Here is a 112,974-nt window from a genome sequence, read left to right as displayed (position 1 = left end):
GTGGCGCCTATCTGGCGCGCGGCGCGCTTGCCGACCAAAACCGCATCGGGCTGTGCCGCTTCTTCGCCGAAAACCTGCTTGGCGAGGTGGGCGCGCTCAAGGAGCGCGTCATCGGCGGCGCCGACAGCCTTGCCGCTGCCGGCAAGGCGCTGATTTCAGCCTGAGGTTCGCAACGCCCGAAATTCACAAAGGCCCGAAATTCACAAAGGACCAATCCGTGACAGACCACATCCTCGTCGAACGCCAGGGCGCCATCCAGATCATCCGCATCAACCGTCCGGACAAGAAGAACGCCCTGACCTGCGCCATGTACGCGACGATGTCGGCGGCTCTTGCCGGCGGCGACGCCGATCCGGCGATCCGCGTCCATGTCTTTCTCGGCGCGCCCGGCGCCTTCTCGTCCGGCAACGACCTTGCCGATTTCATGGTCGTCGCCTCGGGCGGCGAAGGCGGTACCGAGGTCTGGGATTTCCTGATGGCGCTGGCCAAGGTGGAAAAGCCGATGGTTTCCGGCGTCGACGGCATTGCGGTCGGTATCGGCACCACGCTCAACCTGCATTGCGACCTGACCTTCGCCACGCCGCGCACAATATTCCGGACGCCCTTCGTCGACCTCGGCCTTGTGCCGGAGGCCGGTTCGAGCCTGCTCGCACCGCAGATCCTCGGCCGGCAAGGCGCCTTCGCGCTGCTTGGCCTCGGCGAGGGCTTTTCGGCCGAGCGGGCGAAGGCCGCCGGGCTGATCTACGAGGTGGTCGAGGAGGAAGAACTCGAGGCATCGGTATTGGCGGCGGCGGGCCAGATCGCTGCCAAACCGCCGCAAGCGCTGAGGATCGCGCGCGACCTGATGCGCGGCTCGCGCGAAGACGTTGTCGAGCGCATCGGCCAGGAAAGCCAGCATTTCCGCGAGCGGCTCAAATCCGACGAGGCCCGCGCGGCCTTGACGGCCTTCATGACCAGGAAAAAGGCCTAGACCATCTGGCCTTGTCTGGCATCGTGAACCCGCCGGCAGCAACCGGCGGGTTTCTTGCCATGATCTCTTTATCACATCGCCATTTTTTTACATTCGGCCTGGGCCTTTGCCGAAGACGTGTCGATCATGAATGTCTTGCCTTTGGCGTCGGTCATCAACATCATGCAATGCTTGATCGGTTTCGCCATTTTCATCATTTCGGCGCTCATCTTCGCGTCGGGCATCATGGTGCCCATATGTCCATCGGGCATGATCGCCATGACCTCCCCACCCTTCATCACTGTCATTGTCCCCATCGCGTCCTCCGCAAAGCCTTGCGAAGCGAAAAGGCAGGCAAGACCGGCCATCGTGACCAACCTGAGTGAATGCATTGCTTCCTCCTGAATTTGCGCCAGCGGCGCGTTGAGCCCTTCCCTGGTTCGTTCCGGCAAGCTGGAACGTTTCACGCACACGAGATCGTGATAGTGGGAATTGGAAGCACAAGGTCTCTGTAGCCCGGGGAGTTCTGGGTTGTTCGGCGCAGGCGCCATGGCCTGACCTGGGTGCCAAGCGACTCACAAGGCCTGGGGCACCGCTGGGCGGCGTGCACATTCCCTTGGTTCACTATGCATGGTTCGTCAGGAACCATTCAACCGTCACCGGTGCTCGGTCGCGATCCGGATGCCGAGCCCGATCAGCACCATTCCGGTCACGCCCTCGATGACGCGGCGGATCGACGGCCGGCGCAGGAAATCGCCTGCCTTGGCGACGACCGTTGCGTAAAGCGTCAGCCAGGCAAAGGTCATGACGGCGAAGACTGCCCCCAGGCCGAGCAGCGCAGTGAAGGTCGCTCCACCGGGGGGCACGAATTGAGGCAGAAGGCTGGCGAAGAACACGGCCATCTTCGGATTGCCGAGATCGCTGATCAGGCCTTGGCGAAAGGCGTTTGCTGCCGTCAGCCGCCGTGCTGGTGTGGTGAAAGCCGCCTCGTGCTGTTGGGGCGGCCGTAACGCATCCTGCAGTGCCTTGACGCCAAGATAGACGAGATAGGCAGCACCGGCATATTTGACGGCAAGAAACAGTGGCTCCGAAGCGACAAGCAGGGCGACGATGCCGGCGCTGGTGGCCAGTGCCCAGATCGTCTGGCCGCTGGAGATGCCGATCGCCGTGAACACGCCGCCTGCGCGTCCGCCAAGCAGCGTGTTTCGAATGGTGATGGCGGTATCCGGCCCGGGTGTTGCGAGCACGACAAACGAGACGCCAAGGAACGCCAGAAACAAGCTCATGGATCACTCCTGAGATCGAAGCAGCACATTGTGCCGCATCGTTTTCTACGGATAAAGCCTCACCTTGTCCCAGCCACCCTCGGCGTTGCGTGAAAAGACGACACGGTCGTGCAGCCGGAACGGACGGTCGTGCCAGAACTCGATGGTTTGCGGCACGATGCGGAAGCCCGACCAGTGTTTTGGCCGCGGGATGTCGCCGATCGCGTGGCGCGCCGTATATTCGGCAACCGCCTTTTCCAGCGCGAAGCGGCTTTCCAGCGGCCGCGACTGTTTGGAGGCCCAGGCGCCGATGCGGCTGCCGCGCGGGCGGGTCGCGTAATAGGCATCGGCTTCGGCATCGGTGACGATCTCCACCGGGCCGCGCGCCCGCACCTGCCGGCGCAACGATTTCCAGTGGAAGCAAATCGCCGCTTTCATGCTTCCAAGAATCTCGCGGCCCTTGGCGCTCTCGAGATTCGTGTAGAAGACAAAGCCGCCCTCGTCGAAGCCCTTGAGCAGCACCATGCGCACGTTCGGCATGCCCTCGGCGTCGACCGTCGCCAGCGCCATTCCGTTGGGGTCGTTGATCTCGCTCTTCGTAGCGTCGTCGAGCCACGACGCAAAAAGCCGGAACGGCTCCGCCGCCTCGGTAAAGTCACCGCTTGTTAACCCGGTTTCGCTCATAGTTTTCCCAAATTTGTCGCCGGCTGGGGAGATTGCCGATTGTCGCGTATCGCGCAAGCTTTTGACAGTGGGCAATGGGGCGTTATCGCTTCGGCCAGCGTCAAAGCCATGATCGTGACAATCATTCTTCCGCTTGCCGCCTGTGGCGGGGGCGGCGTCAGCCTGGAGCAGGCGGAGGTGGACCGCTCGATACTGACCTCGAGCACGCCGGCCTCAGTCACGCCGCTCGATCAGGATCGTGCTTCCGACCAGGCTACGATCCGCAATGCCGTGTCCTCCGCCGACGTCGAACAACTGGCCGGGCAGGCCGTTCCCTGGGCGAATGCCGACACCGGCTCGCGCGGCTCCATCACCGAGCTCGCGGAATTCAGGGTTAACGGCGAGACATGCCGCCGCTTCACTGCGTCACGCGAAAGCTTCGACGGCGTCGCGCTGTTCAAAGGCGAAGTATGCCTGGCTGGCGGCAGCGCATGGCGAATGCAGGATTTCAAGGCGCTCTGATTTTCCGCCGGTGATATAGTGGTAAGCCACTGGAATTTCTTCCTATGCGAGCGCATATAGGAGGCGATCATGGAACCACTCCTTCTCCAGGGCAGTAAGCATGCGCGACCCCTATGAGGTGCTGGGCGTTGCCAAGAACGCATCGGCCAAGGACATAAAATCGGCGTACCGGAAGCTCGCCAAGAAGTATCACCCGGACCAGAATCCGGATCCCAAGGCAAAGGAGCGTTTTGCCGCCGCCAACCAGGCTTACGAGATCGTCGGCGACGAGAAGAACCGGGCGGCTTTCGATCGCGGCGAGATCGACGCCGAAGGCAAACCGCGGTTCCAGGGGTTTGAGAGTGCGGCCGGCGGCGCCGATCCTTTCGCCGGTTTCCGCCGGCAGCAAGGGCCGGGCGGCGCGCATTTTGAATTCCGCACCGGCCGTCCCGGCGGTGATCCGTTCGACGGCAACAGCGACATCTTCAGCCAGATCTTCGGCGATGCTTTCAGCCAGCAGCGCGGTGCCGGCACGGGCGCCGGCCGCCGGATGCCGACCGCAGCCGACCTCAACGTGACGCTGGACGTCACCATCGAGGAGGCCGCAACCGCGGAGAAGGTGACGGCGATGTTCCCCGACGGCCGCAAGATGGCGGTCAAGTTGCCGGCCTATGTCGAGGACGGTCAGACCATCCGGTTGAAAGGCCAGGGTGAGCAAGGGCCGGGGCAGCCGGGCGATGCACTGGTCAAGATCCGCTTTCGCCGGCACCCTCGCTACCGCGTCGAGGGCCGCGACCTGCATGTCGACCTGCCGGTGGGGTTGGCCGATGCGGTGCTTGGCGCCAAAGTAGCGGTCGAAACCCCGACGGGCAGGATTGCGGTCAACGTCCCTCCTTGGTCGAGCTCGGACAAGGTTCTGCGGCTGAAGGGCAGGGGCCTGCCGGAAAAGGCCGGCGGTCACGCTGATCTCTACGCGCATGTGCGGCTGATGCTGCCGGAAGGCGGCGATGCCGAGCTCGAGGCGCTGATGCGCCGGCGAAAGGGATGACGGTCGAAAGGCCAGCGCTTGACACCATGTGTGAAAAGCGTGCCCTCCGCGGTGGGCATGCCCGCGACCATACGATCACAATGGAAAGGGAACCTCGTGGATGGCCTGGGAAACTGATGGCCTCAAACCTAGGCGCACAGGAACGTCATAGAGCCTGCCGCCGCCCAACCGGGGCTTGGTAGGACGAAGTCCAGGTACAAACACTCGTGCAACAGGCGATTCAGCGTTGTGCGTCAGGTTAACCGCAAAGATCTCAAGTTCGTGCTCGCGGCAGATGTCGAGGCAATAGTTCCAATCCAGTCGCAGCTCGACTGACGAGGCCTGAACTGCTGAATTGCCGGACAGGTGAGGACGGCGGTGAATGTTCTCATCCATGTGCCACCGGTAGAGGTGCAGCGCGCCGGGGGTAAAGGCCGCCGTGCCGGACACGTCGGCGTTCCGTTTGAGCAGGGCAAGGTTCGCCTCACATTCTGCAAGTTCCCCCACCGCGCGCCGGGCCGCCTCCGACATGGATCGTCCGGCCGCGAATCCGAACGCCATCGCGCCACCCCCGACGTGATGAGAAATTGCAGCGACAATGGGGATGGGCAGGTCAAGCGTCAGGAGCAGAAGCCGCAATTCGCGGTTCTGCGTCAGCAGCCAATCAGCGTATTGGGACGCCAGTCCATCCGACAGCGAAGTCAGGTCTATCCGAGGCAGAACCAGCCGATTGTACCACCATATGGCTGTTGCATCGCGCTCCACGACTTCGCAGAAGCCGCGCACGACCGCGTCCTCTATGCTCGATCCCCTCGCAAGACCATTGGAGTCAGCCGGGGGCAGACCTGATGACTCATCGTTGGGATACCCAAGAAAGCACAATCCCGCAGGCACCCAGGCCTGGCTCGTGCTGAAGCGCGGATCACTCCGGATCCAGTCCAGCGGCTGCGACCTGTGCCAGCGGATCGGGACCGCGCGGCTATCATCGACGTTTTTGTTCCAATGCAGCCGCTCGCAATACTGCGCATCACTGAAAAGTGTGAGTGCAGGCGGCTCGATCACGCGCCCGCGCAATTCGCCGGCGCGGGCGCGTGAGAGTCGCTCATGAGGGATCATCTGGGCGAAATAGGTTTCATCGGCCTCATACCCGCAGGCGGTTGCCGCCTCCTGGGTGGTGTTGCCCCACCCTGACACAAAACGAGAAGGTCTGGCCCCTCGTACGGGACCGACCGCGACCGTGATCGGGCATCCGAGCGTGGGATCGGTGATCACGATGGGGCCGTAAACCAGGCTTGACCCGCCGGCCCCTGCCTCGGACGCCTGCCGCTCCGGCATTATGGACCCTTCACCCAAGCACGGCCCTCACTGTTCAATCCTCTACACCAAATGCTCATTCGCACGCTGACACGCACTGGAGTATGATGCAAACTCCTGCGAGGCGCTTCGATATCGTCAAGCCGACGTTGAACATAATATAACCCGCCGAGGGAGAGAATGAACGCGGGCGACAGCAATCTTCAGCGACGTCTGACGGCTATCCTGGCTGCTGACATGGTCGGTTACTCGTCGCTGATGGCCCGCGACGAAGAGCGCACCTTCGCGCTCGTCAAACATCTCATGCAGGACGAAATAGAGCCTAGGATCACGCAGCACCGGGGACGGGTTGTGAGAACGACCGGAGACGGGATGCTCGCCGAGTTTCCGAGCGCTTTCGGAGCCGTGCAGTCAGCAGTGGAAGTCCAGGAACTGCTTGTCGGCCAGTCTTCGGGGAAGGCCAGCCAGGAAATTTTCCTCCGGATTGGGATCAACTTCGGTGATATCATTGTCGATACCGATGGCGATGTGTTTGGAGATACCGTCAACATAGCCGCGCGCCTGGAACAGTTCGCCAGCCCGGGCGGTATCTGCCTTTCCGGAAAGGTGCACGACGAAGTTCGCGACAAAATTCATCTTCCGTTTGAATATTGCGGCGAACAGCATCTCAAGAACATTCCACGCCCGATTTCCGTATACTCGTTGTTCCAAAAGCCCAAAGGGCTGCCGCCTGCATCGACTGCGCAGGTGGCTGGTCCGAGCAAGCCCTCCATCCTCGTTCGCCCGTTCAAGAGCGCGGGCGACGTCCAACCCTATTTCAGTGGCGGCTTCACCGAAGACATCGTCACGGAACTGACGCGCTTTACTCAGCTTACGGTTGCGTCCCATTATACGTCGACGCGGCTCAAGGATGTGGACCTGGTCGCGGATAACGGCGTGGATTTCGTCATCGAAGGCGGGATCCGCCGCATGGGCCGGCGAATGCGCATTACATGCGAGCTGGTCGACGCAACCTCGGGTGAGTGCTTGTGGGCCGAGCGCTACGACGGGGACGAGCAGGACATCTTCGATGTCCAGGACGAACTGATCGGGAAGATCGTCGGGACCGTTATCGGCCGTCTTACGGCCGCAGGCGCCGAGAAGGCGCGGCGTAAACCACCTGCCAATCTCGCGGCCTATGAGTGCGTGCTCCGGGGCAATGCCCTGCCCCTGGGCGACATCGCGGCCGAAATGGAGGCTCGACAGTGGTATCAGCGAGCGATCGAGCTCGATCCATCCTACGGGCGCGCGTACGCCAAGCTCGCCCACTATAAACAGCTTGAATGGTTTCGCGACATGGGGCCGTCGGATGCGGTGCTTGCCGAGGCTTATGACATCGCCAAAAAAGCGGTGGCGCTTTCCCCCAATGATCCAGTCTGCCTGAACATACTGGGCTGGGTGCTCCTCCACCGTCGTGATTTCGACGTCGCATCTCAGCTATACACACGCGCGCTCGAACTCAATCCGCACGATCCCGAGCAGGTCTCCTATCAAGGGACTTATCAAACATTTGCCGGCGAGCCCCAAAGTGCCTTGGACTGGTTCGAACGGGCGCGAGTGCTCGATCCCCTGTACGAGCCTTCATGGTATTGGCCATTCCGCGGTCTTGCCCATTTCATTGCCCACCGTCCGGACAAGGCAGTTGTCGATCTGGGCCGCTCGTCCACCATGCCGACCTGGGTCAAGGTCTATCTGGCTGCAGCGAACGCCCTGCTTGGCCGAAGCCAAGAGGCGAAGAGCTACACGTTGCTGGTTCTGCGTGGTGCACCGGAGTTCTCCGGGCGGCGGTTCGCCACCAAGGAACCTTACAAGCTGGACGGAGACCGCAACACGCTGCTCAACGGCATGCGGGAAGCGGGATTGCCCGAGTAGGGGCTGGCGACTATCTGCAGCCGAAGAGCACGGCCGTGGCTAGCTCGTCATGGTAGTGCCTGCCCTGGGCATATTTGTGATAGTCGTGGAGATAATCGATCAGATCGCCGCGGGTCAGGACCCCCCTCGGCACCTGGGGCACCACCACATTGATCAAGTTCGGTTCGTCTACGTGAACTTCGACAGACACTCCCGTTTCCACGATGTCTTCCAGCACGATCTTGAGATCACGCTTCAGGTCCGCATAGGCGACAGCATCCGGGATCGCGTCGCCCCCGTCGAGAGGGTCATCCTCGTATTTTATGGGCTGCCCATTTAGATCTTCTATCGTCAGTGTCTGCGAATGTGGCGCTGTTCCGGCGGCGGCGGTCCGGACCCTGATGTTGCCGATGGCACGGCCTGCTTCCGGCCGAAGCCTGATAGTATCACCGACGGCGAAAATCTGCCGATCAATGGTAATTGTTAGGGGATCTGTTGAATCCATGGACAAGATACGTGATGAGGCCGGCAAAAGCTTGAGCCAGGCCCCTACGATCGCTGCGCCGATCTCTTGGACTTGCCGACCTGGCTTCAATTCTGCCCTGGGCATCGCCGAGGCTCCCCTCCGAGGTCAATGCAAATAGCCTAAACGCATTTTGCATCTGTCGCAAGCAATGCGCAGGCGGCATGCTCGCATCGACTCGATGTTTTCATGGACAGAAAGCCGTATTGGGAGCATTCTGATCCTCGCGGTATCAGTAACGACAGCCGGAGGGTGTACGAATGATACTTGCTCAACTTCGTGTGCTGTTGCTCGGCTGTCTCCTCGCCGTTGTCGGAACAGTGAGACCGGAAGCGTCAAGCGAGGAGGGCCTCACCGACAGCGGTGACATCGAAAAGACTTTCATCGTCGACATCGCCAGGGCGGCGGAGTTACGCAAGGATATCGGCGCGCTGAACAAGTTCATCGCAGGCAAGGGCAAGCTGGAAGCGGTGGATATGCCGGATATCGGTATCAGCATCGTGACGGGGACCTTTTCCGAGAGCGAGATCGAAGAGCTGCGCTCCAGGGGATATGAGGAGCCGGATCCTTTCGTGGTGAACCTGTTCGATGGTGCCAGCTGCGAGGGGCCGGAACTCCTGGGCACCTCGCCGACTGCGGACGTTGTCCCTCCCAGCGTCTGCAGGGTCGTCGGGTCACCACAGCCGGTGGCTTCAGGATCGCCCACCGTATGGATCATCGACAGCGGAGTGGATTGGAACGTTGTCACCGCCGGGCTCCTCAAGGTTCAGGAAGCCATCGATTGCACGAGCAGCCCATGCCAGACCGTGTCGAGCCTCGACGACACGGTAGGGCACGGGACGATGGTGGCAGCAGTTATCGGCGGAAAGCGCGTCAAGCAGGGCGACCAGTATATAGGTCTGGTTGGTGTCAGCCCCGACGCCCCGCTCAAGATCGTAAAGGCCTTCAGTAAGCTGAAGACCGAAATTTTCGGCCCGCCTCTTCTCGCGCTTCGCTATGTTCGGGACAACGCGGTTGCCGGGGATATTCTGAACGTGAGTTGGGGTGCATTATATCTGGAGAGCACCAGACGCGGAAGCACGTTGCAAGATCTTAAATTTCTCGACGCCCTTCTTTATCAGATCGCCGACCGTCAGGTGCGCGTTGTGATAGCTGCGGGCAACCCCCGGGAAGACGAAGAGGGTCCTTGGGTACAGTCTTATTTCCCGGCCAATGCAGCGACTTATTTTTCGCCTGTGACGACAGGAAACAAGGTGGGAGCGATATACAGCGCGTCGGCTTCCAACAGCGAATATATTCAGGTGGCAACTCCTGGGAAATGCCAAGGCATCAGCAACGCCTGGTGCGACACGCTATGGCGCAGGGGGGCATTCGGCGCGTCCTATGCTGAACCGGGCGTCAATGTCCTGTCACTGTGGAAGAGCCGAAAGAGCGGCAAGCTCCGGAGGAACATCTGTTCGGGCACATCTTTCGCAGCCCCGGCACTTGCCGGCCTTTTGGTTCGCAATGCGCAGCCGACGAACAAGGCTCTGACAACGGGAAGTCTTATTCCGAATACGGATCTGCTAGGGTATATGACCGCGGGTACGCCGGTGAACCCAAGTTCGGACGAGCCTAAATGCAACTGACCCGAAGGGCAGCGCTGCAAGGTTTGGCCTTGGCGTCCGCGTTCGGTAGCGTGCGTCTGGCTGGTGCCTCGCTTGTGGACGAAGATCCTCGCCTTCTGCTCGTCCACGTGCGTGGCGGACTCGATGCATTAGCTGCCGTGCCGCCCTACGGCGATCCGCATTTTGCCTCGGCGCGCGGGCCCCTCGTGCCTTTCCCGAACTCCGGCGTCGCCGAGATGCTCAAGCTCGACGGGCTCTTCGCGCTTCATCCGGCGCTCGGGCCCCTTCTGCCCTACTACTCGTGCGGCGAGTTGCTCATCGTGCCCGCGACCGCAATTCCGGATGCGGGCCGGTCCCACGCGGCCGCCCAGGCGGCGCTGTTCGACGGCGATATCGACGGCGGCAGCGCCGGATGGCTCGACCGCGCTTCGTCTGTACTGTCGCGCCGGCAGAAGGCGGTGTGGCGGGCCAGACCGGCCGATCGATCGATGGACATGCTGGCCGATCTTGCGCTGGCCAATCCTCGGCTCGACTTCGTCCGCCTCTGCGCCGAGGGCACTTGGCCGTCCGGCGCAAAGACCAGCGAAAGCCTTCTGGAACAACATGCCGCATGCGACGCGGCTCGCTTCGGCGACGCGGCCAGGAGCGCGGCGCTTGCCCTGTCAGCTACGGGCGGACCGCGGATCGCGATGCTCGAGGTGGCCGGCTTCGACACGCATGTGGCGCAGGGAGCGGACTTCGGAAGGCTGGCGCGGAGTTTGAATGGGCTGGCGCGGGGCCTCATTGCATTTGCCCAAGCGTCCGGGCCTGCCTGGAACAGGACGGCGGTGCTGGTGGTCACGGAGTTCGGCCGTTCCGTGGTGCCCAACACCGACGGCGGCACTGATCACGGCGTCGCGAGCGTCACATTGTTAATGGGTGGCGCCGTTGCCGGCGGGCGAGTAGGCAATCGCTGGCCCGGTCTTGCTCGAGACCTGCTTCATGGCGGAACAGACTTGGCTGCTACGACGGACGTACGATCGATCATAAAGGGCGTGCTGACGGAACACCTGCATCTTTCTGACCGAGCAGTGGCTAAAATTTTCCCAGGTGCTGCCGGGATACCGGCGGTGCGTGGACTGTTTATCAGGAACCGTTGTCCAGGCGGAGACTGCTTCGATGTGATCTCCAGCGCGGTTTAGCTTCTTATCCGCGTTTTCGTCGGCTACGGGGCGCATCGAACTGCAATACGCGACGCCTAATCTTAAGTGGCCGCTTCTGGGAAGCTTCCGGAATGACGGATATTGTGAAGGGTTTCGAATGCCGGCCTACAGCGCGGTCGCCTATAATGTCCGGTTTAAGGCAATGGCCGAGCTAGCTTGAATGCCCGAGACGGGGCGCAAAGCGGTCGTCCACGGCTCAAACCATGGACGTTGTCTTGGGTCATGGCGTGACTTCGGCTGGCTAACGAACTTCCCCCAAAGGGTCATCTTCCGCCGTGCCACACAGATACTAAGTGTCCGATCTTTCCACTGGCCCACGACTGCAAGGTCAACGTGCTACAGCATTCTTTGCGCGTCCAAAGGATGCGCGGCTCTGTAGACCAACGGCTTTGTCCCCCGAACTGTCCGCTTTGAACGCTTGAAGGGGCACTGTGGCTGTGCGATAGGCACTCCACAACGTAGAGAACCTTGCGGAGAGCGCTGACATGGCGGGTGGACGGGGCCTTATGGCCGGCAAGCGCGGCCTTATCCTTGGCATCGCCAACAATCGCTCGATCGCTTATGGCATCGCCAAGGCCTGTGTAGACCATGGCGCCGAGATCGCGCTGACCTATCAGGGCGAGGCGTTCAAGAAACGCGTCGAGCCGCTCGCGGCGGAACTGGGCGCGCATGTCGCCGGCCATTGTGATGTGACCGACCCGGCCAGCCTCGATGCGGTGTTCGCCGATATCGCCAGCCATTGGGGCAAGCTCGATTTCCTCGTCCACGCCATTGCCTTCTCCGACAAGGACGAGCTGACCGGCCGCTATGTCGAGACGACGCGCGACAACTTCCTACGCACAATGGATATTTCGGTCTATTCCTTCACCACCATCGCCAAACGCGCCGAGGCGCTGATGACCGACGGCGGCTCGCTGCTGACGCTGACCTATTACGGCGCGGAAAAGGTAATGCCGCACTACAACGTCATGGGTGTCGCCAAGGCGGCGCTCGAAGCCAGCGTGCGCTATCTGGCCGTCGACCTCGGCGCCAAGAAGATCCGCGTCAACGCCATCTCCGCCGGCCCGATCAAGACGCTTGCCGCATCCGGCATCGGCGATTTCCGCTACATCCTGAAGTGGAACGAATACAATTCGCCGTTGAAGCAGACGGTCACGCAGGAGGAGGTCGGCGATTCCGGCGTCTATTTCCTGTCCGACCTTTCGCGCGGCGTCACCGGCGAGATCCATCATGTCGATTCCGGCTATCATGTTGTCGGCATGAAGGCGGTCGACGCGCCGGATATTTCGACGGTCAAGGACTGACACCACCGCCTGATCTCTTCCGGAAGACCTGATGTACCCGCTCGTCTATATCGTGCGCCACGGCCAGACGGCGTGGAACGCCGAGGCCCGGCTGCAGGGGCAGGCCGATACCGACCTCAACGAGCTTGGCCGCGAGCAGGCTAGCCGCAACGGGCGTAGGCTGGCCGAACTCATCGACAAGCCCGAAGATTTCGACTTTGTCGCCAGCCCGATGCGGCGCACGCGCGAGACGATGGAGCGCCTGCGCGCGGCGATGAAGCTCGATCCGCACACCTATCGTACCGAGCCGCTGCTCGTAGAATTGAGCTTTGGCGACTGGCAGGGTTTCACCTTTGCCGAACTCGAGGCGAACAATCCCGGTTCGACCAGGCAACGCCGCCTCGATAAATGGAATTTCCAGCCGCCCGGCGAGGGCGCCGAAAGCTATCAGATGCTGCTCGAACGGGTGAAGCCGTGGTTCGACGCGCTTGATCGCCAGACGGTCTGCGTGACCCATGGTGGCGTCATGCGCGCGCTGTTCCGTTTCGTGCTGGGAATGCCCGAACAAGATGCGGTCAGCATGGAAGTGCCGCAGGACCGCCTGCTCAGGCTGGACGGCCGGCGCCTGGAGTGGCTTTGAGGGGTCAAACTCTTAACGATCAGCCCCTTCTCAGGCATTGAAGGCAAATGGGGACGATGCAAGGTGACCCGACCTCCAGGTGGCGAGCCCCGAATAGCCGCTTCGCGCCGCATTTCGGTCATAGGATCAGCTCGCCGCGTCCTGAAAGCAGACATCGCAAGCGAGGACTCCGGAGGTCGCGGTTGCGCCAAATGCATCGTTTGAGAACGACTCGGCAAATGACCGTTATGGGGGTTCAAGCGTATCCGGCGACGGTGCTTTTGGTCTTCAGCCATGCCGTCGTGTTGCCGCTGCGATATTTGCTGCCAAGTCGCTTCGACACTATGCCCTCAAGCCCCGCCTGGTCGACCAGATAGAAGATCGCGTTGGCCTCGCCGCCCGGCATCGTCTCGCTTGGGCTGGGTCAGACCGAGCAGGTTCTCCGCCGCACCTCGACGCCGAGGTCGCGCAGATCGTGGCCATTGCCGCGCCGCGCCGATTTTCTGGCGTGATAAGCCGCGCCCGACGCGGCGAATTTGTAACCCTACTCGGCGGCCGTCTCCGATGGCGCCTCTGCCGGCCCTGAAGGCTCGGCCTCGGCACGGGGCTTGCGCCGTGAAAACAGCGACCTGAGCGTGACGTAGAACACCGGCGTCAGGAACAGGCCGACGAAGGTGACGCCGAGCATGCCGAAGAACACCGCCGTGCCCAGCGACTGGCGCATTTCTGCGCCCGGGCCCGTTGCGATCACCAGCGGCACGACGCCGAGGATGAACGAGAAAGCGGTCATCAGGATCGGCCGCAGCCTGAGCCGGCAGGCTTCGACGGCAGCCTCGGCGGCCGACAGGCCGCGTTCCTGCGCCTGGCGCGCGAATTCGACGATCAGGATCGCGTTCTTGGCGGCAAGCCCGATCAGCACGATGAGCCCGATCTGCACGAGGATGTTGTTGTCCAGCCCTCGGAAAGACACGCCGAGCAACGCCGCGAGCACGCCGAGCGGCACCACCAGCACAATGGCGAACGGCAGCACCCAGCTTTCATATTGCGCCGCCAGCGCCAGGAACACGAACAGCACCGACAGTCCGAAGATATAGACAGCGGCATTGCCGGTGCTGCGCTCCTGATAGGCGAGCTCGGTCCATTCATAGGAGGTACCGGCCGGCAGCGTCTTTGCCGTGATCCCTTCCATCAATGCCAGCGCGTCGCCCGTGGAAACGCCGGGCGCGGCGTTGCCCTGCAGCGGCACCGAGACGTACATGTTGTAGCGCTGGACCAGCGCCGGGCCGGTGACGTCGCGGATCTCGATCAACGTGCCGAGCGGAACCAGCGCGCCGGTCGCCGAGCGCACCTTCAGTTTCAAGATGTCGGCGCGATCGAGGCGGAACGCCTGGTCGGCCTGCGCCCGCACCTGGTAGACGCGCCCGAAAGCGTTGAAGTCGTTGACGTAGGCTGTGCCCAAATTGATCGACAGCGTCTCGAAGATGTTGGGGATCGGCACGTTCAGGATGCGCGCCTTGTCGCGATCGATCGCCAGGAAGAACTGCGGGCTCGACGCGGAGAACGTGGTGAACACGCCCGTCAGCCCCGGCGTCTTGTTGGCCTTGCCGGCGATTTCGTTGGCAAGCGCCAGGATCTGCCGCATGTCGGCGCTGTTACGCTCCTGGATCTGCAGCTTGAAGCCGCCGGCATTGCCGACGCCGCGGATCGGCGGCGGCGGCAGTGCGATAATGAAGGCTTCCTTGATGCTTTGCAGGCTGCCGAACAGATTGCCGATGACCTGGGTCGCCGACTGGCCGGCTTTCAGTCGCTCGTCAAAGGGCTTGAACCTGGCGAAGATCACGCCCGCGTTGCTGGCGTTGGTGAAAGTCGCGCCGGAGAAGCCGGCGAAGGCGACTGCGTAGTCGACGCCTGGCGTTTTCTGGATGATCTGCGACGCCTGCTGGATGACCCCATCGGTCCTCGACAGCGAGGCGCCGTCCGGCAACTGGACGACGACGATCGCATAGCCCTGGTCGAGCGACGGAATGAAACCGCGCGGCACCGCCTGCACCATGTAGACCGTGGCGTAGATGAGGCCCGCGAAAACGGCCAGCATGGCGGCGATCGTTATCCACGAGCCGACCAGCACGCGGATGATACTCGAATACCAGTGGGCGACCCTGTCGAAGCCGCGATTGAAGCCATCGGCGAGCGCCCGTCCGAACCGCGCCAGGAAAAAGCGCGGCGGCGCCGCCGCGGCGTGGTGCGGCTTGAACAGCAGTGCGGCCAGCGCTGGCGAAAGCGTCAGCGAATTGAATGCGGAGATCGCCGTCGACACCGCGATGGTGATCGCAAACTGCAGGTAGAACTGCCCAGAAATGCCGGGGATGAAGGCTGTCGGTACGAACACGGCTATCAGCACCAGCGAGATCGCGATGACCGCCGTTCCGACTTCGTCCATGGTCAGGTGCGACGCCGGATTGGGCGCCAGCCCTCCGGCGATATTGCGCTCGACGTTCTCGACCACGACGATCGCATCGTCGACAACGATGCCGATCGCCAGAACGAGGCCGAACAGCGTCAGCATGTTGAGCGAGAAGCCGGCAGCGTAAAGCACCGCCAGCGTGCCGATCAGGGACACGGGGATCGCCACAATCGGCACGATCGCCATGCGCCACGATTGCAGGAAGACGATGATGACGATGATGACCAGCAGCATCGCCTCGAGGATCGTCTTGTAGACCTCCTGGATCGACTCGGCGACGAACTCGGTCGGATTGTAGACGATGTCGTAGCTCAACCCCTTCGGGAAGTCGCGGGAAAGCTCCTTCATCTTGTCCTGGATCTCCGCGGCTGCGGCGAGCGCATTGGTGCCCGGCCGCTGGAAGATGGCGAGCGCCACCGCCGGTTTGCCGTTGAGATAGGAGTTGGTGACGTAATCCTTGGCGCCGAGCTCGATGCGCGCCACGTCCTGCAGCGAGATCAGGCGGCCGTCGTCGGTCGATTTGACGATCACGTATCGGAAGTCGCGTGCGTCGTTGAAGCGCCCTTGCGTGGTGACCGTGTACTGGAACGCCGTGCCGGTGCTGGTCGGCGGCGCGCCGATCGAGCCGCCCGACACCTGGACGTTCTGGTCGCGCAGCGCCTGCACCACATCGCCCGAGGTCATCCCCAGGGCGGACAGTTTTTCCGGATCGAGCCAGATGCGCAGCGAATATTCGCGTTCGCCGAAGATGATGAGGTCGCCGACGCCGTCGAGTCTGAGCAGTATGTCGCGCACCCGCGAGCGGGCGTAGTTCGAGACGTAGAGCTGGTCGTAGGTATTGTCGGGCGACAGCATGTGCACGACCATCATCAGGTCGGGCGAGGTCTTGGTGGTGGTGATGCCGAGGCGGCGGACTTCTTCGGGCAGGCGCGGCTCGGCGACCGACACGCGGTTCTGTACCAGCACCTGCGCCTGGTCGAGATCGGTGCCCAGCTTGAAGGTGATGGTCAGCGCCATCGCCCCGTCGCCCGACGAATAGGACGACATGTAGAGCATGCCCTCGACGCCGTTGATCTCCTGCTCGATCGGCGTTGCCACCGTCGCTGCGACCGTCTCGGCGTCGGCGCCCGGATACTGCGCGCGAACGACGATGGTCGGCGGCGCGATCTCGGGATATTGCGCGACCGGCAGCTGGGTATAAGCAATCCCGCCGAGGATCAGCAGGACGATCGAAACGACCGATGCGAAGATCGGACGGTCGACGAAGAAATGTGCGAACCTCATTGCTGCAACCCGGCGGTCTCGGCCCTGGGCGGCAACGTCACCATCTCGACCTTCACCTTGGTGCCGGGCCTGGCGTGCATCAGCCCGTTGACGATGATCGTCTCGTCGCCGGTCAGGCCCCCGCGGATCACCCGGTAGCCGTCGAGAAGCGGGCCGGTGCGCACGGGCTTCGCCGACACCATCCCGGCCTCATCCACCAGGAACACGATGCGGCGATCCTGATCGGCGCCGATCGCCTCGTCGGGCACCAGCACGCCGCTATGCGGCAGCGACCCCGGCACGTTGATGCGCCCGAACATGCCTGGCTGGAGAATGCCGTCGGCGTTGGGAAACCTTGCACGCACCCGCATGGTGCCGGTCGCGTTGTCGATCCGGTTCTCGGCAAAATCGAGCTTGCCTTTGAATACCGCCTCCGCGCGGTCGGCGACGCGAACCACCACATCGAGCCCGCCGGCGCCTTCCTGCATGCTGCCGCCACGCTCCTTCGCGTCGCGGGCGTAGCTGAAATACAGGCGCTCGTCGACGTCGAAATAGAAGTCGATCGGATCGCGCGTAACGATGGTCGTCAGTAAGGTGGAATCCGGCTGCACGAGGTTGCCGACCGACACCAGCCGGCGGTCGATGCGGCCGGACAAGGGCGCCTTGATCTCGGTGAATTCCATGTTCAGGCTGGCCGTCGTCAGCGCAGCCGTCGCGCCCTGCATCTGCGCCTGCGCCGAAAGGTATTCCCGCCGGCGGTCGTCGACCGTCGCCGTGGAGATATTGCCGGTCTTGGCGAGTTCGTCGGCACGATCCAGCTGCATCTTGGAGAATTCGAGCAGACTCTTGGCGACGTCCACTTGCGATTTGGCGGCATCATAAGCCGCCTGGTACGGACGCTGGTCGATGGTGAAGAGCAGGTCGCCCTTGTTGACCAGTGCGCCGTCCTGGAAGCTGATTTTGTCCAGATAGCCGCTGACGCGCGAACGGATGGCGACCTGGTCGACGGCTTCGAAGCGCCCGACGAACTCGTCGTCTTCGATGATTTCACGGACCACCGGCTTGGCCACCGTCACCACGGGAAGCTGCTGGTCCTGCGCAAACGCAGTGCTGCTGAAAGCCATGCCGAGCAGGAATGCCGCCGACATGGCAGCACGGGCAAGCCAGCTGGCCGATCGACGGGGTCGCCCGCCCGCGTCGCGATGCAATTGGCCATTCTCTGGGGTGTCCATTTGCGTCCTCGCTCGCTGGACCGGAGGTCGGTTGATCCGCTTCTACGCTCAGGCTTCTCGTCGCACTGCAGTGTTGTGCATGGCAACATGATCATTTTCCATGTGAGCTGAAATGTCCACCCTGTGGCTGCCCGCCACCGGGCTAAAGTCAGTCGCGAATTAAGGGATTCAGGATTCCTTTGATGGACGGCTTATGATTCATATTGGTCGAAGGAGACCGATATGGGCATTACCACGCCGGCCGGATTCAAATGGACTGCAACACTGCGGCATCGAGCAGTGGTTGACATATCCTCCCGCTGCAGCCGTTGTTCCGCGTCGCTCATTGAAGACGATACATCGACACAAAGAACCAGTTCGAGATCCACCGAGGAAACCTGCTCCGCCGTGGCCGACAGCGACGTTGTCAGGCTCACCCGCCAGAGCGAATAGCACGCCTGTGCCCGTTCGGGTTTTTCGGACCAACGAAGCGTGGAATGAAGGACATCATCTCGGCGCGTCCATCCGGTTGGTCAAACGGGAGGATGCTACGGCGGCAATTGCACTCGGCGTCAGCCGTGAAACCGCGCGCACCCGGCTCAAAGCGGTATTCGCCAGAACCAACACACACCGTCAAGCGGAACTCGCCACGCTCGTCACCCGCCTTCGGCCACACGCATGATGACCGATTGGTAGGAGCGTATCACGGCCGGAAGCGTCAAGAGGCAGGTGCCAGCGCAAGGCGCCAACGCGGCGCCGCAGTTGTTTTCAGGCAAGGGCAAGCAACGTCGTTGCGGCCAAGATGGGGCGAAGAACGAAACCGCTGCGCGGCATGGGTCGGTCGGAAAGACTCTACTCGGTCGATCCGGTGTCCGGCAGTTCCATGTCGGTGACGACGTTCTCGCCATTGGTCACGTCATAGGCGAGGACGATGTCCATGCCCGGCTTCAGCGCATCGAGGTCGGTTTCGGCGTTCAGCTTGTACGACTTGCCGTCGTCAAGCGTCAGCGTCAGCGCATCCTTGTCGACCTTCTTGATCAGGCCTTCGGTCTGGCCGGCGAAGGCGGCGGTGGAAATCAACAGCGTGGCGGCAACAGCGCCAATCAGGATACGCATCATCGTCCTCTTTAATCATTGCCGGTACAGCGGCTCGGTCCAACGGAACGGAACTGAGCAGAAACCAATCGAATGTGTCAAAACTAAATCCGCCGGATCACAGTTTGACCACTGTGGAAAACGCCAATAGAAGGCAAGCTGCAGCGCAGCGCGTCCTCCTGGACGCGCAAAGAACGCTGTAGCAGTTTTGATTTTGTGCATGATCCGTTCCGAAGATCGCTCCGATTTTCGGGGTCATGCGCTGAGCCGGCTTCGACGCCGGCAGGGCTGGTTCCATGTCGCACAACACGTTCGGTCATCTTTTCCGCGTCACCACCTGGGGCGAAAGCCATGGGCCGGCGCTGGGCTGCGTCGTCGACGGCTGTCCGCCAGGCATCCGCTTCACTCGCGACGAGATCCAGGCCGAGCTTGACAAGCGCCGCCCCGGCCAGTCACGTTTTGTGACGCAGCGTCGCGAACCGGATGAGGTCAAGGTCCTGTCCGGCTTCATTCTCGATGAGGACGGTGAGACGATGATCACCACCGGCACGCCGGTGTCGATGCTGATCGAGAATGTCGACCAGCGCTCCAAGGATTATGGCGACATCGCGCGTCAGTTCCGGCCGGGCCATGCCGATTACACTTACGAGGTCAAATACGGCCTGCGCGATTACCGCGGCGGCGGCCGCTCCTCGGCGCGTGAGACGGCGGCGCGGGTGGCGGCCGGGGCGCTTGCCCGCAAGGTCGTGCCCGGCATGGTGGTACGCGGCGCGCTGGTGTCGATGGGCGAAAAATCGATCGATCGCGCCAATTGGAACTGGAATTTCGTCGGCGACGCCGAAAACCCGTTCTTCACTCCCGATCCGGCGTCGGTCGCCGTCTTCACCAAATATCTGGACGGCATCCGCAAGGCGGGCTCCTCGGTCGGTGCGGTCATCGAGATCGTCGCCGACGGCGTGCCGGCGGGGCTTGGCGCGCCGATTTATGCCAAGCTCGACCAGGATATCGCCGCCGGCCTGATGTCGATCAACGCCGTCAAGGGTGTCGAGATCGGCAACGGTTTCGAGGCCGCCCGCATCACCGGCGAGGAGAATGCCGATGAGATGCGCATGGGCAATGACGGCAAGCCGGTCTTCCTGTCCAACAATGCCGGCGGCATCCTCGGCGGCATCTCGACCGGCCAGGCGATCATCGCACGCTTTGCCGTCAAGCCGACTTCGTCGATCCTGACGCCGCGAAAGTCGATCGACAAGGACGGCAATGACGTCGAGATCATGACCAAGGGCCGGCACGATCCATGCGTCGGCATCCGCGCCGTGCCGATCGGCGAGGCGATGGTTGCCTGCGCCATTGCCGATCATTATCTGCGTCATCGGGGACAGACAGGTAGGGGAGTAGGGGAGTAGGGCAGTACGGGAGTAGGTTATGCAGCTCCCGCGACAGCATTTTTTCCTTTTCCCTACTCCCGTACTGCCCTACTCCCCTATTCCCTGCGAGCGAAGCGAGCACTTATGCCTTACGACCAGAAGAAGATCGTTGAAGCCCTGCGCGCCTTCGAGCGCGGCGAGATCGTCGTCGTCATGGACGATGACGGGCGCGAGAACGAGGGTGACCTGATCGTCGCCGCCGTCCATTGCACGCCGGAAAAGATGGCATTCATCGTGCGCAACACGTCAGGCATTGTCTGCACGCCGATGCCGCGCGAGGAAGCCAAGCGGCTCAACCTGTCGCCGATGGTGGCCGACAATGATTCTGCCCACACCACTGCCTTTACCGTCAGCGTCGACTTCAAGCACGGCACCACGACTGGCATTTCGGCGGACGACCGCACGCTGACGGTGCGCAATCTCGCCAATGGCAATGTCGGCGCGTCCGATTTCGTGCGCCCCGGCCACATCTTTCCGCTGATCGCGCGCGAAGGCGGCGTGCTGATGCGTTCGGGCCATACCGAAGCCGCAGTCGACCTCTGCAAGCTCGCCGGCCTGCCGCCGGTCGGCGTCATTTCCGAGCTGGTCAATGATGACGGCACAGTCATGCGCGGCCCGCAGGTGCAGGCCTTCGCCGAAAAGCACGGGTTGAAGCAAATCTCGGTCGCTGACCTCATCGCCTACCGGCAACGCAAGGAAACGCTGGTCGAACGCGTCGCCTGTTCCGACATCGAGACGCCCGGCGGCAAGGCGCAGGTCTTCACCTATACGCTGCCCTGGGATTCCATGCATCACGTGGCGGTCGTCTTCGGCGACATCCGCGACGGCGTCGAGGTGCCGGTGCGCCTTCATTCTGAGGACGTGGTGAGTGACGTCTTCGGCATCAGCCACAGGCTGGATGCCATCATGAAGGCGATGGGCGAGCGCAAGCGCGGCGTCATTGTCTATCTGCGTGAAGGCTCGGTCGGCGTCGCCCATCAGGAACGCAAGCGGCCGGCTGCCGGCGACCGCGAAGATCATGAAGAGGCGCGCCGTCGCGAAAACGAATGGCGTGAGATCGGCCTCGGCGCGCAAATTCTCAAGGATCTCGGCATTTCCTCGATCAATCTGATCGCCTCGCGCGAGCGCCATTATGTCGGTCTCGAAGGTTTTGGCATCCACATCGCCAAGACCGAGATTCTTTAGGCCATTCTCACGATGCTGGTATACGTCCGGCCCCGCCTCGGGACCGGACGCACCGGAAACTATTCCGCAGCGACCGCGGCTGCGTCGCATGCAGCCATGTCGCAGTCCGGCGCGGCAAGGCTGCGCTGGCCGGCGAGCACGATGACCAGCGCGATTGTGCCCGATGCCACCGATACCCAGAACCCGTTCTGCGCGCCGAAAGCGTCCACCACCCAGCCGGCGGCGAACGAGCCGAGCGCCATGCCGATGCCGATGCCGGTCATCACCCAGGTCACACCCTCGGTCAGCACCGCCTCGGGCACGCGCCGCTCGATCAGGCCGAATGCCGTGATGAAGGTCGGCGAGATCGCCACGCCGCTGACGAAGACGGCCAGTGCCAGCAGCGGCACAGTGTCGGCGACGAGCAGCGGCAGCGTGGTAAGCGCAATGATGGCGATTGCGATGGCAAGCTGAATTTGCAGCGGCACTTTCAGGTTCAGGGCGCCGATGATGATGCCGACGACGAACGATCCGAGCGCGTAGACGCCGATGACGAAGCTGGCCGCGCCCGGCTGGCCAAGCTCCTTGGTGATCGCCACGGTACTCACCTCCGTGGTGGCGAAGGTCGCGCCGATGAAGATCAGGGCCAAGGTGATGATCTGGACCGGCCGGAGGCGGATTGCCGAGCCGCCTGAACCATGTTCCACCGGTCGGGCTCGCGGTTCGGTCGAGCGCTGCAGGACGAAGGCCGTCGAACCGAAGGCGAGGAACAATGTGCTCGCGATCACTCCCGCTTCCGGGAAAAGCGCGACGCTCAGCCCCACCGACAGCGATGCGCCGGCGATGTAGACCAGCTCGTCCGCCGCCGACTCGAAGGCGAACGCCGTGTTCAACTCGGGACGGTTGCGAAAAATCTCCGTCCAGCGCGCGCGCACCATTGCCGGGATACTGGGCATGACGGCGGCGAGCAGCGCCGAGACGAATAGCGTCCATATCGGCCAATGCTGATTGGCCGCCGCAATCAGGATCGCGAAAGCGAGCGTGGAAATCACGGTGGTCGGCACCACGATCCGCGTCTGGCCGAGGCGGTCCACCAGTCGCGATACCTGCGGGGCGACGAAAGCGTTGGCCAGCGCATATGTCGCGGAGACGGCGCCGGCCAGCCAGTATTCGCCATCGGTCTGTGACAGCATGGCGACGATCCCGATCGGAGCCATGGCCATCGGCAGCCGGGCAACGAAGCCGGCGGCGGCAAAGCCCTTGGCGCCGGGCGCGCGAAAGATCTGCGAATAGGGATTTTGCATGGTCTGGCTCCTCGACAACGGCCGGTTCGGCGATTACATACGTAGCGTATGAGTTTAAATAGATCATACGCGGCGTATGTCAATTGGCATACGAAGCGTATGTTAATAGGGCCAGAGCATGCACAGACCACGCAAGGAGATGATTGCCGAGACCCGCGCCAAACTGATTGCCGCGGCGCGCCAGGCCTTCGGCACGCTCGGCTATGCCGAAGCCTCGATGGATGACTTCACGGCATCGGCCGGGCTGACGCGCGGTGCGCTCTATCACCATTTCGGCGACAAGAAGGGCCTTCTCCAGGCGGTCATCGCCGAGATCGACGCCGAAATGTCGGCCCGGCTGAAGGTCGTTTCGGCCAAGCCGGACAATCTCTGGCAGGGCTTTGTCGACGAATGCACCGCCTATATCGAGATGGCGCTGGAGCCCGAGATCCAGCGTATCGTGCTTCGTGACGGGCCGGCAGTGCTCGGCGATCCATCGCAATGGCCAAGCCAGAGCACATGCATCCGTTCGATGACAGAGAGCCTGCAAAGACTGCGCGACGAGGGGACAATTCTCGCCGTCGATCCCGAAGCCGCGGCAAGGCTGGTCAGCGGCGCCTCGCTGCATGCGGCGCAGTGGATCGCAAATTCGAACGATCCCGAAGCGACATCGAAGAAGGCAGTGAAGGCGTTCAAGGTTCTTCTGGAAGGACTGCTCAATCGCACCGGCAGGCTGCATCAACCTGATCGACCGTCGGCGATACAGCCCGAGGTTGACCGATCACCGGCCTGAGGTCATCTTTTCGCCAATGTCAGACAGCTCGATCCAGCCGAGGCCGGCCGCGTAAACCCTGTTGAACATCGCACCAGCGAGACGCGAAAACATGGCCAAAGCGGTAAGGCGCGCCTATATCGGGGGCATGGTCACGAGACTTTACACCCATCCGATTTTCCTCGAGCACATAACCCCGCCCGGTCATCCGGAGCGGCCGGACCGTCTGCGCGCCATAGAGCGTGTGCTTGACGACGAGGCCTTCGCGGCGCTCGATCGCGTCCAGGCGCCTGAAGGCGACGAGGCAACCATCCTCTACGCGCATCCGCCCGAATTCGCCGAACGTGTCCGCGCAGCGATACCGGACACCGGCATCGCCCGTATCGACGCCGACACCACCGCCAGCCCAAAGAGCTGGCAGGCGGCCGTGACCGCGATCGGCGCTGCCAACGCCGCTGTCGACGACGTCTTCACCGGCCGTGCCGACAACGTCTTCGTCGCCGCGCGGCCGCCCGGCCATCATGCCGAAAAGACCACCTCGATGGGTTTTTGCCTGTTCAACACCGCGGCGATCGCGGCACGCTACGCGCAGAAGAAGCATGGCGCCGACCGCGTCGCCGTCGTCGACTGGGATGTGCATCACGGCAACGGTACGCAGGACATCTTCTGGGACGATCCGTCAGTGCTCTATTGCTCGACACACCAGATGCCGCTTTACCCGGGAACCGGGGCCGCGAGCGAAACCGGCGCCGGCAACATCGTCAACGCGCCGCTGGCGCCGCAGAGCGGCAGCGACAGTTTCCGCGACGCCTTTCTGTCGCGCATCCTGCCGGCGCTCGACAATTTTGCGCCCGACCTCATCATCATCTCCGCCGGTTTCGACGCCCACCACCGCGATCCGCTGGCCGAGATCAACCTGACCGAGGATGATTTCGACTGGGCGACCGGCCAGTTGCTCGAACGCGCCGGACGCCATAGCGGCAACCGGCTCGTCAGCCTGCTCGAGGGCGGCTACGATCTGCAGGGATTGGCATTTTCAGTCGCCGCCCATGTTGGGCGGCTGATGAAGGGATAGACGATGGCTGGTGAGACCAACGAGGACGTTAAGGCGATGAGCTTCGAGCAGGCGCTCGAGGCGCTGGAGAGGATCGTCGACGATCTGGAGCGCGGCGACGTGCCGCTCGACCAGTCGATCCGCATTTATGAGCGCGGCGAGGCGCTGAAGGCGCATTGCGACCGGCTGCTGAAAGCGGCCGAGGACAAGGTCGAGAAAATCAGGCTGTCGCGCGACGGTAAGCCGGTGGGGACAGAGCCGCTGGATGCGGATTGAGGCACGGCCTCGAACGACAATTGTGCTTACCGGCTTTGGACATCATCACGATTGAGGATAAAACTCATACCGTTTGAAACGGCTCCAGGACGAGAGGAGATTGCGAACGATGTGCAGAAACATCAAAACCCTGTTCAATTTCGATCCGCCGGCAACCAATGACGAGGTCCGCGATGCGGCGCTCCAGTTTGTCCGCAAGCTGAGCGGAACGACGCGGCCGTCGAAACAGAACCAGCATGCGTTCGACCATGCCGTCGAGGCCATCGCCGCCTCGGCGCGCGAATTGCTCGACAGCCTCGAGACGACACAGCATCCGCGCAATCGCGAAGAGGTGGCGGCCAAGGCGAAGGCCAAATCTGCACTTCGCTTCGCCTGAGGGGACCGCGTGAGCTTCTTTCCCGGAAACGATCCGCAGATGGGCGATGCCTTCGCCAGCGATCAGATCGAACTGATGGTCATTCCGAACGCCAAGGACATCGGCGGATTTCAGGTTCGCCGCGCCTTGCCGACGGCCAGGCGCCGGCTGGTCGGACCCTTCATCTTCTTCGACCGCATGGGTCCGGCGGTTCTGCGGGCCGGCCAGGCGCTCGACGTCCGTCCGCATCCACATATCGGCCTGTCGACGGTGACTTACCTATTCGACGGCAAGATCAGGCACCGCGATTCGCTCGGCACCGAGATGGTGATCCAACCCGGCGATGTGAATTTGATGACCGCCGGCCGTGGCATCGTCCATTCGGAGCGCACGCCGGAAGAATTGCGCGGCGCGCCGATGTCGGTTTCTGGCCTGCAAACATGGCTGGCGCTGCCGGACGGCAAGGAGGAGGTCGCGCCGGTCTTCGAAAACACCGCGGCCCTGCGCCTGCCCGAAATCGACGCCGAGGGGGTTAGCGGTCGTATCGTCATCGGTGCGTTTTCCGGACTGCGCTCCCCGGTCGCCACCGCTTCGGACACGCTTTATGCCGATCTCAGGCTGGCGCCGGGTGCCAGCGTGAAGATCCCGGCCGATGCCGAGGAGCGCGCCATCTATACGCTGGAAGGCGAGGTTTCGATATCCGGTGACCGCTTCCCGGCCGAGCGGCTGCTGGTTTTCCGGCCTGGCGATGAGGTCGTTGTTTCATCGGAGGGCGGCGCCCATTTCATGCTGTTTGGCGGCGCTTCGCTCGGTTCGAAACGTTATATCTGGTGGAATTTCGTATCGTCCTCAAAGGAACGCATCGAGCAGGCGAAAGAAGAATGGAAGACAGGCCGCTTCGATATCGTTCCTGGAGACGAGCAAGAGTTCATCCCACTGCCCGAAAGCTGATGCGCGTTACCGCCACATTTACATTCGCCGGCCAGCGGCATATTTCACGATGAACAGAAAATCTGACCAGGCTCGCAAACAGTGAACGCAAAGCCCGATACGCCGCTTCTCGACAAGGTCCGCGTCCCAGCCGATTTGCGCACGCTTGCCGAAGGCGACCTGCCGCAGCTGGCGTCAGAGCTTCGCGCCGAACTGATCGACGTCGTCTCGCACACCGGCGGGCATCTCGGCGCCGGCCTTGGCGTCGTTGAACTGACCGTCGCGCTGCACTACGTGTTCAAGACGCCGGACGACCGGCTGATCTGGGACGTCGGCCACCAGGCCTATCCGCACAAGATTCTGACTGGCCGCCGCGACCGCATCCGCACGCTGCGGCAGGAGGGCGGCCTGTCCGGCTTCACGCGTCGCGTCGAGAGTGAATACGATCCGTTCGGCGCAGCCCACTCCTCGACCTCGATTTCAGCCGGCCTCGGCATGGCCATGGCGCGCGATCTGTCCGATGGCCGCAACAATGTCATTGCCGTTATTGGCGACGGCGCCATGTCGGCCGGCATGGCCTATGAGGCGATGAACAATGCCGGCGCACTCGATGCCCGGCTAATCGTCATCTTGAACGACAACGATATGTCGATCGCTCCGCCGACCGGTGCGATGAGCGCCTATCTGGCGCGGCTCGCCTCAGGCAAGACCTATCTTGGGTTGCGCGATTTCGGCAAGAAGCTGACGTCCTATCTCGGCGAGCGCGCCGATCGCGCCATCAAGCGCGCGGTCGAGCATGCGCGCGGTTACGTCACCGGTGGCACGCTGTTCGAGGAAATGGGGTTCTACCACATCGGCCCGATCGACGGTCACAACCTCGAGCACCTGATCCCGGTGCTGAAGAACGTCCGCGACAATGCCGACGGCCCGGTGTTGATCCACGTCGTGACCCAGAAAGGCAAGGGCTATGCCCCGGCCGAGGCGGCCGCCGACAAATATCACGGCGTCAACAAATTTGACGTCATTACCGGCGCCCAGGCCAAGGCGCCCGCCAATGCGCCGAGCTACACCAAGGTGTTTGCCGAAAGCCTGATCCAGGAGGCCCGAGAGGACGACCGCATCGTCGCCATCACCGCCGCCATGCCGAACGGCACCGGGCTTGATCTGTTCGGCGAAGCGTTTCCGGCGAGGACCTTCGATGTCGGCATTGCCGAGCAGCATGCGGTGACCTTCGCCGCCGGTCTTGCCACGGAAGGCTTCAAGCCTTTCGCTGCGATCTACTCGACCTTCCTCCAGCGCGCCTACGACCAGGTCGTCCACGACGTGGCAATCCAGAAATTGCCGGTGCGCTTTCCGATCGATCGCGCCGGCTTCGTCGGCGCCGATGGTGCCACCCATTGCGGCGCCTTCGACACGACCTTCCTGGCGACGCTGCCCGGTTTCGTCGTCATGGCGGCGGCCGATGAGGCCGAACTGCGCCACATGGTACGCACCGCTGCAAGCTACGATGACGGCCCGATCGCCTTCCGCTACCCGCGCGGTAACGGCGTTGGTGTCGAGATGCCGCAACGCGGCTCGGTGTTGGAGATCGGCAAGGGCCGGATCGTCAGGGAGGGCACCAAGGTAGCGCTGCTTTCCTTCGGCACCAGGCTGCAGGATTGCCTGGCCGCGGCCGAGGAGCTCGGCGCGGCAGGGCTTTCTACCACGGTCGCCGATGCCCGTTTTGCCAAGCCGCTCGACGAAGATCTGATCCGGCGGCTGGCCCGTTCGCACGAGATACTGGTGACGGTGGAAGAGGGCGCGGTCGGCGGCTTCGCCAGCCATGTGCTGCAGTTCCTGGCCCATGAAGGGCTGCTGGAGAGCGGCTTGAAGGTGCGCCCGCTGGTGCTGCCCGACGCTTTCGTCGACCATGCCAAGCCGGAAAAGATGTATGCCGACGCCGGGCTGGACAGCGCCGGCATCGTGCGCACCGTGTTCGTGGCGCTGGGGCACACAGCGCAGGCCCAGCGCGCCTAGCTTGGACGCATTCCGGCGACGCCGAAGCGATTCAACTTTGCTGCAAGATGCTAGTCTGAATCAAAATCTCAACTGCTTGAATCAAATCGCCGGCGGACGGTCGTAACATGCTGTTTACGCAGCCGTTTGGCGATTTGCTTACCGTGTTCTTTGGCCGTTCTTCAACGCTGCCCTGCTAGAAAGCGACCGGCAGGGGAATGAAGACCAATGAGATCGCTTTTGGGCGGCATCGCGCTAATGGCAATCTTCGCCGCGTCGGCCGCGGCCGAAACGCGCTACGACCGCAAACTCGAAAAGGCGGTGATGGGCATCGTCGCCGGCAAGATCGGCGAAATCCGTGGCGGCTTTTCCGACACGCAGGCGCCGCAATTCGTCGTCTGCCCCGACACCTTGCCGAAGGCGTCCATTTCCATTGACCGGCCGCGCACGCAGGTGTCCGGCGACAGCAGCGACGGTCTGACGCCGGCCGTCGAGCGGCGGGTTTCGCGGATCATATTCTAAAGCATGATCCCGAAGAGACGCTAGAAACTAGAACCACATATCCCGCACACAGCGACCATCTCTCGGTAAATCCTCGAATGTATCGAGACCATCGAAATGGTCGATCGGGAGATCGGCGACAGCCTCGGGCGGCGCAAGCCTCACATTGACGGCGATACGGTAGCGACCGGCGGCATCGGCATGCAGACCGCGCCATGCAAGGACGCAAGCGCAGGTTGGACAGAAGAGAATCTCAAGCGAAGGATGGGCCTTTCCGACGCGCGTATAGGCGCTTACAGGCCCCGCAAGGCGGATTCGTTCGTCGACATAGTCGTAAGCCCAGAGCGTGCCGTAGCGACGGCAAAGTGTGCAATTGCAGGCAGTGATCGAACCGGGATCGCCCTCCAGGGTCCAGTGGGCTGCGCCGCAGTGGCAGGTTCCCGTCAGCATGTTCCTCCTCCACGTTTCGACGGCTAAACGGCATCTCCTTCTTAGCATTGCGTCGGGTCTCGTGCGAGGTTCGACAAACAGCGCTGCGGCTGATGAGTTCACCCGCTTTTCCAACTATGCCTTCTCTCATCGCCAATATCCTTGCCATCATCGTTGGCTTTCGCCATGAAGGCCGATGACTTCCCTTCCGCCAGCCAGCATACGCCAGCGGCTCGACGAATTGCTCGTCCAGCGCGGTCTGTTTGCCAGCCGCTCGCGTGCCCGCGACGCGGTCGAGCGCGGCACCGTGACGGTCGACGGCATCGTCGCCCTCAAGCCGGGCCAGGCCGTTCTGCCTGAGTGCAACATCGTCGTTGACGATCCGGCGCAAGGTTACGTGTCGCGCGCTGCACTGAAGCTGAAGGCTGGTCTCGACCATTTCGCGCTCGACCCAACCGGCAGCGAAGCGCTCGATGTCGGCGCCTCGACCGGCGGCTTCACGCAGGTGCTGCTCGAACGCGGCGCGGCGCATGTCACGGCGATCGATGTCGGGCACGGCCAGATGCACTCCGACATTGCCGGCGATCCGCGCGTGACGGTAATTGAAGGCCTGAATGCGCGCGAACTGACTACCGCCGATCTCGGCGGCCGTGTGCCGGATTTCATCGTCTCGGATGTCAGCTTCATCTCGCTGAAACTGGCGCTCCCGCCGGCGCTTGCCTTGGCCAGGAACGGCGCAAAAGCTGTGTTTCTGGTCAAGCCGCAATTCGAGGCCGGCCGCGAGGCGATCGGCAAGGGCGGCCTGCTGAAGGACCCCTATGATGCGGCGCGCATTGCCGGCCTGATGCAGGACTGGCTCGACACCATTGCCGGCTGGCGCTCGCTGGGGCTGCATCTGTCGCCGATAGAGGGCGGCGACGGCAACCGCGAGTTCCTGCTCGGCGGCATCAAGGACACCGAGACCCAGAAGCGATGAGCACCCGTTTCACGATCGCAAAATTGGGCTCGCAGGGCGACGGCATCGCCGAGACGGAAACCGGCGAGGTTTTCATTCCGTTCGCGCTGCCGGGAGAGGTCGTCACCGCCGCGCGGGAGAAAGATCGCGCTACCTTGATGTGGGTGCTTGAGGCTTCGCCGCTGCGGGTCGATCCGCCGTGCCGGCATTTCGGCGCGTGCGGCGGCTGCGCCGTCCAACATCTCGAGACTGAAGCCTATCACCAGTGGAAGCGCGAAAAGGTAGTGCATGCGCTGAAGAGCAAGGGCATCGCTTGCGATGTCGGCGCGCTGGTGCCGTGCGCGCCGCACACGCGCCGCCGCGTCGTCTTCACCGCCCGGCGGAGCGAGGCGGGAATGCAGTTCGGCTTCGTTCGCGCGCTGTCGTCCGAAATCATCTCCATCGAGGAGTGCCCGATCTCGGCGCCGCAGATCGTCGCTGCGCTCGACCGTTTGAGGATGCTTGCCGGACTGATCAGCACCACGACCAAATCGTTCCACATGGCGGTGACGGTAACCGGTTCCGGCCTCGATGTCGCGGTTCACGATTCCGGTAAGCTCGGCGAGAACCAGCGCCGCGTCGCCTCCAACTTCATCATCGCCGAGGGGCTAGCCAGGCTGTCGGTCGACGGCGAGATCATTATCGAACCAAAGAAACCGGTCGTCCTGTTTGGTGGCGTCGCCGTTGCAGTGCCTCCGGGCGCTTTCCTGCAGGCGACCGAGGCCGCCGAACAAGCGATGGCCGGCATTGTCGGCCAGCATCTCGCGCGTGCCAAAAAGGTCGCCGATCTCTTCGCCGGCTGCGGCAGCTTCGCACTGCGCCTGGCCGCAAGATCGGAAGTTCACGCGGTGGAAGGCGATGCGGCAGCACTCGCGGCGCTCGACCGGGCATTCCGTTTCGCCAGCGGCCTGAAGCGGGTGACCGGCGAACGTCGCGACTTGTTCCGGCGGCCGCTCACATCCAAGGAGTTGAATGCCTTTGACGGCGTTGTCTTCGACCCGCCTCGCGCCGGCGCCGAGGACCAGTCGAAGCAGATCGCGCGCTCCGACGTGCCGCTCGTCGCCGCGGTGTCCTGCAATCCGGTAACGCTGGCGCGGGACCTACGCATTCTCATGGACGGCGGCTACGCCCTGAAGAGCGTGACGCCGATCGACCAGTTCCTGTGGTCGCCGCATGTCGAGGCCGTGGCGCTGTTGGAGAAGCCGAGGCGAAGGCGCTAGCAGCATTTATGGGCGTGAAATGCGCACCAACAAAGCGCATTTGAACGTGCGTTGTTCAAAATGTGCTAGGAAATTGCAATGAGCACCAAAGCCTTTGAGATTTCGGCGTCGCGCTTCGGCGAGGAGCGGGCGCCGTTTCTCTCGCCAAGGCGGGTCGCTGAACTGCTAGGGGTCAATATGACAGAACTGGCGGGGCTGACCGGTCTCGCGCGCAACACGCTTGCCGCCAAATCCGGTGCGCGCAAGGTCGACGCCGCATTGAGTCCCATCGTCCGTATCCTGGCGACGGCCGGCGAGATGGTCGGTGATGAACATCGTGCGGCGATCTGGTTCAAGCATCAGCCGATCCCCGGTTGGGCCGGAAAGACCGCCTACGATCTGGTTCGCGAAGGTAAGACGGACAAGGTGCTTGCCTATCTGGAGGCAGTCCGCTCCGGCATCTATGCCTGAAACCAGGCTGACCCTGTGGCGCGCTTTTGTGCCGGGCTGGGCCCATCTGCCGCTTTCCGGTGACGGCGCGGCCCGCTTCGGCGGCCGCTGGAATCCGATTGGCGCGCTTTTGTCCAGCACCCGGCGCCGATTGCACGATTGAAGCTGTCAGGCGCCCGGCTGGCCGACCTGACAGACGCCGATACGCTGGTGCAGCTTGGTGTAGCGGCGGGCATTCACCGATGCGAATGGCGTGACATCGTGGATAGAGGCTGTGTGCTCGAGACGCATCAGCTGAGAGACCGCTTGCTTGGCGACGGGCTGCACGGCGTGATCTACCCGTCCTTCATGTCGCCCGGCGGCACATGCGTCGCGCTGTGGCGCTGGAACGAAAACGATGCTCCGCGTCTTGAAATCATCGATCCCGACCATCGCCTGCCGAAAACACCGGCTTCATGGCTTTAGGGCAATTCGAGCCGCGGCGAGCACACCCGCCTCCATCTCTTCCAACGTCTTCGGCCTGCCTCTGTGGGCAGGGATCCAAACACGTCCTCTGGCCGCGTTAGGGGCAAGACTGGAACAGGCAGTATGACTTGATCGTCGGTCGAACTGGTGACTTCTAGCTGTTCTCCGCCGACCATCACAATTTCCTCTCCCGACATAACAAAGATGCTGATCGCGCGCTGAATTCAAGGCTGCATAACCAGACGGTGCTAGCCTGCGCCTGAAAGGACGCGCTCGACGAAGGCAGGCACCACTTGTGTCGCCGGCCCTTCCATCTGCTCGTCGAAACGGGAGGCCCAGCCGGCGCATTTCAGATTGAGTTCGGCTGTTACGGCTCCGGCCGCGCGTGCCTCCTCCACGAAACCTGCTGCCGGGTAGACACTGCCGCTGGTGCCGATGGCCACGAACAGGTCGCAGCGCGTCAGCGCCTCGCCGATCTCCTCCATGCGGTAAGGCATTTCGCCGAACCAGACCACGTCAGGCCTCAATTGACCTTTTGCGCCACACGCTGGACAGGCCGAATGGGCAGCGATGTCGTCGGCCCAGGCGCTGCTTTGCCCGCAGCCCAGGCAAAGGGCATGGTCCAGTTCTCCATGCATATGGATCAGTTTGCGCGAACCGGCGCGCTCATGCAGGTCGTCGATATTCTGCGTGACGACGAGGACGTCGCCTGGGAATTTCTGCTCGAGCTTGGCCAGCGCGGCGTGCGCCGCATTTGGCTCGACGCTGCCCATCTGCCGCCGGCGCATATTGTAGAAATCCTGCACCTTTACGGGATCGCGCGCAAAACCTTGCGGCGTGGCCACGTCCTGCAGGTCGTATTTCGCCCAGACCCCGTCGGGATCCCGGAACGTGGCGACGCCCGACTCCGCCGAAATGCCGGCGCCTGTCAGGATGACGATTTTGGCTTTGGACATGGTCGAAGACACCGGCATCCGGAAACATCATTTAGAAGGCGATGTTACCGGAACGCGGCCGCCGCATCAAACCCTGGTGCCGCCGACCGTCATCTGGTTCATCCTGAGATGCGGCTGGCCGACGCCGACCGGCACACCCTGTCCGGCCTTGCCGCACATGCCGATGCCGGTGTCGAGCTTCATATCATTGCCGATCATCGAAACGCGATGCATCGCGTCCGGCCCGTTGCCGATCAGCATGGCGCCCTTGATCGGTTGCGTCACCTTGCCGTTCTCGATCATGTAGGCCTCGGTGCAGCCGAACACGAACTTGCCTGAAGTGATGTCGACCTGGCCGCCGCCGAACGACACGGCATAGATGCCGTTCTTGACCGACGCGATGATCTCGTCCGGCTCCATACCGCCTGCTGTCATATAGGTGTTGGTCATGCGCGGCATCGGCTCGTGTGCGTAACCTTGGCGCCGCCCGTTGCCGGTGGCTTTCATGCCCATCAGCCGGGCGTTCTGGCGGTCCTGCATGTAGCCGACCAGCTTGCCATCGTCGATCAGCACGTTATAGGCCGAAGGCGTGCCTTCGTCGTCGACGGTCAGCGAACCACGCCGCTCGGGCATGGTGCCGTCGTCAACGACAGTGACGCCTTTCGCTGCCACCTGTTGGCCAAGCAGGCCGGCAAAGGCCGACGTCTTCTTACGGTTGAAATCGCCTTCCAGCCCGTGGCCGACGGCCTCGTGCAGCATGACGCCCGGCCAGCCGCTCGACAGCACGATGTCGAAAGTGCCGGCAGGTGCTGGAACCGCTTCGAGATTGACGAGCGCTTGCCGCAGTGCCTCCTTGGCCGCGTGCTTCCAGCTGTCCTCGACCAGGAATTCGCCAAAATCCTTGCGGCCGCCCGTGCCGTAGGAGCCGCTCTCCTGACGGTCGCCGTCGCCGACCACCACCGACACGTTGATCCTGACCAGCGGACGGATGTCGCGCACCATCTGGCCGTCGGCGCGCACGATCTCGACATGCTGCCAGGAGGCGGCGAGCGACGCCGTCACCTGCCTGACGCGCGGATCCTCGGACCGCAGCCACGCGTCTATTTCCTGAAGCAGCTTGGCCTTGGCCTCGAAGGAAGGCGAGGGGATAGGGTTTCCGTCGCCGTAGAGATGGCGGTTGGTGCGGGCGGGCGCTGCGGCAAGCGTGCCGGAATAGCCGCTCTTCACCGTCGAAACGGCATCGGCGGCGCGCAGCAGCGAGGCTTCGGAGAGATCGCTGGAATGGGCGTAGCCGCTGGCTTCGCCGGCGACGGCGCGCAGGCCGAAACCCTGGTCGGTGTTGAAATTCGCCGTCTTCAGTTTGCCATTGTCGAACATCAGCGCTTCGCTCTCGCTGTATTCGAGAAACAGTTCGCCGTCGTCGGCGCCGTTGATAGTCTCGGCGACGATCTGCTTGATGCGATCGTCGGAAATGTCGAATTGGCCGATCAGGCTGTTCATGGCGTATCCGTTCGCAGGAGGATTGTTTCCCACGATGTAGGCGCGAAGGCCCGCACAGACAATCTGAAATGACATTCGCCGTGACCGCGGCCGGTCAACATCACTGGATCGTGCTACAACACCGCGTTCAGGGCAGGGCGGCAAAGCCGTCGGCGAAACCCTTGAGATCGACGGGAATGCCGATGCCTTCTTCCGGCGTCTGGAAGACGATGAAGGTGGCGGACGTTCCGGTCTTCAGCGTGTCGAGCAGCGGCTTTTCCAGGATGACCTCGGCATAGCAGCCGTCCTGGAAACAGCGCACGAAGTAGGCGCGGCCGATATCCTTGCCGTCGACATTGAGGCCGAGGCCGTTGGGCAACAGCACGCCGAGCGGCGCCAGCACACGCAGGATTTCGGCCTTGTTGTCTGCTGTGCGCAGCACGACGACGGAAAGCCCCATTTCCGGGCGGTCCTCGGCGACGACGTTCTGCATCATCACGCATTGTTCGGACGTAGCACCGGCCGGCGTATCGCAGATGATCGACCACGCCCCATGCGTCGACTTCACCGTGCCGCTTGGCTGCGCGGCATTGGCCAGGCCGGCGCCGGGCAAGGCTATTGCGGCGGCAACAAGGATGACCTTCGCCAAGGTTCTCGAAAGCCAAGGGTTCATGACGGCTCCATTGCGAATCACGGCACTTTAAGCCGCACTAAACCCAAGTAAAGGACGAGACCCCGGCGATCTGCCCCGACACAGGCGACAATGCGCTTTTCCGTGCCAATTTCGCCCTAATTGCGACGGTTCCGCGCGCCGCGCGGCTCATTCTACCCGGATGCCGCTCTGGTGATTCGCGGCGAGCTGTCACCGCACGAAGCCAGCGCCGCGCTTGCGCGCAAAAATGCCGCACGGGTTCCGGCGCTCCTTTCTTGCGGAGGCAAATAGAGTATGGTTTGAACCAGCCTTGAATTGTCCGGGATTCCCGTCCCGGCATTGTTCGACATTCTTGCGGTTCGATCGCGAGGAACTGGGAGATGACGAGGGCGATGAGAAAATTCCTGGCAACCGCCAAAATCGTAGCTAGTGCTGCTGCCACGTTGTTTGCCGCTGCATCCGCTCATGCAGCCCAGCCCCAACCGTGGGAAACCAGTTTTCAGCCTCCGGCAACCGACATCATGCGGCAGATCGAATGGTTCGGGAACTACTCGTTCGCGTTCATTATCGTGATCACCGCCTTGGTGCTTTTTCTGATCGCCTACTGCATTTTGCGGTTCCGGGCGAGCGTCAACCCGACCCCGTCGCGCACCAGCCACAACACGCTGATCGAGGTCATCTGGACTGTCGGTCCCGTCGTCATCCTGCTCTGTCTCGCCATTCCCTCGTTCCAGCTGCTGACCGCGCAGTACACGCCGCCCGAAGAAGCCAAGCTGACCGTCAAGGCGACCGGCAATCAGTGGAACTGGGACTACGAATACCAGGTCGACAACACGCTTTCCTTCAATTCCGCGATCCTTCAGGATGCCGACAGGGCTGCTGCCGGCAAGGAAGATCGCGCCGCGTATCCGCGCCTGCTCGCCGTCGACAATGAGATGGTGGTGCCGGTCAACACCATGACCCGCGTGCTGGTGACGGCGACCGACGTCATTCACGCCTTTGCCATGCCGTCCTTCGGCATCAAGACCGATGCGGTGCCGGGCCGCATCAACGAGGTGTGGTTCAAGGCCGATAAGGAAGGCCTCTATTACGGCCAGTGCTCGGAACTCTGCGGTAAGGACCACGCCTTCATGCCGATCGCCATTCGCGTCGTCTCCGATGCGCAATACAAGACCTGGCTGGCGGCAGCCAAGACCGACCTTCCCGGCGCCAACAAGGCGCTGATGGCCGAGGTCGATGGCACGAACAAGGTAGCGGCCGCCGGCAACTGATGTCGCGACCAGAAAAGATTCAGGGAACGGAGCCGACCATGGCAGACGCTGCAGCTCACGACGACCACGACCACAAGCCATATCATGGCTGGGTCCGGTGGGTGTATTCGACCAACCACAAGGACATCGGTACGCTTTATCTGATCTTCGCGATCATGGCGGGCTGCATCGGTGGCGCCTTGTCGGTCGTCATGCGCATGGAATTGCAGGAGCCGGGCATCCAGATATTCACTGGCCTGGCGCAGATGGTCTACGGCATGAACGGCGACGCCGCCATCGACGGCGGCAAGAGTATGTACAATGCTTTCACCACCGCGCATGCGCTGATCATGATCTTCTTCATGGTGATGCCGGCGCTGATCGGCGGCTTTGCCAACTGGATGGTACCGATCATGATCGGCGCGCCGGATATGGCCTTCCCGCGCATGAATAACGTGTCGTTCTGGCTGCTGCCGCCGGCTTTCATCCTGCTGATTTTCTCGGCCTTCGTCCCGAGTGCGCCCGGCGCCTATGGCGTCGGCGGCGGCTGGACGCTTTATCCGCCGCTGTCGACATCGGGCCAGCCTGGGCCGGCCATGGATCTGGCGATTCTTTCAATCCACATCGCCGGCGCCTCCTCGATTCTTGGTGCCATCAACTTCATCACCACCATCTTCAACATGCGCGCGCCCGGCATGACCATGCACAAGATGCCGCTGTTCGCCTGGTCGGTGCTGATCACCGCCTTCCTGTTGCTGCTGTCGTTGCCGGTGCTGGCCGGCGGCATCACCATGCTTTTGACCGACCGCAATTTCGGCACCACCTTCTTCGCCCCGGACGGCGGCGGCGATCCGATCCTGTTCCAGCACCTGTTCTGGTTCTTCGGCCATCCGGAGGTCTACATTCTGATCCTGCCGGGTTTCGGCATCATCAGCCACATCATCTCGACCTTTTCGAGGAAGCCGGTGTTCGGCTATCTCGGCATGGCCTATGCGATGGTTGCCATCGGCGCGGTGGGCTTCATCGTCTGGGCCCACCACATGTACACGACGGGCCTGTCGCTCGACACCCAGCGCTATTTCGTCTTTGCCACCATGGTCATCGCGGTGCCGACGGGTGTGAAGATCTTCTCGTGGATCGCCACTATGTGGGGCGGGTCGATTTCGCTCAAGACCCCGATGCTGTGGGCGATCGGCTTCATCTTCCTGTTCACCGTTGGCGGCGTCACCGGCGTGCAGCTGGCCAATGCCGGCCTCGACCGCCCGCTGCACGACACCTATTTCGTGGTCGCGCACTTCCACTACGTGCTGTCGCTGGGCGCGGTCTTCGCCATCTTCGCCGGCTGGTACTACTGGTTCCCGAAGATGACCGGCTACATGTATTCGCCGGTGATCGCCAACACCCACTTCTGGGTCACTTTCGTCGGCGTCAACCTGGTCTTTTTCCCGCAGCACTTCCTCGGTCTCTCCGGTATGCCGCGTCGTTATATCGACTATCCCGACGCCTTCGCCGGCTGGAATATGGTGTCGTCCTACGGCTCGTACATCTCGGCTGTCGGCGTCGTCATCTTCCTGTTCGGCGTCTTCGAGGCGTTCCAGAAGAAGCGGGTCGCCGGCGCCAATCCTTGGGGCGAGGGTGCGACCACGCTGGAATGGCAGCTGCCTTCGCCGCCGCCGTTCCACCAGTGGGAACAGTTGCCGAAGATCAAGTAGGCGGTTGCCTCCTTTAATACGGAACCGCCGGCCGGCCGGCGGTTTTGGCCAACGGAATGATGGACTTTAGTACGCATGGCCCTTGCCGAAGACGGACTGATTGACGAGCCGGGCTTCCGCATGTCGGAAGCGACGGCGGGCGATTTCTTCGCCCTGCTGAAGCCGCGCGTCATGTCGCTGGTGGTGTTCACCGCGTTTGTCGGCATGGTCGCCGCCCCGGTGACCATCAATCCGCTGCTGGCGGTGATAGCGATCCTGGCTATTGCCATTGGTGCTGGCGCATCCGGTGCGCTCAACATGTGGTACGACGCAGACATCGATGCGGTGATGACGCGCACCGCCGGCCGTCCCGTGCCGGCCGGCCGCATCCGGCCAGGCGAGGCATTGAGCTTCGGATTGGTGCTGTCGGTTCTGTCGGTGATGACGCTCGGCGTGCTGGTCAACTGGCTGGCAGCGTCGCTTCTAGCCTTCACCATCTTTTTCTATGCCGTTATCTATACGATGTGGCTGAAGCGCTGGACGCCGCAGAACATCGTTATCGGCGGGGCCGCCGGTGCCATTCCGCCGGTCATCGGCTGGGCGGCGGTCACCGGATCGATCAGCCTCGAAAGCTTGGTGCTGTTCCTGATCATCTTCCTGTGGACGCCCCCGCATTTCTGGGCGCTCGCACTGTTCAAGTCGGAGGACTACGCCAAGGCAGGTATTCCGATGATGCCGAATGTTGCCGGCCATCCCGCGACCAGACGCCAGATCTTTGCCTATGCGCTGGTCCTCGCGCCGGTTGGCGTGCTGCCATGGGTTCTCGGCTTCACCACGCCGGCCTATGGCATCGTTGCATTGCTGCTCGGCGCCGGCTTCGTCTGGTATGCGTGGAAGGTGCTGCAAATGGCCGATGACGACAGGGCGATGAGGCCGGCCAAGGCCTTGTTCGGCTATTCGCTGCTTTATCTCTTCGCCATCTTCGCCACCTACCTTGGCGATTGCGTCGTCGCGCGCGCGCTGACCATCGGTGGAGCATGAGCATGGTCGACAAGAAGCTTGAACTGGTCACGCTGACCGAACGTCAGCAGAAGGCCCGCCGCAATCGCTCGGCCGCAATCGGTTTCGCGCTGGCGGCGCTGGTCGTCATATTCTACGTCGCGACCATCGTGAAATTTGGTCACAGTTTCCCCGGCTCGATGTGAGCTGACGATGACCAGGCAAACAGTCACCGATCCTACGAAGAAAAACACGAACCGTGTCGTCGCCGGCGTCTGCATCGCGTTCTTCGGCGGCATGATCGGCATGGCCTACGCCGCGGTGCCGCTCTATGCGATGTTCTGCCAGGCGACAGGCTACGGCGGCACCGTCAAAAGGGCGACCCAGCAATATGCCGACCGGGTGCTCGACCGCGACATCACCATCCGCTTCGATGCCAACACGGTCGGGGTTCCCTGGCAATTCCAACCGGTCGCCCGCTCGATCACCATCAAGATCGGCGAGACCGCCGAGGCGCATTTCAGCGCGACGAACAAATTCAGCCGGCCCATCACCGGACGGGCCACCTTCAATGTACAGCCTGAGCTGGCCGGACCTTACTTCAACAAGGTCGAGTGTTTCTGCTTCACCGACACGACGCTGAAGCCGGGCGAGACACTGGACATGCCGGTCGTGTTCTATGTCGATCCCGACATCGTCAACGCGCCGGAATTGAAGGATTTGAGGACGATTACCCTGTCCTACACGATGTTCCCGGTCGACAAGACCAAGCCGGTCGCATCATCGGTGCCGGCCGACGGCCGCCGCAACAAGATTTCAGATACCGAAGCAAGCCTCGGGGGTTGATATGGCAGACGCACACGCAAAACCACAACATGACTACCACCTCGTCGACCCGAGCCCGTGGCCTTTCCTGGGCTCCGTCGGGGCGCTGGTGACCGCGTTCGGCGGCGTCTGTTACATGCAATACCTCAAGGGCGGCGATTTCCCGATCTTCGGTTTCAATGTCGCCAATCCATGGCTGTTCTTCATCGGCCTGCTGATCGTCATCTACACGATGTTCGCCTGGTGGTCGGATACGATCAAGGAAGCGCATGAGGGACACCACACCCGTGTCGTGTCGCTGCACCTGCGCTACGGCATGATCATGTTCATCGCCTCCGAGGTGATGTTCTTCGTCGCCTGGTTCTGGGCCTTCTTCGACGCCAGCCTGTTTCCGGGCGAGGTCCATCAATACGCCCGTACCGCCTTCACCGGCGGCGTCTGGCCACCCAAGGGCCTCGAAGTTCTCGACCCCTTCCATCTGCCGCTCTACAACACCGTCATCCTGCTTCTGTCGGGCACCACGGTGACCTGGGCGCACCACTCGCTCATCCACGGCGACCGCAAAGGCCTGATCAACGGCTTGGTGCTGACCGTCGGCCTCGGCATGCTGTTCACCATGGTGCAGGCCTACGAGTACATGCACGCGCCGTTCGGCTTCAGGGATTCGATCTACGGCGCCACCTTCTTCATGGCGACCGGCTTCCATGGTTTCCACGTCATCATCGGCACGATCTTCCTGCTGGTCTGCCTGATCCGCGCCATGAAGGGCGACTTCACGCCCAAGCAACATTTCGGCTTCGAGGCCGCCGCCTGGTACTGGCACTTCGTCGACGTGGTGTGGCTGTTCCTGTTTGCCTCGATCTACGTCTGGGCATCGAACGGCGCGATGATCGAACCGCACTGAGATCGAGCTGAGGAAATCGACAAGGCGGCTGCGGCGACGTGGCCGCCTTATCTTTTGCGGCAAATGCTCCTAGGATGACCTCATGAGCGACGACAAGGCGATCTGGCCACCAATCGATGCGATCTCGGCCGGCCTGCATGGCCGCTGCCCCCGCTGTGGCGAGGGCAAGCTGTTCTCAGGGTTCCTCACGGTCGGCAATCGCTGCACCAATTGCGGCCTCGATTATTCCTTCGCCGATGCCGGCGACGGGCCGGCGGTGTTCGTTATCCTGATCATCGGCTTCATCGTCGTCGGCCTGGCGCTGTGGATGGAGGTGACGCTCAATCCGCCGCTCTGGCTGCATCTGCTGCTGTGGATTCCGCTGACGCTTGTGCTTTGCCTGGCGGCGCTCCGGCTGATCAAGGGCGTGCTGCTGACGCTGCAATACCGCAACAAGGCGGCCGAGGGCCGGCTGGATCGCGGCGAATGAGCGAGGCATCGGGTTCGGTGGCCGGCCGGTCGCGGCCGAAGCGCGCATTGGCGCTCGCCCTGGGTGTCGTCCTGTTTTTGATACTGCTGGCGCTCGGCACCTGGCAGGTTCAGCGCCTGCACTGGAAAGAGGGCCTTCTCCAGACGATAGACCAGCGCACGCATTCGGCGCCTGTGCCATTGGCCGAGGTCGAAAAGCGGTTTGCTGCCACCGGCGACGTGGACTACACGCCGGTAACGGTGACCGGCACTTTCCGGCATCAAGGCGAGCGGCATTTCCTCGCCACCTGGGAAGGCCAGTCCGGTTTCGACGTCTTCACGCCGCTGCAGCTCGACGATGGCCGTTTCGTACTGATCAACCGCGGCTTCGTGCCTTACGATTTCAAGGACCCAGCCAAGCGGCCGCAGGGGCAGGCGACGGGCGAAGTGACGGTGACGGGGCTCGCCCGCAACCCGCTGCCGGCCAAGCCCTCGATGATGCTTCCCGACAATGATCCGCATAAGAACATCTTCTACTGGAAAGATCGTGACGCGATGGCCTCGAGCGCCGGCCTGCCGGCAGGTGCGGCGCTGGTGCCGATCTTCATCGATGCGAACGCCGTGGCTAACCCCGGCGGGCTGCCGGTTGGCGGTGTCACCGTCATCGACCTGCCGAACAGCCATCTGCAATATGCGATAACCTGGTACGGCCTTGCCGCCGCCCTTGCCGGTGTCCTCATCTCCTGGCTCCGCCGCCCGGCGAAAGACCAATGATCGCCGCCACAACCCTTGACAGGGCAGGGTCGCACACCTCATTTCGCGCCTTGAGCTCAGAAGTCATAACCGGATCAACCGGCCTACAATCAGCGTAAGATGCAATCATGCTTCACACAAAGCCACCGCTGACCATCCGGCTTTGCCAGCCGCGCGGTTTCTGTGCGGGCGTCGACCGTGCCATCCAGATCGTCGTGCTGGCGCTGAAGAAATACGGCGCGCCGGTCTATGTCCGCCACGAGATCGTGCACAACCGCTACGTCGTCGAAGGGCTGCAAAGCCTCGGCGCGGTGTTCATCGAGGAACTCTCCGAGATCCCGCCCGAGCATCGCCAGAGCCCGGTCGTCTTTTCGGCGCATGGCGTGCCGAAATCGGTGCCGGCAGACGCCCAGTCCCGCAATCTCTTCTATCTCGACGCGACTTGCCCGCTGGTCTCGAAAGTCCATAAGCAGGCGATGCGCCATCAGCGGCTTGGCCGCCACGTGCTCTTGATCGGCCATGCCGGGCACCCGGAGGTGATCGGCACAATGGGCCAGTTGCCGGACGGCGCGGTCACTCTGGTCGAGACCGAGGCCGACGCCGCAAGCTTCGTGCCTGCAGACCCGCAAGCGCTCGGCTTCGTCACCCAGACGACGCTGTCGGTCGAGGACACCGCCGGTATCATTCGCGCCCTGCAGCAGCGTTTTCCCGAGCTGCATGCGCCGGCGGCGGAATCGATCTGCTATGCCACCACCAATCGCCAGGAAGCGGTCAAGGAAACAGCGGCCGGCGCCGATCTCTTCCTGGTCGTCGGCGCACCTAACTCCTCCAACTCGCGACGCCTGGTCGAAGTGGCCGAGCGCGCCGGCGCTTCGATGTCGCTTCTCGTGCAGCGCGCCTCCGAAATTCCGTGGAATGACATTGCCGGCATTTCGACGCTCGGCCTGTCGGCGGGCGCCTCGGCGCCGGAGATCATCGTCGACGAGATCGTCGATGCTTTCAGGCAGCGCTTCGACGTGACCATCGAGCTGGCCGTGACGGCGACCGAGACGGAGGACTTTCCGGTGATGCGGGTGTTGCGCGATGTCGAACTGACGGCAGCCGACATGGCCTTCGTCAACGGAGCCGCGTAGCAACGATGGCGGTCTACACGGACGTCAATGAGGGCGAGCTCGGCGCATTCCTCAGGAACTATCCGATCGGCGACCTCTTGTCCTACAAGGGCATCGCCGAAGGCACCGAAAACTCGAATTTTCTGCTGCACACCAGCTTCGGCTCCTACATCCTGACGCTTTACGAAAAGCGCGTCGACAAGGCTGACCTGCCGTTCTTTCTCGGCCTCATGGCCCACCTCGCCAGAAAGGGCATTTCGTGCCCGCTCCCGGTCACCGCACATGATGGCGGTGTGATCGGAACACTTGCCGGCCGGCCGGCGGTCGTCATCACCTTTCTCGAAGGCCTGTCGCTGCGGCGGCCGATGGCTGCGCATTGCGGCGAGGTCGGCAAGGCGCTGGCGGCACTGCATCTCGCCGGCGCGGATTTTCCGATGACCCGCCCCAACGCCCTTGCCATCGATGGCTGGCGCAAGCTGTGGAACGCCGCCCGCGCCCGCGCCGACGAGGTCGAGCCGGGACTGGCGGCCGAGGTCGATGCCGACTTCGCTGATTTCGAGCGGAACTGGCCGAACGGTCTGCCGCAAGGCATCATCCATGCTGATCTTTTCCCGGACAATGTGTTCTTCCTCGGCGAGAAACTGTCCGGGCTGATCGACTTCTATTTCGCCTGCAACGACCTCTACGCCTATGACGTTGCCACGTGCCTCAACGCCTGGTGCTTCGAGAAGGATTTTTCCTTCAATCTGACCAAGGGCACGGCGCTGCTTGCCGGCTACCAGAGCGTGCGGCCGTTGAGCAGTGACGAGAAAGCCGCGCTGCCGATGCTGGCGCGCGGCTCGGCGCTGCGCTTCATGCTGACCCGCCTCTACGATTGGCTGACGGTCCCGGACGGCGGGCTGGTGATGAAACGCGACCCGACCGAGTATATCCGCCGGATGCGCTTCCACCGGGCGATCAATTCTCCTTCCGAATATGGACTGACATGACCAAGCGCGTCGAAATCTTCACCGATGGTGCCTGTTCGGGCAATCCCGGGCCTGGCGGCTGGGGCGCAATCCTGCGCTTCAACGGCGCCATCAAGGAGCTCCATGGTGGCGAGGCTCTGACCACCAACAACCGCATGGAGTTGTTGGCTGCCATCTCGGCGCTCAATGCGCTCAAGGAGCCTTGCGTCGTCGACCTCTATACCGACAGCAACTACGTCAAGGACGGCATTTTCGGCTGGATCGATGGCTGGAAGCGCAACGGCTGGAAGACCGCCGCCCGGCAGCCGGTGAAGAATGCCGAGCTGTGGCAGCAGCTCGACGCGGCGCGCAACCGCCACCAGGTCACCTGGCATTGGGTCAAGGGCCATGCCGGCCATCCCGAGAACGAGCGCGCCGATGAATTGGCGCGGCTCGGCATGGCGCCATTCAAGACGAAGTCGGCGAAACCCGTGCTCGCCTCCGTGCCGCCGAAGCAAGGCACCCAGTCCAAGCAATCGGCGGCCAAGAAGGTTCGGCGCTCGACCCAGAGTTATTGATCCGGTTGAGCTGGCGTGTCAGCGGATCAGAAGGGCGGTGCCGAACAGTCCGAGTGCGAACACCGTATGCGACACAAGATTGAGGGCGCGGACCTGCATCGGATTGGGGCGCTTCGAAGCAGCCCAGCCCGCACCCATGCCGGGCGCCAGCAAAAACCACCCGGCGCCGACTGTGACGATGCCGAGGATAAAGGCTGGCAGAAAGGTCGGCGCGGTGAGCCAGGCCGTTCCGGCCAGCACGACCAGTATGATGCCGTAGACGATGCCGACAGCATAATGAAAGGCCCAGCCAAGCGCTGATTCATGGGCGTGGGGCGAGGCATCGCCAATGTCGTCATGGAAGACCTTGCCTTCCCTGAGATGCCAGACCCAGCGGCCGACCAGCCCCCAGTTCGGCCGCGGTTGAGCAAACGCCTTGTTCAGGAAAATCGCCCAGATATCCATAAGCGCGGTTGCGCCGATACCGATCGCGACGCTGCGCCAGACGATGTCAGACATAATCGAGGTCCCCAAAAGCAAGCAGTCCCGAAGGGCCGACGCATGGCCCCGAAAGCCGGGTTGGCTTTCGGAAGGATCATGCGCCGATGCAAAAGTCAGCGTCCTTGGACGTTGAGCGCTCGAAGGCGCCCTTTGCCGTGCCTGGCCTAGGCTGTCGCCAGGACGGAAAGCTGTCCCAGAATGTGAGCCGCACCGGATTCGTCGACGCCGGGCTTTGTCTCGACATTGAGCGCGGTGACCTTGCCGTCGTCGACGATCATCGAAAAACGCTTCGAGCGCAGCCCCATGCCGCCGCTGGAGAGGTCGGCGTCGAGGCCGACCGATTTGGCGAAATCGCCATTGCCATCGGCAAGATAAAGGATTTTGCCTTCACCGCCGCTGAAGCGGGCCCAAGCCCCCATGACGTGAACATCGTTGACCGAGACAACGGCGATAGTGTCGACGCCGCGCGCCAGGATGGCGTCGAAATTATCCAGGTAGCCGGGCAGATGATTGTTGCTGCAGGTCGGCGTGAAGGCGCCTGGAACGCCAAACAGCACGACCGTCTTTCCTGAGAATATCTCGCCCGTCGTGATCGGCTTTGCACCGTCGGCGGTCATTGTCTTGAAGGTCGCATCGGGCAGTTTGTCGCCAACGGAGATCGTCATGATGGTCCTCGCTTGAGAATGGAAAGGGAGTGTCCTTGCGATAGCGAACTAAGGCGCTCCCGGCAACCGTCCAGACGTTGGCATCACGGAAAAGGCAGCAGGCCTTCGACCGCGCCAGCGGCACTAGTCAGTGTGTAGTGCAGGCCGCCATCGATTGGCGTTGTCGACGGCCTGTCGAGGATCGGCACAGTAAAGATCAGCTTGCCATCCTTTTCGCTGCGTGCCGGGGCACCGAACATGTAGTCGCGTTCGCCGGCAACGAAGAAGTCGGCGCCCTCGGGGCTGCCCGGAAAGCTCGCTTCGACAATCAGCGTTTCGTGGTCGCCCGGCAGTACGTTTATGCCGAAACCAGGAGTCGCGGCAGCGGGCAGGGTTGCAAGGCCTGCCTTGACCAGTGTCGCATCCTCGGCGTTGTCCGGATCGGCGCCGGGATCGACGGTCAGTCTTGTCTGCACCGGGATGCAGATGGTTTCGCAGATGCCGAGGAAAATGTCCGCATCGATGACGGCCGGCTGGCCGGGCGCGGCAAGCGTGAACGTCACCGGCAACGAAACCGGGTGGTCGTAGCCGGCCCATTTGCCATAGCCGTCGTCATGGCGTTGCGGCGGCGGAAACGAAAGCGTCGCGTCGGCAATGTTGGTGCTGGCCGAGACGTCGATCTGTGGCGGCACGCCCGCATCGCCCGGATCGCGCCAATAGGTTTTCCAGCCGGGCTTCAGCTCAATGTCGAGGACGCCCTGGAGACGTCCGGCCTCGTCGGCTTTGCCGCTCGTTACCAGCCGCACCCTGCCGCCTTCGCTGTTGTACCAGGCCGACGAGGAGGCTGACGCGGGGGAGCCGGTCGCCGATCCAATGGCCACACTAAGCAGCAGGATTTTCAAGCTTTGCATGACGGTGATTTGATCGTCCGTTGATGGCCGCACAATGATTTCATGACGCGGCCGGCATCATATTTGCGTGACCTTCGATTTACGAGCCAGATCAAATCGGGCGCCGCCCATCTTTTCGACGCCCCGGAAACGCGTTACGCTGTGGCCATGGATTTGTTGCGCCATAAAAGGACGGCCGCAGGACCTGGCTTTCTCGACGACCAGTTCCTGATTGCCATGCCCGGCATGAAGGACGACCGCTTCACGCGCTCTGTCATCTACATTTGCGCGCACAGCGACGAAGGCGCGATGGGGCTGATCATCAACCAGACGCAGCAGATGCTGTTTCCGGACTTGCTCGTGCAGCTCGGCATCATGAACGAGATGGAGGCGATCCGCCTGCCGGCGCCGGCGCGCGACTTCGTCGTACGCAATGGCGGACCGGTGGATCGCAGCCGCGGCTTCGTCCTGCATTCGGGCGACTACCGGGTGGAATCCTCGCTCGCTGTGTCCGACGACGTTTGCCTGACCGCGACCGTCGACATTTTGCGTGCCATCTCCTCCGGCCGCGGACCACGGCGGGCGCTGATGGCGCTCGGCTATGCCGGCTGGGGTGCGGGCCAGCTTGAAAGCGAGATCGCCGAGAATGGCTGGCTGACTTGCCCGGCAAGTGCCGAGCTTCTGTTCGACGCCGACATCGACCGCAAATACGACCGGATCCTTGCCTCGATCGGCATCGATCTCGCGCATCTCAGCCTAGCTGCCGGTCACGCCTGAGCCTCATCACGTCCCGAAACTCGTCACGCTTGAGTGAGCGGATACTGTTCCTTCAGCGTCTTCAGCACCTGGTCGCCGGGCATCGGTGCGCCGAACATGAAGCTTTGCACGTATTCGCAGCCCATCTGCCGCAGCTCCAGCGCATCGCTTTCGTCCGAAATGCCTTCGGCAACGACCGACAGGCCGAGCTCATGCGCCATGTTGACCATGGATTTGAGCAGCACCGCGCGTTTCGGCGTCGCGTCGTCGACGAAGCTCTTGTCGATCTTGATGGTGTCGAACGGAAAGCGCGTCAGATAGGCCAGCGATGAATAGCCGGTGCCGAAATCGTCCAGCGACAGGCCGATGCCAAGCTGCTTCAGCTTGGTCAGCACATGAGCGGTCTGCTCGGGATTGTCCATCACCAGCGATTCGGTGAGTTCGAGCCGGAAGCAGCGCGGTTTCAGATTGGCCCGCGCGATCACCGAGCGGACGTCGCTGACCAGGTCGCGGCGGATGAGCTGGCGGCTGGACAGATTGACCGAGACCGACAGCGGTGCATCGCCGATCTGCTTTTGCCATCCCGCCAGGTCTTCGGCAGCCTGTTGCATGGCAAACAGCCCAAGCTGCACGATCAGGCCGCAGTTTTCGGCAACCGGAATGAAATCCGCCGGCGGGATCATGCCGCGCCGCGGATGGTCCCAGCGCAGCAACGCTTCGAAGCCGGCAACGCTGCCGTCCTCCAGCCGCACGATCGGCTGATAGGCAAGCGTGAATTCGCGTCGCTCGATGGCGCGGCGCAGGTCGGACTCGAACTGCAGCCGGTCGGTGCCGACCGTGCGGAAGGCGGGCCGGAACGGCTCGATCCTGTCTCCGCCGAAGCGCTTGGCTTGATGCATGGCAAGCTCGGCATCCTTGACCATGTCCTCGGCTGAGGTCTGCGTGGAGGTCCAGGTGATCAGCCCGATCGAGGCGGTCAGCACGATCTCGCGCTTGGCGAAGGTGATCGGGTTGTTGATGGCGTGCTTGATGGCATCGGCAATGGCCGCGATGCGAGCCGGATCCTGCTCCGACAAAAGCATCAGCGCGAACTGGTCGCCGGCAAAGCGCGACAGTGAATCCTTCGGCTTGAGCAGGCGGTGCAGCCGCCGCGCGATGGTCAAAAGGATGGTGTCGCCCGCCGAGATGCCGAGCCCGTCATTGACCTGCTTGAAGCGGTCGATGTCGATGACGAAGACGGTCGGGCGCACCTTCTCTTCGGTGCGGGCGATCGAAATGATCGCCTCCAGCCGGTTCATGAACAGCTCGCGGTTGGGCAGGCCGGTCAGATTGTCGTGCACGGCGTCATGCAGAAGCCGTTCCTCGGATTTCTTCTGCTCCGTCACGTCGACCATGGTGCCGACGCAGCGGATGACCTCGCCGTCCGAGCCGATCACCGGCCGGGCGCGCAGCGCAAACCAGTGATAGTGCCCGTCGGCGCCGCGCAGGCGGAAGTTTTGCGACACCCGGCCGCGCCGGTGCTCGAGCACCACGTCGAGCGTCGTGCGAAACGTGTCGCGGTCGTCGGCATGCAGCACCGGCAGCCAGTTGCGGGCGGGACCGCCGAGGCTGTTGGGGGCAAGACCGAGCTGGATGCTGACGTCGGGACGAGTGACGACGCGGTCGCGCAGCACGTCCCAGTCCCACACAGTATCGCCCGATCCGGCAACCGCCAGCGCCTGGCGCTCGAGATCGGAGAACAGGCCCTGATGCAGGGCGCCGCCGGCAAAAGCGTGCTGCATCACGGTGAAGCCGATCAGCAGGATGATGAGGATCAGCCCGCCGCCCAGCGCCGGCTGGGCGATGTCGTTGTCCAACATGCCGGTGATCGCCATCCACGATCCGCATAGCCACAGTAGAACCATCACCCAACTGGGCACCAGCATGATGGCGCGGTCGTAACCGCGGATACCGAGGAAGATGATCAGGCCGAGCCCGGTCAGCGCGGTGGCGGCGAAGGACAGCCTGGCAATGCCGGCGGCAACCGCCGGATCGATGATGGCGACGCCGGCGATCAGCACCAGCCCGAGAATCCAGACCAGTGCGCCGTAGCTGAAATGGCCGTGCCACCGGTTGAGGTTGAGATAGGCAAACAGGAACACCACGAAGGTCGCCGCGAGCGCCACCTCCGTTCCGGCGCGCCACATCTGCTCATTGCCCGGTGAGATCTCTATGATCTTGTTGAGAAAGCCGAAATCGACGCAGATATAGGCAAGCACCGCCCAGGCTAGGGCCGCCGTTGCCGGGAACATCGAGGTCCCCTTGACGACGAAAAGAATGGTCAGGAACAGCGCCAGCAGGCCGGCGATGCCGATGACGATGCCACGAAACAGCGTGTAGGAATTGACCGAGTCCTTGTAGGATTCAGGGTCCCACAGATAGACCTGCGGCAGCTTGGGCGAGGCGAGCTCGGCGATGAAGGTAATCACCGTTCCGGGGTTCAGCGTGACCCGGAACACGTCGGCGTCGGGGCTGGTCTGGCGGTCGAGCGCAAAGCCTTCGCTGGGCGTGATCGCGGCGATACGGGTCGAGCCGAGATCCGGCCAGAACAGGCCGGAATTCACCAGCCGGAAATGCGGTGCGACAATCAGCCTGTCGAGTTGCTGGTCGGTGGTGTTAGCGAGCGCGAACACCGCCCAGTCGCCGGTCGAGCGAGCGTCATTGGCCTCGACCTCGATGCGCCGCACGATCCCGTCCGGGCCGGGTGCCGTCGAGACCTGGAAATTCTCGCCCTGGTTGCGGTAGATTTCGACGGCGCCTGAAAGGTCGAGCGCCACGTCGTCGCGGGCGATCTTGATCGGTTCGACGGCAAACGCCGAGGATGCCGCGCAGAGCGTGACGATTGCCGCCAGCATAAAGGCAAGCAGCGACCCGTTGCGCAGAAAATTCGTCAAAATCAGCCCTTTGTTCCAACGCCCGGCGGATCGTCCGCGATTCGGGCGTATAGGTAATGGTCCTGCCAGATGCCGTTGATCCTGAGATAGGATCGTAGCAGTCCTTCGCGCCGGAATCCGGCTTTTTCAAGCACGCGGATCGACCGGGCGTTATCGGGGATACAGGCAGCTTCGATCCGGTGCAATCGCAGCGTTTCGAAGGCGAAACGCGTCACCACCTTGACGGCATCGGTCATCAGGCCGCGTCCGCTGAAGCGCTCGCCGATCCAGTAGCCGATATGGCCGCTTTGGGCGACCCCGTGGCGGATATTGCCGAGGGTGATACCGCCGGCCAGCTTGCCGCTGCTTTTCTCGAAGATGAAGAAGGCGATCGCCGTCCCCTGCGCGTAGTCCTCGCGGTAGCGGCCGATACGATGCCGCCACGCCGTGCGGTCGAGTTCGTCAGGGGTCCATCGCGGCTCCCACGGCTCAAGAAAGGCGCGGCTTTCGCTGCGCAGCACCGACCACTCGCGATAGTCGCTGGTCAGCGGTACGCGCAGCGTGACAAGCTCGCCCTTCAGTGCCGGCAGGTCGCGGCGAAAGAAAGGGAGCGCGAACACGACGCTCGAATAGGCTTAGACGGCAAGCTTACGGGCAGTGGTCTGCGTGCCCGAAAGCGAATCGAGGATCGCCTCATAGGGCGCGAGCGTACCCACCGGCCCGACGGCTGTAAGCGTCGGCTTGGTCGAAAAAAGTCGAGACGACAGATCCGTCAGCCGCTCGACGGTCAACGCCGCCAGCCGCTCCATCAGCTCTTCCTTGGCGATCGGCCTGCCGAACAGAAGCAACTGCCTGGCGATCTGCGAGGCGCGGCTGGCCGGGCTCTCGGCCGACATGATCAGCCCGGCGCGGTATTGGGCACGCGCCCGGTCGAGCTCCTCCTGCAGGATGTTTTCACCGGCCTTTTGCAGCTCGTCGATGATCACAGGCACCAGCTCGGCAATATCGCTTTGTCCGGTCGCCGCATGGACCCCGAAGACGCCGGTGTCGGAAAAACCCCAATGGAAGGCATAGACCGAATAGCACAGGCCGCGTTTTTCACGGACTTCCTGGAAAAGCCGCGACGACATGCCGCCACCCAGGATCATCGACAGGACCTGAGAGGCATAGAAATCGCGGACGTGATAGGCGCGGCCCTCGAAACCCAGCACGATCTGGGCGTCCATCAGGTCGCGGTCCTCGCGAAAATCGCCGCCGACATACTGCGCGTATTGCGGGATGGTGCCATCGGCCTTGCCGCGGAAGCTACCGAGACGCTTTTCGACCTCGCGCACGAAATCGTCGTGCTTGATATCGCCGGCCGCCACCATCACCATGTTCTCGGCGCCGTACTGTCGTTCGATGAAGTCGTGCAGCTGCTTCGAAGTAAAGGATTTGACGGTTTCCGGCGTGCCGAGAATCGAGCGGCCGATAGTCTGGTGGCGAAAGGCGGTCTCGGTAAAGTGATCGAAAACGACGTCGTCGGGCGTATCGTGCGCGGCGCCGATCTCCTGCAGAATCACATGCTGCTCGCGCTCCAGCTCCTGCGGATCGAATTCGGATTCCTGCAGGATGTCGGAAAGGATATCGACGGCCAGCGGCACGTCGTCGCTCAGAACCCTTGCATAATAGGAGGTCGTCTCGACGCTGGTGGCGGCATTGATCTCGCCGCCGACGTCCTCGATCTCCGAGGCGATCTCGAAGGCGCTTCGCCGCCTGGTGCCCTTGAAAGCCATGTGCTCGAGCAAGTGCGCCATTCCGTGCTCTTCGTCACGCTCGTTGCGTGCGCCCGACTTGACCCAGGCGCCAAGGGCAACAGATTCGAGGCTTGGAAGGGTTTCGGTGGCGACTGTCAGGCCGTTCGACAGACGGCTTACCTCAACACCCATATGGCAATTACTCCCTAACGCGCCGCCCGCGCGTGGCGGCCGAGATAATCTTCCACCATTTTCAGGTCGGATGGAAGTACCGTGTATTTTTCCTCGGCGCTCATCAACCCGCCTAGCCATGCAGGCAGGGCAGGCGACACGCCACTGGCGGCTTCGACGGCGGCGGGAAACTTTGCCGGGTGCGCAGTGCCCAGCACCACCATCGGCACCTCACCCGCAACCTTGCCGGCGGCCACATGCACGGCTGCGGCCGTATGCGGGTCGAGCAGATAGCCGCTCGCCGCAAGTGTGGTGCGGATGGTGGCGGCGACCTCGTCCATAGTGGCGCGGCCGGCGTCGAATTCGGAGCGGATCCTGGCGATTTCGCCGGCCTCGATGGTGAAGGCGCCGGACTGCTTGAGCCCGTCCATGTAGCGCCGTACGGTCGAGGCATCGCGGCCGGCTGCCTCGAACAGCAAGCGTTCGAAGTTCGAAGACACCTGGATGTCCATCGAAGGCGACGTGGTCGAAAAGACCCCCTTCATGCGGTATTCGCCGGTCGCCAGCGTGCGCGCCAGAATATCGTTGTCGTTGGTGGCAATGATCAGCCGTTCGATCGGCAGCCCCATCTTCTTGGCGGCATAGCCGGCGAAGATGTCGCCGAAATTGCCGGTCGGCACGGTGAAGGAAACCGGCCTGTCGGGCGCGCCGAGCGACAGCGCGGAGGAGAAATAATAGACGATCTGGGCCATGATGCGGGCCCAGTTGATCGAGTTGACGCCGGACAGCGATACCCGGTCGCGAAAGCCGTGGTCGTTGAACATGTCCTTCACCAGGCCCTGGCAGTCGTCGAAATTGCCTTCGATCGCCAACGCATGGACGTTTGCGGCGGTCGAGGTCGTCATCTGCCGCTGCTGTACCGGCGAGACGCGGCCGTGCGGGAAAAGCACGAAGATGTCGGTGCGGTTGCGCCCGGCAAAGGCATCGATGGCGGCCCCTCCGGTGTCGCCGGAGGTGGCACCGACAATGGTGGCGCGCTGGTCGCGCTCGGCCAGCACATGGTCCATCAGCCGAGCAAGAAGCTGCATCGCCACATCCTTGAACGCGAGCGTCGGGCCGTGGAAGAGCTCGAGCACGAAGCTGTTCGGCCCGGTCTGCACCAGCGGGCAGACGGCCTCATGGCGGAAGGTCGCATAGGCTTCGCGCACCAGCCGTTCGAACACCGGCGCCGCGATCTCGCCGCCGATGAACGGCGACAGCACACGGATGGCAAGATCGGGATAGGCAAGGCCGCGCATGGCGCGGATCTCGGCTGCGGAAAAAAGCGGCCAGGCACTCGGCAGGTAAAGCCCGCCGTCGCGCGCCAGTCCGGCCAGCACCGCGTCGGAAAATCCAAGCGCGGGCGCTTCCCCGCGGGTACTCACATATTGCATCGTCACGTTTCCATTGCTGCCGGGAATTTTCGCCCGCCGCGAGGTGGTGGATTTCTGCGCAGGCTCAGTCGCATTTTTGCCGCGCGGTTGATATACGTCACCGGCTTTGCGAGAGGGAAGTGCAGTTCATGGCGTTTCATTCATTTAACGGTCGTTTTGTCGCGGGTCTGGCGCTCGCCTGCTTTATGCTTGCCGCCGCAGGCTGCCAATCGAGCGACAATGGAATTCTCGGCTTCGGCAAAAAGGATACGACACCGCCACCGCCACCCGATCCCAAGGTGCTTTCCAGCCAGCTGCAGGCCTATTGCCCGAAAGTGACGTTGCGTGACGGCACCGCCTTCTTCAATACCTACGCCAAGAGCGGTCCGAAGCCGAAGAAAAAAACCGACGTCGCCGCCGAGGAAGCCGCCCAGCCGGCAGCGGATGCGGCAGGCGTCGATCAGCCGGACGATTCCGCCAAGATCATCTATCAGGCTTCGATCACCGATGTGACCCGCGACTGCAGCCGCGCCAACGGCTCCTTGTCGATGAAGATAGCCGTCGCCGGCAAGGTCGTGCCTGGCCCGATGTTCACCCCCGGCACCATCACCATGCCGATCCGCATCGCGGTGATGCACGGCACCGAAGTTCTCTATTCGCAGCTTCACTCCTATCAGGTCCAGGTTACCGATCCTTCGAGTGCCACGCAGTTCGTCTTCACCGATTCCAACGTCGTCGTTCCGGAGCCGACGGCGAAGGACTACCAGGCATATGCCGGGTATGACGAGGGCGCTCCGAAAGTAGCGACAGACAAGCCGAAGAAGAAGAAAGCCGCCGCGACCAACTGAGCCGCTGCATTCGCGTCACGGCGGTTGAAGGCGGCCTCTCAGGCGTCCGCCGACCATTCCGACAGCGCGGCGATCACGCTTTTCAGCTCCGCCCAGCGGCGGATGACCGTTTCCGCGCCGGCCTCGGTCAGCGCATCGGCGTGGCCGGGATAGCTGTGCGCCGCGCCGGTGAAGCCGATGACGCGCATTCCCGCCGTCTTTGCGCCGGTGACGCCGTGCACGGAATCCTCGATGACGAAGGTGTTCGCAGGATCGGCCTTGAGCTTTTCCGCGGCGAACCGAAACACGTCCGGCGCCGGCTTGGTTTTCCCGGTCGGGGTTTCCAGCGACGAAAAGATACGGCCGGCGAAGAACGGCAAAAGCTGCACCTTTTCCAGCATGAATTCGATCCGCTCCGAACGCGAATTCGAACAGACGCAGCGCGGCACTGCTACCGCGGCGACAGCCTCGTGCGCCCCGTCGATGGCACGCACATCGCTGCGCAGCCGGCGATCGACCAGCTGTTCCTCCTTGTCGATCAGCGAGGCCTGGAACGGGATCCGGGACTTTTCCTCGACCCGCATCATGATGTCCTTGAAAGTCAACCCGGCATAGATCTCGGAAATCTCCTCGGCCGATATCTCGTAGCCGGCCGAGGTCAACAGCTCGGCATCGATCCGCGCGGCGATGATTTCGGAATCGACGAGCACGCCGTCGCAATCGAAGATGACAAGATCTGGCTGGGGCATGGTGATCCGGAAAGCGGGATGAAGGGAATGCCGAGGGTCCGTTGGTCCAAACGGCTCAGGCGGCGCGGCATACACCAACAGACCGGGCTTCGCAAATTCAGCAGCCTGCTTCATTGAATATTTACGCTGATCGGTAACCATAACGGAGAGTAAACAGTAACGCGTGCCTTGGGTGTCACAATGTCTGCCGTGCGTCTTCTCGACGAGCTTTCCGATGCTCCCCAGCAATCCGAGTGGCTGGATACGATCCTGAAGGGCGACTGTGTCGCCGCGCTCGAACGGCTGCCGGAAAAGTCGATCGACGTGATCTTCGCCGATCCGCCCTACAATCTGCAGCTCGATGGCGATCTGCACCGGCCCGACCAATCCAAGGTCGACGCCGTCGATGACCATTGGGACCAGTTCGACAGTTTTGAGGCCTATGACGCCTTCACCCGCGCCTGGCTGCTGGCGGCGCGCCGCGTGTTGAAGCCCAACGGCACGATCTGGGTTATCGGCTCCTACCACAATATTTTCAGGGTCGGCGCCAAGATGCAGGACCTGGGCTTCTGGATCCTCAACGACGTCGTCTGGCGCAAGACCAATCCAATGCCCAATTTCCGTGGCCGCCGTTTCCAGAACGCGCATGAGACGATGATCTGGGCATCGCGCGACCAAAAGGGCAAGGGTTACACATTCAACTACGAGGCGCTGAAGGCGTCGAATGACGACGTCCAGATGCGCTCGGACTGGCTGTTTCCGATCTGCACCGGCGGCGAGCGCCTGAAGAACGACAATGGTGACAAATTGCATCCGACGCAGAAGCCGGAAGCGTTGCTTGCCCGCGTCATGACGGCATCGACCAGGCCGGGCGACATCGTGCTCGACCCCTTCTTCGGTTCAGGCACCACTGGGGCTGTGGCCAAGCGGCTTGGCCGCCACTTCGTCGGCATCGAGCGCGAACAAACCTATATCGATGCCGCCATGGAACGTATCGATGCGGTCCGGCCGCTGGAAGGCGCCAATTTGACGGTACTGACCGGTAAGCGCGCCGAGCCGCGCGTCGCCTTCGTCACGCTTCTCGACAATGGCCTGGTCGCGCCCGGCGCCACGCTCTACGACGCCAAGAAGCGCTGGGCGGCAAAAGTGCGCGCCGACGGCACGCTAGCGATCGGCGACAGTGCCGGGTCGATCCACAAGATCGGCGCACAAGTGCAGGGGCTGGACGCCTGCAACGGATGGACTTTCTGGCATTATGAGCGCAGCGGCGGCCTGACCCCGATCGACGAGCTTCGCCGCATTGCTCGGCTAGGCATGGAGCGGGCCGGGGCCTGACAAAAACCGCTCTGGCGATCTCGTTGCACATCGTTGCGGACGGAAGCAGGACGGCGCGACCGGACGAATGACGCCCTGTCGGCAGGCCGCCGGTCGGAACTTACGATCAAGCGAGTTGCAGGCCGAGATGATCAACCATCGGGTCGAAGTCTCGGTCATCATGCAACAGCGCGTATCCGCCCTGGATGCAGAATGTGCCGATGATCATATCGATTGTCTTGCGGATGGTGATGCCGCGCTGCCGGAGCATGCGGTAGTTCCGGGCAGCTTCGACTGCCGTCGCCGGATTCAGCATCGGCACAACAGCGAACTGTCGAAGGTTCCGCTCAATCAGTTGGGCATGCGGTTCGTCGCGCGCGCCTTGTAGCACTTCCAGCAAGATCAAATCTCCGACCAAAATCTCCTGAGTGTCATCGAGATGCCGGAGCTTACCGACCGAGACGCTGTCCGTATTGCGCAGATGAGCGATCCAGACGGAACTGTCGACGACGATCATCGATGCTGATCGGGCGAACGACCTTCCCGCATGGCGTCAAGATCGCCGTACCAGCCGGCGCCAGCAAGGGTGGCGATAGCCATCTCCTTCCGATGCCTGCGCACCAGAGTGCGCAAGGCCGCCTCAATGGTGGCTTTCTTGGTCTTGAGACCGGAGGCGGCCATGGCCTCTGCGATCAGTTTGTCGTCGAGTTCTATGTTGGTTCGCATGGCGATGCTCAATGTGTACGAATTTGATTAAATATACACATTCTGCTCCCGCCCAACAAGCCGGTCTGGGAACGGATTCTATTGCAATCCGTCGCGTTGAAGCAGGTTATCCAGTGAGCCTGTCGAAGTGATTCAAATCAGGCTCTGATCCCCAGACGCTGAAGGTCCGCCCTGAGCGTCTTTGCATCGGTGAACAGCACCGATTGCCAGCCGGCCGCCTTGGCGCCGTCGACGTTCTTCTGGCTGTCGTCGATGAACAGCGTGGCTGACGGTTCGAGGCCGAACGCGGCAACGTGGTGATCATAGATGGCGCGGTCCGGCTTGATCTGGCGGATGTCGCCGGAAACGGTGACGCCGCGCGGCCGATTGAGGAAATCGAAGCGCTCGCGGGCTTCGGCGAGCGTATCCGCAGCGAAATTGGTGAGCATCGTCACGTCATGGCCGCTGTCGATCAGGCCGATCATGATGGCGACGCTGTCCTCATAGGCGTGAGGCACCATCTCGTGCCAGTGCCGGCGGAAATTGCGGATGTTTTCGGCGTGCTCGGGATACTGCGCGATCGCCAGCGCTTCGGCCTCTTCCCAACTGCGGCCGCGGTCCTGCTCGATGTTCCAATCATGCGTGCAGACATTGTCGAAGAACCATTTCCGTTCGTCGGGATCGGGGATCAAGCGGCTGAAGGGCAGGTTCGGATCATAGTGGATCAGTACTTTGCCGATGTCGAAAACGATGTGGCGGATTTCAGTCATTCTTCTCTCTTTCAACGCGGGCGCTGCTTTTTCGTCGCGCCCGGTATCGCCGCTTCGATTACCTTTTTCATGACGCTCGGCAGCGCTTCCCCGGAAATTTCATGGGCCGGCGACCAGAAATGCCCGGCCGGGGCGGCACTGTCGGTCTCCGCCTTGAACACGTCGAGTTCAAGCGCAAAATGAGTAAAGACATGGCCGATGCGTCCGGCCTGCCGCCAGTTGCCGGGGAAGGGGGCTGCCGCTTCCGTGGTGGCGCCGTCGATGCGCGACGTCCAGCCGGTCGTCGGCACCTCAGTCATGCCGCCGAGGAGGCCCTTTTCGACGCGCTTTCGCAAAAGCACGGCGCCGTCGCCCCTGACGGCAACGAAGGCGGCACCGCGGCGTAAGGGCCTTTCGGCCTTGGGCAGGCGGACCGGAAAGCGTTCGGGATCGCCCGAGATTGTGGCGCTGCAGTCCTCGCGAACGGGGCAGAGCATGCAGCGGGGCCGGCGCGGCGTGCAGATCGTCGCGCCCAGGTCCATCATCGCCTGCGCGAAATCGCCGGGCCTTGTCGGGGGAACCATGCGTTCGACCTGGCCGCGTATCTCGCCCTTGGCTTCGCCCAGCGGCGTGGCGATCGAAAACAGCCGTGAGACGACCCGTTCGACATTACCGTCGACGACCGCGGCTGGTCGGTCGAAGGCGATCGCCGCGATCGCCGCCGCCGTATAGGCGCCGATGCCGGGCAGTTCCTTCAAGCCGGACTCGCTGTCCGGGAAGCGGCCGCCTTGCCGCGCGACGAGATCGGCACAGGCTTTGAGATTACGGGCGCGGGAATAATAGCCGAGCCCGGCCCAGGCCTTCATGACGTCTTCGGTCGGTGCCGCCGCCAGCGCCTGGACAGTTGGCCATTTCTCTACGAACGCCCGGAAATAGGATTTTACCGCCTCGACCGTGGTTTGCTGCAGCATCACCTCGGAAAGCCAGACCAGATAGGGATCGGGCCGCGCCCCGCCCGCCAGCGCGTGCGGCGAAACGCGCCAGGGCAGGTCGCGGTGATGCGCGTCGTACCAGCCAAGCAGCCGGGATGCGATCTCGCCATTGTCTCCGGATACGGCCTTGCGGGTCTGGTCGTGCAGTGCCATTGATCGAGGGTCGGCCCTAATCCATTGGTGCTGAAGCTGGAGAACGCACATGGCAGGGAAAAGGCCCTTCGGCAATCCCGTTCCGGTGAGCGATCTCGCAACCGAGATACTCGACCCAGTGCTGCGCAAGCGGGCCGGCATGTCGATCGGGTTGGTCCAGTCATGGGAAGAAATTGCCGGGCCGCGGCTTGCCGGCCGCTCGCGCCCGGAAAAGATTCAGTGGCCGCGCCGCATGCACGAGGACGATCCGTTCGAGCCGGCGGTGCTGGTGATTGCCTGCGAGGGTGTAGCGGCACTGCATCTGCAGCACGAGACCGGCGAGATCATCAACCGGGTCAATGCCTTCCTCGGTTTCAATGCGATCGGCCGGATCAGGATCGTGCAGAAGCCGGTAATGGCGGGCAAGGAAAAGCCGAAACCCAGTTTGCGGCCATTGACTGCGGCCGAGAAAGCGAAGCTGTCGGGCACCGTCGGTTTGATCGAGGACGGCGGGCTGCGCGCCTCGCTGGAGCGGCTTGGCGCCACCATTCTCGGTCAAAAGAAGCCGTGATCTCGCGCTATCGTGATGGTATGCCCGGATTTGGCGATTGGAATAGGCGCGGTAATGCCTTAATTCGCGCCAACTCTCGCTTTTTGTAGCCTTTGCATTGCAAAATCCAACTATTGCCAGGTGATTCGTATGATCCGTTCCTTGTCCCGCAGAAACCTTTTGACTTCGCTGGCCGCAATACCAGCGGTGGCGCTGCTTGCCGCCTGCAGCGACTCGGGCGAGAAAGCCGAGGCGCAGGATGTGAAGCCTGCGGCTCCGGAACCTGCGAAGCCGGCCGCCGCTCCGGCCGCCGCCACAGCGCCTGAAGCTCAGGGCACGGTGGATATGGCAGCCTTGTTGAAGCCCGGCGCGCTGCCCGACATGCAGCTTGGCAAGGACGACGCAAAGGTCACCATCGTCGAATATGCATCGATGACCTGCCCGCATTGCGCGCATTTCGCCGAAACCACATTCCCGGAGCTGAAGACGAAATATATCGACACCGGCAAGGCCCGTTACATACTGCGCGAGTTTCCATTCGATCCCAGCGCCGAGGCCGGTTTCATGCTGGCGCGCTGCTCCAAGGACAACTATTTCCCGATGGTCGACGTGCTGTTTAGGCAGCAGGCGAACTGGGTTGGTGTGAACAATACCAAGGACGCACTGCTGCAAATCGCCAAGCTTGCCGGTTTTACACAGGAGTCCTTCGAGGCCTGCTTGACGGACCAGAAACTTCTGGACGATGTGAGATCTGTCCAGAAGCGCGGCGCCGACGAATTCAAGGTCGATTCCACACCGACCTTTTTCATCAACGGAAAGACCTACAAAGGGGCGATGTCGATTGCGGAAATGTCGGCCATCATCGACCCTCTGCTCTGACGTATCGGCAGCGCCGAAGCGGCGTCGCTTCGGCGTGCGCACTTCTTTGTGTTGCCGCGGGTTCTCGTTGCAAAAACGCGGCACAGTTTTGCGAAACTTGGCTATGGGCCGGCGCGAATGAAGTTCTCGCGCCTTCGCCTGCTCGGCTTCAAATCCTTCGTCGAACCCGGCGAGTTCGTCATCGAACGCGGCCTGACCGGCATCGTCGGGCCGAACGGCTGCGGCAAGTCGAACCTGGTCGAGGCGCTGCGCTGGGTCATGGGCGAAAGCTCCTACAAGAACATGCGCGCGTCCGGCATGGACGACGTCATCTTTTCCGGCTCGGGAACGCGTCCGGCCCGCAACACCGCCGAAGTCACGCTCTTCCTTGACAATAGCGACCGCACTGCGCCGTCTGCCTTCAACGACGCCGATGAGTTGCAGGTCTCGCGCCGCATCGAGCGTGAGGCGGGCTCGCTCTACCGCATCAACGGCAAGGAGGCTCGCGCCAAGGACGTTCAGCTGCTGTTCGCCGACCAGTCGACCGGCGCCCGCTCGCCCTCGATGGTCGGCCAGGGCCGCATCGGCGAGCTGATCCAGGCAAAGCCGCAGGCGCGCCGCGCGCTGCTGGAAGAGGCGGCCGGAATTTCCGGCCTGCACACGCGCCGCCACGAAGCCGAGCTGCGGCTGAAGGCAGCCGAACAGAACCTCGAACGGCTGGACGACGTCGTCGGCGAGCTGGAAAGCCAGATCGAAAGCCTGAAACGCCAGGCCCGCCAGGCCGCGCGCTTCAAGAATCTGTCGGCCGACATCCGCAAGGCCGAAGCGACGCTGCTGCATCTGCGCTGGACGCTGGCCAAGACGCAGGAAGGCGAAGCGCGTTCGGCGCTGGCGATTGCCACCGCGCTGGTCGGCGACCGCGCTGCCGCCCAGATGGCTGCTGCGAGGGAACAAGGCATCAACGCCCACCGGCTGCCGGACCTGCGCGATGCGGAAGCCGCCGCCGCCGCCGCCTTCCAACGTCTGTCGATCGCCAAGGCGCAGATCGAGGAAGAGGCAGGCCGCATCCGCGCCCGCCAGGCTGAGCTCGACCGCCGACTGCAACAGCTTGATGGCGACCTTGCCCGCGAGGAGCGCATGGTCCGCGACAATGCGGATATCCTCGAACGTCTCGCCGCCGAAGAAGCCGCGCTCAACGCCGAAAACGCCGGCGCCGCCGAGCGCGAGGCCAGCACCCGCGCGGCTTTCGAGCAGGCGGCATCGACGCTTGTCTCGAGCGAGGCCAGGCTCGCCGCGTTGACCGCCGAACGGGCGGAGGCCGCCGCCTCGCGCAACCAGATCGAACGGACGCTGCGCGACACCGCTGAGCGCCGCGACCGCTTTGCCCGCCAGCTTGCCGATGTCGACCGCGAACTGTCGGAGATCGTCTCCAGGGTCGCCGGCCTGCCCGATCCCGCCGAGAAGCGGCTGCTGGTCGATCAGGCGCTGGCACTGCTCGAAGAGGCCGAGGCAGCCGCCATTGCCGCCGAACAGACGGTTGCCGAGGCGCGTGCAGGCGAAGGTGCTGCCCGCCCACCGGTTCAGGACGCAAAGGCCGAGCTGGCGCGGATCGAAACCGAGGCCCGCACGCTGGCCAAGATCCTCAACGCCGCCAGCGGCGATCTATTTCCCTCGGTGCTGGAGCAGATCAGCGTCGAGCGCGGCTACGAGACGGCGCTGGGTGCCGCGCTTGGCGAAGATCTCGACGTGCCGCTCGACCGCAGTGCGCCGGTGCATTGGGGCCAGAGCGAAATCCAGCCCGCCGACGCCGCATTGCCCGAAGGCATAAGGAGCCTCGCCAGCGTTGTGCGCGCGCCGGCACAGCTGGCCCGCAGGCTGGCCCAGATCGGCATTGTCGAAGCCGCCGACGGAAGACGGCTGCAGACGCTGCTTGCTCCCGGTCAACGATTGGTCAGCCGCGAAGGCGCGCTGTGGCGTTGGGACGGCTTCACCGCCAGCGCCGATGCCCCGACCGCCGCCGCGCAGCGGCTGGCGCAGAAAAACCGGCTGGCCGAGCTCGATGCCGAAGCAGTCCATGCCACGCGCATCCTGCGCGAAGCTGAACAAGCCCTTGCCCAGGCCGAACAGGCGCTTGCCCAGGCGAGCGAGGCTGAACGCAACACCCGGCAGGCCGGGCGCGACGCCCAGCACGGGCTGGACGCTGCCCGCAATACGCTGGCCGAGGCCGAAAAAGCCGGTGGCGAACTGTCGAGCCGGCGTGCCGCCCTTGACGAGGCGCGCGCACGCATTGTCGACAGCCATGAGGAGACGGCGGCGGCATTCGTCGAGGCGGAAATGCTGCTGCAAGACGCGCCCGATCTCGGCGATCTGCAATTGCAGCTTGAGCAGTCGGCGGCCAACGTCGCCCGCGACCGCGCCGCCCTTGCCGATGCGCGTGCCGTTCACGAGGGCCTGAGGCGGGAAGCCGAGGCACGGGTGCGCCGGCTCGACGCCATCGGCGCGGAACGGCGCAACTGGGTGGCGCGCGCCGAAAATGCCTTGACGCAGATCGCGGCGCTCGGCGAACGCAAGGCCGAGGCCGAGGCCGAGCGCGAGCAACTGGCCGACGCCCCCGACGAGATCGACGCCAAGCGGCGCGCCTTGCTCTCGCAGCTCGCCGAGGCCGAAAGCCTGCGCAAGGCAGCAGGCGACCGCTTGCAGGAAGCGGAGAACCGGCAGTCCGAGCTGGACAAGGCTGCGACTGCTGCCATCCAGTCGCTGGCCGAGGCGCGCGAATCCCGCGTTCGCGCCGAAGAGCGGCTGACCGCCGCCGACGAGCGTCGGCTGGAAGTCGAGGCGCGCATCCAGGAAACGCTGAACACGCCGCCGCATCTGGTGATCCGCCACACCGGCCTCGAACCCGACAGCCCGATGCCCGAAATGGCCGAGATCGAGCGTCAGCTCGACCGACTGAAGGTCGAACGCGAACGGCTGGGCGCCGTCAATCTGCGCGCCGAGGAAGAGCAGAAGGAACTGTCGGACCGGCTGGAGACCATCGTCTCCGAGCGCGACGACATTATCGAGGCGATCCGCAAGCTGCGGCAGGCGATCCACAGCCTGAACCGTGAAGGCCGCGAGCGGCTGCTCGCTGCCTTCGAGGTGGTCAACGGCCATTTTCAACGGCTGTTTTCGCACCTGTTCGGCGGCGGCACCGCCGAGCTGCAATTGATCGAGTCCGACGATCCGCTCGAAGCGGGGCTCGAGATCCTGGCGCGACCGCCCGGCAAGAAGCCGCAGACGATGACGTTGCTGTCCGGCGGCGAGCAGGCATTGACCGCGATGTCGCTGATCTTCGCCGTGTTCCTGACCAACCCGGCGCCGATCTGCGTGCTCGACGAAGTCGACGCGCCGCTCGACGACCACAATGTCGAGCGTTTCTGCAATCTGATGGACGAAATGGCCGCAACCACCGAGACACGCTTCGTCATCATCACACACAACCCGATCACCATGGCGCGCATGGACCGGCTGTTCGGGGTGACCATGGCCGAGCAAGGCGTCAGCCAACTGGTGTCGGTCGACCTGCAGGAGGCCGAAGCCATGCGCGAGGCAAGCTGACGCATCAGCTTAATGGTGGTCTCCACCTCGGCTTTCGACTATAGCACGACGAAATGGGCCGGATCTGCCGCTCCAGATACCGGCCCGGCTATGCGCGTGGAGAAGCTTGTTGCCTATACTTGTCACCGGAGCCGCGGGGTTCATTGGCAGTTACGTTTGCCACCATCTGCTCGACCGGGGAGAAGCGGTCGTCGGCGTCGACAACATGAACGACTATTACGACCTGGCGCTCAAAAAGGGGCGGCTTGCCGGGCTTGTGCCCCATAAGGATTTTTCGTTCCACCAGATCGATATTGCCGAACAGGGCGCGCTTGCGGCCGCTTTGGCCGGGCAGGGCATCGTCAGCATCGTGCACCTTGCCGCGCAGGCGGGCGTGCGCCACTCACTCGACAATCCGCGGCTCTATATCCGCTCCAATGTCATGGGCCACCTCGAAGTGCTCGAATTCTGTCGCGCCGAACCGGCATTCGAGCATCTGGTCTATGCCTCGTCGAGCTCGGTGTATGGCGGCAACCGCAGCGTGCCATTCAGCGAAGCCGATCAGGTCGACAAGCCCGTTTCGCTTTACGCTGCCACCAAGAAAACCGATGAGTTGATGAGCCACACCTACGCCCATCTGTTCGGCATCCCGCAGACCGGCCTGCGTTTTTTCACGGTCTACGGTCCCTGGGGCCGTCCCGACATGGCCTATTGGATGTTCACCCAGGCGATGCTCGAGGGCAAGCCGATCCGGGTCTTCAACAATGGCGAAATGTGGCGCGATTTCACCTACATAGACGATGTTGTGAAGGCGATTGTCGCCGTGCTCGACAAGCCGCCGGCGGCTGACATTCCGCCGAACAGGCTCTACAATGTCGGCAACAACCGGCCGGTGCGGCTGGGCGACTTCATCGACATTCTGGAAAGGCTGCTCGAGGTCAAGGCAATCCGCCACAACGAGCCGATGCAGGCGAGCGACGTCGAGAAGACTTACGCCGACATGACCGCGCTGGAGCGGGATTTCGGCTTCAGGCCTAGCGTTTCGATAGAGGACGGGCTGAAGAAGTTTGTTGACTGGTACCGGCCGTACTCGAAACAGTAATTTGCACCGCTCGCCGTGGCGTCTTCATGCGTGACACCTGGAGTGGGGCGCAAGTCGGTCCGCAAAAGCATCATTTTATCCTAACATCCTGTTAACCATATGCTTGCTGAAAGGTATCCGATTAACCTTTGAGGCGCTTATGACCGCTATGTTTCGTGGCTTGCTGTTCAGTATGAGCTGTGTGGATGTGCGGATTCGGGGGCTATTTCGGTTCAGTCCGGGATGCGGAAGCTTTGCTTGCGCGCATGACGTCTGCGATCGCCCATCGCGGGCCGGATGAACAAGGGAAATTCGTAGCGCCCGAGGCTGGACTTGGGCATGCGCGGCTGTCGGTGATCGGGATTGGTGATGGCCAGCAGCCGATGTCCGACGAAACCGGCAATTTGACGATTGCCTTCAACGGCGAGATTTTCAATTACGTCGAATTGCGCGAAGGGCTGCTGGCCAAGGGCCGACGCTTCCGAACGTCGAGCGATACCGAAGTTCTCCTGCAGCTGTATGACGAGATGGGCGAAGACTGCCTATCTCTCCTGAACGGTGATTTCGCCTTCGCGATTTGGGATAACCGGCGACGGCGGATGGTGCTTGCAAGAGACCGCATGGGTGTTCGGCCGCTGTTCTACACCAGCAAGGACGGGGTGCTCTACTTTGCGTCGGAGATAAAAGCCCTGCTGAAGGTACCCGGCGTCTCGGCCGAAATCGATCCGATTGCACTCGACCAGATCTTTACCCTGTGGGCGCCGATCGCTCCACGCACGGCTTTCCGCAACATCCACGAGCTGGAGCCGGCAAGCGTGATGATCGCGACACCGGGGCAAGTCACAGTCAAACCATACTGGCACCTGGACTACCCGTATCCGGATACGCCATCGAAGATCACCAATGAGGACGACGCGGCCGAGGAACTGCAGGCCCTGTTGACCGACGCGGTGAGGCTTCGCATGCGCGCCGACGTGCCGGTCGGTTCTTACCTTTCGGGCGGGCTCGATTCATCCCTCGTTTCGGCACTCGCGGCCGGCATGACTCCTCTTAAGCTGCAGACATTTTCCGTGACGTTCGACAGCGCCGAGCATGACGAAAGCGCCTTCCAGACCGAAATGGCGTCAGCACTTGGCACGCGTCATCGAACCATAGCCTGCCGTGCCGGCGATATCGCCGGTGTGTTTCCCGAAGTCGTCCGCTTTACCGAGCGGCCGATCATCCGCACCGCCCCGGCGCCCCTCTATCAACTGTCCGGCCTCGTTCGCCAGGCCGGTTTGAAAGTAGTGCTGACAGGCGAAGGCGCCGACGAGGTCTTTGCCGGCTATGATGTCTTCAAGGAAGCGCGGGTTCGCCGTTTCTGCGCACGACAGCCAGCATCGCGCATCAGGCCACAGCTGTTCCGCAAGCTTTATCCCTATCTGCCGGGCCTGCAACAGCAGTCCGTGGAGTACCTGGCTGCGTTCTTCGGCACCGGCAGCGCTGCCCTGGACGATCCGCTGTTCTCGCATCGGCCGCGGTTCAAGACCACATCAGCGGCGAAGATGTTCTTTTCCGGTGACCTGCGCGCGATATTGAAGGGCTATGACGCAGCCGAGGACCTGGCCAGCCGGTTGCCTGAGGCGTTTTCCCGGTGGCATCCGCTGCATCAGGCGCAATATCTCGAAACCCGCTTTCTCCTGCCGGGCTACATCCTCTCCAGCCAGGGCGATCGCATGGCAATGGCGCACGGTATCGAGGGGCGGTTCCCCTTCCTTGACCATCGCTTGGTGGAGTTTGCGGCAAGACTTCCGCCGGAGATGAAGCTGAAGGGACTGGTGGAAAAACACACATTGCGCAAAGCTGCCAAGCACCTGCTTCCGACGGCCATCCGCGAGCGCACCAAACAGCCTTACCGGGCGCCGGAAGCCCGCTCCTTCATTGGAGCGGGAGAACTGGACTACGTACGCGACTCACTGAGCGAGGCGAGCATCGCCGCCGGAGGACTATTCAACGCCAAGGCGGTGGCGAACCTGCACGAGAAATGCCGCTTGCAGCCAGCGTCCGGATTCCGCGACAATGCGGCTTTCGTCGGCATTTTGTCGACGCAACTGTGGCAGAAGATTTTCACCGGCGAAAAGGTCGGTGCAGCACGAGCGGCCTGAGAAATCGAGGGAATGAAAAAATCATGGTAGCAATCAAGGACAAGGTCAAAACCTTTATCGTCGACAACTTCCTGTTCGGGGACACGTCCTACGAGCTTGCAGACTCGGCATCACTGATCGAGAACGGCATCATCGACTCGACGGCCGTGTTGGAGCTAGTGGCATTCATAGAGGATGATTTCGGCATAGCGATGGTCGATGCCGACATCGTACCGGCCAATCTGGATTCGATTGACCGCATCTCAGCCTTCATCAAGGCAAAAGCAGAAGCGCTGGCAGCTTAGGCGCCATCGGCGAGGAGCGTCCGTGCGGATCGAACATTTTCTGACGGCGAAGGCCGCTGCCCATCCAGCCAAAACGGCATTGATCACCGAGCACAAAAGGCTGTGCTACGAAGAGCTGGACGATCTCTCGAGCCGCCTGGCCGCCGCCCTTTTCATGAATGGCATCAGGCGCGACGACCGGGTGCTGATCTTCATGGACAATTGCTGGGAGGCTGCGGTTTCGATTTTCGCGGTTCTTAAAGCAGGCGCGACTTTCAGTCCGATCAACGCATCCACCAAGGCCGAAAAGCTGGCCTACATCATCGCCGATTGCGACGCCGCTGCGATCCTCACCCAGGCAAAATTGATGCCCGTGGTCGCCGAGGCGTCCGGATCCTCCGGCAAAACGTCCTCCGGCAAGACCGGCATCTTCGTGGCTTCCACCGTTGCCGCCGATAACCAATGCCCGGCAGGAGCCACATCCCTGGCGGATTGCTTGACGTTCCAAGCCAGGGAGATCGACCATCGCGGCGTTGACGTCGATCTTGCGATGTTGATCTACACCTCGGGTTCGACCGGCCGGCCCAAGGGTGTGATGATGACGCACCGCAATTGCGACGCGGCGGCCGACTCCATCACCACCTACCTGCGCAACTCGCCCGACGACATCATCTTGAATGTTCTGCCCCTCGCTTTCGACTACGGCCTCTACCAATTGCTGATGGCAGTCAGGCTCGGCGCCACGCTCGTGCTCGAGAAGTCCTTCGCTTTTCCCCAGGCGGTCTTTGAGCGCATCCGCCAGGAAGGCGTCACCGGGCTTCCGCTCGTGCCCACGATGGCAGCGATGATCCTGCAGATGAGGGACCTGGCGCCGGGCTTCCTGCCCAGCCTTCGGTATATTTCCAACACGGCGGCTGCCTTGCCGCCGCCTCACATAGAACGCCTTCGGTTCCTTTTCCCCAGTGTCAGGCTCTATTCGATGTATGGCCTGACGGAATGCAAGCGCTGCACTTATCTGCCGCCAGAGGAGCTCGACCGCCGGCCGGGCTCGGTCGGAATAGCCATTCCGAACACCGAAGCCTTTGTCGTCGACGACGAGGGGCAACGGGTGCTGCCGGGCGTAGCAGGTGAGCTGGTCATTCGCGGGCCGCACGTCATGCAGGGTTATTGGCGAAACGAAGCTGCGACGGCACGAGCCCTGCGCCCGGGTCCGAACCCTTGGGAGAAGGTTCTCTACACCGGCGATCTGTTCAGGGCCGATGAGGAAGGCTTTCTTTATTTCGTCGGCCGCAAGGACGACATCATAAAGTCGCGGGGAGAGAAGGTGGCGCCCAAGGAAGTGGAAGCCGTGCTTCACGCTCATCCGGGCATCGCGGAAGCGGTGGTTGTCGGTGTGCCGGATCCCGTGCTCGGGCATGCGATCGGCGCAGTTATCGTACGGTCCGACCCGGCGCTTAGCGAAAAGGATATCATACGCCACTGTGCACGCCACCTTGAGGACTTCATGGTCCCCAAGGTCATCGAGTTCCGCCGCGAGCTGCCGAAGACCGATACCGGCAAGGTCAGCCGTCGGCTTGCGGCAGAAACCATGGAGGCCGCGCAATGAATGTTCGCCCGAACGATGATGCGCGGACCTTTCTGGCGCAGGCTCTGGCGATCGACCTGGCCACCGAAACGAACCGTATCGTAACGGCCCTGCGCCAGCAGTTGCGCGGGCTTCGCAAGCGGGGCCTTGTGCTCGGTCTTTCGGGAGGGATTGATTCGAGCGTCTCGGTCGCGTTGGCGGCACGAGCCGTCGGCCGCAAGAATGTGCTTTGCCTGTTCATGCCGGAAAGCGATTCCGATCCTGAAAGTTTGCGGCTCGGCCGCCTCGTCGCCGAAACTTTCGGTGTCGAGGCTGTGACGGAGGATATCGGGCCGATCCTGCGCGCAATGGGCTGCTACAAGCGTCGCGACGCCTTCATCCGCGAATTGGTCCCGGAATACGGCGAAGGCTGGGCCTCGAAGATCGTGATCGCGAACGCCCTTGAGGGCGGGGGCTACAATATCTCGTCCCTGGTGGTGCAGGATCCCGAAGGCAAGCAGACGAAACTGAGAATGCCGCTGCCTGTCTATCTCGGCGTCGTCGCCGCTACCAATATGAAGCAGCGCACCCGCAAGCAGATTGAATACTATCATGCCGATCGCCTGAACTTCGCCGTTCTTGGAACGCCGAACCGGCTGGAATATGATCAGGGTTTCTTCGTGAAGAACGGTGACGGCGCCGCGGACGTCAAGCCGATCGCCCACCTGTACAAAACGCAGGTCTATGCGCTGGCGGCCCATCTCGGTGTTCCGGAGGAAATCCTTAACCGGCCTCCGACCACCGATACCTACTCGCTGGCGCAGACCCAGGAGGAGTTCTACTTCTCGCTGCCCTATGACCGTATGGATCTTTGCCTTTACGGTCTCAACAACGGCGTGGCGGCTGAGGTAGTGGGGCAGGCGGCGGGGTTGGCCGCCACACAAGTGGAACGCGTCTGGGCCGATATTGTCGCCAAACGCAAGGCGACGCGTTATCTGCACCAGCGTCCGCAACTCATTGATGACGTAGAGGAAATCGGTACCTGATAGACAGGTGAAGCGGTGTGCACGGTTCGATTTGAATGCGTCCGGCTTTAACTGAAACGGCTGCCGATCAGCCGGCTCCACTGCTCGCCCGCAAGCCCGTTCAGGAAGACTTGCGAGTTCTTCATGGCGTCCAAAAGCTCTGGATCACGTGAATGTACCACCGTTGAGGCAACGGTCAGGAAAGCGATGCGTCGTCCAAGCATCGCCTCCAGAAGTGCAGGTTGAATGCGTCCGCGCAGGCCGCTGACGCCGCGCGCGGCGGCGTGATCGATCAGGCAGTCAATCACCGGGCCCGCCTGGCCGGGGAGGGCGAAAATCTGCAGCACGCGACCAATTTCATACTTCCGTGCGTAATAGGCGAAAGCGCCGATATTGGTGCCGACTGGCGACGTCACACAAACGTAGACAAGCTCGCCCAGATCCGGCTTTTGTGCCGCATCGGTCAGGATGTGGTCGAGTTGGCCTTTCGTCCAATATGGGCGCAGGGCGAATTGAGCGGTAAACGGTTCGATGAGCCTGGCAAATGTGTGGCTGTCGATTTCGGATGTATGAAATGCTCCGTGGCCTGCCCCGTCCACCGCCACACCCGACCAACGTCGTTCGCTGGACGTCATCCTCCTGCAATAAAATCGGTCAACTGTACGCGCCAACGGATTGAGCATTCGCGCAAGCGCCATGCGATTGGCGGAAAGGCTGAGCATGAAGGCCGCGGGGCGCATCACGCGCACCCAGTCAAGGCTGTATTGCGGCAGGACCACGCCGCGCAGCCGGGTCCACAATTTCACGGAGATATCGTTGGCCGTCTCGCTGAAGGAGATGTCCTGCGGACCATCCAGGTAAGCTTTCAGCAAGCGAGCGCCGGCCAGCGGGTCGTGCTCGTGGTCCTCGACCATGAGCGAGCTACAGATGGCCGCGCGTAGTTGTCGGCCGTTGAACGTCATCGGCAGGACGTGGACGCCGACAAATCCGGAGACGCGACCGGCGTCGTTGACATGGACAAGCGACCGGAGGTTGTCTCCGCAACCGGGCGCATCCAGATAAAACCGTTTCATGTATTCCACGAGAGAGGCCGGCGCTTCGGTCCTCTCCTTCAACAGCACGCGCTGAAACATGTTCGCAACTGCCGGGAGGTCGGCGCCTTGCAAGGCGCGAATGACGCTCAAGCCCAGCTCCCGCCACCAAAGTCCCGTCCACCGAGCTTCCGGACCAAGGCGACGCGAGGCACGAGAATATCGGACGCGAGTTCCAACTCGACGCCTATGAAGCCGTGCAACCTCGACCAGTTGCGATCGCCCCGGTGACTGAACGGAGTGCTGAATTGCTGCGGCAAGGTGGACCCTTTGCTTGACCGACGAAAACCGGCGTCATTGCTGCTAGCAGATTCAGGTAAACCGATATTAAAGTCGTTGCTTTGAATGGTAGCGAAACGAGTTTGTCCGGCCCCATATCTGGACATCAGCGATTTCGTTCCTGGCGGAATTTATACAAACCTGCGGGCATGAGTTGCGTGCTACACCTCGAACCGGTTCGGCTGGCCAAAGTTTCGCGTGGCGGCTCTTGACTGGGGGCGCGGGCGTAATACGGTGAGGACAAATACCGGCTCTGGCCGCCGGGCGGCAAGAATGCCTCGTATGCCTCGCCTTGCGGCGGTGGCTGCGGGGCATTGTCATTTTGAGGCTTTGCTTGAAACGGCATATCGAGATCGGCATTCTCTATTCGCGGTCCGGCAACTACCGGCTGGTGTCCGAATCCTGCCGTGCGGGCGCGATGAACGCCATCGCCGACGTCAACGCCGATCCCGCTATCCCATTCGAATTCGTCCCGGTCGAGCGCGACCCGCAGGGTAATATCGATCGCTATGCAAGCGGCTGCGCAGACATTCTCGCCAACAGCGGCGCGCGTCACATCATTGGCTGTATCACCTCGTGGAGCCGCAAGGAGGTCATTCCAATCCTGGAAAGGGCAGGCGGCACGCTGTGGTACGCCTGCCCGTACGAGGGCTTCGAAGCCAACGAACATGTCGTCTACACGCACGCCTGCCCCAATCAGCATCTCGTACCGCTGCTTGCCTATGTCGTGCCTCGTTTCGGCGCCGACGGCTTCCTGCTCGGTTCCAACTACATCTGGGGTTGGGAGACCAACCGCGTGGCGCGCGACCTGATTGCGGACGCCGGCGGCAAGGTGCTGGGCGAACGCTATCTGCCGCTCGGCGAGGTCGATGTTGCGAGGCTGATCGCGGAGATACAGGCGACGAGACCTGATTTCATTCTGAACAATCTCATCGGCCCTTCTTCTTATGCCTTCATCGCTGCCTATGCCGAGCTTGGCCAGCGCGACCCGCATTTCGGGCCGGAGCGTTGCCCGATCCTGTCCTGCAATCTCACGGAATGCGAATTGCCGGCGCTCAACGGGGCAGGCGATGGCCATCTGTCCGTTGGGCCCTATTTTCACGACATCTCGGAGGTGGATCGCGGAGCGGCTTCAGTGTCTTCCGTCATGCCTGCCTCATCCTTCGAGGCGGCGGCTTATGCCTCGGTGCGCACCCTCGCCGAGATCCTTACCCGCAGCCCCGATGCGCAATGGATGGATCTTCCCAAGGTCTTCGCCGAAACATCATTTCGAACGCCGCTGGGCGACATCGCCATCGACCCGCAAACCCAGCACACTACCTTGCCGGTGCAGATCGGACGTATCGATGGAACATCGTTCAAAACGGTCACGCTGACGAAGGGCGTGGCACCCGATCCCTACCTTTCCCGCTATGACCGGACGGAGACGTTCGGGCGGCCACGCCTGCGGGTAGTGTCGTGAGCAAGATGGCGCGTATCCCGAACCTTGGAGGCGCCAGGGCTTTTGTCCTGCATCGTCCACATCCGACCGTGCAGGCGATCACAAGGCAATTGTCGGCCATCGGCCTAGAGGCGATTGGCTTCTGGCCGGAACTGCCGGCCGAAGCCTTGGCGGCGGACTTCGTCTTCTTCGACGTCGACCTCGGCTTTGACGAGCAATTTCCGTGGAAACCGGGCGAGGCACCGATGCCGCTGATAGCGCTGATCGGCTCCGAGGCGCCGGGGCGTGTCGAATGGGCACTGTCGCACAAGGCCGATGCCCAATTGCTGAAACCGGTCGGCAATGCCGGCGTCTATAGCGCGCTTTTGATCGCAAGGCAGAGTTTCGAGGCGCGCAAGCTTCTGGCCAGCGAGATTGCCTCGCTTCGTCAGCGGGTCGCGGAGCGCCAGACCATCGTACGCGCCGTGGAGGTCTTATCGAAGGGCGCCGAGGACGGCCGCGCCTATGCGCAGCTCCGCTCGCTGGCGATGAGCTGGCAAATCAGCGTCGAGGACGCCGCGCGCAGGATCGTGGCGATGACACAAGAAGAAGGCGACGATGACCAATCCGGTCGCGCGTGAGCTTTCAGCCGCCGGGCGTATGCCAGCCAAGCCTCGCGCCGGCGTCTGGCGACGTCTGCTAAAACGGCCTCTCGCTTTGCTCGGCCTCGGGATTATTGCCATTGTCTTGGCCGGCGCCATTCTTGCACCGTGGCTGACAGGCTACGATCCGAATGAGCAGATGTTTGACGGGCTTACGCTTGAAGGCGCGCCACTGCCGCCGGGAGCCCAGTTCTGGCTGGGTACCGACCTGCTTGGCCGCGACCTGCTGACCCGTCTTCTCTTCGGCGCGCGCACGTCGCTGATCATCGGCATCGTCGCCAATGGCGTGGCGCTTCTGATCGGCACGCTGGTCGGCATCACCGCCGGCTATTTCCGCGGCTGGATCGGCAGCGCGCTTATGCGCTTCACCGATTTGATGATGGCTTTCCCGGCGCTGCTGCTCGCAATCTGCCTAGCGGCGGTGCTCCAGCCGAGCCTGTGGATCGTCGCCATGGTGATCGCATTGGTGAACTGGGTGCAGACCGCCCGCGTCATCTACACCGAGACAAGTTCGCTCTCCGAGCGCGAGTTCATCGATGCCGAGCGCACCATCGGCGCAAGCGCCCCACGCATCCTGTTTCGCCATATCCTGCCACACCTTTTGCCGACGATCATCGTCTGGGGCACGCTCGGCATCTCGACGACGGTGCTTCTGGAAGCGACGCTCAGCTATCTCGGCATCGGGGTGCAACCGCCGACTGCTTCCTGGGGCAACATCATCTTCGAAAACCAAACCTATTTTCAGGCAGCGCCCTGGCTGGTTTTCTTTCCCGGTGCGGCGATCCTGGCGCTGGCGCTGGCCTTTAACCTGGTCGGCGATGCGCTGCGCGACATCCTCGATCCGACGCAAAGGGGGCGGGCATGATCGCCTATCTCGGCCGCCGCATTGTCCAGTCGGTGCTCATCCTACTCGGGGTGTCGCTGATCACCTTTGCGCTGCTCTACCTCCTGCCGGCCGATCCGGTCCGCCAGATCGCCGGCCGCAGCGCCACGCCCGAGACGGTCGAGAACATCCGCCGGCAGCTCGGCCTCGACCAGCCCTTCGTCGTCCAGTACTGGCACTATCTGACCAGCCTCCTCAGCGGCGATCTGGGGCGCTCCTACATTCAGCGCTCGGAGGTCACGGAGCTTATCGTCTCGCGGCTGCCGGCAAGCCTGCTGCTGATGCTCGGCGCCATTGCCTGCGAAGTCGTGATCGGGCTGACGATGGGCCTCATCGCCGCCGTCAAGCGTGGCACCGCCACCGACCAATCGCTGATGGTCGCCTCCTTCGTCAGTGTTTCGGCGCCGCAATTCGTCGTCGGCCTGCTGCTGCTTTATGTGTTCGCGGTGCGGCTCGGCTGGTTCCCGATCGGCGGTTACGGCACCTGGCGTCATCTGGTGCTGCCCTCGCTGACCATGGGAATTCTCGGCGCCGGCTGGTACGCCCGCATGATGCGCTCGTCGATGATCGACGTGCTGCGCCAGGATTACGTGCGTACCGCGCGTGCCAAGGGTCTTGCACGCAGCGCCATTATCTTCCGGCACGCGCTGCCCAACGCCATCCTGCCGGTCATCGCCATGATCGGCATCGACATCGGCATCTTCATGGGCGGCATCGTGGTTGTCGAAAGCGTGTTCGGCTGGCCAGGCATCGGCCAGCTAGCCTGGCAGGCCATTCAGCGCATCGACATTCCGATCATTATGGGGGTCACCCTGGTTTCGGCCTTTGCCATCGTGCTCGGCAATCTCCTGGCCGACACTGTCGCACCTTTCATCGATCCACGCATCAAGCTCAGATGAAAACCAAGAAACCAGAGAAGGGAACATGACATGAGAAAATATCTGATATCGACCGTGGCGGCATCGGCGCTTGCGCTGGTGCTTGGCATGACAAGCGTACGCGCCGAAGACGCCGTCGATCCGAATGCCAAGCAGGGCGGTGCGATCACCATCACCTACAAGGACGACGTCGCCACGCTCGATCCAGCCATCGGCTATGACTGGCAGAACTGGTCGATGATCAAGAGCTTGTTCGACGGGCTGATGGACTACGAGCCGGGCACCACCAACCTGCGGCCCGACCTTGCCGAGAGCTACGAGATTGCGCGCGACGGCAAGACCTTCACCTTCAAACTGCGCCAGGGAGTGAAGTTCCACAATGGCCGCGAGATGACCGCCGACGACGTGAAATATTCGCTCGACCGGGTCACCAATCCAAAGACACAGAGCCCGGGTGCCGGCTTCTTCGGCTCGATCAAAGGCTATGACGACGTCGCTGCCGGCAAGGCGGAAAGCCTGGCCGGCATAACCGTCGTCGATCCCTACACGATCAAGTTCGAGCTGACGCGGCCCGACGCCACCTTCCTGCATGTCATGGCGATCAACTTCTCGCATGTCGTGCCGAAGGAAGAGGTCGAAAAATACGGCGCGGACTTCGGCAAGCATCCGGTCGGCACCGGCGCCTTCAAGCTCGCCGAATGGACACTCGGCCAGCGCGTGGTCTTCGAGCGCAACCCGGATTACTGGCACAAGGGTCTGCCGCATCTCGACAAGATCACCTTTGAGATCGGCCAGGAGCCGATCGTGGCGCTGCTGCGGCTGCAGAAAGGCGAGATCGACGTTCCCGGTGACGGCATTCCGCCGGCGAAATTCCAAGAGGTGATGGCCGATCCCGAGCAGAAGGCCCGTGTCGTCGAGGGCGGCCAGTTGCACACCGGCTATATCACCATGAATACCACCATGGCGCCCTTCGACAATGTGAAGGTACGGCAGGCGGTCAACATGGCGATCAACAAGGACCGTATCGTCCAGCTGATCAACAACCGTGCGGTGCCGGCCAATCAGCCGTTGCCGCCGTCGATGCCTGGCTATGACAAGGAATTCAAGGGCTATCCCTATGACGTGGCCAAGGCCAAGGCCTTGCATCCCGACGGATTTGACACACAGCTGTTTGCCATGAACACCGATCCCAACCCGCGCATCGCGCAAGCCATTCAGCAGGATCTGGCGGCGGTCGGCATCAAGGCCAGTATCCAGTCGCTCGCGCAGGCCAACGTCATCGCCGCCGGCGGCGACAAGGCCGGCGCGCCGATGATCTGGTCCGGTGGCATGGCCTGGATCGCCGACTTCCCCGATCCGTCGAACTTCTACGGCCCGATCCTGGGCTGCGCTGGTGCCGTCCCGGGCGGCTGGAACTGGTCGTGGTATTGCAACAAGGAGCTCGACGCCAAGGCGGCCGAAGCCGACTCCATCGTCGACCCGGCCAAGGCTGGCGAACGCGCCAAGATGTGGAGCGAGATCTACGGCAAGATCATGGAAGACGCGCCTTGGGCACCGATCTTCAACGAGCAGCGTTTCACCATGAAATCAGCTCGCATGGGTGGCGCCGACAACCTCTATGTCGACCCGGTCCACATTCCGATCAACTACGACAATGTGTATGTGACCGATGTGCAATAACTGCGACTACACCATCCACGGGCGCCACCATCATTTCGGCTGGGACAATTCCTTTGTCCCGGTCGAACGGGTGGCGCCAGGGTCGACGATCGAGTTCCAGTGCCTGGACTCGTCCGGCGGGCAGCTGACGATGGAGAGCACCGTCGACGACGTTGCCTTGCTCGACTTTGCCAAGGTGAACCCGGTCACGGGGCCAATTTATGTCGACGGGGCGGAGCCGGGCGATGCCCTGAAAATCACCATCGAGGCGTTCAAGCCGTCGGGCTTCGGCTGGACGGCGAATATCCCGGGATTCGGTCTGCTGGCGGATGACTTCACTCAACCGGCACTAAATATCTGGAACTACGACGCCGCCTCGCTCGAACCGGCGCTGTTCGGCAAGAACGGCCGGGTGCCGCTCAAGCCCTTCGCCGGCACCATCGGCAATGCCCCGGCTGAGCCGGGCCTGCATTCGGTGGTCCCGCCGCGGCGCGTGGGCGGCAATCTGGATATCCGCGATCTCGCTGCCGGCGCGGTGCTCTACCTGCCCATAGAGGTCGCGGGAGCGTTGTTCTCGGTCGGCGACACGCACGCCGCGCAAGGCGACGGCGAGGTCTGCGGCACGGCGATCGAGAGCCCGATGAACGCCGTGCTGACGCTCGATCTGGTCAAGGATGCCCGGCTGCGGACGCCGCGTTTCACAACGCCCGGTCCGGTGTCGCGGCATCTCGATACCAAGGGCTACGAGGTGACAACCGGTGTCGGGCCGGATCTGATGGACGGCGCCAGGAGCGCCGTCTCCCAGATGATCGACCTGCTCTCCGGCCGCTACGGGATGGATCCGGTAGATGCCTATATGCTCGTCTCGGTTTGCGGCGACCTGCGCATCAGCGAGATCGTCGACATGCCCAACTGGGTGGTTTCGTTCTACTTCCCCCGCTGCGTCTTTGAATGAACGTGGAGGACATCAAACGATCCGGGCAGGCCGCCGCGGAGAGTGGCTCCATCAGGCCGGTACTCAGCGTCTCAGGTCTGAGCGTCGCCGTGCGTGGCGAGGAGGGCGAGCGCGACGTCGTTTCCGACCTAACATTCGGCCTGATGCGCGGCGAAACGCTTTGCATTGCCGGCGAGTCCGGTTCCGGCAAGTCGATGACGGCGCTGGCCATCATGGGCTTGCTGCCGCAGCCGGCGGCACGCATCGGATCAGGCTCCATCCGGCTCGGCGATCAGGATCTCGCGGCTCTCAGCGAGAGCGGCATGCGCCGCATCCGCGGCAACCGTATTGCCATGATCTTTCAGGAACCGATGACATCGCTCAATCCGGTTCTGTCCATCGGCCGTCAGCTCACGGAGGCGATCGAGGCACACACCTCGCTGTCGCGCTCCTACTCGCGGCTGAGGGCGCTCGAGGCGCTGAAGGCAGTCCGAATTCCGGATGCCGAACGGCGGCTCGAGCACTATCCGCACGAACTCTCAGGCGGCATGCGCCAGCGCGTGATGATTGCAATGGCTCTGGCCCTGAACCCGGACGTGCTGATCGCCGATGAACCGACGACCGCCCTCGACGTCACCGTTCAGGGCGAGGTGCTGGAGCTGCTGCGCGACCTGCAGCGCGAGCACGGCACCAGCGTTATCCTGATCACGCACGACATGGGCGTCGTCGCCGAGATGGCGGACCGCGTCATCATCATGCGCGACGGCCGGATGGTCGAGCAGGGCAGGGCGGCTGACATCTTCAATCGCCCGCAGGCCGACTATACACGCGAGCTTCTGGTCGCCGTGCCGCGTATCGGCGGCGGACGGACGGCCGAAGACCGACAAGATGCCACCAACATGCCGGCCGAGCTTATATCTGTCAGCGATCTTCACGTCCGCTTCGACCTGCACGGCGGCTTCTTCGGCCGCGTTGACCGCAGGGTGCACGCGGTCGAAGGCGTCAGTTTCTCGATCGCGCCGCACGAAACCCTGTCGCTGGTCGGCGAATCGGGCTGCGGCAAGTCGACGACAGCCAAGGCGATCGCCGGGCTGGTGCCCTACACCGGCAGCATTTCAATCGGCGGCCACGACTTGTCGGCGCTCAACCGCAAGGAGCGCAAGGCTGTGCGCCGCAATGTGCAGATGATCTTTCAGGATCCCTTCGCGTCCCTCGACCCGCGCATGCGAGTAGGCGATCTCGTCGCCGAGCCTCTGCTGATCCACGGCCTCGGCGACAGAGAGCAACGGCATGCCCAGATCGCCGCCCTGTTCGAACGCGTCGGCCTCTCCGCTGACCAGATGGAGCGCTACCCCCACGAATTCTCCGGCGGGCAGCGCCAGCGAATCTGCATTGCACGGGCGCTGGCGCTGCGACCGAAGCTGATCATTGCCGACGAAAGCATTTCTGCCCTCGACGTGTCGGTGCAGGCGCGCGTGTTAAGATTGCTGAAGGAGCTGCAGCGCGAATTCGGCGTCGCATATCTCTTCATCTCGCACGATATGGCAGTGGTGGAGAACATCTCCGATCGCGTGGCGGTAATGTATCTGGGGCAGATCGTCGAGATGGGCACCTGCGACCAGATCTTCTCCAACCCGTGCCATCCTTACACAAAGCGGCTGATCGAAGCCGTTCCGGTTCCCGATCCAGGCCAGCGCCGCGCCCGGTTCGCCCGTTTGGACAGCGAAATTCCAAGCGCTGTGCGGCGCATCGGTGAGGAGCCCCGGAAACTCAAGCTTGAAGATGTTGGCGACGGCCACCTCGTCGCCACTTGATCGAACTTAGGCTGCCTCGTCCAGCCAATCCCGCAGAGGCTCAGGGACAGCTGCATATGTAATGTTCGAGTGGTGGAAATGATCGGCGATGGCGCTGCCGCGGCAGTGCCGTTGGGCGATGCCGAGTTGGCAAGATCACCAGTTTACATCTGACATGTTAGCATGCTAACACTACGTGCACATTGATTTCAACGGAGATCGCATTGGCTTCCCGCTTTGGTCTTTCGGTTGCCCTGACCACACCCTTCGACCCGTCGGGGAAGATAGCGCTCGCGCCGATGATCGCGCACGCCCGAGCCTGCCTTGGCGCCGGCTGCAGCAGCGTGACGCTGTTCGGCACCACTGGCGAAGGGGCCTCGGTTGGCACCGACGAGCGGCGGATCGTCACCGACGCCATGCTGGCGGCCGGTATTCCGGCACATCAGCTCGTCGCCGGAGTGCTGGTCGATGCAGCCGAAGATGCCGCCGATCAGGCCCGGCACGCTTTACAGCGCGGCGTTCGCAACATTCTGCTCGCCCCGCCGAGCTACTTCAAGAATGTCGGCGAGGACGGGCTGTTCGGTTGGTTTTCCGCCGTCTTCACCGCACTCGGTTCGCTGGCGCGCGACGTGCTCCTCTATAACATCCCCTCAGTCACCATGGTGCCGCTTCCGCTTGGGCTGATCGGCCGGCTGCGCACCGCTTTTCCCGCTGTGGTGGCCGGGGTGAAGGATTCCGGCGGGGACTGGAGCTACAGTGAGGCGCTGCTTGAAGCGCACGGCGATCTGGTGATCCTCATCGGCGACGAACGGCATCTGGCGAGAAGCGTGCGCCGTGGCGGACAGGGTGCGATTTCCGGCATGGCTAATTTTGTTACCGGCGAAATCCGCGCAATGGTCGAAGAGGGCCGCGACGACTCACGCGTCGAGGACTTCGTGCTCGAATTGCTCAAATACCCGGTCACGCCGGCGGTGAAGGTCATGGTCGCGCGCAAGACCGGCGACGAGCGCTGGCTGGCGGTCCGCCCGCCCCTGGAGGCGATCGATCCGCAAGGACAGCGGCAGCTTGCCGCTGCCTACGACAGGCTGTTTGCGACAGAGGCCGCCTGACCGACAAGGCCGGGCTGACCGACAAGGAAGCGAGCTGAAGTGGAAGACGGCAGCGAACCGATCACTCTCCGGGAGAAAGCCTATGCCAGCTTCACGCGGCATTTGCTAGCCCGTGATCTGCGGCCGGGGCAGTTCGTGTCACAGCGCGAACTGGTCGCTTTCACCGGGCTGCCGCTGGGTGCCATTCGCGAGATCGTCCCGCGTCTCGAGGCCGAGGGACTGCTGACCACCATCCCGCAGCGCGGCATGCAAATCGCGCATATCGATATCAATCTGATCCGCGAGGCGTTTCAGTTTCGATTGTTCATGGAACGCGAGGCAGTGGCGCTATTCACGACCAGCGCTTCTGACGCCGAACTTGCCAGCATGCGGCGCGAACATGAGGAGATGCTGGCTCAAGCTCTGGGACAGGCGCCGACGCCGGAAATGGAAGCCAAGGCCCAGAACATCGACTGGGCCATGCACGACACCTTCATCAATGCGCTCGGCAACGAGATTATCGCCAAAGCCTATCTGGTCAACTCGGTGAAAATCCGGCTGATCCACCAGGAACGTTTCCGCATCGACGGCCGTGTGGTGCCGGTGATGCGCGAGCATTTGGCAGTCATCGAAGCCATGGAGAGCCGCAATCCGCAAAAAGCGGTTGAAGCGATCAGTCTGCATATCGACAATGCGCGCCGGCTGGCGCTCCAGATCTGAGGAAATATAGCCGCGCCGCGGTTCGCGGCGCATCCACAACGACAGCAACCGGGAGGAAGAAATGTCGTCCAATCTGTTCAACCCAACCAGGAGGCAACTCCTTGCCGGAACCGCAGCGCTCACCGCTGCCGGCCTTGTGGGGCTTCGCCCCGGCTTTGCCGCAGGCGTTGACTGGAAACGCTTTGCCGGGACGACGCTTGACGTCAATCTGGTGAAAAGCCCGCGCAGCGACACGATCCTGAAATATCTCGCCGAGTTCGAGGAACTGACCGGCATCAAGGTCAATGCCGAGGCCACGCCCGAGCAGCAGCAGCGCCAGAAGACGGTGATCGAATTGAGCTCGGGCAAGCCGAGCTTCGACGTCGTGCATCTGAGCTACCACGTGCAGAAGCGCCAGTTCGAGAAGGGTGGGTGGCTAGCCGACATCGCCGGCTACCTCGCCGATCCGTCGCTCACCGACCCGGCGCTTGTCGAAAGCGACTTCGCCGAAGCCGGCATGCTGTTTGCCAAGGACGGCCAGGGCGTGCTGCGCTCGCTACCGTTCTCGGTGGACTACTGGATCCTCTATTGGAACAAGGAGCTGTTCGAGGCCAAGGGCCTCAAATACCCCGAGACCTTCGAGCAACTGGTGGCCGCTGCCGAAGCGCTGACCGACCCGTCGACCAATACATACGGCTTCGTCGCCCGCGGGCTCAAGAACGCAAACACGCCGGTGTGGACGTCGCTGATGCTCGGCTACGACATGACGCCGCTAGATGACAAGGGCAAGCTGCGCACCGAGGCTCCCGAGGCGATCGAGGCTGCCGCGCTCTATCAAAGATTGATGACCAAGTCCGCCCCTCCGGGCGTTACCGGGTTCAATTGGGCCGAAGCACAGTCTGCCTTCCTGCAGGGCAAGATCGGCATGTGGCTCGACGGCGTGGGCTTTGCCCCCCCGATGGAAAATCCGGAAAAATCGAGGGTGGTGGGCAAGGTCGGTTACGGCGTGATGCCCAAGGGTCCCAAGGCGCATGCCTCAGGCACCTTCGGCGACGGGATTGGCGTTACCGCCGCCAGCGAGAAGAAGGAGGCCGCCTATCTGTTCTGCCAGTGGGCGGTATCGCCAACCATGGGCGCGCGGCTGTTGCAGGCCGGCGCCGGTGTTCCGTTTCGCAAATCCGTGCTGGAAGATCCCAAGGTGCGCGAAGGCGTCACCATGCCGGCAAGCTGGCTTGATGCCGTGGTCGGCTCGGGCAATATCAGCCGGCTGGCGCTGCCGGTCATCATCCCCGTCACCGAATTCCGCGACATCTATGGCGTGGCGCTGACCAACATGATTGCCGGCGCCGATCCCGCCGCGGAGCTGAAGAAGGCCACCGAGCAGTTCCAGCCGGTTCTCGACAGGAGCGAGCAGGGCTGATGTCGGCCACCACCCCAGAACAGACCGGGGTGACGATGCCGGTTATCGACGGGAGCCAGACGATCCGGCTGGCTCCCAACTACTGGCCCTTCGTTGTCCCCGCACTCGTCGTCGTCGGCGCCGTCATCGTCTTCCCCTGGGCTTTCACCCTGTGGATGAGCGTCAACCGCTGGACGCTCGGCCAGTCGCGAAGCTTTGCCGGGATGGAAAACTATCTCCGCCTGGCCAGCGACCCACGGTTCTGGGAATCCCTTGTTCATACACTGACCTACACCTTCCTCTCGGTTGCAGCGCCGATGCTCCTGGGCACTCTGGCCGCCCTGATCTTCGACGCCAGGTTTCCGCTGCGCGGGTTGCTGCGCGGCGTCTTCGTCATGCCGATGATGGCGACGCCCGTTGCCGTGGCACTCGTCTGGACAATGATGTTCCATCCTCAGCTTGGCGTGCTCAACTACCTGCTGTCGCTGGTCGGCATCCCGGCTCAGGAATGGATATTCAATGCCAACACGGTCATCCCGTCGCTGGTTGCGGTCGAGACCTGGCAGTGGACGCCGCTGGTCATGCTGATCGTGCTTGGCGGGCTGGCCTCGGTGCCGCGCGAGCCCTTCGAAAGCGCCGAGATCGACGGCGCCAATGCCTGGCAGCAATTCCGCTATCTCACTCTGCCGATGATCGCGCCGTTCCTGATGATCGCGGTCATCATCCGCACCATCGATGCCTTGAAGAGCTTCGACATCATCTATGCGATGACACAGGGCGGGCCGGGAACGGCGTCGGAGACCATCAACATCTATCTCTACAACACCGCCTTCTCCTACTACGATATCGGCTACGGCTCGGCCATGGCCGTGGTGTTCTTCATTGTCATCGTGGCCCTGTCGTTTGTCCTGCTGATGCTGCGCCAACGCTCGCAGTGGATCGATACGGAGGGCAAATAGATGAGTTCACGGCTGCTCAACCAGATCGGTCTGTTTTTCGCTGCCCTGATTTTCGTCTCGCCGGCGATCCTGTTCTTCCTCTGGATGATCTCGCTGTCGCTGAAATTCGAGATCGACAACGGTGCCTATCCGCCGATCCTGATCCCCGAACGCTTCGCCTGGTCGAACTATGTAAAGGTGTTCGAGGAGAACAATTTCCTGCTCTATCTCTGGAATTCGGTTCTGGTGACCGGCACGGCAACCTTGCTGGCGCTGCTGATCGGCGTACCGGCCGGCTATGGCATCGCACGGCTCAAGGCTGAACGGTCGGCGGTCGTCATCATGATCGCCCGCATGACGCCCGGACTATCGTATCTCATCCCGCTGTTTCTGCTGTTCCAATGGATCGGGATCCTCGGCACGCTGTGGCCGCAGATCATCATCCACCTGGTAGTGACGGTACCGATAGTGGTCTGGGTGATGATCGGCTATTTCGAGACCACGCCGATGGAACTGGAAGAGGCGGCCAACATCGACGGCGCCAGCTCCTGGCAGGTGTTCCGGCTGGTTGCCCTGCCCATCGCCAAGCCGGGCATCGTCGTCGCCTTCATCCTGTCCGTGATCTTCTCATGGAACAATTTCGTCTTCGGCGTGGTGCTCGCCAGCCGTGAGACGCGCACCCTGCCGGTCGCCGTCTACAACATGCTGTCCTACGAGCAGGTCAGCTGGGGGCCGCTCGCCGCGGCGGCGCTGGTGGTGACGTTACCGGTGCTGATCCTGACCATGTTCGCGCAAAGGCAGATCGTCGCGGGGCTGACCGCCGGCGCCGTCAAGGGCGGCTGAGGGCGCGCCCTGACATCACTCTTTTCTGGGAAAGATACAATGGCATCGGTAACGATCAACAACGTGCAGAAGGCCTTCGGGGCTACCAAGATCATTCACGACGTCAGCGTCGATATCGCCGATGGCGAATTCGTCATCCTGGTCGGCCCGTCGGGATGCGGAAAGTCAACGCTGCTGCGGATGATTGCGGGGCTTGAAACGATCTCCGGCGGGAAGATCGCCATCGGCGAGCGTATGGTCAACAATCTGCGGGCACGGGACCGGAACATCGCCATGGTGTTCCAGAATTATGCGCTCTATCCGCATATGACTGTGGCCGACAATATGGGCTTTGCCCTCAAGATCAAGAAAGCCGACCCGACCGATACCGCTGGCCGGGTCAGGAAGGCAGCCGGCATTCTCGGCCTGGAAAAGCTGCTTGACCGCTATCCGCGCCAGCTTTCGGGCGGCCAGCGCCAGCGCGTCGCCATGGGTCGCGCGATCGTACGCGACCCGCAGGTCTTCCTGTTCGACGAGCCGCTCTCCAACCTCGATGCCAAGTTGCGCGTCCAGATGCGCGGCGAAATCAAGGCCCTGCACCAGCGGCTGGGTACGACGACGATCTATGTCACGCACGACCAGATCGAGGCCATGACGATGGCCGACAAGATCGTCGTGCTGCATGACGGCCTGGTCGAGCAGATCGGCGCGCCGCTGGACCTTTATGACCATCCGGCCAACCTCTTCGTTGCCGGTTTCATCGGCTCGCCCGCCATGAACTTCATCGCCGGACGCATCGAGGAGGGCGTGTTCCGCAGCGCCGGCGGGTTGATCCTGCCGTTGCCGGAAGGCGCCCAGCCGGCGGATGCCGCGGGACGCGAACTCGTCTACGGCATTCGACCGGAACATATCCGGGCAACCGGGCGGGGCATGCCGGGCACGGTCACGCTTCTCGAGGCGACCGGCTCGGAAATCTTCGCCAGGGTCGACTGCTCCGGTGAAGAAATCTCCTGCCTGTTCAGAGAAAGGCTTGCGCTCAAGCAAGGCGAAGGGGTGCGGATCGAAATCGACCGCGCATGTGCGCATCTGTTCGACGCCGAAACTGGTCGGCGCATCTGACTCGCTGGTCCGGTGAATGCGTGGTCGGCCTAGGTCGGCAACGCGAATTCACCGGCGAGTTCGATGGCGCGGCCTTCGCCGGCCGATCTCTGCGCGGCGAGACCCATGACGACGGCCCACCAGCCGTCTTGCAAGGTCACTTCCACCTTGCTCTGTCCGCGCACCGCAGCGGTGAAGCGGACGTGCTCGAAATAGGTCGAACCATTACGGTCGCCTGCCTCGAGCAGCCGGGGATCGACGGGAATCTCCAGCAGTCGTGGTCCAGGCGGATTGCGCGGGCTGACGATCAACTGGGGCACTGGCGCAGGGCCAAGGTGGGTCGGCCAGAAACGGCCTGGTCCGGGCACCAGACATTCGATCTTTCCGTCGCCGCCGACAGCGCAGAGTTCCTCCTGGTAGCGGCTGCCCTCGGCAAACATGCACAGTTCCAGCATGGCGCGCGCGCCGCTCGCGAAATCACCCAGCACATAGCCATGGTCAAGGATATCCGGCCTCTCACCGCCATAGCGTTCGTCGAGATGGTTTACGGCCTGTCCAGCGCTGGCCATCACGCGGACGGGGCCGGATCCGAGGATCAGCCGCATCAGGTCGAAGAAGTGGCAGCACTTCTCGACGAACGTGCCGCCGGTGTTGCGGTTGAAGCGGTTCCAGTCGCCGACCTTGGCCAGAAACGGGAAGCGGTGCTCGCGGACCGTCAGCATGCGGATGCCGCCGGTGGCGTGGCGCGCCTGCTCGACAAATGCGGCGACGGGCGGCATATAGCGGTATTCCATGGCCACCCAGACGAGCGGAAGCCGAGCTTTCAGCGCCGCGATCCGCCCCTCGTCAGCGGCCTCGGTGAAGAGCGGCTTTTCCACCAGCACCGGCAGTGGTCGAAGTGCGGCGATCTGCTCCATCTGACCGAGGTGCTGGTGGTTGGGGCCGGCAATCAAGACGCAGTCTACCTCGTCTATGGCCAGCAGTTCGGCGATCGATGCCGCCGACCGTGCGCCCGACGCCATCGCCAGCGATGCCGCCAACATGCAGGGGTCCGGCTCGAAGATCGCGGCCACATGCGCGTCGCGCAACAGGGCGATGTTGCGGATATGCTCGCGGCCCATCATGCCGGAACCGAGGATGCCCTAGCCGATCGACGATCTGGTCACGTTGCGTCTTCCTCCGGCCTATCTGAAACGCGTGACGTACTGCGCCGCGCCCTTTTCGCCAAGTGAATTGGACGCTGCTGTCATTGGCTTCTCCTGTCGGACAAAAAAGCCTCAATGCAGCGCAAAGAAGCGGTTCAGCGTCGGATTATCGACCGCGAAGCCGCCGAGCAAAAGCTGCTGGAGCCAGTCGCCGACCAGTGGGACGGCCGTGAAGAAGTTGGTGATGACAGTAGCGCCCCAGAACGACATCTGTCCCCAAGGCAGCACGTAGCCCATGAAGGCCGTCGCCATCATCAGCAGGAGGTTGGTGCAACCGAGCACCCACAGCAACTCACGCGGCGCCTTGTACGAACCATAGTAGAGCCCACGACAGATATGGATGTAGACGGCAATGAAGAAGAACGACGCCCCGTTGGAATGGAGATAGCGCAGCAGCCAGCCCGAATTCACGTCGCGCATGATCTGCTCGACCGAATTGAAGGCCAGCCCGTATCAGGTGCGTAATGCATCGCCAGCACGATGCCGGTCAGGATCTGTGAAACCAGCATGATCGTGAGAATGCCGCCGAACGTATAGGCGTAGTTCAGGTTGCGCGGGACGGGATAGACGATGAAGCTGTCGTGCACCAGCCGCGGCAGCGGCAGGCGGGCGTCGAACCAACGTTCGATTCTGGTTTTGGGCGTATAGGTCGAGTGTTTGTTGCCGCTCATCGAAATGCACCCGCCTCAACCGATGCGGATCTTAGTGTCGGAAACGAATTGAAACACCGGTACCGCCATGTTCTCGAGTGCCGGCCCCTTCCGGATGCGGCCGGCGGTGTCGTATTGCGAACCATGGCAGGGGCAGAGCCAACCGCCGAAATCGCCTTCCTGGCCATGCGGGATGCAGCCGAGATGGGTGCAGACCTGGACCATCACAACCCAGGCTTCCTTGCCCGGCGTGGTTCGGTTGGCGTCGGTTGCCGGCGCATCGGCCGGCAGGTTGGCGTTGCGGGCGATTGGATCCTTGAGCTCGGCGAGACTGACTGCCTGGCCGTCCTTCCTCTCTTTTTCAGTGCGGTTGCGTACGACCACCGGCTTGCCGTGCCAGTCGACGATCAGCGACGTTCCCGGCGTCAGCGAGGAGACGTCGACCTCGATCGCGGCGGGCACTTCGACGCGCAATGTGTGCTCGGCTGTGGAGGTTTCGGAAAGGTCGGCCATGATGGCGACTCCTGTTGTTGGAAGCTGCGTCATCGCGTTGGTGGCAATCGAGCAAAAGCAGGCCACGGCTTTCGCCTTTCCAGTCTGCTCATGCCGCGCGGAATATGCCTGCCGTGGCCGGGTGTGAGCCATCGTGCCAACGGCACGTGCGTCCAATACTTTCGTTTAGGATTCCCTGAGCGAAGGACTGGCCGGGCTGTCGATGACGCCATCATGGAAGGTTATGGATTCCTCCAGATAACCGTCGGCCACTGAGCTGGAATGCGCGTCCGGCATTGCGCGCAGCGATCCCGAACTTCAGCCCGACCATACCTCGGCATAGGCACGTCTAGCTGTCGGTGTCGCAGTCGTGGTCTCCGCCAGGTGCGAGTTTCTGGGGCGGCTGTCTCGCGTGGCAGGTTTTCCGCCCGGCGAGGACCAGCGCGATTCAATCGGGTTCAGAAAAAGGGAAAAGCGGTGAAACTCTATTACAGCCCTCTCGCCTGCAGCCTAGCGGACCACATCGCACTGGAAGAAGCGGGTGTTTCCTTCGAGCGCGAAAGCGTGAACCTCAAGACCAAACGAACGGGCTCCGGGGATGATTTCACTACCGTCACGCGCAAGGGCTACGTTCCGGCCCTCGTGCTGGATAGCGGCGAAACGCTGACGGAAAATATCGCCGTCCTCGACTGGATTGCGTCGCAATACCCGCCACTGGGAGTGGCGGGGCCGTTGGGCCGTACCCGCCTTCTCGAAGCGCTGACCTACGTCTCAACTGAAATACACCGAAGCTTCAAGCCGATGTGGCACCAAAGCAGCGATGCCGAAAGGGCCAAGGCGAGCGCGACGATTACGAGCCAACTCGAGTTCTTCGCTGACGGGCTCGAGACCGACTATCTGTTCGGCGACAAACCCAGCGTCGCGGATTTTTATCTTTTCGTGATGCTGCTTTGGGCGGCCCGCTTCCACGTCCCTGTTCCCGCGCCTTTGCAAGCGCTTCGCGCCCGAATGGCTGCCCGACCGGCCGTGCGCATCGCAATGGATCGTGAGGGCCTCGTCTGAAGCCGCGGGCGGCTCCGAGCATAAGATCAGACGCAACATATCCGCTCGCCCCAACAGAAGATCAGGAGTCATTCTCATGCTGCCGTTCCTGCGGATGCTACATCCAGCCGCTTCCAAGCGCGGGGGTGGCCTACGTCTCGAATTTCTCCGGAAGGAAATCGAGGAAACGCTGGACCTTACCGACATTCAGTCAGGGCTCGCCGCACGGCCCCCTGGCGGAGTGGTTACAATCCTGGATTCGCCGCAGTCACCGTCGAAATAAGCCCAATATTTCCTGTCGGCCGGTGTGGCGGCGGTCTAGTCGTTCCCGCTTGTTGGTCATCATAGAGGCTTCATCATGAATGCGAGTAAGGCTCCCGAGACGGTCGATCATCGCCGCCGGCGCATTGTTGGTGCAACAGCAATGACGTTCGCCGCCACCGAACTCGGCTTGAGCGCGCCGGCAGCCACTTGGATGGTCGAGGCGAGGGCATCTGCAACGCAAGCCACGCAGAAATCATTCGGCTCGCTCAGACGGGTCAATGCCGGAAAACTGAGCGTCGGATATGCGGAGCTGGGGCCGGCCGAAGGTGCCCCTGTGATCCTGCTTCATGGCTGGCCTTATGACATTCACACCTACACCGACGTCGCTCCTTTGCTTGCCGCAAAGGGGTACCGCGTGATCGTGCCCTACCTGCGCGGCTACGGCACTACCCGCTTCCTGTCGGACGAGACGATGCGCAACGGCCAGCAGTCGGCGCTCGCCGCGGATACGATTGCGCTGATGGATGCGCTGGGGATCGAAAAGGCCACGATCGCCGGCTGCGACTGGGGCGCCCGAACGGCCAATGTCGTTGCCGCCCTCTGGCCTGAGCGTTGCAAGGCGATCGTCTCGGTGAGCGGCTATCTCATCGGAAATCAGCAGGTCGGCATGGTGCCGCTGCCACCGGTGGCGGAGCTTCAATGGTGGTATCACTATTACTTCGCCACGGATCGCGGCCGCGCCGGCTACGAGAAATACACGCGCGATTTCGCCAAACTCATCTGGCAACTCGCTTCGCCGCGGTGGAATTTCGACGATGACATCTTCCAGCGCAGCGCCGCAGCCCTGGACAACCCGGATCACGTCAGCATCGTCATTCACAATTACCGCTGGAGGCTCGGCCTGGCGCTGGGCGAGCCGGAATATGACGGTCTGGAAAACTGGCTGGCCGAAGCTCCCGTGATCACAGTGCCGACCATTACCCTTGAGGGTGATGCCAATGGCGCACCCCATCCCGACAGCAGTTCCTACGCCAAGAAATTCTTGGGCAGATACACGCACCGGATCATCACCGGCGGTATCGGCCACAACTTGCCTCAAGAAGCCCCGCAAGCCTTTGCCCAGGCTGTCATCGACGTCGGCGAATACTGATATCCATTCTGGTTCTCGGCACAGCCTCCTGTCGGCTTAGGCGAGAACAGCTCTCCCGCCGACCCAGACCGACGCGATGTTGGCCTTGGAAGCGGAGTAGACGATCTTCTGAAGGATGCCGTCGCCGTCGTCGAGTTCGTCCCTCGCCGGCTCGCGTATCTATGCGCATCGCTCGATCCACGACCGTCTGGTGGAGGGTCTGGCGGAAGAGGCGCGAAAGCTGCGTCTCGGACACGGGCTTGACCTGGATACCGACCTTGGTCCGCTGGTCAACGGAACTCAGGCTGCGCGCGTCGCCTTGTATGTCGGCGATGGTGCTTCCAGCGGCGCCGAGATCATCACCGGTGGCCGGCGCTTCGACAACTTCTTCGAGCCGACTGTGGTCACCGGCGTCCGCCCGGACACGCGCATGATGCGCGAGGAAATCTTCGGCCCGGTCGTTGCCGATGTCGCGGAGGCGGTAAGCCATGCGAACGACTCGCCCTACGGCCTCGCCGCAAGCGTCTGGACCCGCGACCTTTCCACTGCGCATCGCCTTGCCGCACGTGTCCGGTCGGGCACCGTCTGGATCAATTGCCATTCCTACTTCTCGCCGGAGTTGCCGAAAGGCGGCCACAAGCAATCCGGTTGGGGTTATGAGAACGGCGCACCGGGCCTGGAGAACTATCTCGAGACGAAAACGGTCTGCGCGGTGATTTAGCCGCGCCTTTCCCGCGATGTTCGCAGATCGGCGGCTGACAGCCTTTCCATCCGCGAACAAGCATTGATCGAAAATTGCCCGATCCTCCTGAGGACCAGTTCCTTGACGGCGCTGGTCCACATCGACGTTGCGCTTGACTCGTCCATATTATTCATAATAAATCATACATATTGCTTCGAAAAAAGACGGCAGGTCTGGGAGGACCAATGAAAATCACGGCCATCAAGGCGCGCGTCTGCAATGCGGAAATGCGCAACTGGGTCTTCGTTCGCGTCGAAACCGACGAGCCCGGCTTGTTTGGCTGGGGTGAGGCAACGCTGGAATGGAAGACCCGAGCCATCGTTGGGGCGCTTCAGGACCTTGAGGCCCTGCTCATCGGGCAAGATCCGCGCAATGTGGAGCAGTGCTACCAGATACTTACGCGGCACGGCTTTTGGCGCCTCGGCGTCGAGGGAATGTCCGCCGTCAGCGGCATCGAGATCGCGCTCTGGGACATCCTGGGCAAGTCATTGGGCGTCCCAGTCTGGCGCCTTTTGGGCGGCCGGGTTCGCGACTATCTGCGCACCTATACGCATCTCGGCCTCGGGGACATGAAGGCGGTCTATGAGACCGGATCCGCGGATGCCATGGTGGAACGCGGACGTATCGTGACGCAAGCAGGCTACGATGCCGTCAAGGTCGTCTGCATTCCCTACACCCACTACGTATCGCCCGCAAAGGCAGTCGACTCCGTTGCCAATATGGTCGGCTCACTTCGCGAGGCGGTAGGCCCGGATATCGACATCATGGTCGATTTCCACGGCCGCCCTTCATCGGTTAACGCGGCGATGGATTACCTCAAGGCAATCGAGCCGGCCCGCATCATGTTCGCGGAAGAGCCCGTTCCACCCGAAGATGTTGCCGGACTGGCGCATATTACGGCGCGATCGGCCGTGCCGATCGCGTCCGGCGAACGGCTGATCGGGCGCCGCGAATTCACACACTCGATCGCAGCCCGCGCCTTCAACATTGCCCAGCCTGATATTTGCCACACTGGCGGTCTGCTCGAGGCAAAGAAGATCGCGGCCATGGCGGAAACCGCAGGCATCGGCCTTGCACCGCACAACCCGCTCGGTCCGATCGCCGGTGTGGCTGCTCTTCATTTCGGCATATCGACGCCAAACGTTGTCATTCAGGAGGAGATGTCCGGTGCCGTCGCCTGGTACGACGACGTCGTCATGTGGCCAATTCAGCGTAAACCCGGCCGCTGGGATCTGCCCGAACTGCCGGGCCTTGGCGTCACCGTCAATGAGGACGTGATCGCGCGCCACCCCTTCAAGCAGGAAGTGCTGCATGCCCGCAACGCCGTTATGCCGGACGGCACCGTGGTCGACTGGTGAATGCAATGGCAGGACGGCTGCAAGGAAAGATCGCAATCATCACGGGCGCTGGCCAAGGCATCGGTGCTGCCACCGCCCGCGCCTTTGCAACACATGGGGCAAAGACCGTCATTGCTGAACTGAATGCGGCAAGCGGGAAAGCGGTCGCCGACGAATTGCGTGCCCAGGGCGCGGACGCCCTGTTCATCGAGACGGACGTCACCGAAGCATCCGCAGTCGCGGACATGATCGCGCGGACGATCACGGCCTATAGCGGGGTCGACATTCTGGTCAACAATGCCGGTGCCAACGTCTTCTACGAACCATTGATGATGCCGGATGAGGAATGGGAGCGCTGCCTCAAGCTCGACCTCCAGGCCGCGTGGTTCTGCGCCAAGGCGGTTTTGCCGACGATGCTGGCGAAGGGCTCGGGGTCCATCGTCAACATAGCGAGCTGTCACGCGTTCCAGATCATTCCCCATACGTTCCCGTATCCGGTCGCCAAGCATGCACTTTTGGGCCTCACCCGTTCGCTGGCCATCGAATATGCCGCACGCGGCATCCGGGTGAACGCGATAGCCCCCGGCTATATCGAGACGCCGATCGCGGAAGCCTACTGGAACACATTCCCGAACCCCGCCGAGGAGAAGCGGCGAGCCTACGACCTCCATCCGCCCAAGCGTATTGGCCGGCCGGACGAGGTTGCAATGACGGCGGTTTTCCTCGCTTCGGACGAAGCGCCGTTCATAAATGCCGAGACGATCACCATCGATGGTGGGCGCTCGGTTCTCTACCACGACTAGCAACCACCATTGAGCTCAGGGAGGATCTTCATGAAAACCACAACAAAGGCTTTGGCGACATTTGCGGCACTGGCTGCCGGACTGATGAGTGGCGCAGCAAGCGCAGATGACATCAAGATTGGTTACATCAACAAGATGGGAGACCACCCATGGTTCGTCGCCGAAGTCGGCGGCGCCAAGAAAGCGGCTGAGGCGGCAGGGGCCGCGTTCGTGTCGCAGGACGTTCAGTTCGACGCCAATTTGACGATCACGACCTTCGATACGATGGTCGGCGATGGCGTGAAGGGCATCGCCATCGTTGTCCCCGACAAGGCGCTGGGACCGGTCATCGCGGAGAAAGCAAAGGCCGCAAAAATTCCCTTGGTGGCGGTGGACGACGATATCTACTACCAGGATGGCACCCAGGTCCCCTATGTCGGCATGAATGCCTACAATATCGGTGCGCGGGTGGGCGAAGAGCTTGCCAAGCTCTACAAGGCTGAGGGCTGGGCGGGCAAAGAGGTGCGCATCGCCTCGATCGAGGACCGCAAGGCCGATACCTGCATGCAGCGCAACAAGGGCGCGGAAGAAGCGTTCCTGAAGGCGGTGCCCGATTTCAAGCCGGGCAACATCGTTCGTGTCCCCTACGACAATACGATGGTCAACGCCATCGATGTGATGACCACCACATTGACGGCCAATCCCAGCGTCACGAACTGGATATTCTATTCATGCAACGATGATGGCGTGCTGGGTGGTGCGCGAGCACTGGAGAATGCCGGCTATTCCGCAGACCAGGGCATGGGGATCGGCATCGACGGGAGCCGCGCCTGCGACGCCTTCGGATCGGGAAAGCCTTCGGCTTTCCGCGGCACGATGTGGCTCAATTCGGCAAATCATGGCGCGCTGGCGGTGAAGATTCTCTTGGCCTCCATTAAGGACGGAACGAAGCTTCCCGTTCAGTCCTTCACCGACCCGGAATACATCACCGCCGACAATTTTGCGTCGGACTACAAAGCCAAGCTCTGCCATTGAACCAGATATGCGTCATGCGCCGCAGGGCGCATGACGCTCTTCGGGCCGGCAGTTCGTCGGCAGACACACGGATCGATCCTCGGGAATGAGCTTTTGATGCAATCGGATTTCTTCTCGCTCGATAGGATTTCGAAGCGCTTCGGCGTCGTGCAGGCGCTCGACAATGTCTCGATTGCCTTTCGGCCAGGAGAGGTGCTTGCCCTGGTTGGCGAGAATGGCGCCGGCAAGTCGACAATGATGCGAATTCTCGAGGGCGTGTTCGCACCGGACACCGGCACCGTGCTGCATAGCGCCACGCCGATCGTTTTCAACGAACCGCGCGACAGCCACAGAGCCGGAATACGCGTCATCCATCAGGAGCCGGAGATCGTTCCGAACCTGACCGTGTCCGAGAACATTTTCGTCGGCGAACTGCCGCGGCTGGCAGGCGTCCTGCTCGACTGGCACAGGCTCGAGGAGCAGACCGATAAGGTGCTTGCGACCTTCGGCATGCAGCAGGATATGCGGCCGCGTCAACTCTGCAGCACACTCGGTCCGGCACAGCGCCAGATGATCGAAATCATGCGCGCCATCCGTGCCGGCGGCCGGCTGATCGCATTTGATGAGCCGACCTCGTCGCTGACCGACGACGAAGCGCGCCGTCTGTTTTCAGTAATTCGCCGGCTGCGCGAAGAGGGCACTTCGATCGTCTACATCTCTCACAGGCTGAACGAGGTCATCGACCTTGCGGATCGCATTGTCGTGTTGCGGGACGGCCGGCTGATCGATGATTCCCCCGCGGCCGGTGCCAGCGAGCAGACCATAGCCAAGCTCATGGTCGGCCGCGACATTGCAGATCTGTTTACGCGCGAGACGTGGCAATCGGGGCAACCGTTGCTGGAGGTGACGCGCCTGACCACCGACCACGTCACCGATGTGAGCCTCAAGGTCCGCCATGGCGAGGTGCTCGGCATTGCCGGCCTTATGGGTGCGGGCCGATCCGAGTTGGCAAAGGCGATTGTCGGCTATGACAGGCGTCTCGACGGAAGCATAATGATGAATGGGGTGCCCGTTGGCCCTAACAGTCCGCATGCGGCGATCGTGGCGGGCATCGGCTTTGCCCCGGAAGACCGCAAGCACGAGGCGCTGCTGCTGTTCCGAAGCATTCTTGACAATGCCTCGCTGTGCGTGCCCGACAGAACGTCGATCTTCGGCTTCTTCAATCGGCGCAAGGCACTGGAGATCGTCTCACCGCTTGCAGCAAAGATGTCGATCAAGGCGCCCGACCTCGACGAACAGGTTTCCAAACTGTCGGGTGGCAATCAACAGAAGGTCGTTCTCGCGCGCTGGCTTGCGCGGCAGCCGATGCTTCTCATCCTCGACGAGCCGACCCGCGGTATCGACATCGGCGCCAAGGCGGAAATCTATCGCCTGATCGACGAACTCGCCGCCAGCGGCATCGGCATAATCCTGATTTCCTCGGAAATGCCGGAACTGATCGGGCTCGCCGACAGGGTGCTTGTCATGGCTGGAGGCCGGATCACGGCCGAACTTTCCCGCCCTGACATCGACGAGGCCACGATCCTGAAACATGCCATGCCTCAATCTGCAGCATCACTTGGAGGGCAAATTCAGTGAACAGCCTTGAGCTCAGGACAGCAACAACACAAACCGACAAAAGGCGCTCTTCCTTGCGCATCGCAGAGCGCATCGGCATTCACAACATAAGCCTTCTTGTTGCTCTCGCCATTCTCGTGCTCATTTTCGGCACCCTGAGAGGCGACGTGTTCTTCTCGAGCCGAAACCTGCTGAACATCGGTCTGGGCATCACCATCCTGGGCGTTCTGGCGATGAGCCAGACCGTGGTCATTGTCGCCGGCGGGCTTGATATTGCCGTCGGCGCAATTGTCGGTCTGACCACAGTATCGACGGCAATGGCCATCCAGGCCACCGGATCACCCGCCGTGGGCATTCTTGCCGGCCTGGTCCTGGGCGGTCTTGCCGGCCTCGTGAACGGCATCATCATCACCTATGGGCGGGTCAACGCTGTCATCGCGACTCTCGGTACGATGGCGATCTTCCGCGGCATCGCGTTCATCATGTCCGATGGGCAATCGATCGCGATTTTCAGCGAGACTTTCCGCTTCATCGGGATTGGACGAATCCTCGGCCTGCCTCTGCTGATCTGGATACTTTTGCTGACCGCCATCGTGTTCCATCTCTTTCTTGCCCGCTCGATCGTTGGCCGCAACATCTATGCCCTGGGCGGCAATCCCGTTGTCGCACGCTTCTCTGGCATCAACATCAACCGCTACCGCGTCGGCATCTACATCATGAGTGGAGTGGCGGCCGGATTGGCCGGGATTCTGTTGGCTGCCCGTACCGGCTCTGGGCAGCCCGTATCCGGATCCCAAGGCCTGGAACTCGAGGCCATCACAGCGGCCGTTCTGGGTGGCTGCGCCTTGCAGGGCGGCAAGGGCACGATCGTCGGCGCGCTGCTGGGCGTCGCCATCATTGGCGTCCTCAACAACGGAATGATACTGACGTCCGTGCCAACCTTCTATCAGTTGCTTGCCAAGGGCTCGCTGCTGATACTTGCTGTGGTAATTGCCGAGTACCACTTGAACAGGACATGACGATGGACGCGGCGATCGCTTCGACTGGCCAAGGCAAGCAGGACATTCCTGCCGCAGATGGCACCACGTCATCGCTCAAGGATCGCATCGCACGCGATCTCGGACAGCGCATCCTCGCCGGCTCCTACGCCCAGCACTCCGTCCTGCCGACGGAAGCCGAACTTTGCGTTATCTACGGGGCGAGCCGCACCGCGCTTCGCGATGCTCTTCTGACGCTTTCGGCGAAAGGATTAATCGAGGCACGCAAGCGGGCCGGGACGCGTGTGCGCGTGTCGAGCGAATGGAACAGGCTGGATGCACAGGTTCTGGAATGGATGCGCGATATCGAGCCTGACCTCGATTTCGTCCGTGGATTGATCGAGGCGCGGCTGGTCATTGAACCCGCTGCCGCCCAACTTGCGGCCAAGATGGCGACGTCAGGCGATCTCGCAGTCATCGAAGCGGCGTATGAAGCCATGCGCATTGCTCCGCAGGACGATCTCGCTGCGTGTCTCGATGCCGACGTCAGGTTTCATACCGCCATCCTTCGTGCCAGCCGCAACCCGGTATTCGCCAATCTCGGCAATATGCTTGCGGCCGCCCTCAGCTTCTCCTTCCGCCTGACCACATCGGCCACCGCTAATTACCAGCAGACGCTGAGCGCGCATGGCGACGTGCTGGAGGCAATTAGGATGCGCAGGGCCGACGACGCTCACGATCAGATGAAGGCGCTCATCGGCATCGCGTCGAACGACCTTCTTGCAGTGGCTCGCAAAGGCCGCCATCAACAGCCGATCGCCGCTGCCAAGGCCGACACCGCCTGAACTGATGGCCCCGACGATCAAGATCAGAAGCGGAGACCTGTCCGCTGAAATCGTCCCGTCGCTTGGGGCAGGTCTTGCCAGACTGGACTATGGGCGCGTGCCGCTCTTCCGGCCATGGCCGGATGGCGGGAGCAGCAACCCGTTCGACCTTGCCTGCAACCTGCTTTTGCCGTGGTCAAATCGCATCTCGGGCGGCGGGTTCACATTCGATTCCAAATTCCACGGACTGCCAGCCAATGTTGCAGGCGAGCCATTTCCCATTCACGGCAATGGGTTTTCGAGCGAGTGGGACATCGACAGCGTAGCGCAGGACAACGCAAAGCTGTCGCTCATCAGCAACGGACCCGGCCCATACCGATATCGCGCCGAGGTGCGCTACACGCTGACCGGACAGGGGCTCGAGCTGAAGCTTCGCATCGTCAATCGGGCGTCGATCAGATTGCCGTTCGGGCTTGGCATCCATCCATGGTTCCCGAGAACGGCACGAACCGCGCTTCATGCGCCGGCCTCGCAGGTTTGTCTCGAACTGCCCAACCACCTCCCTGAACGGTTTGTGGATATCAAAACCCGTCCCGATTGGGATTTCGACGTGCCGGCCGTATTGCCGAGTGGATGGATAAACAATCTGTTTGCCGGTTGGAGCGGCGTCGCTACCATATGGTGGCCGAAGCACAGTTGCAGCCTGCGTGTCGAAGCTTCATCGCCCTTGAATTTCTACCTGGTCTATTCGCCATCGGACGAGAGCGACTTCTTCTGTTTTGAACCGGTCAGTCATGCTGTCGATGCTCACAATCGCGGTTCGATCGACAAATGGAATGGACTGTCGGTGCTTGGGCCTGGCGAGAGCCTGGCAGCCCGGTGCAGCTTCGCCGTCAGTTAGGCGGACGGAGCTTGGAAGTGGAAACTCCAGCGGCCGGGAACGCATGAGCCCGTTCGACGGATGTCGCGGCGCAGTTCGTCTGCTTGACGGCCCTCCAGATGTGCCTGGCAGGATTGGATCAATGGCGGATGTTGAACCAAAAGAATTCGTGCTCGCAGGCATCGTCATGAAGCGACTGGTCTCCGGCCAACAGACGGGAGGCTTGTTAAGTCTTTTCGAAAACAGAAGCGACGGGCACACGAAAACGCCAATCCATGTTCATGCGAATGACAACGAGACGGTCTACGTCATCGAAGGGCAGTTGACCGCAATTGTGGACCGTGTGGTCCGAACGCTCTCGCCCGGCGAGAGCATGTTTTTGAGGCGGGGCATCCCGCACCAGCTTATGAATCCCGGCAATCAGCTCGTTCGCTATATCCTGATAGACACGCCAAGTGTGTTCGAGCAGTTTCTCGCCGAAGGTGGCCATGAACTCGGCAAGGGAGAGGTGGTCGGGCCGCCGACGCCTGCCGATATCGAGCGGCTCAAAGCAGCCGCGCCGAAGCATGGGATTACGCTTCTGCAAGACTGGCCGGCAAGAGAGTAGGAGGCTTCGTGATGGCGGCTTGGATCGCCGCTAAAGCCGGCCCTACCCGAGGAACCGGTATTGGCTAGCCGCCGGCAATCCAATCCGAGAGACTGCGGGCAAAACTTCGCGGCACGATGAGTTCGCACGCGGTCTCGCCGGTGCGCAGGAAGAGCACGGGCACGTGATGGAAGGATGTCAGTACGGCGCGGCCCGGAGCGGCTGTCGGCGCGTGCCAGTCGACGGCAATGCGGCCGGACAGAAGCCTTGCGATGTCAGGGCCGGCCATTTTCAAACGAGCACGACCTTCCCCAAGGGGAACGGAACAGCCGAGATCGGGGTCGACGACAAGGGCTGGCACTTCTGTGCCTTCGTCTAGAGCCAGCCAAAGGCGGCGAGGTGCAACGCGGATAATTAGAAGCCCCTTGTGGTGAACCGTCTCTCCGACCGAAGCGGGAAGTTTCTTGCCGAGCGAGGCCGAGACGCTCTTTTCGAATTGTCTCAGTGTCCCGTCCCAGCCCTCGATCTGGACAAGCGGGCAATCGGCCACGGACAGGCTGAAATCCCGAGAGGTCAAGCTAGCCATGCAGCCGTTCTCCCTGCGGGTCGATGAATACCGGCGAGACAATGCGGGCGCGAACCGTTTCGGCCTTCATCGGATGTACCGCCACAACTTCGCTTCCTTCTGACGCAACATCCCCGGCAAGGAGTGCCAGACCGACATAATGGCCGCGTTCGGGGCTGAATGTGACGGAGGTGACGCGACCGCGCCCATGGCCATAGGGTTTCTCATCCGGCAGGAACAGGATGGCGCCGCCGCGCAGCCGTTTTCCGTCCTCGATGCATTCCAGTCCGACGAGGCGCTGCCGGTTGGGCGCCTGGAGGGCAGGGCGCCCTCGCAGGACGTCGCCGACGAAACCGCTGCGCTTGCCGACCATGCGGCCGAGGCCGAGATCGTCGAGCGTCGTGCGCCCATCGATCTCCGGTCCGGCGACATGGCCCTTTTCGACGCGTAGCGCGCCAAGCGCCTCAACGCCGTATGGCTTCAGGTCGAAGGGTCTGCCGGCTTCGAGCAAGCGGCTCCAGAGCTGTTCACCGGCACTGGCGCCGACATAGACTTCGTAAGCACGCTCGCCGGAATAACTCAGACGCAGGATGCGGAGCCCACGGCCCTCCCACTCGCTTTCGAGTAGCCCCATATGCGGAAGCGCCTCATCGGAGACGTCGAGATCAGGAAAAGCAGCGCTGAGGATTGCGCGGCTGGCTGGCCCGGCAACCGACATAGCCGCCCATTCGTCACTTACCGAGGTCACTGCCACACGCAAATCAGGCCAGGCCGTGTCGAGCAGGAATTCGAGACGCGACAGCACATCGGCGGCCTTGGCGGTCGAGGTCGTCATGAAAAACCGGTTTTCCGCCAGCCGCGTCGTGGTGCCGTCGTCGAAGACGATACCGTCGTCGCGCAGCATGACGCCGTAGCGGGCGCGGCCGACCGCCAGTTTGGCAAAGCCGTTGGCGTAGACGCGATCCAGGAATATCGCCGCATCCGCGCCCTGGACATCGATCTTGCCAAGGGTGGAAATGTCCATTAGGCCCGCCGCCTGACGTACGGTACGCATTTCGGCGACATGGGCCTCGTTCACGTCGCGCCCCGACTGCCGGTAGAAATAGGGCCGCATCCAGACCCCTACCTCGAGCATCTCGGCGCCATTCGCCATGTGCCAGTCGTGCATCGGCGTGCGGCGGATCGGCTTGAAATGATGGCCGACGGCGCGCCCGGCAAGCGCCCCGATGGCAACCGGCGTATAGGGCGGGCGGAAGGTCGTGGTGCCGGTCTCGGGGATTGTTGCGTTGCGCAGCGCCGCCATGGCAGCAATCGCGGGAAAATTGCTGGTCTTGCCCTGGTCGGTGCCCATGCCGAGCGTGGTGTAGCGTTTCAGGTGCTCGACCGATTCATAGCCCTCGCGATGGGCGAGCTCGATGTCTTTTGTCGTCACATCCATCTGGAAATCGACAAAGGCTTTTCCGCGTCCAGCGGGCAGGACCTCGTGATGCGGGGCCGCGGCGGTCTCGCCGAGATCTAGTTTCGATGGAGTGGGCGCCGGCGCCGACTTGCCGCAGAACGATGCCGCCTCGATGCCGGCGCGATGACCGTCCTCGACGGCCGCGGCGGTCGTATAGGCCCCCAGCATCGCGCCGGCGCCGAACCGGTCGGCCGGAAACGCGCCCGGCACGAAGCCGCCGATGTCGTCGCGATAGACAGGTTTGACACCAAGGTGCGAGGTGAGATGCACGGTTGGCGACCAGCCGCCGGACACGCAGACCAGGTCGCAGGCGGTCCAGGACTGGCCCTCCGGCCCGTTGAGCATTACTTGCCTGGCGGCATGGCCGCCGCACAGGTCGACGATACGCGCTGCGGCCCGCACCACCACGCCGAGCCGTGCGGCTTCTGCGGCAAGCGCTGCGGGCGGGACGGCGCGCAGGTCGGCAACCGTCACCTCCGCGCCGGCTGCGGCATAGTCGAAGGCGGTGCGCCAGGCACCGTCATTGGTGGTGGCGACAATGATTTTCTTGCCCGGCAGGACGGCGAAACGGTTGAGATAGGTCCGGGCGGCCGAGGCAAGCATGACGCCGGGCCGGTCATTGTTCGAGAACACCATCGGCCGCTCGATGGCGCCGGTGGCGAAAACGATCGAGCGGGCGTGCAGCATAGTGACCGTTTGCCGTGTCTCGCCATTCGGCTGCGGATCGGTTGGATCGCGCTGTTCGACCAATCCAAGCACATTGCCGTCATAGCTGCCAAAAGCGGTCGTCCGCTTCATCAGCGCCACGGTTTCGAAGCGCTCCAACTCGGCCTCGGCTTGCTTCAGCCATGCGGCCGCTGCGCTGTCGGACGGTTCCGCCAGAAGCTGGCCGCCAAGCAGGAAATCCTGCTCGATCAGCGCGACCCGCGCGCCGGCCGCGGCGGCCGCTCGCGCCGCCGACAATCCCGCCGGACCGCCGCCGACGACGGCGACATCGGCGAAGGCATGACGAACCTCGTAGTGGTCGGGATCCGGGCTGGTGCCGGCCCTACCCAGGCCGGCCGCCTTGCGGATGAAATGTTCGTAGAACATCCAGGCGCGGCGCGTCGGGCCCATGAAGGTCTTGTAGTAGAAGCCGGCGGACAGAAACGGTGCCAACAGCCCGTTGACGCTTTGCACGTCGAAGGCAAGCGATGGCCAGCGGTTCTGACTCTCCACGACCATGCCGTCGGCGAGTTCCGGTGTCGTTGCCGGCAGGTTCGGCTCGCGCCTGCCGGCGCTCCCGAGCGTAACCAGCGCATTCGGCTCTTCGGGCCCGGCGGAAAAAATGCCGCGCGGGCGATGATATTTGAAGCTGCGACCGACCAGCGTGACGCCGTTGGCGAGCAGCGCGGAGGCAAGCGTGTCGCCGCGATATCCAGCCAGCTTGCGGCCGTCGAAGGTAAACTCGACCGGCTGCTCGCGGACGATGCGGCCACCCACCGACAGCCGTTTGCGGTTCGAACTCATGCCGGTGATTTCCTGAGAGTTGATTTCCTGGCCCGCAATTTTCTGGCGAAGTCGACGGATGCGATGACGTGGTTGCGTGTGTCGCGTTCGACCACCAGCCATTGCCGGCAACCGGTCACGTGCTGCCAGTATTCACGGTGCGGGCCGGCCGGGTTTGTCCTGATATAGACGTAGCGGTACCAGGCCTCGGGATCGGGATCGTCATGGGCCGGACGCGTGACCGAGGCATCGCCGCCATAGCGGAACTCGTCGTGGTCACGCGGGCCGCAGCAGGGGCATTCGATGCGCAGCATTTTGTCCCGCCTCCTATTGCAGCCAGGCCGAAGGGCCGACACCGGCTTCATCGAGCGTGTGGCCGGTGCGGAAACGATCGAGCCCGTAGGCAGCGACCAAGGGATGCGGCTTGCCGTTGGCGATCGTGTGGGCGAAGCACCAGCCGGAAGCCGGCGTTGCCTTGAAGCCGCCATAGCACCAGCCGCCATTGAGATAGAGGCCGTCGATCGGCGTCGGGCAGATGATCGGGCTGGCATCGGGAGTCATGTCCATGACGCCGCCCCAGTGGCGCAGCAGGCGGACGCGCGAAATGCACGGCATCAGCGCAATGGCCGCCTCCGCCACCTCGCGCACGACGCCGAGATTGCCGCGCTGGGCGTATGAATTGTAGCCGTCGAGATTACCGCCGAAGACCAACCCGCCCTTGTCGGACTGGCTGACGTAGAAATGGTCGGCCCCGTAAGCGACGACGTGATCTACCAGCGGCTTCAGCGGCTCGGTGACAAAGGCTTGCAGGACGTGGCTTTCGATCGGCAGTTCCAGGCCGGCCTTGGCGCCGAGCACGGATGTATGACCGGCAACAGCGAGGCCGACCTTGCCGGCGCCGATCCGGCCTTTCGTCGTTTCGACGCCGACGATCCTGTCGCCGTCACGGACAAAGCCTGTCACCCCGCAGTTCTGGATGATGTCCACGCCATGGTTATCGGCGGCACGCGCATAGCCCCAGGCGACGGCGTCATGGCGCGCCGTGCCGGCGCGGCCCTGGAAGATGGCGCCGTGGATCGGGAAGCGGGCGGTGTCGGAAAAATCGAGGTAAGGCACCAGCCGGCGCACCTCTTCGCGGTCGAGGATATCGGCATCGATGCCATTCAGCCGCATGATGTTGGCGCGGTGGCTGAAGCCGTCGAGCTGATCGGCCGAATGCGCTGTGACGAGCTGGCCGCGCTGAGAAAACATGACGTTGAAATTCAGCGCCCGCGACATGCCCTCCCAGAGCTTCATCGAGAATTCGTAGAACTGGGTGTTGCCGTCGAGCAGGTAGTTGGAGCGGATGACGGTGGTGTTGCGGCCGACATTGCCGCCGCCGACATAACCCTTTTCGAGCACCGCGACGTTGCGGATACCGTGGTTCTCGGCGAGGTAGAAGGCGGTGGCGAGGCCGTGTCCACCGCCGCCGATGACGATCACGTCATAGGACGGTTTTGGCTCCGCCGCACGCCAGGCGCGCTGCCAATTCTTCTGGCCGGACAGCGCGTTGCGGAAAACCGAAAATGCCGAGTAGCGCGCCATGCGTGCGGCCTATCGAACGATCGGGCCGGCCGGCGTGCGGGTGAGCACTTCGGCACCCGCATCGGTCAACAGCACCGTGTTGGAGACGAAGTCGTCGCCGCGACCCGTTCCCATCAGCCACGACAGGATGTGGAAGCTCATCCCGGTCTCGATCTCGAGGTCGGAATCGTGCCTCAAGCCGGTCACCGAATTGCCGCCGGTCCATGACGGCGGCTGGCCGGCGCCGACGAGGTAACCGCAGTGATGGCGGCGATAGTGGGAAAGGCCGGCCTCGTCGGCGACGGCCTGCCAGGCGGCGTAGACATCGCGCGCCTTGGCGCCCGGCCGCAGCGCCTCGATGACCGCGTTGGACGCCTTGGCGGTCACCTCCGCCATTTTGGCATCTTCGTCGCTGATGTGGCCGATGCGAACAAGCCGGCCGAGCGGCGCGTGGTAGCGCGAGATGCACCCGGACAGTTCGACAAAGACCGGCTCGCCGTTGCGGTAAATCCCGTCGCCCCAGGTCGTGTGCTCTTCACCCAGGCGCGCGGCCGGGCGGATGAACGGTCCGAAGCCCGGCGCATGACCGCCGGCGCGGATCATTGCCGCAACACATTGGGCCGCGACCTCCTGTTCGGAGGCGCCGTCCGAGATCGCTGCGATCGCGGCGCCGGCAGCGGCGTCCGTCACCTTGGCGGCACGCCGCATCAGCGCCTGTTCCTCGGCGCTCTTCACCCGCCGCATCTTATCGACAAGACCGGAGACATCGCTCCATTTGGCGTCCGCCTGAGTCTGGAGCGCAACGGCAAGCCCATGGCTGAGGCCAGCCGTCCAGTATTCGAGGCCGATCCGCTTGCCGGACAAGCCGAGCTCTGCAAGCACCCGCGCGGCAAGGTCGGCCGCCGTTTCGCTGTCGGAGTGGCCACGGAATTCCGCTGCCTTCACTTGCTTCTCGATTGTCACCTTCTCCATCGAGCGGGTGACCAGGACAGGTTTTCCCCGGAGCGGGACGATCAGCAGGTGAGGGGCAAAATACCCCCAGTGGTCGAGGCCGGTGAGATAGAAGACGTTCTCCGGCGAGGCAAAAACCGCTGCGTCGAGCTCGCTCTCAACCAGTGCAGTACGGACCTTTGCCAAGCGGCCGGCGATTTCGGCTTCGGAAAACGGATTGCGGTCCATCGGGCGTCCTCGTGCTTGTTGCCGGCTTGGTGGCGGGCATGGTTCTTTTCGGCAGCCGGTTTCCCGGCTGCCATGTCAGTCGATGACGATGAGTTCGCGCGCCACATCGCAGAGGCGTTCGCCGCCGCGTTCCGTGACGACGAACGATTCCGAGATGGCGATGCCGAAATCGTCGAGCCAGACGCCGGCCATGAAATGGAAGCACATCCCAGGCTGCATCTCGGAAGTGTCGCCGGGACGAAGGCTTGCGGTGCGTTCACCCCAATCGGGCGGGTATGCGAGCCCGACCGGATAGCCAACGCGGCTTTCCTTCTTCAGCCCGTTCTTCCTCAACACCGCCTGCCAGGCGGCTTCCACCTCTTCGGCGGTGTAGCCGGGGCGCGCCTTCTCGAGGCCAGCGTCGACGCCCTCAACGATCGCCTTGGCCATGTCGAGGATGGCTTGCGGCGGGTTTCCGAAATGTACCGTCCGGGTCAGCGCCGCATGATAGCGGCGGCGCACGCCGGCGATCTCCAGAATGGCGAGGCCGCTGTCCGGCAGCGGCGCGTCGGACCACGTCAGATGCGGCGTGCCGGTGCCCTCGCCAACGGGCATCAGCGGACAGATCGCGGCATAGTCGCCGCCCGCTCCGGGCACGCCGATGATCTGCGCGTGATAGATTTCCGCAATGACGTGGTTCTGAGGCACACCGGGCCGCATTTTCTCTATGGCACGGTTCATGGCATGCGTGCAGATCGCACCCGCCTCGCGGATCAGCACCAGCTCGGCTTCGGATTTGACCAGCCGCGCCCAGTTGACAAGATCGTGGTTGTTGGCGAAGTGCGCGTCGGGCAGCCCCTCGACAAGGTGGGCGTGGCAGCGCGCAGTGTAATAATGCGCGTCCATCTCGACGCCGATGCGGGCCTTTCCCCAGCCGCGCGACCGGATCAGTCGGGCGAGTTCGTCATAGGGGTGTTCGACCGGCTGCTGCACCAGCCGTTCCGAGAACGGCACGATGTTTGTCTCGGGCAGGCCGGTGGTCAGGCGTGCGCTCCTGGCGTCCTGCGCCCTGCCGAACCAGATCGGCCGATCCTCCTCCAGATGGACGAGGACGCACTGCGGAACGTAGAACGACCATCCGTCATAGCCGGTCAGCCAGCACATGTTGGCTGGATCCTGACAGACGATGAGATCAAAGCCGGCTTTTTGCATGCGTGTCTTCACGCCGGCGAGGCGCTGCCCGTACTCCGCTTGCGTGAATGTCCCGAACCCGTTCGCAGTCGCCACCGAAATCCTGCCTTCCAGGTACGCTGCTTGCCCTTTGATCAACATGGGTAAACAGGCCAAATTGTGCACAACTCGACGTCAATTTGTTGGCTAACTAGGAATTATCGCCGAATTTTGATGGTTTCTATATCTCTGCTTGCGAAATGTCTAGGGCAGTTGTATACGTCTTATTAAGCAGGCGTCGACCTCGAAGAAGGCCGCGCCCTGGGAACCATCCACAGTTGTCCAATGGGAGAAAAGCATGCTCAAATCATCGATATCGCGCCGCATGGTCGTGAAAGCGGCTGCGTGCATCGCGCTCGCCGCGACGTCATTGACGTCGCTGTCCGCTCACGCGGAAACCACTCTCGAACGGGCCAAGAAGGACGGCTACATCCGTGTCGGTTTCGCCAACGAGGCGCCGTTCGGTTACGCCACGCCAGACGGCAAGCTGACCGGCGAGGCGCCGGAAGTCGCCAAGGCGGTGCTCGCCAAGATGGGCATCCCGCAGGTTGACGGCGTGCTGACCGAATTCGGCTCGCTCATTCCAGGCCTCAAGGCCGGCCGCTTCGACATCATCGCAGCCGGCATGTTCATCACTCCAAAGCGCTGCGCCGAAATCAACTACTCCGAGCCGTCCTACGGCATCGGCGAGGCTATGCTGGTGGCTAAAGGCAATCCGAAAGGCATCAAGGATTTTTCCAGCATCAAGGACAATCCGGATCTCAAGCTTGCCGTGATGGCCGGCGCCGTCGAAGGCGGCTTCGCCAAGGACGCGGGCGTTGCCGGTGGGCAGATTGTCTCCTTGCCCGACCAGTCAAGCCTGGTCGCCGCCGTCCAGTCGGGCCGCGCCGATGCTGCCGCGCTGACCGCTCTTTCGATCGCCGACATGGCCAAGAAAGCCGACGGCGTCGAATCGACCAAGCCCTTCGGCGAGGTTGGCGGCAAATCGGTGAAAGGCCATGGTGGCTTCGGCTTCCGCAAGGAAGACACGGACCTGCTGGAGGCGTTCAATGCCGAGCTGAAGAAGTTCATCGGTTCGCCGGAGCATATCGCGCTGGTCGAGCCACTCGGCTTCGGCAAGGATTATCTCCCCAACAAGACCACCGCGGAGCTCTGCGCTGGCAAATAGGTTCCCAACTGCTGGCGGCGCGAAAGCGCCGCCCTTTTTTCCCGGGGGAATCGCATGGGAATCCGTACGCTCATTGCCATGTTGGTCATCGCGCTCGTCGTGATCGGCGCGTTGGCAACACAGGAAAGCTATAGAGTGTTCATGCCGGGGCTGCTGCAAGGCGCGGTCCTGACGGTCGAGATCGCCGTCCTCGGCAGCCTGCTCGCAATTATCATGGGCGTACTTGCAGCACTTGCAAGGATGTACGGCCCGACGCCGCTCAGATGGCTGGCCACGGTTTACGTCGAGATCTTCCGCGGAACGTCGGCACTGGTGCAATTGTTCTGGCTGTTTTTCGTGCTCCCGCAATTCGGCGTCACGATCAACGCATTCGTTGTGGCGGTGCTCGCGCTCGGCCTGAATGTCGGCGCCTACGGATCGGAGTGCGTGCGCGGCGCGATCCTGTCCGTCGCCCGCGGGCAGTGGGAAGCGTGTACGGCATTGAACATGAGCCGCCCACAGATGTTGCGCCGGATAATCCTGCCGCAGGCCTTTGTCGCGATGATCCCGCCCTGGGGCAATCTGTTCATCGAACTTCTGAAATCGACAGCGCTGGTCTCGCTGATCACGCTTTCGGATCTCGCGTTCAAGGCGCAGCAAATGAACCAGAACACGTTCAAGACCATTCCGATCTTCACCCTCGTCCTTTTGATGTACCTGGCAATGTCGCTGGTTGTGACCATCGGCATGCGGCTTCTCGAAAGGCGGGCTTCGCTCGGGTTGGCGCGGGGGAAGGCAGCATGATCTGGGACTGGGCATTTGCTTTTGAAATCCTGCCGGTGCTCGCCCGCGCTGCCATCGTTTCCATCGAGGCGACGCTGATCGGGTTTGCGCTTGCCGCCTCGCTTGGCCTGGTGCTGGCGGTCGTCCGCATCGCCGTGCCGTGGACCGGCTGGACGATTTCGGTGCTGGTCGAACTGATCCGGTCGACCCCGCTGCTGATCCAGATATTCTTTCTTTATTTCGTCTTTCCGAAATTCGGTGTCGTGCGCGACGCCTTCACCGCCGGGGTGCTTGCCATCGGCATCCACTACGCTGCTTATTGTTCCGAGGTCTATCGCGCCGGTTTCGACAACATCCATCGTGGCCAATGGGAAGCCGCGGTCGCACTCAATCTGTCAGCCTGGACGACGTTCCGCGACATCATCATTCCGCAGGCGATCCCGCCGATCGTTCCGGCGCTCGGCAACTATCTGGTTGCCTTGTTCAAGGAGACGCCATTGCTTTCCGCAATCGCCGTGCTGGAGCTGATGCAGACGGCCAAGATCATCGGCTCCGAAACCTTCCGCTACACTGAGCCGATGACGCTGGTCGGCCTGTTCTTCCTTGCCATGAGCCTGGTTTCTGCCGCGCTCATTCGCTCCCTCGAAGGCCTGCTCAACCGGAGGACCATGCGATGACGGAACAACCGATGGTCCGCTTCGACAATGTTTCGAAACGCTACGGCGCGCTGACCGTTCTCGACGGGCTCAATCTGGAAATAGCACGCGGCGAGAAGGTCTCCATCATCGGGCCGTCCGGCTCCGGCAAGACCACGGTGCTGCGCATGCTGATGACGCTGGAGACGATCAATGACGGCGTCATCTGGGTCGAAGGCCAGCCGCTCACCCACATGCAGAGGAACGGCAAGCTTGTTCCCGCCGATCTCGCCCACATCCGCAAGATCCGCGCCAAGATCGGCATGGTGTTCCAGTCGTTCAACCTGTTCCCGCACATGACGGCGATCCAGAACTGCATCGAGGCCCCGATAACCGTGCTCGGCATGAAGCGGCCCGATGCCGAGGCGCGTGCTGCCGAGCTGCTCGACATGGTCGGTTTGTCGGAGAAGAAGGACCACTATCCCTCGCAGCTTTCCGGCGGCCAGCAGCAGCGTGTCGCCATCGCCCGCGCCTGCGCCATGCGGCCCAAGATCATGCTGTTCGACGAAGTGACCTCGGCACTCGACCCCGAACTCGTCGGCGAAGTGCTTGAAGTCATCCGAAAACTCGGTAGGGAACATGACCTCACCATGCTGATGGTCACCCACCAGATGGGATTTGCCAGGGAATTCTCCGATCGCGTCTGCTTTTTCCATGCCGGCAAGATCTGCGAGCAGGGGCCGCCAAGCGAGTTGTTCGGCGCGCCCAAGAACGAGCGGACGCGGCAGTTCCTGCACGCTGTCCTGGAGGCTGGATGACGCTTGAGACGGATGACAGGCTGCCAACGACGGTGACCGCCGCGCCGCCGCGCCCGCTCTCGGCACGGGAGCGGTTCGAGCGCATTTACCGGATATTGCGCGACCGCATCTGCCTGCTCGACTATGCGCCGGGAAGCCATCTGTCCGAGGAAGAACTTGCCCAGGAATTCGAGATCAGCCGCACGCCGGTCCGGCGTGTCCTGGCGCGCCTCGAATCCGAGGGTCTGGTTCAATCCGTCCACGGCGTCGGCACGATCGTCACCGACGTCGACATCGAGGAATTGCAGCAGGTCTATCATTTGCGTCTTGAGCTGGCGCTCCTCGTCGGCAAGCTTTCGCCGATCCCACGCACGGCGGACGACCTCGACCGGATACGGGCGCTCATCGCGCGCTGCGATGCCGATATACTCAATCCCGACCAGCGCGCTTTCCTGCGCCTCAACATGGATTTTTTCTACGAGCTCACGGCAATGACCGGCAACCAGCCGCTGCGCGAGATCAGCGAGCGCCTGTATTTTCAGGTCGCGCGCGTCGTCCTAAAGATGATGCCGCAACTGGGCCTTGTCGAGGAGTTCACCGCGTTCCGCCGCGAAATGGAAGAGGTCCTTGCCGCCGCCGAGATCGGCGACTGGGAGTCCATAGGACACATAAGGCGGGCGCATATTTCAATGAGCTTTCGCCGCATGATGCGTCATGCAGGCGAGGCGAATCTGGATAGAGCAACATAGTCAGCGCTTAAGATTGTGCTGGTGGTCCGCCGTCGAACTGGCTTCGTTTCTGAGGAAAGCATGGCCGCCCGCCCGGTGCCGACACAATTTGCCAGCACCGGGATGACTGACGCGGTTCGATGCTGCAGGCCCGCGCCGCCCTTAAAGAGGATCCTCACTCGGTATGTTGGCGGGGTTCCAGACGACCTCCCACAGATGTCCGTTCGGGTCGCGGAAGTATCCGGCATATCCGCCAAAGAACGTGTCCCGGGCAGGCTTGATGACCTCGGCTCCGGCGCGGGCGGCCTCATCCATCACTTGATCGACTTCTTCGCGGCGCACAACGTTGTGGCCGATTGTGAACGAGGTCGAGGTAATCGGCGCCTTGGGCAGGCCGGTGTCGTAGGCGAGGTCGTCCTGAGCCCAGATCGCGAGCTTCAACCCGCCGGACAGCGTGAAGAACGCGACGACGCCATGCTCGAACTCGCGGCCGATGATCCCTTCCGTCGGCAAGCCGAGACCGTCGCGGTAGAACACGAGAGAACTCTCGAGGTCGGCGACAGCGATGGTCAAAACCGAAATGCGCGGTTTCATGGCAGTCTCCTCTGGTTGTCGGAAATACCAGGATAAAGTCGGGCGACAGTGAGGACTTGAACAAAACGGCCAAAAGCGTGCCGCCAAGTCGAAGAACGCACCGAGGTTTCACTCGTTGTGCAGCAGGTGATGAATCTGTCGCGGGGTGCCTCCCGTCAGACGGCGGCTCTCTCGGACAAGATGCGCCTGATCGGAATAGCCCGCCTCGGCAGCCAGCATGGCGGTGGAGCTGTTGGAGTGGCTCGAAAGCCGCAGAAAGCGCTGGTAGCGGAGGATACGGTCAAGCGTCTTGGGGCCATAGCCGAAGCTCTCGTCGAAGCGCCGGCGCAATGTCCTTCGCTCATCTCGAGCGCGCGCATCAACCAAGGGACGAGCGGCGCGTCGGGTGGCGGCCCGCGCTCGATCAAGCGATATGCCGCCTGCATGGGAACGTCCGGCGCGCGGGAGCCCACCTCCTCGGCGAGGACCTGTTGGAGCGAGCAGGCCAGATCCTCGAGATTGTCGCTGGCGCGCACGCAACTGGCGAGGCGGCGAGCTCGCGCGCCCCACAAATCGTCGAGCGACAGCCTCTTGCCGACCAGCTCGATTTGGGGCACGCCGAGCCATGCCGCCGCCGCGGCAGGATGGAAGCGCAAGCCGATCACGACCTCGTCCGCCGCCAGAACCTCGGTCTGCGGCTCCTTGTCGGGGCCGGCAATTCGCAAGCTGCCTCCGATCCATTGCAAATCGATCGTTGCGTCGGGCATGATGACGATCGGCGGTGAGCCCGCCGGGTCCATTCGATGCACCCACACAGAAGCAAAGCTCCCGTGAAGCCGCGCCGACGCTGGACGTTGCTGAAATGAACCCGTTGCCTGCGCTGGGACGGGATCGCTCATCTCGCTCCCCTTCGGATTAGCGGCGGTGAACCTACGGCGCAGCGGCTCGCCCGGCCGTCGGTCGAGGCAATAATCTGCACCACCGACAACGTCTTCCAATCGAGAACGGTTGCAAGAATCGGTCGTTTTCTTCCGGCCGGACCGACGAGGGCAGGTGAGGGATGATGTCACGTGCATCGCCATCGGCGGCGCCGTGTGCGGCTCATACGTCGATGGCCGTTTTGTTCAATCCGGCAAGCGAGATGCGTGCTTATCTTTCCGCGTCGTACATCACACGAGAGGTACGCGTCATGAGCAACAACAACGACCAACGGATCGACTACGTCGAATTCAACGTGAAAGACATTCAGCGGTCACGCGACTTCTACGGAAAGGCGTTCGGCTGGACCTTCACCGACTACGGCCCACAATATTGCGAGTTCAACGACGGGCGCTTGTCAGGTGGCTTTGCTGCTGGCCCAGCGAGGTCCGGAGGAGGCCCGCTCGTCATTCTCTATGCCGAGGATTTGCCGGGA

The 112,974-nt window shown here is 62.5% G+C and carries 112 protein-coding genes and 3 pseudogenes (2 of these 115 only partly in view); 74 read left to right on the top strand and 41 right to left on the bottom strand.

Annotation, left to right across the window (positions count from 1 at the left end; all coding sequences use genetic code 11):
* Both NKH21_RS04430 and NKH21_RS04425 read left to right on the top strand, forming a co-directional pair.
* Positions 1–164, top strand: partial view of an acyl-CoA dehydrogenase family protein gene (locus NKH21_RS04430; RefSeq protein ID WP_352660931.1) — the end only. Its footprint begins 1,600 nt before the window's first position; the window shows 164 of its 1,764 coding nt (coding positions 1,601–1,764); the start codon falls outside the window, past its left edge; its stop codon occupies positions 162–164.
* 53 nt (positions 165–217) lie between these two features.
* On the top strand, positions 218–970 hold the full coding sequence (locus NKH21_RS04425; protein WP_352863213.1) for a crotonase/enoyl-CoA hydratase family protein: 753 nt from the start codon (positions 218–220) through the stop codon (positions 968–970).
* A gap of 71 nt (positions 971–1,041) precedes the next feature.
* Here the strand turns inward: NKH21_RS04425 and NKH21_RS04420 are convergent, their stop codons facing one another.
* From NKH21_RS04420 to pdxH, 3 genes are all read right to left on the bottom strand, one after another.
* Positions 1,042–1,500: a hypothetical protein gene (locus tag NKH21_RS04420; protein ID WP_352660935.1), complete on the bottom strand. Its 459-nt coding sequence runs from the start codon at positions 1,498–1,500 to the stop codon at positions 1,042–1,044.
* A gap of 105 nt (positions 1,501–1,605) precedes the next feature.
* Entirely contained in the window at positions 1,606–2,235 is a 630-nt protein-coding gene (locus tag NKH21_RS04415; protein ID WP_352660937.1) for a LysE family translocator, read from the bottom strand.
* Positions 2,236–2,280: 45 nt separating this feature from the next.
* Positions 2,281–2,898, bottom strand: coding sequence for a pyridoxamine 5'-phosphate oxidase (gene pdxH / locus NKH21_RS04410; protein WP_352660940.1), 618 nt, complete (start codon positions 2,896–2,898; stop codon positions 2,281–2,283).
* A 39-nt stretch (positions 2,899–2,937) separates the two neighbouring features.
* Here pdxH and NKH21_RS04405 point away from each other — a divergent pair, with 39 nt between their 5' ends.
* Positions 2,938–3,399, top strand: coding sequence for an RT0821/Lpp0805 family surface protein (locus NKH21_RS04405; RefSeq protein ID WP_352863210.1), 462 nt, complete (start codon positions 2,938–2,940; stop codon positions 3,397–3,399).
* A 100-nt stretch (positions 3,400–3,499) separates the two neighbouring features.
* Positions 3,500–4,426 carry a DnaJ C-terminal domain-containing protein gene (locus NKH21_RS04400; RefSeq protein ID WP_352660946.1) on the top strand — a complete coding sequence of 309 codons (927 nt, stop codon included), beginning with the start codon at positions 3,500–3,502 and terminating at the stop codon, positions 4,424–4,426.
* Between the two features lie 75 nt (positions 4,427–4,501).
* On the opposite strand, the gene NKH21_RS04395 is transcribed toward NKH21_RS04400, so the two are convergent.
* Positions 4,502–5,740 carry a YcaO-like family protein gene (locus tag NKH21_RS04395; protein WP_352660949.1) on the bottom strand — a complete coding sequence of 413 codons (1,239 nt, stop codon included), beginning with the start codon at positions 5,738–5,740 and terminating at the stop codon, positions 4,502–4,504.
* 159 nt (positions 5,741–5,899) lie between these two features.
* On the opposite strand from NKH21_RS04395, the gene NKH21_RS04390 reads away from it, so the two are divergent.
* Entirely contained in the window at positions 5,900–7,630 is a 1,731-nt protein-coding gene (locus tag NKH21_RS04390) for an adenylate/guanylate cyclase domain-containing protein (RefSeq protein WP_352660952.1), read from the top strand.
* 10 nt (positions 7,631–7,640) lie between these two features.
* Here NKH21_RS04390 and NKH21_RS04385 read toward each other — a convergent pair whose 3' ends face one another.
* A complete protein-coding gene (locus NKH21_RS04385; RefSeq protein ID WP_292663892.1) occupies positions 7,641–8,219 on the bottom strand; it encodes a hypothetical protein in 579 nt (192 codons plus the stop codon).
* A gap of 173 nt (positions 8,220–8,392) precedes the next feature.
* On the opposite strand from NKH21_RS04385, the gene NKH21_RS04380 reads away from it, so the two are divergent.
* The 4 genes from NKH21_RS04380 to NKH21_RS04365 all read left to right on the top strand — a co-directional run bounded on the left by NKH21_RS04380 (position 8,393) and on the right by NKH21_RS04365 (position 12,864).
* A complete protein-coding gene (locus NKH21_RS04380; RefSeq protein WP_352660956.1) occupies positions 8,393–9,760 on the top strand; it encodes a S8 family serine peptidase in 1,368 nt (455 codons plus the stop codon).
* Positions 9,751–10,920 (top strand): DUF1501 domain-containing protein, encoded by a 1,170-nt coding sequence (locus NKH21_RS04375; protein ID WP_352660959.1) that lies wholly within the window; start codon positions 9,751–9,753, stop codon positions 10,918–10,920. The genes NKH21_RS04380 and NKH21_RS04375 overlap by 10 nt, the downstream gene beginning before the upstream one ends.
* Before the next feature lie 506 nt (positions 10,921–11,426).
* The gene (gene fabI / locus NKH21_RS04370; RefSeq protein WP_031211054.1) at positions 11,427–12,245 is read left to right on the top strand and encodes an enoyl-ACP reductase FabI; all 819 of its coding nucleotides are present in this window, start codon (positions 11,427–11,429) and stop codon (positions 12,243–12,245) included.
* Between the two features lie 31 nt (positions 12,246–12,276).
* Positions 12,277–12,864, top strand: coding sequence for a histidine phosphatase family protein (locus tag NKH21_RS04365; RefSeq protein ID WP_352660962.1), 588 nt, complete (start codon positions 12,277–12,279; stop codon positions 12,862–12,864).
* A 235-nt stretch (positions 12,865–13,099) separates the two neighbouring features.
* On the opposite strand, the gene NKH21_RS04360 is transcribed toward NKH21_RS04365, so the two are convergent.
* The 6 genes from NKH21_RS04360 to NKH21_RS04335 all read right to left on the bottom strand — a co-directional run bounded on the left by NKH21_RS04360 (position 13,100) and on the right by NKH21_RS04335 (position 19,098).
* A complete protein-coding gene (locus NKH21_RS04360; RefSeq protein WP_352660965.1) occupies positions 13,100–13,249 on the bottom strand; it encodes a DNA ligase-like domain-containing protein in 150 nt (49 codons plus the stop codon).
* Between the two features lie 138 nt (positions 13,250–13,387).
* Positions 13,388–16,591: an efflux RND transporter permease subunit gene (locus tag NKH21_RS04355; protein WP_352660968.1), complete on the bottom strand. Its 3,204-nt coding sequence runs from the start codon at positions 16,589–16,591 to the stop codon at positions 13,388–13,390.
* Positions 16,588–17,718 carry an efflux RND transporter periplasmic adaptor subunit gene (locus tag NKH21_RS04350; protein ID WP_292661581.1) on the bottom strand — a complete coding sequence of 377 codons (1,131 nt, stop codon included), beginning with the start codon at positions 17,716–17,718 and terminating at the stop codon, positions 16,588–16,590. The genes NKH21_RS04355 and NKH21_RS04350 overlap by 4 nt, the downstream gene beginning before the upstream one ends.
* 275 nt (positions 17,719–17,993) lie before the next feature.
* Positions 17,994–18,170 (bottom strand): DUF1194 domain-containing protein, encoded by a 177-nt coding sequence (locus NKH21_RS04345; RefSeq protein WP_352863205.1) that lies wholly within the window; start codon positions 18,168–18,170, stop codon positions 17,994–17,996.
* Positions 18,171–18,633: 463 nt separating this feature from the next.
* The gene (locus tag NKH21_RS04340; RefSeq protein ID WP_023716902.1) at positions 18,634–18,897 is read right to left on the bottom strand and encodes a DUF1344 domain-containing protein; all 264 of its coding nucleotides are present in this window, start codon (positions 18,895–18,897) and stop codon (positions 18,634–18,636) included.
* A gap of 15 nt (positions 18,898–18,912) precedes the next feature.
* Positions 18,913–19,098 (bottom strand): hypothetical protein, encoded by a 186-nt coding sequence (locus NKH21_RS04335; protein ID WP_352660974.1) that lies wholly within the window; start codon positions 19,096–19,098, stop codon positions 18,913–18,915.
* Positions 19,099–19,172: 74 nt separating this feature from the next.
* Between NKH21_RS04335 and aroC the strand changes: the two genes are divergently transcribed.
* Both aroC and ribB read left to right on the top strand, forming a co-directional pair.
* Positions 19,173–20,282 carry a chorismate synthase gene (aroC, locus tag NKH21_RS04330; RefSeq protein WP_352660977.1) on the top strand — a complete coding sequence of 370 codons (1,110 nt, stop codon included), beginning with the start codon at positions 19,173–19,175 and terminating at the stop codon, positions 20,280–20,282.
* A gap of 105 nt (positions 20,283–20,387) precedes the next feature.
* Positions 20,388–21,488, top strand: coding sequence for a 3,4-dihydroxy-2-butanone-4-phosphate synthase (gene ribB, locus NKH21_RS04325; protein WP_352660979.1), 1,101 nt, complete (start codon positions 20,388–20,390; stop codon positions 21,486–21,488).
* A 59-nt stretch (positions 21,489–21,547) separates the two neighbouring features.
* Here the strand turns inward: ribB and NKH21_RS04320 are convergent, their stop codons facing one another.
* Positions 21,548–22,771 carry an MFS transporter gene (locus tag NKH21_RS04320; protein WP_352660982.1) on the bottom strand — a complete coding sequence of 408 codons (1,224 nt, stop codon included), beginning with the start codon at positions 22,769–22,771 and terminating at the stop codon, positions 21,548–21,550.
* A gap of 118 nt (positions 22,772–22,889) precedes the next feature.
* Here NKH21_RS04320 and NKH21_RS04315 point away from each other — a divergent pair, with 118 nt between their 5' ends.
* The 7 genes from NKH21_RS04315 (at position 22,890) to NKH21_RS04285 (ending at position 28,654) form a co-directional block, all read left to right on the top strand.
* On the top strand, positions 22,890–23,543 hold the full coding sequence (locus NKH21_RS04315) for a TetR/AcrR family transcriptional regulator (protein WP_352660984.1): 654 nt from the start codon (positions 22,890–22,892) through the stop codon (positions 23,541–23,543).
* 127 nt (positions 23,544–23,670) lie between these two features.
* On the top strand, positions 23,671–24,597 hold the full coding sequence (locus NKH21_RS04310; RefSeq protein WP_352661335.1) for a histone deacetylase family protein: 927 nt from the start codon (positions 23,671–23,673) through the stop codon (positions 24,595–24,597).
* Between the two features lie 3 nt (positions 24,598–24,600).
* A complete protein-coding gene (locus tag NKH21_RS04305; RefSeq protein ID WP_031211056.1) occupies positions 24,601–24,852 on the top strand; it encodes an exodeoxyribonuclease VII small subunit in 252 nt (83 codons plus the stop codon).
* 109 nt (positions 24,853–24,961) lie between these two features.
* Positions 24,962–25,228: a DUF2277 domain-containing protein gene (locus NKH21_RS04300; RefSeq protein WP_023716908.1), complete on the top strand. Its 267-nt coding sequence runs from the start codon at positions 24,962–24,964 to the stop codon at positions 25,226–25,228.
* Between the two features lie 9 nt (positions 25,229–25,237).
* On the top strand, positions 25,238–26,158 hold the full coding sequence (locus tag NKH21_RS04295) for a pirin family protein (protein WP_352863201.1): 921 nt from the start codon (positions 25,238–25,240) through the stop codon (positions 26,156–26,158).
* Between the two features lie 81 nt (positions 26,159–26,239).
* On the top strand, positions 26,240–28,153 hold the full coding sequence (dxs, locus tag NKH21_RS04290; RefSeq protein WP_352863199.1) for a 1-deoxy-D-xylulose-5-phosphate synthase: 1,914 nt from the start codon (positions 26,240–26,242) through the stop codon (positions 28,151–28,153).
* A 207-nt stretch (positions 28,154–28,360) separates the two neighbouring features.
* Positions 28,361–28,654 (top strand): hypothetical protein, encoded by a 294-nt coding sequence (locus NKH21_RS04285; RefSeq protein WP_352660988.1) that lies wholly within the window; start codon positions 28,361–28,363, stop codon positions 28,652–28,654.
* A gap of 27 nt (positions 28,655–28,681) precedes the next feature.
* Here the strand turns inward: NKH21_RS04285 and NKH21_RS04280 are convergent, their stop codons facing one another.
* The gene (locus tag NKH21_RS04280) at positions 28,682–29,083 is read right to left on the bottom strand and encodes a GFA family protein (protein WP_352660991.1); all 402 of its coding nucleotides are present in this window, start codon (positions 29,081–29,083) and stop codon (positions 28,682–28,684) included.
* Between the two features lie 175 nt (positions 29,084–29,258).
* Here NKH21_RS04280 and NKH21_RS04275 point away from each other — a divergent pair, with 175 nt between their 5' ends.
* The 4 genes and pseudogenes from NKH21_RS04275 to NKH21_RS04260 all read left to right on the top strand — a co-directional run bounded on the left by NKH21_RS04275 (position 29,259) and on the right by NKH21_RS04260 (position 32,170).
* Positions 29,259–30,038 (top strand): TlyA family RNA methyltransferase, encoded by a 780-nt coding sequence (locus tag NKH21_RS04275; protein WP_352660994.1) that lies wholly within the window; start codon positions 29,259–29,261, stop codon positions 30,036–30,038.
* Positions 30,035–31,276, top strand: coding sequence for a class I SAM-dependent RNA methyltransferase (locus NKH21_RS04270; RefSeq protein WP_352863196.1), 1,242 nt, complete (start codon positions 30,035–30,037; stop codon positions 31,274–31,276). Before NKH21_RS04275 ends, NKH21_RS04270 begins: the two co-directional genes overlap by 4 nt.
* 78 nt (positions 31,277–31,354) lie before the next feature.
* Positions 31,355–31,726, top strand: a complete 372-nt coding sequence (locus NKH21_RS04265; protein ID WP_352660999.1) for an antitoxin Xre/MbcA/ParS toxin-binding domain-containing protein — start codon at positions 31,355–31,357, stop codon at positions 31,724–31,726.
* Positions 31,692–32,170: pseudogene (locus NKH21_RS04260) on the top strand (RES family NAD+ phosphorylase). Before NKH21_RS04265 ends, NKH21_RS04260 begins: the two are co-directional and overlap by 35 nt.
* A gap of 248 nt (positions 32,171–32,418) precedes the next feature.
* Here NKH21_RS04260 and NKH21_RS04255 read toward each other — a convergent pair.
* The 3 genes from NKH21_RS04255 to NKH21_RS04245 all read right to left on the bottom strand — a co-directional run bounded on the left by NKH21_RS04255 (position 32,419) and on the right by NKH21_RS04245 (position 35,257).
* On the bottom strand, positions 32,419–33,126 hold the full coding sequence (locus NKH21_RS04255; protein ID WP_352661002.1) for an NAD-dependent deacylase: 708 nt from the start codon (positions 33,124–33,126) through the stop codon (positions 32,419–32,421).
* Positions 33,127–33,192: 66 nt separating this feature from the next.
* Positions 33,193–34,605: a metalloprotease TldD gene (gene tldD, locus NKH21_RS04250; RefSeq protein ID WP_352863193.1), complete on the bottom strand. Its 1,413-nt coding sequence runs from the start codon at positions 34,603–34,605 to the stop codon at positions 33,193–33,195.
* 127 nt (positions 34,606–34,732) lie between these two features.
* On the bottom strand, positions 34,733–35,257 hold the full coding sequence (locus tag NKH21_RS04245) for an invasion associated locus B family protein (protein WP_254818452.1): 525 nt from the start codon (positions 35,255–35,257) through the stop codon (positions 34,733–34,735).
* Positions 35,258–35,628: 371 nt separating this feature from the next.
* Between NKH21_RS04245 and coxB the strand changes: the two genes are divergently transcribed.
* The 11 genes from coxB to rnhA all read left to right on the top strand — a co-directional run bounded on the left by coxB (position 35,629) and on the right by rnhA (position 44,742).
* Entirely contained in the window at positions 35,629–36,507 is an 879-nt protein-coding gene (coxB, locus tag NKH21_RS04240) for a cytochrome c oxidase subunit II (protein ID WP_352489615.1), read from the top strand.
* 38 nt (positions 36,508–36,545) lie between these two features.
* Positions 36,546–38,198 carry a cytochrome c oxidase subunit I gene (gene ctaD, locus NKH21_RS04235; protein ID WP_292657466.1) on the top strand — a complete coding sequence of 551 codons (1,653 nt, stop codon included), beginning with the start codon at positions 36,546–36,548 and terminating at the stop codon, positions 38,196–38,198.
* Positions 38,199–38,273: 75 nt separating this feature from the next.
* A complete protein-coding gene (locus NKH21_RS04230; RefSeq protein ID WP_352661009.1) occupies positions 38,274–39,218 on the top strand; it encodes a heme o synthase in 945 nt (314 codons plus the stop codon).
* Positions 39,215–39,382: a cytochrome c oxidase system small membrane protein gene (locus tag NKH21_RS04225; RefSeq protein WP_502903347.1), complete on the top strand. Its 168-nt coding sequence runs from the start codon at positions 39,215–39,217 to the stop codon at positions 39,380–39,382. The genes NKH21_RS04230 and NKH21_RS04225 overlap by 4 nt, the downstream gene beginning before the upstream one ends.
* A gap of 7 nt (positions 39,383–39,389) precedes the next feature.
* Positions 39,390–40,022, top strand: a complete 633-nt coding sequence (locus tag NKH21_RS04220) for a cytochrome c oxidase assembly protein (RefSeq protein WP_292657471.1) — start codon at positions 39,390–39,392, stop codon at positions 40,020–40,022.
* 1 nt (position 40,023) lies between these two features.
* Positions 40,024–40,905 (top strand): cytochrome c oxidase subunit 3, encoded by an 882-nt coding sequence (locus tag NKH21_RS04215; protein ID WP_023674137.1) that lies wholly within the window; start codon positions 40,024–40,026, stop codon positions 40,903–40,905.
* Positions 40,906–40,987: 82 nt separating this feature from the next.
* Positions 40,988–41,374 (top strand): DUF983 domain-containing protein, encoded by a 387-nt coding sequence (locus tag NKH21_RS04210; RefSeq protein WP_352661012.1) that lies wholly within the window; start codon positions 40,988–40,990, stop codon positions 41,372–41,374.
* On the top strand, positions 41,371–42,126 hold the full coding sequence (locus NKH21_RS04205; protein ID WP_352661014.1) for an SURF1 family protein: 756 nt from the start codon (positions 41,371–41,373) through the stop codon (positions 42,124–42,126). The genes NKH21_RS04210 and NKH21_RS04205 overlap by 4 nt, the downstream gene beginning before the upstream one ends.
* A gap of 107 nt (positions 42,127–42,233) precedes the next feature.
* A complete protein-coding gene (ispH, locus tag NKH21_RS04200) occupies positions 42,234–43,238 on the top strand; it encodes a 4-hydroxy-3-methylbut-2-enyl diphosphate reductase (RefSeq protein WP_352661017.1) in 1,005 nt (334 codons plus the stop codon).
* A 5-nt stretch (positions 43,239–43,243) separates the two neighbouring features.
* Positions 43,244–44,206 carry a homoserine kinase gene (locus tag NKH21_RS04195; protein WP_352661020.1) on the top strand — a complete coding sequence of 321 codons (963 nt, stop codon included), beginning with the start codon at positions 43,244–43,246 and terminating at the stop codon, positions 44,204–44,206.
* Positions 44,203–44,742: a ribonuclease HI gene (gene rnhA / locus NKH21_RS04190; RefSeq protein WP_352489622.1), complete on the top strand. Its 540-nt coding sequence runs from the start codon at positions 44,203–44,205 to the stop codon at positions 44,740–44,742. Before NKH21_RS04195 ends, rnhA begins: the two co-directional genes overlap by 4 nt.
* Before the next feature lie 18 nt (positions 44,743–44,760).
* Here the strand turns inward: rnhA and NKH21_RS04185 are convergent, their stop codons facing one another.
* The 3 genes from NKH21_RS04185 to NKH21_RS04175 form a co-directional block, all read right to left on the bottom strand.
* A complete protein-coding gene (locus NKH21_RS04185; protein WP_352661024.1) occupies positions 44,761–45,240 on the bottom strand; it encodes a DUF2938 domain-containing protein in 480 nt (159 codons plus the stop codon).
* Positions 45,241–45,386: 146 nt separating this feature from the next.
* Positions 45,387–45,887, bottom strand: a complete 501-nt coding sequence (locus NKH21_RS04180; RefSeq protein ID WP_352863188.1) for a peroxiredoxin — start codon at positions 45,885–45,887, stop codon at positions 45,387–45,389.
* Positions 45,888–45,970: 83 nt separating this feature from the next.
* Positions 45,971–46,777 (bottom strand): protein-disulfide reductase DsbD domain-containing protein, encoded by an 807-nt coding sequence (locus NKH21_RS04175; RefSeq protein WP_352661029.1) that lies wholly within the window; start codon positions 46,775–46,777, stop codon positions 45,971–45,973.
* 147 nt (positions 46,778–46,924) lie between these two features.
* Here NKH21_RS04175 and NKH21_RS04170 point away from each other — a divergent pair, with 147 nt between their 5' ends.
* On the top strand, positions 46,925–47,533 hold the full coding sequence (locus NKH21_RS04170) for a YqgE/AlgH family protein (protein ID WP_352661032.1): 609 nt from the start codon (positions 46,925–46,927) through the stop codon (positions 47,531–47,533).
* A gap of 23 nt (positions 47,534–47,556) precedes the next feature.
* Here NKH21_RS04170 and NKH21_RS04165 read toward each other — a convergent pair whose 3' ends face one another.
* The 4 genes from NKH21_RS04165 to thrC are packed head-to-tail and all read right to left on the bottom strand — an operon-like array spanning position 47,557 to position 53,764.
* On the bottom strand, positions 47,557–50,445 hold the full coding sequence (locus NKH21_RS04165) for an EAL domain-containing protein (RefSeq protein WP_292657502.1): 2,889 nt from the start codon (positions 50,443–50,445) through the stop codon (positions 47,557–47,559).
* 2 nt (positions 50,446–50,447) lie between these two features.
* Positions 50,448–51,044 carry a GNAT family N-acetyltransferase gene (locus NKH21_RS04160; RefSeq protein ID WP_352661037.1) on the bottom strand — a complete coding sequence of 199 codons (597 nt, stop codon included), beginning with the start codon at positions 51,042–51,044 and terminating at the stop codon, positions 50,448–50,450.
* Positions 51,045–51,059: 15 nt separating this feature from the next.
* Entirely contained in the window at positions 51,060–52,352 is a 1,293-nt protein-coding gene (locus NKH21_RS04155; RefSeq protein WP_023674150.1) for a M16 family metallopeptidase, read from the bottom strand.
* 14 nt (positions 52,353–52,366) lie between these two features.
* Positions 52,367–53,764, bottom strand: coding sequence for a threonine synthase (gene thrC / locus NKH21_RS04150; RefSeq protein ID WP_352661039.1), 1,398 nt, complete (start codon positions 53,762–53,764; stop codon positions 52,367–52,369).
* Positions 53,765–53,892: 128 nt separating this feature from the next.
* On the opposite strand from thrC, the gene NKH21_RS04145 reads away from it, so the two are divergent.
* On the top strand, positions 53,893–54,591 hold the full coding sequence (locus NKH21_RS04145; protein ID WP_352863184.1) for a hypothetical protein: 699 nt from the start codon (positions 53,893–53,895) through the stop codon (positions 54,589–54,591).
* Between the two features lie 38 nt (positions 54,592–54,629).
* Here the strand turns inward: NKH21_RS04145 and NKH21_RS04140 are convergent, their stop codons facing one another.
* Positions 54,630–55,319 carry an HAD family hydrolase gene (locus NKH21_RS04140; protein WP_352661043.1) on the bottom strand — a complete coding sequence of 230 codons (690 nt, stop codon included), beginning with the start codon at positions 55,317–55,319 and terminating at the stop codon, positions 54,630–54,632.
* 180 nt (positions 55,320–55,499) lie between these two features.
* On the opposite strand from NKH21_RS04140, the gene NKH21_RS04135 reads away from it, so the two are divergent.
* Positions 55,500–56,633, top strand: coding sequence for a site-specific DNA-methyltransferase (locus NKH21_RS04135; RefSeq protein ID WP_352463905.1), 1,134 nt, complete (start codon positions 55,500–55,502; stop codon positions 56,631–56,633).
* Positions 56,634–56,739: 106 nt separating this feature from the next.
* Here the strand turns inward: NKH21_RS04135 and vapC are convergent, their stop codons facing one another.
* The 4 genes from vapC to mutY form a co-directional block, all read right to left on the bottom strand.
* A complete protein-coding gene (gene vapC / locus NKH21_RS04130; protein ID WP_352661045.1) occupies positions 56,740–57,129 on the bottom strand; it encodes a type II toxin-antitoxin system VapC family toxin in 390 nt (129 codons plus the stop codon).
* Positions 57,126–57,338, bottom strand: coding sequence for a type II toxin-antitoxin system VapB family antitoxin (locus NKH21_RS04125; protein WP_352863181.1), 213 nt, complete (start codon positions 57,336–57,338; stop codon positions 57,126–57,128). The genes vapC and NKH21_RS04125 overlap by 4 nt, the downstream gene beginning before the upstream one ends.
* A 137-nt stretch (positions 57,339–57,475) precedes the next feature.
* Entirely contained in the window at positions 57,476–58,087 is a 612-nt protein-coding gene (locus NKH21_RS04120; RefSeq protein ID WP_352661050.1) for an HAD family hydrolase, read from the bottom strand.
* 11 nt (positions 58,088–58,098) lie between these two features.
* Positions 58,099–59,211: an A/G-specific adenine glycosylase gene (gene mutY / locus NKH21_RS04115; protein WP_352661053.1), complete on the bottom strand. Its 1,113-nt coding sequence runs from the start codon at positions 59,209–59,211 to the stop codon at positions 58,099–58,101.
* A 49-nt stretch (positions 59,212–59,260) separates the two neighbouring features.
* Between mutY and NKH21_RS04110 the strand changes: the two genes are divergently transcribed.
* From NKH21_RS04110 to nadE, 8 genes are all read left to right on the top strand, one after another.
* On the top strand, positions 59,261–59,761 hold the full coding sequence (locus NKH21_RS04110; protein ID WP_292657525.1) for a DUF721 domain-containing protein: 501 nt from the start codon (positions 59,261–59,263) through the stop codon (positions 59,759–59,761).
* A 129-nt stretch (positions 59,762–59,890) separates the two neighbouring features.
* Entirely contained in the window at positions 59,891–60,619 is a 729-nt protein-coding gene (locus NKH21_RS04105) for a DsbA family protein (RefSeq protein ID WP_352661056.1), read from the top strand.
* 117 nt (positions 60,620–60,736) lie between these two features.
* Positions 60,737–64,195 (top strand): chromosome segregation protein SMC, encoded by a 3,459-nt coding sequence (gene smc, locus NKH21_RS04100; protein WP_352661058.1) that lies wholly within the window; start codon positions 60,737–60,739, stop codon positions 64,193–64,195.
* A gap of 109 nt (positions 64,196–64,304) precedes the next feature.
* Positions 64,305–65,276: an NAD-dependent epimerase/dehydratase family protein gene (locus NKH21_RS04095; protein WP_352661061.1), complete on the top strand. Its 972-nt coding sequence runs from the start codon at positions 64,305–64,307 to the stop codon at positions 65,274–65,276.
* Positions 65,277–65,461: 185 nt separating this feature from the next.
* The gene (asnB, locus tag NKH21_RS04090; RefSeq protein ID WP_352661064.1) at positions 65,462–67,399 is read left to right on the top strand and encodes an asparagine synthase (glutamine-hydrolyzing); all 1,938 of its coding nucleotides are present in this window, start codon (positions 65,462–65,464) and stop codon (positions 67,397–67,399) included.
* Positions 67,400–67,419: 20 nt separating this feature from the next.
* Positions 67,420–67,683, top strand: coding sequence for an acyl carrier protein (locus NKH21_RS04085; RefSeq protein WP_254818658.1), 264 nt, complete (start codon positions 67,420–67,422; stop codon positions 67,681–67,683).
* A 22-nt stretch (positions 67,684–67,705) separates the two neighbouring features.
* Positions 67,706–69,268, top strand: a complete 1,563-nt coding sequence (locus tag NKH21_RS04080) for a class I adenylate-forming enzyme family protein (protein ID WP_352863177.1) — start codon at positions 67,706–67,708, stop codon at positions 69,266–69,268.
* Positions 69,265–70,272 (top strand): NAD(+) synthase, encoded by a 1,008-nt coding sequence (gene nadE / locus NKH21_RS04075; protein WP_352661068.1) that lies wholly within the window; start codon positions 69,265–69,267, stop codon positions 70,270–70,272. The genes NKH21_RS04080 and nadE overlap by 4 nt, the downstream gene beginning before the upstream one ends.
* Positions 70,273–70,319: 47 nt before the next feature.
* Here nadE and NKH21_RS04070 read toward each other — a convergent pair whose 3' ends face one another.
* Positions 70,320–71,435, bottom strand: coding sequence for a hypothetical protein (locus NKH21_RS04070; protein ID WP_352661071.1), 1,116 nt, complete (start codon positions 71,433–71,435; stop codon positions 70,320–70,322).
* A 520-nt stretch (positions 71,436–71,955) separates the two neighbouring features.
* Here NKH21_RS04070 and NKH21_RS04065 point away from each other — a divergent pair.
* From NKH21_RS04065 to NKH21_RS04005, 13 genes are all read left to right on the top strand, one after another.
* Positions 71,956–73,083 (top strand): transporter substrate-binding protein, encoded by a 1,128-nt coding sequence (locus NKH21_RS04065; protein ID WP_352661074.1) that lies wholly within the window; start codon positions 71,956–71,958, stop codon positions 73,081–73,083.
* Positions 73,080–73,682 carry an ANTAR domain-containing response regulator gene (locus NKH21_RS04060; RefSeq protein ID WP_352661077.1) on the top strand — a complete coding sequence of 201 codons (603 nt, stop codon included), beginning with the start codon at positions 73,080–73,082 and terminating at the stop codon, positions 73,680–73,682. The genes NKH21_RS04065 and NKH21_RS04060 overlap by 4 nt, the downstream gene beginning before the upstream one ends.
* A 19-nt stretch (positions 73,683–73,701) precedes the next feature.
* Positions 73,702–74,568: an ABC transporter permease gene (locus NKH21_RS04055; protein WP_352661341.1), complete on the top strand. Its 867-nt coding sequence runs from the start codon at positions 73,702–73,704 to the stop codon at positions 74,566–74,568.
* Complete coding sequence (locus tag NKH21_RS04050; protein WP_352661080.1) at positions 74,565–75,485, top strand: ABC transporter permease; 921 nt, start codon at positions 74,565–74,567, stop codon at positions 75,483–75,485. The genes NKH21_RS04055 and NKH21_RS04050 overlap by 4 nt, the downstream gene beginning before the upstream one ends.
* Before the next feature lie 30 nt (positions 75,486–75,515).
* Positions 75,516–77,144, top strand: coding sequence for an ABC transporter substrate-binding protein (locus NKH21_RS04045; protein ID WP_352863173.1), 1,629 nt, complete (start codon positions 75,516–75,518; stop codon positions 77,142–77,144).
* Entirely contained in the window at positions 77,134–78,078 is a 945-nt protein-coding gene (locus NKH21_RS04040; protein ID WP_352661086.1) for an acetamidase/formamidase family protein, read from the top strand. Before NKH21_RS04045 ends, NKH21_RS04040 begins: the two co-directional genes overlap by 11 nt.
* Positions 78,075–79,871 carry an ABC transporter ATP-binding protein gene (locus tag NKH21_RS04035; RefSeq protein WP_352661089.1) on the top strand — a complete coding sequence of 599 codons (1,797 nt, stop codon included), beginning with the start codon at positions 78,075–78,077 and terminating at the stop codon, positions 79,869–79,871. Before NKH21_RS04040 ends, NKH21_RS04035 begins: the two co-directional genes overlap by 4 nt.
* A 203-nt stretch (positions 79,872–80,074) precedes the next feature.
* Entirely contained in the window at positions 80,075–80,959 is an 885-nt protein-coding gene (locus NKH21_RS04030) for a dihydrodipicolinate synthase family protein (protein ID WP_352661092.1), read from the top strand.
* A gap of 39 nt (positions 80,960–80,998) precedes the next feature.
* Entirely contained in the window at positions 80,999–81,658 is a 660-nt protein-coding gene (locus NKH21_RS04025) for a GntR family transcriptional regulator (protein WP_352661095.1), read from the top strand.
* A 61-nt stretch (positions 81,659–81,719) separates the two neighbouring features.
* Positions 81,720–83,057, top strand: a complete 1,338-nt coding sequence (locus NKH21_RS04020) for an extracellular solute-binding protein (protein ID WP_023674177.1) — start codon at positions 81,720–81,722, stop codon at positions 83,055–83,057.
* A 35-nt stretch (positions 83,058–83,092) separates the two neighbouring features.
* Entirely contained in the window at positions 83,093–83,995 is a 903-nt protein-coding gene (locus tag NKH21_RS04015) for a carbohydrate ABC transporter permease (protein ID WP_245274609.1), read from the top strand.
* Positions 83,996–84,817, top strand: coding sequence for a carbohydrate ABC transporter permease (locus NKH21_RS04010; RefSeq protein WP_352863169.1), 822 nt, complete (start codon positions 83,996–83,998; stop codon positions 84,815–84,817).
* A 39-nt stretch (positions 84,818–84,856) separates the two neighbouring features.
* Positions 84,857–85,915 (top strand): ABC transporter ATP-binding protein, encoded by a 1,059-nt coding sequence (locus tag NKH21_RS04005; protein ID WP_352863167.1) that lies wholly within the window; start codon positions 84,857–84,859, stop codon positions 85,913–85,915.
* 29 nt (positions 85,916–85,944) lie between these two features.
* Here NKH21_RS04005 and NKH21_RS04000 read toward each other — a convergent pair whose 3' ends face one another.
* The 3 genes and pseudogenes from NKH21_RS04000 to petA all read right to left on the bottom strand — a co-directional run bounded on the left by NKH21_RS04000 (position 85,945) and on the right by petA (position 88,262).
* Positions 85,945–87,018: a Gfo/Idh/MocA family protein gene (locus NKH21_RS04000; RefSeq protein ID WP_502903348.1), complete on the bottom strand. Its 1,074-nt coding sequence runs from the start codon at positions 87,016–87,018 to the stop codon at positions 85,945–85,947.
* Positions 87,019–87,174: 156 nt separating this feature from the next.
* Positions 87,175–87,770 (bottom strand): annotated as a pseudogene (locus tag NKH21_RS03995) (cytochrome b); the annotation flags it as partial.
* Positions 87,771–87,785: 15 nt separating this feature from the next.
* Entirely contained in the window at positions 87,786–88,262 is a 477-nt protein-coding gene (gene petA / locus NKH21_RS03990) for a ubiquinol-cytochrome c reductase iron-sulfur subunit (protein WP_352661104.1), read from the bottom strand.
* A 456-nt stretch (positions 88,263–88,718) separates the two neighbouring features.
* On the opposite strand from petA, the gene NKH21_RS03985 reads away from it, so the two are divergent.
* From NKH21_RS03985 to NKH21_RS03935, 11 genes are all read left to right on the top strand, one after another.
* A complete protein-coding gene (locus tag NKH21_RS03985) occupies positions 88,719–89,303 on the top strand; it encodes a glutathione binding-like protein (RefSeq protein WP_352863165.1) in 585 nt (194 codons plus the stop codon).
* Between the two features lie 337 nt (positions 89,304–89,640).
* Entirely contained in the window at positions 89,641–90,696 is a 1,056-nt protein-coding gene (locus NKH21_RS03980; protein ID WP_352863163.1) for an alpha/beta fold hydrolase, read from the top strand.
* 115 nt (positions 90,697–90,811) lie between these two features.
* Positions 90,812–91,396, top strand: a complete 585-nt coding sequence (locus tag NKH21_RS03975; protein ID WP_352661110.1) for an aldehyde dehydrogenase family protein — start codon at positions 90,812–90,814, stop codon at positions 91,394–91,396.
* Positions 91,397–91,602: 206 nt separating this feature from the next.
* The gene (dgoD, locus tag NKH21_RS03970) at positions 91,603–92,775 is read left to right on the top strand and encodes a galactonate dehydratase (RefSeq protein WP_352661113.1); all 1,173 of its coding nucleotides are present in this window, start codon (positions 91,603–91,605) and stop codon (positions 92,773–92,775) included.
* 5 nt (positions 92,776–92,780) lie between these two features.
* Entirely contained in the window at positions 92,781–93,557 is a 777-nt protein-coding gene (locus NKH21_RS03965) for an SDR family oxidoreductase (protein WP_352661116.1), read from the top strand.
* Positions 93,558–93,587: 30 nt separating this feature from the next.
* Entirely contained in the window at positions 93,588–94,571 is a 984-nt protein-coding gene (locus tag NKH21_RS03960) for a substrate-binding domain-containing protein (protein ID WP_352661119.1), read from the top strand.
* Positions 94,572–94,667: 96 nt separating this feature from the next.
* Positions 94,668–96,188 (top strand): sugar ABC transporter ATP-binding protein, encoded by a 1,521-nt coding sequence (locus NKH21_RS03955; protein WP_352661122.1) that lies wholly within the window; start codon positions 94,668–94,670, stop codon positions 96,186–96,188.
* A gap of 53 nt (positions 96,189–96,241) precedes the next feature.
* A complete protein-coding gene (locus NKH21_RS03950) occupies positions 96,242–97,186 on the top strand; it encodes an ABC transporter permease (protein ID WP_352661125.1) in 945 nt (314 codons plus the stop codon).
* Between the two features lie 2 nt (positions 97,187–97,188).
* The gene (locus NKH21_RS03945) at positions 97,189–97,989 is read left to right on the top strand and encodes a FadR/GntR family transcriptional regulator (RefSeq protein WP_352571188.1); all 801 of its coding nucleotides are present in this window, start codon (positions 97,189–97,191) and stop codon (positions 97,987–97,989) included.
* Between the two features lie 4 nt (positions 97,990–97,993).
* Positions 97,994–98,869, top strand: a complete 876-nt coding sequence (locus NKH21_RS03940) for an aldose 1-epimerase (protein ID WP_352661128.1) — start codon at positions 97,994–97,996, stop codon at positions 98,867–98,869.
* Between the two features lie 121 nt (positions 98,870–98,990).
* Entirely contained in the window at positions 98,991–99,455 is a 465-nt protein-coding gene (locus tag NKH21_RS03935; RefSeq protein ID WP_352661131.1) for a cupin domain-containing protein, read from the top strand.
* A gap of 64 nt (positions 99,456–99,519) precedes the next feature.
* Here the strand turns inward: NKH21_RS03935 and NKH21_RS03930 are convergent, their stop codons facing one another.
* From NKH21_RS03930 to NKH21_RS03905, 6 genes are all read right to left on the bottom strand, one after another.
* Positions 99,520–100,020, bottom strand: a complete 501-nt coding sequence (locus tag NKH21_RS03930) for a sarcosine oxidase subunit gamma family protein (protein WP_352661134.1) — start codon at positions 100,018–100,020, stop codon at positions 99,520–99,522.
* On the bottom strand, positions 100,013–102,967 hold the full coding sequence (locus tag NKH21_RS03925) for a sarcosine oxidase subunit alpha family protein (protein WP_352863158.1): 2,955 nt from the start codon (positions 102,965–102,967) through the stop codon (positions 100,013–100,015). The genes NKH21_RS03930 and NKH21_RS03925 overlap by 8 nt, the downstream gene beginning before the upstream one ends.
* Complete coding sequence (locus tag NKH21_RS03920) at positions 102,964–103,260, bottom strand: sarcosine oxidase subunit delta (protein WP_352661141.1); 297 nt, start codon at positions 103,258–103,260, stop codon at positions 102,964–102,966. Before NKH21_RS03920 ends, NKH21_RS03925 begins: the two co-directional genes overlap by 4 nt.
* 13 nt (positions 103,261–103,273) lie before the next feature.
* Positions 103,274–104,530, bottom strand: coding sequence for a sarcosine oxidase subunit beta family protein (locus NKH21_RS03915; protein WP_352661144.1), 1,257 nt, complete (start codon positions 104,528–104,530; stop codon positions 103,274–103,276).
* 9 nt (positions 104,531–104,539) lie between these two features.
* Positions 104,540–105,688 carry a M24 family metallopeptidase gene (locus tag NKH21_RS03910; RefSeq protein ID WP_352661147.1) on the bottom strand — a complete coding sequence of 383 codons (1,149 nt, stop codon included), beginning with the start codon at positions 105,686–105,688 and terminating at the stop codon, positions 104,540–104,542.
* A 75-nt stretch (positions 105,689–105,763) separates the two neighbouring features.
* Entirely contained in the window at positions 105,764–106,960 is a 1,197-nt protein-coding gene (locus NKH21_RS03905) for a M24 family metallopeptidase (RefSeq protein ID WP_502911848.1), read from the bottom strand.
* A 235-nt stretch (positions 106,961–107,195) separates the two neighbouring features.
* Between NKH21_RS03905 and ehuB the strand changes: the two genes are divergently transcribed.
* Genes ehuB through NKH21_RS03880 form a run of 5 tightly spaced genes read left to right on the top strand, consistent with a single transcriptional unit; the run spans position 107,196 to position 111,008 of the window.
* Positions 107,196–108,065 carry an ectoine/hydroxyectoine ABC transporter substrate-binding protein EhuB gene (gene ehuB / locus NKH21_RS03900; protein WP_352863153.1) on the top strand — a complete coding sequence of 290 codons (870 nt, stop codon included), beginning with the start codon at positions 107,196–107,198 and terminating at the stop codon, positions 108,063–108,065.
* 54 nt (positions 108,066–108,119) lie between these two features.
* A complete protein-coding gene (gene ehuC, locus NKH21_RS03895) occupies positions 108,120–108,848 on the top strand; it encodes an ectoine/hydroxyectoine ABC transporter permease subunit EhuC (protein ID WP_352771586.1) in 729 nt (242 codons plus the stop codon).
* Entirely contained in the window at positions 108,845–109,504 is a 660-nt protein-coding gene (gene ehuD / locus NKH21_RS03890; RefSeq protein WP_352863150.1) for an ectoine/hydroxyectoine ABC transporter permease subunit EhuD, read from the top strand. The genes ehuC and ehuD overlap by 4 nt, the downstream gene beginning before the upstream one ends.
* On the top strand, positions 109,501–110,280 hold the full coding sequence (gene ehuA, locus NKH21_RS03885; protein ID WP_352863148.1) for an ectoine/hydroxyectoine ABC transporter ATP-binding protein EhuA: 780 nt from the start codon (positions 109,501–109,503) through the stop codon (positions 110,278–110,280). The genes ehuD and ehuA overlap by 4 nt, the downstream gene beginning before the upstream one ends.
* Complete coding sequence (locus NKH21_RS03880; RefSeq protein ID WP_352661153.1) at positions 110,277–111,008, top strand: GntR family transcriptional regulator; 732 nt, start codon at positions 110,277–110,279, stop codon at positions 111,006–111,008. The genes ehuA and NKH21_RS03880 overlap by 4 nt, the downstream gene beginning before the upstream one ends.
* A gap of 141 nt (positions 111,009–111,149) precedes the next feature.
* Here the strand turns inward: NKH21_RS03880 and NKH21_RS03875 are convergent, their stop codons facing one another.
* From NKH21_RS03875 to NKH21_RS32770, 3 genes and pseudogenes are all read right to left on the bottom strand, one after another.
* Positions 111,150–111,581, bottom strand: a complete 432-nt coding sequence (locus NKH21_RS03875) for a VOC family protein (RefSeq protein WP_352661156.1) — start codon at positions 111,579–111,581, stop codon at positions 111,150–111,152.
* A gap of 108 nt (positions 111,582–111,689) precedes the next feature.
* Entirely contained in the window at positions 111,690–112,187 is a 498-nt protein-coding gene (locus NKH21_RS03870; protein WP_352863145.1) for a helix-turn-helix domain-containing protein, read from the bottom strand.
* 17 nt (positions 112,188–112,204) lie between these two features.
* Positions 112,205–112,360: pseudogene (locus tag NKH21_RS32770) on the bottom strand (AraC family transcriptional regulator); the annotation flags it as partial.
* A 389-nt stretch (positions 112,361–112,749) separates the two neighbouring features.
* On the opposite strand from NKH21_RS32770, the gene NKH21_RS03865 reads away from it, so the two are divergent.
* Positions 112,750–112,974 carry the 5' portion of a VOC family protein gene (locus NKH21_RS03865; protein WP_352863274.1) on the top strand. It continues 138 nt past the right edge of the window, so the window shows 225 of its 363 coding nt (coding positions 1–225); the start codon lies at positions 112,750–112,752; the stop codon falls past the right edge of the window.

The organism is Mesorhizobium sp. M1329 (assembly GCF_040318035.1).
Taxonomy (GTDB): domain Bacteria; phylum Pseudomonadota; class Alphaproteobacteria; order Rhizobiales; family Rhizobiaceae; genus Mesorhizobium.
The sequence above is the reverse complement of the archived record's forward strand: the minus strand, read 5'-3'. Positions and strand labels throughout refer to the sequence as shown.

Excerpts from the sequence above, each read along its gene's own strand:
- NKH21_RS04420 (WP_352660935.1), bottom strand. The coding sequence starts at position 1,500 with ATGGCGCCTGCGCCGAACAACCCAGAACTCCCCGGGCTACAGAGACCT.
- NKH21_RS04415 (WP_352660937.1), bottom strand. The coding sequence starts at position 2,235 with ATGAGCTTGTTTCTGGCGTTCCTTGGCGTCTCGTTTGTCGTGCTCGCA.
- pdxH (WP_352660940.1), bottom strand. The coding sequence starts at position 2,898 with ATGAGCGAAACCGGGTTAACAAGCGGTGACTTTACCGAGGCGGCGGAG.
- NKH21_RS04400 (WP_352660946.1), top strand. The coding sequence starts at position 3,500 with ATGCGCGACCCCTATGAGGTGCTGGGCGTTGCCAAGAACGCATCGGCC.
- NKH21_RS04395 (WP_352660949.1), bottom strand. The coding sequence starts at position 5,740 with ATGCCGGAGCGGCAGGCGTCCGAGGCAGGGGCCGGCGGGTCAAGCCTG.
- NKH21_RS04390 (WP_352660952.1), top strand. The coding sequence starts at position 5,900 with ATGAACGCGGGCGACAGCAATCTTCAGCGACGTCTGACGGCTATCCTG.
- NKH21_RS04385 (WP_292663892.1), bottom strand. The coding sequence starts at position 8,219 with ATGCCCAGGGCAGAATTGAAGCCAGGTCGGCAAGTCCAAGAGATCGGC.
- NKH21_RS04380 (WP_352660956.1), top strand. The coding sequence starts at position 8,393 with ATGATACTTGCTCAACTTCGTGTGCTGTTGCTCGGCTGTCTCCTCGCC.
- NKH21_RS04375 (WP_352660959.1), top strand. The coding sequence starts at position 9,751 with ATGCAACTGACCCGAAGGGCAGCGCTGCAAGGTTTGGCCTTGGCGTCC.
- fabI (WP_031211054.1), top strand. The coding sequence starts at position 11,427 with ATGGCGGGTGGACGGGGCCTTATGGCCGGCAAGCGCGGCCTTATCCTT.
- NKH21_RS04365 (WP_352660962.1), top strand. The coding sequence starts at position 12,277 with ATGTACCCGCTCGTCTATATCGTGCGCCACGGCCAGACGGCGTGGAAC.
- NKH21_RS04360 (WP_352660965.1), bottom strand. The coding sequence starts at position 13,249 with ATGCCGGGCGGCGAGGCCAACGCGATCTTCTATCTGGTCGACCAGGCG.
- NKH21_RS04355 (WP_352660968.1), bottom strand. The coding sequence starts at position 16,591 with ATGAGGTTCGCACATTTCTTCGTCGACCGTCCGATCTTCGCATCGGTC.
- NKH21_RS04350 (WP_292661581.1), bottom strand. The coding sequence starts at position 17,718 with ATGTCGGCGGCATTCCTGCTCGGCATGGCTTTCAGCAGCACTGCGTTT.
- NKH21_RS04340 (WP_023716902.1), bottom strand. The coding sequence starts at position 18,897 with ATGCGTATCCTGATTGGCGCTGTTGCCGCCACGCTGTTGATTTCCACC.
- NKH21_RS04335 (WP_352660974.1), bottom strand. The coding sequence starts at position 19,098 with ATGCACAAAATCAAAACTGCTACAGCGTTCTTTGCGCGTCCAGGAGGA.
- aroC (WP_352660977.1), top strand. The coding sequence starts at position 19,173 with ATGTCGCACAACACGTTCGGTCATCTTTTCCGCGTCACCACCTGGGGC.
- ribB (WP_352660979.1), top strand. The coding sequence starts at position 20,388 with ATGCCTTACGACCAGAAGAAGATCGTTGAAGCCCTGCGCGCCTTCGAG.
- NKH21_RS04320 (WP_352660982.1), bottom strand. The coding sequence starts at position 22,771 with ATGCAAAATCCCTATTCGCAGATCTTTCGCGCGCCCGGCGCCAAGGGC.
- NKH21_RS04315 (WP_352660984.1), top strand. The coding sequence starts at position 22,890 with ATGCACAGACCACGCAAGGAGATGATTGCCGAGACCCGCGCCAAACTG.
- NKH21_RS04310 (WP_352661335.1), top strand. The coding sequence starts at position 23,671 with ATGGTCACGAGACTTTACACCCATCCGATTTTCCTCGAGCACATAACC.
- NKH21_RS04305 (WP_031211056.1), top strand. The coding sequence starts at position 24,601 with ATGGCTGGTGAGACCAACGAGGACGTTAAGGCGATGAGCTTCGAGCAG.
- NKH21_RS04300 (WP_023716908.1), top strand. The coding sequence starts at position 24,962 with ATGTGCAGAAACATCAAAACCCTGTTCAATTTCGATCCGCCGGCAACC.
- NKH21_RS04285 (WP_352660988.1), top strand. The coding sequence starts at position 28,361 with ATGAGATCGCTTTTGGGCGGCATCGCGCTAATGGCAATCTTCGCCGCG.
- NKH21_RS04280 (WP_352660991.1), bottom strand. The coding sequence starts at position 29,083 with ATGCTGACGGGAACCTGCCACTGCGGCGCAGCCCACTGGACCCTGGAG.
- NKH21_RS04275 (WP_352660994.1), top strand. The coding sequence starts at position 29,259 with ATGACTTCCCTTCCGCCAGCCAGCATACGCCAGCGGCTCGACGAATTG.
- NKH21_RS04270 (WP_352863196.1), top strand. The coding sequence starts at position 30,035 with ATGAGCACCCGTTTCACGATCGCAAAATTGGGCTCGCAGGGCGACGGC.
- NKH21_RS04265 (WP_352660999.1), top strand. The coding sequence starts at position 31,355 with ATGAGCACCAAAGCCTTTGAGATTTCGGCGTCGCGCTTCGGCGAGGAG.
- NKH21_RS04255 (WP_352661002.1), bottom strand. The coding sequence starts at position 33,126 with ATGTCCAAAGCCAAAATCGTCATCCTGACAGGCGCCGGCATTTCGGCG.
- tldD (WP_352863193.1), bottom strand. The coding sequence starts at position 34,605 with ATGAACAGCCTGATCGGCCAATTCGACATTTCCGACGATCGCATCAAG.
- NKH21_RS04245 (WP_254818452.1), bottom strand. The coding sequence starts at position 35,257 with ATGAACCCTTGGCTTTCGAGAACCTTGGCGAAGGTCATCCTTGTTGCC.
- coxB (WP_352489615.1), top strand. The coding sequence starts at position 35,629 with ATGAGAAAATTCCTGGCAACCGCCAAAATCGTAGCTAGTGCTGCTGCC.
- ctaD (WP_292657466.1), top strand. The coding sequence starts at position 36,546 with ATGGCAGACGCTGCAGCTCACGACGACCACGACCACAAGCCATATCAT.
- NKH21_RS04230 (WP_352661009.1), top strand. The coding sequence starts at position 38,274 with ATGGCCCTTGCCGAAGACGGACTGATTGACGAGCCGGGCTTCCGCATG.
- NKH21_RS04225 (WP_502903347.1), top strand. The coding sequence starts at position 39,215 with ATGAGCATGGTCGACAAGAAGCTTGAACTGGTCACGCTGACCGAACGT.
- NKH21_RS04220 (WP_292657471.1), top strand. The coding sequence starts at position 39,390 with ATGACCAGGCAAACAGTCACCGATCCTACGAAGAAAAACACGAACCGT.
- NKH21_RS04215 (WP_023674137.1), top strand. The coding sequence starts at position 40,024 with ATGGCAGACGCACACGCAAAACCACAACATGACTACCACCTCGTCGAC.
- NKH21_RS04210 (WP_352661012.1), top strand. The coding sequence starts at position 40,988 with ATGAGCGACGACAAGGCGATCTGGCCACCAATCGATGCGATCTCGGCC.
- NKH21_RS04205 (WP_352661014.1), top strand. The coding sequence starts at position 41,371 with ATGAGCGAGGCATCGGGTTCGGTGGCCGGCCGGTCGCGGCCGAAGCGC.
- ispH (WP_352661017.1), top strand. The coding sequence starts at position 42,234 with ATGCTTCACACAAAGCCACCGCTGACCATCCGGCTTTGCCAGCCGCGC.
- NKH21_RS04195 (WP_352661020.1), top strand. The coding sequence starts at position 43,244 with ATGGCGGTCTACACGGACGTCAATGAGGGCGAGCTCGGCGCATTCCTC.
- rnhA (WP_352489622.1), top strand. The coding sequence starts at position 44,203 with ATGACCAAGCGCGTCGAAATCTTCACCGATGGTGCCTGTTCGGGCAAT.
- NKH21_RS04185 (WP_352661024.1), bottom strand. The coding sequence starts at position 45,240 with ATGTCTGACATCGTCTGGCGCAGCGTCGCGATCGGTATCGGCGCAACC.
- NKH21_RS04180 (WP_352863188.1), bottom strand. The coding sequence starts at position 45,887 with ATGACGATCTCCGTTGGCGACAAACTGCCCGATGCGACCTTCAAGACA.
- NKH21_RS04175 (WP_352661029.1), bottom strand. The coding sequence starts at position 46,777 with ATGCAAAGCTTGAAAATCCTGCTGCTTAGTGTGGCCATTGGATCGGCG.
- NKH21_RS04170 (WP_352661032.1), top strand. The coding sequence starts at position 46,925 with ATGGATTTGTTGCGCCATAAAAGGACGGCCGCAGGACCTGGCTTTCTC.
- NKH21_RS04155 (WP_023674150.1), bottom strand. The coding sequence starts at position 52,352 with ATGGGTGTTGAGGTAAGCCGTCTGTCGAACGGCCTGACAGTCGCCACC.
- thrC (WP_352661039.1), bottom strand. The coding sequence starts at position 53,764 with ATGCAATATGTGAGTACCCGCGGGGAAGCGCCCGCGCTTGGATTTTCC.
- NKH21_RS04145 (WP_352863184.1), top strand. The coding sequence starts at position 53,893 with ATGGCGTTTCATTCATTTAACGGTCGTTTTGTCGCGGGTCTGGCGCTC.
- NKH21_RS04140 (WP_352661043.1), bottom strand. The coding sequence starts at position 55,319 with ATGCCCCAGCCAGATCTTGTCATCTTCGATTGCGACGGCGTGCTCGTC.
- NKH21_RS04135 (WP_352463905.1), top strand. The coding sequence starts at position 55,500 with ATGTCTGCCGTGCGTCTTCTCGACGAGCTTTCCGATGCTCCCCAGCAA.
- vapC (WP_352661045.1), bottom strand. The coding sequence starts at position 57,129 with ATGATCGTCGTCGACAGTTCCGTCTGGATCGCTCATCTGCGCAATACG.
- NKH21_RS04125 (WP_352863181.1), bottom strand. The coding sequence starts at position 57,338 with ATGCGAACCAACATAGAACTCGACGACAAACTGATCGCAGAGGCCATG.
- NKH21_RS04120 (WP_352661050.1), bottom strand. The coding sequence starts at position 58,087 with ATGACTGAAATCCGCCACATCGTTTTCGACATCGGCAAAGTACTGATC.
- mutY (WP_352661053.1), bottom strand. The coding sequence starts at position 59,211 with ATGGCACTGCACGACCAGACCCGCAAGGCCGTATCCGGAGACAATGGC.
- NKH21_RS04110 (WP_292657525.1), top strand. The coding sequence starts at position 59,261 with ATGGCAGGGAAAAGGCCCTTCGGCAATCCCGTTCCGGTGAGCGATCTC.
- NKH21_RS04105 (WP_352661056.1), top strand. The coding sequence starts at position 59,891 with ATGATCCGTTCCTTGTCCCGCAGAAACCTTTTGACTTCGCTGGCCGCA.
- smc (WP_352661058.1), top strand. The coding sequence starts at position 60,737 with ATGAAGTTCTCGCGCCTTCGCCTGCTCGGCTTCAAATCCTTCGTCGAA.
- asnB (WP_352661064.1), top strand. The coding sequence starts at position 65,462 with ATGTGCGGATTCGGGGGCTATTTCGGTTCAGTCCGGGATGCGGAAGCT.
- nadE (WP_352661068.1), top strand. The coding sequence starts at position 69,265 with ATGAATGTTCGCCCGAACGATGATGCGCGGACCTTTCTGGCGCAGGCT.
- NKH21_RS04055 (WP_352661341.1), top strand. The coding sequence starts at position 73,702 with ATGCCAGCCAAGCCTCGCGCCGGCGTCTGGCGACGTCTGCTAAAACGG.
- NKH21_RS04050 (WP_352661080.1), top strand. The coding sequence starts at position 74,565 with ATGATCGCCTATCTCGGCCGCCGCATTGTCCAGTCGGTGCTCATCCTA.
- NKH21_RS04045 (WP_352863173.1), top strand. The coding sequence starts at position 75,516 with ATGAGAAAATATCTGATATCGACCGTGGCGGCATCGGCGCTTGCGCTG.
- NKH21_RS04040 (WP_352661086.1), top strand. The coding sequence starts at position 77,134 with ATGTGCAATAACTGCGACTACACCATCCACGGGCGCCACCATCATTTC.
- NKH21_RS04035 (WP_352661089.1), top strand. The coding sequence starts at position 78,075 with ATGAACGTGGAGGACATCAAACGATCCGGGCAGGCCGCCGCGGAGAGT.
- NKH21_RS04020 (WP_023674177.1), top strand. The coding sequence starts at position 81,720 with ATGTCGTCCAATCTGTTCAACCCAACCAGGAGGCAACTCCTTGCCGGA.
- NKH21_RS04015 (WP_245274609.1), top strand. The coding sequence starts at position 83,093 with ATGCCGGTTATCGACGGGAGCCAGACGATCCGGCTGGCTCCCAACTAC.
- NKH21_RS04010 (WP_352863169.1), top strand. The coding sequence starts at position 83,996 with ATGAGTTCACGGCTGCTCAACCAGATCGGTCTGTTTTTCGCTGCCCTG.
- NKH21_RS04005 (WP_352863167.1), top strand. The coding sequence starts at position 84,857 with ATGGCATCGGTAACGATCAACAACGTGCAGAAGGCCTTCGGGGCTACC.
- NKH21_RS04000 (WP_502903348.1), bottom strand. The coding sequence starts at position 87,018 with ATGATGGGCCGCGAGCATATCCGCAACATCGCCCTGTTGCGCGACGCG.
- petA (WP_352661104.1), bottom strand. The coding sequence starts at position 88,262 with ATGGCCGACCTTTCCGAAACCTCCACAGCCGAGCACACATTGCGCGTC.
- NKH21_RS03980 (WP_352863163.1), top strand. The coding sequence starts at position 89,641 with ATGAATGCGAGTAAGGCTCCCGAGACGGTCGATCATCGCCGCCGGCGC.
- NKH21_RS03975 (WP_352661110.1), top strand. The coding sequence starts at position 90,812 with ATGCCGTCGCCGTCGTCGAGTTCGTCCCTCGCCGGCTCGCGTATCTAT.
- dgoD (WP_352661113.1), top strand. The coding sequence starts at position 91,603 with ATGAAAATCACGGCCATCAAGGCGCGCGTCTGCAATGCGGAAATGCGC.
- NKH21_RS03965 (WP_352661116.1), top strand. The coding sequence starts at position 92,781 with ATGGCAGGACGGCTGCAAGGAAAGATCGCAATCATCACGGGCGCTGGC.
- NKH21_RS03960 (WP_352661119.1), top strand. The coding sequence starts at position 93,588 with ATGAAAACCACAACAAAGGCTTTGGCGACATTTGCGGCACTGGCTGCC.
- NKH21_RS03955 (WP_352661122.1), top strand. The coding sequence starts at position 94,668 with ATGCAATCGGATTTCTTCTCGCTCGATAGGATTTCGAAGCGCTTCGGC.
- NKH21_RS03945 (WP_352571188.1), top strand. The coding sequence starts at position 97,189 with ATGGACGCGGCGATCGCTTCGACTGGCCAAGGCAAGCAGGACATTCCT.
- NKH21_RS03940 (WP_352661128.1), top strand. The coding sequence starts at position 97,994 with ATGGCCCCGACGATCAAGATCAGAAGCGGAGACCTGTCCGCTGAAATC.
- NKH21_RS03935 (WP_352661131.1), top strand. The coding sequence starts at position 98,991 with ATGGCGGATGTTGAACCAAAAGAATTCGTGCTCGCAGGCATCGTCATG.
- NKH21_RS03930 (WP_352661134.1), bottom strand. The coding sequence starts at position 100,020 with ATGGCTAGCTTGACCTCTCGGGATTTCAGCCTGTCCGTGGCCGATTGC.
- NKH21_RS03925 (WP_352863158.1), bottom strand. The coding sequence starts at position 102,967 with ATGAGTTCGAACCGCAAACGGCTGTCGGTGGGTGGCCGCATCGTCCGC.
- NKH21_RS03920 (WP_352661141.1), bottom strand. The coding sequence starts at position 103,260 with ATGCTGCGCATCGAATGCCCCTGCTGCGGCCCGCGTGACCACGACGAG.
- NKH21_RS03915 (WP_352661144.1), bottom strand. The coding sequence starts at position 104,530 with ATGGCGCGCTACTCGGCATTTTCGGTTTTCCGCAACGCGCTGTCCGGC.
- NKH21_RS03910 (WP_352661147.1), bottom strand. The coding sequence starts at position 105,688 with ATGGACCGCAATCCGTTTTCCGAAGCCGAAATCGCCGGCCGCTTGGCA.
- ehuB (WP_352863153.1), top strand. The coding sequence starts at position 107,196 with ATGCTCAAATCATCGATATCGCGCCGCATGGTCGTGAAAGCGGCTGCG.
- ehuC (WP_352771586.1), top strand. The coding sequence starts at position 108,120 with ATGGGAATCCGTACGCTCATTGCCATGTTGGTCATCGCGCTCGTCGTG.
- ehuD (WP_352863150.1), top strand. The coding sequence starts at position 108,845 with ATGATCTGGGACTGGGCATTTGCTTTTGAAATCCTGCCGGTGCTCGCC.
- ehuA (WP_352863148.1), top strand. The coding sequence starts at position 109,501 with ATGACGGAACAACCGATGGTCCGCTTCGACAATGTTTCGAAACGCTAC.
- NKH21_RS03880 (WP_352661153.1), top strand. The coding sequence starts at position 110,277 with ATGACGCTTGAGACGGATGACAGGCTGCCAACGACGGTGACCGCCGCG.
- NKH21_RS03875 (WP_352661156.1), bottom strand. The coding sequence starts at position 111,581 with ATGAAACCGCGCATTTCGGTTTTGACCATCGCTGTCGCCGACCTCGAG.
- NKH21_RS03870 (WP_352863145.1), bottom strand. The coding sequence starts at position 112,187 with ATGGCTCGGCGTGCCCCAAATCGAGCTGGTCGGCAAGAGGCTGTCGCT.